This is a genomic window from Agrobacterium sp. Ap1 (assembly GCF_017313375.1).
GTDB classification, from domain to species: Bacteria; Pseudomonadota; Alphaproteobacteria; order Rhizobiales; family Rhizobiaceae; genus Neorhizobium; species Neorhizobium cellulosilyticum.
This window is the reverse complement of record NZ_JAFLMY010000003.1, coordinates 1-112,042: the sequence shown is the minus strand read 5'-3', so window position 1 is coordinate 112,042 and position 112,042 is coordinate 1. Positions and strand designations below refer to the sequence as shown.

Annotated in this window: 112 protein-coding genes, 1 tRNA gene and 1 other RNA gene (1 of these 114 cut by a window edge); 65 read left to right on the top strand and 49 right to left on the bottom strand. The window is 60.4% G+C overall.

Going from position 1 to position 112,042, the window contains the following annotated elements; translation table 11 throughout:
• Both JZX87_RS06745 and JZX87_RS06740 read left to right on the top strand, forming a co-directional pair.
• A protein-coding gene (locus JZX87_RS06745; RefSeq protein WP_183823878.1) for a 3-deoxy-manno-octulosonate cytidylyltransferase crosses the window boundary here: on the top strand, nucleotides 1–652 show its 3' portion. It extends 107 nt beyond the left edge of the window; the window shows 652 of its 759 coding nt (coding positions 108–759); its start codon lies off the left edge, out of view; the stop codon is at nucleotides 650–652.
• 14 nt (nucleotides 653–666) lie between these two features.
• On the top strand, nucleotides 667–1,530 hold the full coding sequence (locus tag JZX87_RS06740) for a prephenate dehydratase (protein WP_148146201.1): 864 nt from the start codon (nucleotides 667–669) through the stop codon (nucleotides 1,528–1,530).
• Between the two features lie 90 nt (nucleotides 1,531–1,620).
• Here JZX87_RS06740 and JZX87_RS06735 read toward each other — a convergent pair whose 3' ends face one another.
• The 4 genes from JZX87_RS06735 to JZX87_RS06720 form a co-directional block, all read right to left on the bottom strand.
• Nucleotides 1,621–1,995 (bottom strand): VOC family protein, encoded by a 375-nt coding sequence (locus JZX87_RS06735; RefSeq protein ID WP_206824770.1) that lies wholly within the window; start codon nucleotides 1,993–1,995, stop codon nucleotides 1,621–1,623.
• Nucleotides 1,996–2,061: 66 nt separating this feature from the next.
• Nucleotides 2,062–2,757 (bottom strand): helix-turn-helix transcriptional regulator, encoded by a 696-nt coding sequence (locus JZX87_RS06730; RefSeq protein ID WP_206824764.1) that lies wholly within the window; start codon nucleotides 2,755–2,757, stop codon nucleotides 2,062–2,064.
• A 48-nt stretch (nucleotides 2,758–2,805) separates the two neighbouring features.
• Complete coding sequence (gene nudC, locus JZX87_RS06725) at nucleotides 2,806–3,783, bottom strand: NAD(+) diphosphatase (RefSeq protein WP_206824762.1); 978 nt, start codon at nucleotides 3,781–3,783, stop codon at nucleotides 2,806–2,808.
• Nucleotides 3,780–4,190, bottom strand: coding sequence for an HIT family protein (locus tag JZX87_RS06720; RefSeq protein WP_286194210.1), 411 nt, complete (start codon nucleotides 4,188–4,190; stop codon nucleotides 3,780–3,782). Before JZX87_RS06720 ends, nudC begins: the two co-directional genes overlap by 4 nt.
• A gap of 99 nt (nucleotides 4,191–4,289) precedes the next feature.
• Here JZX87_RS06720 and ffs point away from each other — a divergent pair.
• From ffs to JZX87_RS06700, 4 genes are all read left to right on the top strand, one after another.
• An RNA gene (gene ffs, locus JZX87_RS06715) (signal recognition particle sRNA small type) lies at nucleotides 4,290–4,386 on the top strand.
• A gap of 90 nt (nucleotides 4,387–4,476) precedes the next feature.
• Nucleotides 4,477–6,363, top strand: a complete 1,887-nt coding sequence (locus JZX87_RS06710; RefSeq protein WP_206825107.1) for a DNA polymerase III subunit gamma/tau — start codon at nucleotides 4,477–4,479, stop codon at nucleotides 6,361–6,363.
• A 20-nt stretch (nucleotides 6,364–6,383) separates the two neighbouring features.
• Nucleotides 6,384–6,707: a YbaB/EbfC family nucleoid-associated protein gene (locus JZX87_RS06705; protein WP_112506836.1), complete on the top strand. Its 324-nt coding sequence runs from the start codon at nucleotides 6,384–6,386 to the stop codon at nucleotides 6,705–6,707.
• 25 nt (nucleotides 6,708–6,732) lie between these two features.
• Entirely contained in the window at nucleotides 6,733–7,344 is a 612-nt protein-coding gene (locus JZX87_RS06700; protein WP_206824746.1) for a LysE family translocator, read from the top strand.
• 9 nt (nucleotides 7,345–7,353) lie between these two features.
• Here JZX87_RS06700 and JZX87_RS06695 read toward each other — a convergent pair whose 3' ends face one another.
• Both JZX87_RS06695 and JZX87_RS06690 read right to left on the bottom strand, forming a co-directional pair.
• On the bottom strand, nucleotides 7,354–7,965 hold the full coding sequence (locus JZX87_RS06695; protein ID WP_206824745.1) for a hypothetical protein: 612 nt from the start codon (nucleotides 7,963–7,965) through the stop codon (nucleotides 7,354–7,356).
• A gap of 59 nt (nucleotides 7,966–8,024) precedes the next feature.
• On the bottom strand, nucleotides 8,025–8,672 hold the full coding sequence (locus JZX87_RS06690) for an MOSC domain-containing protein (protein WP_206824744.1): 648 nt from the start codon (nucleotides 8,670–8,672) through the stop codon (nucleotides 8,025–8,027).
• Nucleotides 8,673–8,728: 56 nt separating this feature from the next.
• On the opposite strand from JZX87_RS06690, the gene recR reads away from it, so the two are divergent.
• A complete protein-coding gene (gene recR / locus JZX87_RS06685) occupies nucleotides 8,729–9,334 on the top strand; it encodes a recombination mediator RecR (RefSeq protein ID WP_183823894.1) in 606 nt (201 codons plus the stop codon).
• 169 nt (nucleotides 9,335–9,503) lie between these two features.
• Nucleotides 9,504–10,781: a lytic murein transglycosylase gene (locus JZX87_RS06680; RefSeq protein WP_502711305.1), complete on the top strand. Its 1,278-nt coding sequence runs from the start codon at nucleotides 9,504–9,506 to the stop codon at nucleotides 10,779–10,781.
• Here the strand turns inward: JZX87_RS06680 and JZX87_RS06675 are convergent.
• Both JZX87_RS06675 and JZX87_RS06670 read right to left on the bottom strand, forming a co-directional pair.
• Nucleotides 10,773–11,225 carry a GNAT family N-acetyltransferase gene (locus tag JZX87_RS06675; protein ID WP_206824742.1) on the bottom strand — a complete coding sequence of 151 codons (453 nt, stop codon included), beginning with the start codon at nucleotides 11,223–11,225 and terminating at the stop codon, nucleotides 10,773–10,775. The two genes, JZX87_RS06680 and JZX87_RS06675, sit on opposite strands and share 9 nt — an antisense overlap.
• A 9-nt stretch (nucleotides 11,226–11,234) precedes the next feature.
• Nucleotides 11,235–12,863, bottom strand: coding sequence for an MFS transporter (locus JZX87_RS06670; protein ID WP_148146213.1), 1,629 nt, complete (start codon nucleotides 12,861–12,863; stop codon nucleotides 11,235–11,237).
• 234 nt (nucleotides 12,864–13,097) lie between these two features.
• Here JZX87_RS06670 and rimP point away from each other — a divergent pair, with 234 nt between their 5' ends.
• The 11 genes from rimP (at nucleotide 13,098) to JZX87_RS06615 (ending at nucleotide 26,873) form a co-directional block, all read left to right on the top strand.
• Entirely contained in the window at nucleotides 13,098–13,691 is a 594-nt protein-coding gene (gene rimP / locus JZX87_RS06665) for a ribosome maturation factor RimP (protein ID WP_148146214.1), read from the top strand.
• Between the two features lie 68 nt (nucleotides 13,692–13,759).
• On the top strand, nucleotides 13,760–15,373 hold the full coding sequence (gene nusA / locus JZX87_RS06660) for a transcription termination factor NusA (protein ID WP_206824741.1): 1,614 nt from the start codon (nucleotides 13,760–13,762) through the stop codon (nucleotides 15,371–15,373).
• Nucleotides 15,370–16,059: an RNA-binding protein gene (locus JZX87_RS06655; protein ID WP_206824739.1), complete on the top strand. Its 690-nt coding sequence runs from the start codon at nucleotides 15,370–15,372 to the stop codon at nucleotides 16,057–16,059. The genes nusA and JZX87_RS06655 overlap by 4 nt, the downstream gene beginning before the upstream one ends.
• A 100-nt stretch (nucleotides 16,060–16,159) precedes the next feature.
• Nucleotides 16,160–18,988: a translation initiation factor IF-2 gene (gene infB, locus JZX87_RS06650; protein WP_206824738.1), complete on the top strand. Its 2,829-nt coding sequence runs from the start codon at nucleotides 16,160–16,162 to the stop codon at nucleotides 18,986–18,988.
• A gap of 68 nt (nucleotides 18,989–19,056) precedes the next feature.
• Nucleotides 19,057–19,815 (top strand): 2-dehydro-3-deoxy-D-gluconate 5-dehydrogenase KduD, encoded by a 759-nt coding sequence (kduD, locus tag JZX87_RS06645; RefSeq protein ID WP_148146218.1) that lies wholly within the window; start codon nucleotides 19,057–19,059, stop codon nucleotides 19,813–19,815.
• Between the two features lie 335 nt (nucleotides 19,816–20,150).
• Nucleotides 20,151–21,338, top strand: a complete 1,188-nt coding sequence (gene exbB / locus JZX87_RS06640; protein ID WP_206825106.1) for a tonB-system energizer ExbB — start codon at nucleotides 20,151–20,153, stop codon at nucleotides 21,336–21,338.
• Nucleotides 21,339–21,342: 4 nt separating this feature from the next.
• Nucleotides 21,343–21,858 (top strand): TonB system transport protein ExbD, encoded by a 516-nt coding sequence (gene exbD / locus JZX87_RS06635; RefSeq protein ID WP_206824736.1) that lies wholly within the window; start codon nucleotides 21,343–21,345, stop codon nucleotides 21,856–21,858.
• Nucleotides 21,855–22,814, top strand: a complete 960-nt coding sequence (locus JZX87_RS06630) for an energy transducer TonB family protein (RefSeq protein ID WP_206824734.1) — start codon at nucleotides 21,855–21,857, stop codon at nucleotides 22,812–22,814. The genes exbD and JZX87_RS06630 overlap by 4 nt, the downstream gene beginning before the upstream one ends.
• 50 nt (nucleotides 22,815–22,864) lie before the next feature.
• Nucleotides 22,865–23,857 (top strand): Ldh family oxidoreductase, encoded by a 993-nt coding sequence (locus tag JZX87_RS06625; RefSeq protein WP_183823908.1) that lies wholly within the window; start codon nucleotides 22,865–22,867, stop codon nucleotides 23,855–23,857.
• 446 nt (nucleotides 23,858–24,303) lie between these two features.
• A complete protein-coding gene (locus JZX87_RS06620) occupies nucleotides 24,304–24,930 on the top strand; it encodes a ribonuclease D (RefSeq protein WP_183824170.1) in 627 nt (208 codons plus the stop codon).
• 206 nt (nucleotides 24,931–25,136) lie between these two features.
• Nucleotides 25,137–26,873, top strand: coding sequence for a hypothetical protein (locus JZX87_RS06615; RefSeq protein WP_206824732.1), 1,737 nt, complete (start codon nucleotides 25,137–25,139; stop codon nucleotides 26,871–26,873).
• A gap of 101 nt (nucleotides 26,874–26,974) precedes the next feature.
• Here the strand turns inward: JZX87_RS06615 and rpsA are convergent, their stop codons facing one another.
• From rpsA to aroA, 3 genes are all read right to left on the bottom strand, one after another.
• A complete protein-coding gene (rpsA, locus tag JZX87_RS06610) occupies nucleotides 26,975–28,681 on the bottom strand; it encodes a 30S ribosomal protein S1 (RefSeq protein WP_148146224.1) in 1,707 nt (568 codons plus the stop codon).
• Between the two features lie 174 nt (nucleotides 28,682–28,855).
• Nucleotides 28,856–29,491 carry a (d)CMP kinase gene (gene cmk, locus JZX87_RS06605; RefSeq protein ID WP_206824729.1) on the bottom strand — a complete coding sequence of 212 codons (636 nt, stop codon included), beginning with the start codon at nucleotides 29,489–29,491 and terminating at the stop codon, nucleotides 28,856–28,858.
• Nucleotides 29,491–30,855 (bottom strand): 3-phosphoshikimate 1-carboxyvinyltransferase, encoded by a 1,365-nt coding sequence (gene aroA, locus JZX87_RS06600; protein ID WP_206824728.1) that lies wholly within the window; start codon nucleotides 30,853–30,855, stop codon nucleotides 29,491–29,493. Before aroA ends, cmk begins: the two co-directional genes overlap by 1 nt.
• 228 nt (nucleotides 30,856–31,083) lie before the next feature.
• On the opposite strand from aroA, the gene JZX87_RS06595 reads away from it, so the two are divergent.
• A complete protein-coding gene (locus JZX87_RS06595) occupies nucleotides 31,084–31,476 on the top strand; it encodes a TIGR02300 family protein (protein WP_148146227.1) in 393 nt (130 codons plus the stop codon).
• A 153-nt stretch (nucleotides 31,477–31,629) separates the two neighbouring features.
• Nucleotides 31,630–31,705: transfer RNA gene (locus JZX87_RS06590), tRNA-Ala, on the top strand.
• Between the two features lie 27 nt (nucleotides 31,706–31,732).
• Here JZX87_RS06590 and JZX87_RS06585 read toward each other — a convergent pair.
• From JZX87_RS06585 to JZX87_RS06555, 7 genes are all read right to left on the bottom strand, one after another.
• Nucleotides 31,733–31,990, bottom strand: a complete 258-nt coding sequence (locus JZX87_RS06585; RefSeq protein ID WP_206824727.1) for a hypothetical protein — start codon at nucleotides 31,988–31,990, stop codon at nucleotides 31,733–31,735.
• A gap of 103 nt (nucleotides 31,991–32,093) precedes the next feature.
• A complete protein-coding gene (locus JZX87_RS06580; protein WP_206824725.1) occupies nucleotides 32,094–33,095 on the bottom strand; it encodes an ABC transporter ATP-binding protein in 1,002 nt (333 codons plus the stop codon).
• Nucleotides 33,096–33,126: 31 nt separating this feature from the next.
• Entirely contained in the window at nucleotides 33,127–34,191 is a 1,065-nt protein-coding gene (locus JZX87_RS06575) for a Gfo/Idh/MocA family protein (RefSeq protein WP_206824723.1), read from the bottom strand.
• The gene (locus tag JZX87_RS06570; RefSeq protein ID WP_206824721.1) at nucleotides 34,188–35,027 is read right to left on the bottom strand and encodes a carbohydrate ABC transporter permease; all 840 of its coding nucleotides are present in this window, start codon (nucleotides 35,025–35,027) and stop codon (nucleotides 34,188–34,190) included. The genes JZX87_RS06575 and JZX87_RS06570 overlap by 4 nt, the downstream gene beginning before the upstream one ends.
• 14 nt (nucleotides 35,028–35,041) lie before the next feature.
• Complete coding sequence (locus tag JZX87_RS06565; RefSeq protein WP_206824719.1) at nucleotides 35,042–35,992, bottom strand: carbohydrate ABC transporter permease; 951 nt, start codon at nucleotides 35,990–35,992, stop codon at nucleotides 35,042–35,044.
• Between the two features lie 213 nt (nucleotides 35,993–36,205).
• Nucleotides 36,206–37,462 carry an ABC transporter substrate-binding protein gene (locus tag JZX87_RS06560; RefSeq protein ID WP_206824717.1) on the bottom strand — a complete coding sequence of 419 codons (1,257 nt, stop codon included), beginning with the start codon at nucleotides 37,460–37,462 and terminating at the stop codon, nucleotides 36,206–36,208.
• Between the two features lie 17 nt (nucleotides 37,463–37,479).
• Nucleotides 37,480–38,403, bottom strand: a complete 924-nt coding sequence (locus JZX87_RS06555; protein ID WP_206824715.1) for an N-acetylmuramic acid 6-phosphate etherase — start codon at nucleotides 38,401–38,403, stop codon at nucleotides 37,480–37,482.
• 206 nt (nucleotides 38,404–38,609) lie between these two features.
• Here JZX87_RS06555 and JZX87_RS06550 point away from each other — a divergent pair, with 206 nt between their 5' ends.
• Genes JZX87_RS06550 through nagA form a run of 4 tightly spaced genes read left to right on the top strand, consistent with a single transcriptional unit; the run spans nucleotide 38,610 to nucleotide 42,453 of the window.
• Nucleotides 38,610–39,497, top strand: a complete 888-nt coding sequence (locus JZX87_RS06550; RefSeq protein WP_206824713.1) for a glucosamine kinase nucleotide-binding domain-containing protein — start codon at nucleotides 38,610–38,612, stop codon at nucleotides 39,495–39,497.
• Entirely contained in the window at nucleotides 39,494–40,258 is a 765-nt protein-coding gene (locus tag JZX87_RS06545) for a GntR family transcriptional regulator (RefSeq protein WP_148146236.1), read from the top strand. The genes JZX87_RS06550 and JZX87_RS06545 overlap by 4 nt, the downstream gene beginning before the upstream one ends.
• A gap of 18 nt (nucleotides 40,259–40,276) precedes the next feature.
• Nucleotides 40,277–41,299 (top strand): SIS domain-containing protein, encoded by a 1,023-nt coding sequence (locus tag JZX87_RS06540; protein ID WP_206824711.1) that lies wholly within the window; start codon nucleotides 40,277–40,279, stop codon nucleotides 41,297–41,299.
• On the top strand, nucleotides 41,296–42,453 hold the full coding sequence (gene nagA, locus JZX87_RS06535) for an N-acetylglucosamine-6-phosphate deacetylase (RefSeq protein ID WP_206824710.1): 1,158 nt from the start codon (nucleotides 41,296–41,298) through the stop codon (nucleotides 42,451–42,453). Before JZX87_RS06540 ends, nagA begins: the two co-directional genes overlap by 4 nt.
• Nucleotides 42,454–42,538: 85 nt before the next feature.
• On the opposite strand, the gene JZX87_RS06530 is transcribed toward nagA, so the two are convergent.
• From JZX87_RS06530 to JZX87_RS06520, 3 genes are all read right to left on the bottom strand, one after another.
• Nucleotides 42,539–43,933, bottom strand: a complete 1,395-nt coding sequence (locus JZX87_RS06530) for a sensor histidine kinase (RefSeq protein WP_206824704.1) — start codon at nucleotides 43,931–43,933, stop codon at nucleotides 42,539–42,541.
• Nucleotides 43,930–44,607: a response regulator gene (locus JZX87_RS06525; RefSeq protein ID WP_206824703.1), complete on the bottom strand. Its 678-nt coding sequence runs from the start codon at nucleotides 44,605–44,607 to the stop codon at nucleotides 43,930–43,932. The genes JZX87_RS06530 and JZX87_RS06525 overlap by 4 nt, the downstream gene beginning before the upstream one ends.
• A gap of 72 nt (nucleotides 44,608–44,679) precedes the next feature.
• Nucleotides 44,680–45,186 carry a DUF1993 domain-containing protein gene (locus JZX87_RS06520; protein ID WP_206824702.1) on the bottom strand — a complete coding sequence of 169 codons (507 nt, stop codon included), beginning with the start codon at nucleotides 45,184–45,186 and terminating at the stop codon, nucleotides 44,680–44,682.
• A 156-nt stretch (nucleotides 45,187–45,342) separates the two neighbouring features.
• On the opposite strand from JZX87_RS06520, the gene JZX87_RS06515 reads away from it, so the two are divergent.
• The 4 genes from JZX87_RS06515 to JZX87_RS06500 all read left to right on the top strand — a co-directional run bounded on the left by JZX87_RS06515 (nucleotide 45,343) and on the right by JZX87_RS06500 (nucleotide 49,627).
• Complete coding sequence (locus JZX87_RS06515; protein WP_206824701.1) at nucleotides 45,343–46,428, top strand: ABC transporter substrate-binding protein; 1,086 nt, start codon at nucleotides 45,343–45,345, stop codon at nucleotides 46,426–46,428.
• Between the two features lie 228 nt (nucleotides 46,429–46,656).
• Nucleotides 46,657–47,601 (top strand): Bug family tripartite tricarboxylate transporter substrate binding protein, encoded by a 945-nt coding sequence (locus tag JZX87_RS06510; protein WP_206824700.1) that lies wholly within the window; start codon nucleotides 46,657–46,659, stop codon nucleotides 47,599–47,601.
• Nucleotides 47,598–48,089, top strand: coding sequence for a tripartite tricarboxylate transporter TctB family protein (locus tag JZX87_RS06505; protein WP_206824697.1), 492 nt, complete (start codon nucleotides 47,598–47,600; stop codon nucleotides 48,087–48,089). Before JZX87_RS06510 ends, JZX87_RS06505 begins: the two co-directional genes overlap by 4 nt.
• A gap of 20 nt (nucleotides 48,090–48,109) precedes the next feature.
• Entirely contained in the window at nucleotides 48,110–49,627 is a 1,518-nt protein-coding gene (locus tag JZX87_RS06500; RefSeq protein ID WP_148146245.1) for a tripartite tricarboxylate transporter permease, read from the top strand.
• A 177-nt stretch (nucleotides 49,628–49,804) separates the two neighbouring features.
• On the opposite strand, the gene JZX87_RS06495 is transcribed toward JZX87_RS06500, so the two are convergent.
• The 8 genes from JZX87_RS06495 to JZX87_RS06460 all read right to left on the bottom strand — a co-directional run bounded on the left by JZX87_RS06495 (nucleotide 49,805) and on the right by JZX87_RS06460 (nucleotide 57,552).
• Complete coding sequence (locus tag JZX87_RS06495; RefSeq protein WP_206824696.1) at nucleotides 49,805–50,737, bottom strand: glutaminase; 933 nt, start codon at nucleotides 50,735–50,737, stop codon at nucleotides 49,805–49,807.
• Between the two features lie 62 nt (nucleotides 50,738–50,799).
• Nucleotides 50,800–51,312, bottom strand: coding sequence for a MarR family winged helix-turn-helix transcriptional regulator (locus JZX87_RS06490; RefSeq protein ID WP_206824695.1), 513 nt, complete (start codon nucleotides 51,310–51,312; stop codon nucleotides 50,800–50,802).
• The gene (locus JZX87_RS06485; protein WP_206825105.1) at nucleotides 51,309–51,995 is read right to left on the bottom strand and encodes an ABC transporter ATP-binding protein; all 687 of its coding nucleotides are present in this window, start codon (nucleotides 51,993–51,995) and stop codon (nucleotides 51,309–51,311) included. The genes JZX87_RS06490 and JZX87_RS06485 overlap by 4 nt, the downstream gene beginning before the upstream one ends.
• Nucleotides 51,992–52,741 carry an ABC transporter ATP-binding protein gene (locus tag JZX87_RS06480; protein WP_206824694.1) on the bottom strand — a complete coding sequence of 250 codons (750 nt, stop codon included), beginning with the start codon at nucleotides 52,739–52,741 and terminating at the stop codon, nucleotides 51,992–51,994. The genes JZX87_RS06485 and JZX87_RS06480 overlap by 4 nt, the downstream gene beginning before the upstream one ends.
• Nucleotides 52,734–53,708, bottom strand: coding sequence for a branched-chain amino acid ABC transporter permease (locus tag JZX87_RS06475; protein WP_206824692.1), 975 nt, complete (start codon nucleotides 53,706–53,708; stop codon nucleotides 52,734–52,736). Before JZX87_RS06475 ends, JZX87_RS06480 begins: the two co-directional genes overlap by 8 nt.
• Before the next feature lie 8 nt (nucleotides 53,709–53,716).
• Nucleotides 53,717–54,640 carry a branched-chain amino acid ABC transporter permease gene (locus JZX87_RS06470; protein WP_206824690.1) on the bottom strand — a complete coding sequence of 308 codons (924 nt, stop codon included), beginning with the start codon at nucleotides 54,638–54,640 and terminating at the stop codon, nucleotides 53,717–53,719.
• A 9-nt stretch (nucleotides 54,641–54,649) separates the two neighbouring features.
• Nucleotides 54,650–55,786, bottom strand: coding sequence for an ABC transporter substrate-binding protein (locus JZX87_RS06465; RefSeq protein ID WP_206824688.1), 1,137 nt, complete (start codon nucleotides 55,784–55,786; stop codon nucleotides 54,650–54,652).
• Between the two features lie 140 nt (nucleotides 55,787–55,926).
• The gene (locus JZX87_RS06460; protein WP_206824687.1) at nucleotides 55,927–57,552 is read right to left on the bottom strand and encodes an AMP-binding protein; all 1,626 of its coding nucleotides are present in this window, start codon (nucleotides 57,550–57,552) and stop codon (nucleotides 55,927–55,929) included.
• 207 nt (nucleotides 57,553–57,759) lie between these two features.
• Between JZX87_RS06460 and JZX87_RS06455 the strand changes: the two genes are divergently transcribed.
• The 5 genes from JZX87_RS06455 to JZX87_RS06435 all read left to right on the top strand — a co-directional run bounded on the left by JZX87_RS06455 (nucleotide 57,760) and on the right by JZX87_RS06435 (nucleotide 62,469).
• Nucleotides 57,760–58,584, top strand: coding sequence for a hormone-sensitive lipase (locus JZX87_RS06455; protein WP_206824685.1), 825 nt, complete (start codon nucleotides 57,760–57,762; stop codon nucleotides 58,582–58,584).
• A gap of 123 nt (nucleotides 58,585–58,707) precedes the next feature.
• On the top strand, nucleotides 58,708–59,607 hold the full coding sequence (locus JZX87_RS06450) for a DMT family transporter (protein ID WP_210349001.1): 900 nt from the start codon (nucleotides 58,708–58,710) through the stop codon (nucleotides 59,605–59,607).
• Nucleotides 59,608–59,619: 12 nt separating this feature from the next.
• Complete coding sequence (locus tag JZX87_RS06445; protein ID WP_206824683.1) at nucleotides 59,620–60,828, top strand: TIGR03862 family flavoprotein; 1,209 nt, start codon at nucleotides 59,620–59,622, stop codon at nucleotides 60,826–60,828.
• Between the two features lie 105 nt (nucleotides 60,829–60,933).
• Nucleotides 60,934–61,650, top strand: coding sequence for a YoaK family protein (locus JZX87_RS06440; RefSeq protein ID WP_183823967.1), 717 nt, complete (start codon nucleotides 60,934–60,936; stop codon nucleotides 61,648–61,650).
• 30 nt (nucleotides 61,651–61,680) lie between these two features.
• Nucleotides 61,681–62,469 carry a YdcF family protein gene (locus JZX87_RS06435; RefSeq protein ID WP_206824681.1) on the top strand — a complete coding sequence of 263 codons (789 nt, stop codon included), beginning with the start codon at nucleotides 61,681–61,683 and terminating at the stop codon, nucleotides 62,467–62,469.
• Here the strand turns inward: JZX87_RS06435 and JZX87_RS06430 are convergent, their stop codons facing one another.
• The gene (locus JZX87_RS06430; protein ID WP_206825103.1) at nucleotides 62,470–62,898 is read right to left on the bottom strand and encodes a hypothetical protein; all 429 of its coding nucleotides are present in this window, start codon (nucleotides 62,896–62,898) and stop codon (nucleotides 62,470–62,472) included.
• 170 nt (nucleotides 62,899–63,068) lie between these two features.
• On the opposite strand from JZX87_RS06430, the gene JZX87_RS06425 reads away from it, so the two are divergent.
• Nucleotides 63,069–63,728: a trimeric intracellular cation channel family protein gene (locus JZX87_RS06425; RefSeq protein ID WP_148146258.1), complete on the top strand. Its 660-nt coding sequence runs from the start codon at nucleotides 63,069–63,071 to the stop codon at nucleotides 63,726–63,728.
• 61 nt (nucleotides 63,729–63,789) lie between these two features.
• On the opposite strand, the gene irrA is transcribed toward JZX87_RS06425, so the two are convergent.
• Nucleotides 63,790–64,206, bottom strand: coding sequence for an iron response transcriptional regulator IrrA (gene irrA / locus JZX87_RS06420; RefSeq protein ID WP_148146259.1), 417 nt, complete (start codon nucleotides 64,204–64,206; stop codon nucleotides 63,790–63,792).
• A 291-nt stretch (nucleotides 64,207–64,497) separates the two neighbouring features.
• Between irrA and fabA the strand changes: the two genes are divergently transcribed.
• From fabA to fabI, 3 genes are read left to right on the top strand one after another with little or no spacing between them, the layout of a single operon-like run.
• Entirely contained in the window at nucleotides 64,498–65,013 is a 516-nt protein-coding gene (fabA, locus tag JZX87_RS06415) for a 3-hydroxyacyl-[acyl-carrier-protein] dehydratase FabA (RefSeq protein ID WP_148146260.1), read from the top strand.
• A gap of 45 nt (nucleotides 65,014–65,058) precedes the next feature.
• The gene (gene fabB, locus JZX87_RS06410) at nucleotides 65,059–66,282 is read left to right on the top strand and encodes a beta-ketoacyl-ACP synthase I (protein WP_206824679.1); all 1,224 of its coding nucleotides are present in this window, start codon (nucleotides 65,059–65,061) and stop codon (nucleotides 66,280–66,282) included.
• 4 nt (nucleotides 66,283–66,286) lie between these two features.
• A complete protein-coding gene (gene fabI, locus JZX87_RS06405; protein WP_206824677.1) occupies nucleotides 66,287–67,093 on the top strand; it encodes an enoyl-ACP reductase FabI in 807 nt (268 codons plus the stop codon).
• Between the two features lie 22 nt (nucleotides 67,094–67,115).
• Here fabI and JZX87_RS06400 read toward each other — a convergent pair whose 3' ends face one another.
• The 7 genes from JZX87_RS06400 to JZX87_RS06370 form a co-directional block, all read right to left on the bottom strand.
• Nucleotides 67,116–67,766: a tetratricopeptide repeat protein gene (locus JZX87_RS06400; protein WP_206824675.1), complete on the bottom strand. Its 651-nt coding sequence runs from the start codon at nucleotides 67,764–67,766 to the stop codon at nucleotides 67,116–67,118.
• A gap of 96 nt (nucleotides 67,767–67,862) precedes the next feature.
• On the bottom strand, nucleotides 67,863–68,870 hold the full coding sequence (locus JZX87_RS06395) for a class I SAM-dependent methyltransferase (RefSeq protein WP_206824673.1): 1,008 nt from the start codon (nucleotides 68,868–68,870) through the stop codon (nucleotides 67,863–67,865).
• Nucleotides 68,871–68,967: 97 nt separating this feature from the next.
• A complete protein-coding gene (gene pnp, locus JZX87_RS06390; RefSeq protein WP_148146264.1) occupies nucleotides 68,968–71,103 on the bottom strand; it encodes a polyribonucleotide nucleotidyltransferase in 2,136 nt (711 codons plus the stop codon).
• 298 nt (nucleotides 71,104–71,401) lie between these two features.
• Nucleotides 71,402–71,671, bottom strand: coding sequence for a 30S ribosomal protein S15 (gene rpsO / locus JZX87_RS06385; RefSeq protein ID WP_112459048.1), 270 nt, complete (start codon nucleotides 71,669–71,671; stop codon nucleotides 71,402–71,404).
• A 157-nt stretch (nucleotides 71,672–71,828) separates the two neighbouring features.
• Nucleotides 71,829–72,758, bottom strand: coding sequence for a tRNA pseudouridine(55) synthase TruB (truB, locus tag JZX87_RS06380; RefSeq protein ID WP_183993011.1), 930 nt, complete (start codon nucleotides 72,756–72,758; stop codon nucleotides 71,829–71,831).
• Between the two features lie 17 nt (nucleotides 72,759–72,775).
• The gene (gene rbfA, locus JZX87_RS06375) at nucleotides 72,776–73,183 is read right to left on the bottom strand and encodes a 30S ribosome-binding factor RbfA (protein ID WP_148146266.1); all 408 of its coding nucleotides are present in this window, start codon (nucleotides 73,181–73,183) and stop codon (nucleotides 72,776–72,778) included.
• Between the two features lie 191 nt (nucleotides 73,184–73,374).
• On the bottom strand, nucleotides 73,375–75,084 hold the full coding sequence (locus tag JZX87_RS06370) for a methyl-accepting chemotaxis protein (protein ID WP_206824671.1): 1,710 nt from the start codon (nucleotides 75,082–75,084) through the stop codon (nucleotides 73,375–73,377).
• 436 nt (nucleotides 75,085–75,520) lie between these two features.
• On the opposite strand from JZX87_RS06370, the gene JZX87_RS06365 reads away from it, so the two are divergent.
• The 9 genes from JZX87_RS06365 to JZX87_RS06325 all read left to right on the top strand — a co-directional run bounded on the left by JZX87_RS06365 (nucleotide 75,521) and on the right by JZX87_RS06325 (nucleotide 84,799).
• Nucleotides 75,521–75,766 (top strand): hypothetical protein, encoded by a 246-nt coding sequence (locus JZX87_RS06365; protein ID WP_183684904.1) that lies wholly within the window; start codon nucleotides 75,521–75,523, stop codon nucleotides 75,764–75,766.
• Entirely contained in the window at nucleotides 75,763–76,131 is a 369-nt protein-coding gene (locus tag JZX87_RS06360; RefSeq protein WP_148146269.1) for a response regulator, read from the top strand. Before JZX87_RS06365 ends, JZX87_RS06360 begins: the two co-directional genes overlap by 4 nt.
• Complete coding sequence (locus JZX87_RS06355; protein WP_206824667.1) at nucleotides 76,128–78,143, top strand: chemotaxis protein CheA; 2,016 nt, start codon at nucleotides 76,128–76,130, stop codon at nucleotides 78,141–78,143. Before JZX87_RS06360 ends, JZX87_RS06355 begins: the two co-directional genes overlap by 4 nt.
• Nucleotides 78,140–78,655 (top strand): chemotaxis protein CheW, encoded by a 516-nt coding sequence (locus tag JZX87_RS06350; protein ID WP_148146271.1) that lies wholly within the window; start codon nucleotides 78,140–78,142, stop codon nucleotides 78,653–78,655. Before JZX87_RS06355 ends, JZX87_RS06350 begins: the two co-directional genes overlap by 4 nt.
• 22 nt (nucleotides 78,656–78,677) lie before the next feature.
• Nucleotides 78,678–80,360 (top strand): methyl-accepting chemotaxis protein, encoded by a 1,683-nt coding sequence (locus JZX87_RS06345; protein ID WP_206824666.1) that lies wholly within the window; start codon nucleotides 78,678–78,680, stop codon nucleotides 80,358–80,360.
• Nucleotides 80,361–80,545: 185 nt separating this feature from the next.
• A complete protein-coding gene (locus JZX87_RS06340) occupies nucleotides 80,546–82,348 on the top strand; it encodes a methyl-accepting chemotaxis protein (RefSeq protein WP_206824665.1) in 1,803 nt (600 codons plus the stop codon).
• Between the two features lie 3 nt (nucleotides 82,349–82,351).
• Nucleotides 82,352–82,840 carry a chemotaxis protein CheW gene (locus tag JZX87_RS06335; RefSeq protein WP_206824663.1) on the top strand — a complete coding sequence of 163 codons (489 nt, stop codon included), beginning with the start codon at nucleotides 82,352–82,354 and terminating at the stop codon, nucleotides 82,838–82,840.
• A complete protein-coding gene (locus JZX87_RS06330; RefSeq protein ID WP_206824661.1) occupies nucleotides 82,837–83,709 on the top strand; it encodes a CheR family methyltransferase in 873 nt (290 codons plus the stop codon). Before JZX87_RS06335 ends, JZX87_RS06330 begins: the two co-directional genes overlap by 4 nt.
• A gap of 7 nt (nucleotides 83,710–83,716) precedes the next feature.
• Nucleotides 83,717–84,799 (top strand): protein-glutamate methylesterase/protein-glutamine glutaminase, encoded by a 1,083-nt coding sequence (locus tag JZX87_RS06325; protein WP_206824660.1) that lies wholly within the window; start codon nucleotides 83,717–83,719, stop codon nucleotides 84,797–84,799.
• A gap of 18 nt (nucleotides 84,800–84,817) precedes the next feature.
• Here the strand turns inward: JZX87_RS06325 and JZX87_RS06320 are convergent, their stop codons facing one another.
• From JZX87_RS06320 to JZX87_RS06310, 3 genes are all read right to left on the bottom strand, one after another.
• A complete protein-coding gene (locus tag JZX87_RS06320; protein WP_206824658.1) occupies nucleotides 84,818–85,006 on the bottom strand; it encodes a helix-turn-helix transcriptional regulator in 189 nt (62 codons plus the stop codon).
• Nucleotides 85,003–85,380, bottom strand: coding sequence for a hypothetical protein (locus JZX87_RS06315; RefSeq protein ID WP_183823993.1), 378 nt, complete (start codon nucleotides 85,378–85,380; stop codon nucleotides 85,003–85,005). Before JZX87_RS06315 ends, JZX87_RS06320 begins: the two co-directional genes overlap by 4 nt.
• 199 nt (nucleotides 85,381–85,579) lie before the next feature.
• The gene (locus tag JZX87_RS06310; RefSeq protein WP_206824655.1) at nucleotides 85,580–86,113 is read right to left on the bottom strand and encodes a hypothetical protein; all 534 of its coding nucleotides are present in this window, start codon (nucleotides 86,111–86,113) and stop codon (nucleotides 85,580–85,582) included.
• A 316-nt stretch (nucleotides 86,114–86,429) separates the two neighbouring features.
• Between JZX87_RS06310 and JZX87_RS06305 the strand changes: the two genes are divergently transcribed.
• On the top strand, nucleotides 86,430–87,149 hold the full coding sequence (locus JZX87_RS06305; protein ID WP_183823997.1) for a ParA family protein: 720 nt from the start codon (nucleotides 86,430–86,432) through the stop codon (nucleotides 87,147–87,149).
• Nucleotides 87,150–87,157: 8 nt separating this feature from the next.
• Here JZX87_RS06305 and JZX87_RS06300 read toward each other — a convergent pair whose 3' ends face one another.
• A complete protein-coding gene (locus JZX87_RS06300) occupies nucleotides 87,158–88,195 on the bottom strand; it encodes an NAD(P)-dependent alcohol dehydrogenase (RefSeq protein WP_183823999.1) in 1,038 nt (345 codons plus the stop codon).
• 308 nt (nucleotides 88,196–88,503) lie between these two features.
• On the opposite strand from JZX87_RS06300, the gene yghU reads away from it, so the two are divergent.
• On the top strand, nucleotides 88,504–89,409 hold the full coding sequence (yghU, locus tag JZX87_RS06295; protein ID WP_206824654.1) for a glutathione-dependent disulfide-bond oxidoreductase: 906 nt from the start codon (nucleotides 88,504–88,506) through the stop codon (nucleotides 89,407–89,409).
• Nucleotides 89,410–89,420: 11 nt separating this feature from the next.
• On the top strand, nucleotides 89,421–89,798 hold the full coding sequence (locus tag JZX87_RS06290) for a hypothetical protein (protein ID WP_206824652.1): 378 nt from the start codon (nucleotides 89,421–89,423) through the stop codon (nucleotides 89,796–89,798).
• A gap of 40 nt (nucleotides 89,799–89,838) precedes the next feature.
• On the opposite strand, the gene ubiV is transcribed toward JZX87_RS06290, so the two are convergent.
• The 3 genes from ubiV to ubiT are packed head-to-tail and all read right to left on the bottom strand — an operon-like array spanning nucleotide 89,839 to nucleotide 92,275.
• Nucleotides 89,839–90,777: a ubiquinone anaerobic biosynthesis protein UbiV gene (ubiV, locus tag JZX87_RS06285; RefSeq protein WP_148148582.1), complete on the bottom strand. Its 939-nt coding sequence runs from the start codon at nucleotides 90,775–90,777 to the stop codon at nucleotides 89,839–89,841.
• Between the two features lie 5 nt (nucleotides 90,778–90,782).
• Entirely contained in the window at nucleotides 90,783–91,760 is a 978-nt protein-coding gene (gene ubiU, locus JZX87_RS06280; protein WP_206824651.1) for a ubiquinone anaerobic biosynthesis protein UbiU, read from the bottom strand.
• Complete coding sequence (gene ubiT / locus JZX87_RS06275) at nucleotides 91,751–92,275, bottom strand: ubiquinone anaerobic biosynthesis accessory factor UbiT (RefSeq protein ID WP_206824650.1); 525 nt, start codon at nucleotides 92,273–92,275, stop codon at nucleotides 91,751–91,753. The genes ubiU and ubiT overlap by 10 nt, the downstream gene beginning before the upstream one ends.
• 110 nt (nucleotides 92,276–92,385) lie before the next feature.
• Between ubiT and JZX87_RS06270 the strand changes: the two genes are divergently transcribed.
• The 8 genes from JZX87_RS06270 (at nucleotide 92,386) to scpA (ending at nucleotide 100,047) form a co-directional block, all read left to right on the top strand.
• Nucleotides 92,386–93,927, top strand: coding sequence for a UbiD family decarboxylase (locus JZX87_RS06270; RefSeq protein WP_206824644.1), 1,542 nt, complete (start codon nucleotides 92,386–92,388; stop codon nucleotides 93,925–93,927).
• On the top strand, nucleotides 93,924–94,496 hold the full coding sequence (locus tag JZX87_RS06265; protein ID WP_353654167.1) for a UbiX family flavin prenyltransferase: 573 nt from the start codon (nucleotides 93,924–93,926) through the stop codon (nucleotides 94,494–94,496). Before JZX87_RS06270 ends, JZX87_RS06265 begins: the two co-directional genes overlap by 4 nt.
• The gene (locus tag JZX87_RS06260; RefSeq protein ID WP_206824640.1) at nucleotides 94,489–95,601 is read left to right on the top strand and encodes an NnrS family protein; all 1,113 of its coding nucleotides are present in this window, start codon (nucleotides 94,489–94,491) and stop codon (nucleotides 95,599–95,601) included. Before JZX87_RS06265 ends, JZX87_RS06260 begins: the two co-directional genes overlap by 8 nt.
• A 57-nt stretch (nucleotides 95,602–95,658) precedes the next feature.
• A complete protein-coding gene (locus tag JZX87_RS06255; RefSeq protein WP_206824638.1) occupies nucleotides 95,659–95,895 on the top strand; it encodes a DUF4160 domain-containing protein in 237 nt (78 codons plus the stop codon).
• The gene (locus JZX87_RS06250) at nucleotides 95,876–96,160 is read left to right on the top strand and encodes a DUF2442 domain-containing protein (protein ID WP_206824636.1); all 285 of its coding nucleotides are present in this window, start codon (nucleotides 95,876–95,878) and stop codon (nucleotides 96,158–96,160) included. The genes JZX87_RS06255 and JZX87_RS06250 overlap by 20 nt, the downstream gene beginning before the upstream one ends.
• 3 nt (nucleotides 96,161–96,163) lie before the next feature.
• Nucleotides 96,164–96,598 (top strand): hypothetical protein, encoded by a 435-nt coding sequence (locus JZX87_RS06245; RefSeq protein ID WP_286194208.1) that lies wholly within the window; start codon nucleotides 96,164–96,166, stop codon nucleotides 96,596–96,598.
• Between the two features lie 69 nt (nucleotides 96,599–96,667).
• On the top strand, nucleotides 96,668–97,354 hold the full coding sequence (locus JZX87_RS06240) for a DUF2161 domain-containing phosphodiesterase (RefSeq protein ID WP_206824634.1): 687 nt from the start codon (nucleotides 96,668–96,670) through the stop codon (nucleotides 97,352–97,354).
• 527 nt (nucleotides 97,355–97,881) lie between these two features.
• Nucleotides 97,882–100,047 carry a methylmalonyl-CoA mutase gene (gene scpA, locus JZX87_RS06235; RefSeq protein ID WP_353654166.1) on the top strand — a complete coding sequence of 722 codons (2,166 nt, stop codon included), beginning with the start codon at nucleotides 97,882–97,884 and terminating at the stop codon, nucleotides 100,045–100,047.
• Between the two features lie 3 nt (nucleotides 100,048–100,050).
• Here scpA and JZX87_RS06230 read toward each other — a convergent pair whose 3' ends face one another.
• Nucleotides 100,051–101,046 (bottom strand): LacI family DNA-binding transcriptional regulator, encoded by a 996-nt coding sequence (locus JZX87_RS06230; protein ID WP_206824625.1) that lies wholly within the window; start codon nucleotides 101,044–101,046, stop codon nucleotides 100,051–100,053.
• A 115-nt stretch (nucleotides 101,047–101,161) separates the two neighbouring features.
• Nucleotides 101,162–101,878 (bottom strand): GntR family transcriptional regulator, encoded by a 717-nt coding sequence (locus tag JZX87_RS06225; RefSeq protein ID WP_206824623.1) that lies wholly within the window; start codon nucleotides 101,876–101,878, stop codon nucleotides 101,162–101,164.
• A gap of 238 nt (nucleotides 101,879–102,116) precedes the next feature.
• Here JZX87_RS06225 and JZX87_RS06220 point away from each other — a divergent pair, with 238 nt between their 5' ends.
• From JZX87_RS06220 to JZX87_RS06190, 7 genes are all read left to right on the top strand, one after another.
• Entirely contained in the window at nucleotides 102,117–103,208 is a 1,092-nt protein-coding gene (locus tag JZX87_RS06220; protein ID WP_206824621.1) for an ABC transporter ATP-binding protein, read from the top strand.
• Between the two features lie 35 nt (nucleotides 103,209–103,243).
• Nucleotides 103,244–104,533: an ABC transporter substrate-binding protein gene (locus tag JZX87_RS06215; RefSeq protein ID WP_206824619.1), complete on the top strand. Its 1,290-nt coding sequence runs from the start codon at nucleotides 103,244–103,246 to the stop codon at nucleotides 104,531–104,533.
• Nucleotides 104,534–104,740: 207 nt separating this feature from the next.
• A complete protein-coding gene (locus tag JZX87_RS06210) occupies nucleotides 104,741–105,652 on the top strand; it encodes an ABC transporter permease (RefSeq protein ID WP_148148593.1) in 912 nt (303 codons plus the stop codon).
• Nucleotides 105,653–105,654: 2 nt separating this feature from the next.
• Nucleotides 105,655–106,473 (top strand): ABC transporter permease, encoded by an 819-nt coding sequence (locus tag JZX87_RS06205; RefSeq protein WP_206824617.1) that lies wholly within the window; start codon nucleotides 105,655–105,657, stop codon nucleotides 106,471–106,473.
• Nucleotides 106,474–106,483: 10 nt separating this feature from the next.
• Nucleotides 106,484–107,230, top strand: a complete 747-nt coding sequence (locus JZX87_RS06200) for an aspartate/glutamate racemase family protein (RefSeq protein WP_206825101.1) — start codon at nucleotides 106,484–106,486, stop codon at nucleotides 107,228–107,230.
• Nucleotides 107,227–108,060: a GNAT family N-acetyltransferase gene (locus JZX87_RS06195; protein ID WP_206824616.1), complete on the top strand. Its 834-nt coding sequence runs from the start codon at nucleotides 107,227–107,229 to the stop codon at nucleotides 108,058–108,060. The genes JZX87_RS06200 and JZX87_RS06195 overlap by 4 nt, the downstream gene beginning before the upstream one ends.
• Before the next feature lie 218 nt (nucleotides 108,061–108,278).
• Nucleotides 108,279–109,049 carry a siderophore-interacting protein gene (locus JZX87_RS06190; protein WP_206824614.1) on the top strand — a complete coding sequence of 257 codons (771 nt, stop codon included), beginning with the start codon at nucleotides 108,279–108,281 and terminating at the stop codon, nucleotides 109,047–109,049.
• A gap of 49 nt (nucleotides 109,050–109,098) precedes the next feature.
• Here JZX87_RS06190 and JZX87_RS06185 read toward each other — a convergent pair whose 3' ends face one another.
• Nucleotides 109,099–109,758: a peroxiredoxin gene (locus tag JZX87_RS06185; RefSeq protein WP_206824612.1), complete on the bottom strand. Its 660-nt coding sequence runs from the start codon at nucleotides 109,756–109,758 to the stop codon at nucleotides 109,099–109,101.
• Between the two features lie 225 nt (nucleotides 109,759–109,983).
• Nucleotides 109,984–111,840 (bottom strand): DNA helicase RecQ, encoded by a 1,857-nt coding sequence (recQ, locus tag JZX87_RS06180; protein WP_206824610.1) that lies wholly within the window; start codon nucleotides 111,838–111,840, stop codon nucleotides 109,984–109,986.
• Between the last annotated feature and the right edge of the window lie 202 nt (nucleotides 111,841–112,042).

The following is a 112,042-nucleotide window of genomic DNA, read 5'->3' as shown; positions in this document are numbered from 1 at the left end:
CGTTCAGGTGGCAAAGCGCGCCGAGGAAGCAAAAGCCGGGCGCGTTGTCGTGGCGGTCGACGATCAGGCCGTGTTCGATGTCGTCAAGGCAGCCGGTTTCGATGTCGTCATGACCCGCCAGGATCACCAGTCCGGCTCGGATCGCATCTACGAGGCGCTGCAGAAGGCCGACCCGGATGGCAAGGCGGAATTCGTCATCAACGTCCAGGGCGACCTGCCGACGATCGAGGCGGACGTGGTACGTGCTTCACTTCGACCGCTTCTCGACAATCCCTCGACCGATATCGCAACTCTGACCGTCGAAATCACCGACGAACACGAGAAAACCAATCCGAATGTGGTGAAGATCGTCGGCTCGCCGATTTCCGAAACCCGCCTGAAGGCCCTCTATTTCACCCGCGCGACCGCTCCTTATGGTGATGGCCCGCTTTACCATCACATCGGCCTTTACACCTATCGCCGCGCGGCTCTGGAAAAATTCGTCGCGCTCGGCCCGTCCCCGTTGGAAATGCGCGAGCGGCTGGAGCAGCTTCGGGCACTCGAGGCCGGCATGCGGATCGATGCCGAAATCGTGCACTCGATCCCGCTGGGCGTCGACACCCCTGCCGACCTTGAGAAAGCCCGTGCAATCCTGACGTCGCGCCAATCCTGAAAAAGAGGCACCCGATGACCACGCTGACCAATCGCATTGCCTTCCAGGGCGACTACGGCGCCAATTCCGACATGGCTTGCCGCGACATGTTTCCCGATATGGAGCCCCTGCCCTGCGCGACTTTCGAAGATGCCTTCCAGGCACTCGAAAGCGGCGAAGCCGATCTGGCGATGATCCCGATCGAGAACACGATTGCCGGGCGCGTGGCGGACATCCACACGCTGCTGCCGGAATCGCGGTTGCATATTATCGGTGAATATTTCATGCCGATCCGCTTCCAGCTGATGGTTCTGCCGGGTGTGAAGCATGACGAGATCCGCACGGTTCACAGCCATATCCATGCACTTGGCCAATGCCGCAAGATCATCCGCTCGAACGGCTGGAAAGCCGTCGTTGCCGGCGATACGGCGGGGGCTGCCAAGATGGTGGCTGAAAAGGGCGATCACTCGATGGCGGCACTTGCGCCACGGCTCGCCGCGGATCTCTACAAGCTCGAAATCCTGGCCGAAAACGTCGAGGATACGGAAAACAACGTAACCCGCTTCGTCGTCCTGTCGCGCGACGAGAAGTGGGTACAACGGAACAATCCGGAAGACGTGATCGTCACGACCTTTGTCTTCAATGTGCGCAACATCCCGGCGGCCCTCTACAAGGCGATGGGCGGTTTTGCGACCAACGGCATCAACATGACGAAGCTCGAAAGCTACCAGCTGGGTGGCAAGTTCGTCGCCACCCAGTTCTATGCCGATATCGAAGGCCATCCGGATGACGCGCCGGTGCGCCGGGCGCTGGAAGAGCTGCGATTCTTCTCCGAAAAGGTCCGCATTCTCGGCAGCTACAAGGGACACCCGATGCGCGGCGCGCTGCAGAAAGCATAAGGCGCTTCAACGCGCCAAGCCAGAACGAGGCATCGGAAGACTAGTAAGGGATTTGCAAAAGGCGGCGTGTTCAACGCCGCCTTTTGTGTTTCAGACCGCTTCGATCCTGGCATAGACGCGCAGGCGATGGCCATCGGGATCGGTCGCGACGAAGGTATAGCCGAAGTCCAGTTCCGCCGGTGTCTGCAGCACGCGCAGGCCCTTCTTCGCCCAATCGCTATAGGTGCGATCGACATCAGCGGTTTTTTCGAGCCGGTAGCAGATTTCCATGGAGCCGCTTCCCGCGGTCACCGCCGGCTGTGCCGTGTGGCGCGACCACAGACCGAGCTTCATGCCGTTGGACAGGATAAACAACGCGAATGTCGGCGAGCTTTCCACTGGTTCGACACCGAGCAGATCGCGGTAAAATGCGGCGCTTACGAACGGATTATCGACGAAAAGAATAGTGAAATCAGGGTGAACCATGTCAGTGCTCCTTGTTGAGACTGACCCGAATCTATCGCATCATGCTGTCAAATTCTGTCAGCAGCCCTAGCCGGGCGCGGAAATGCCTTCTGACCGTCGCCACTCTTTCAGCAGTGCCGGGCGGCGGCGCGGGTAACGCTTTCCTGTCGAGACCGCGGAGACGATGCGGTCCGTGCGGAAATGGCGAAATCCCTGTCGCAGCTCGCACCAGCCGATCATAACCCGCACGCTGTCGAAAAAACCGAGCGCAAAAGGCCAGACGCGGCGCTCGGTCAGTGCACCCTTTTCATCTTCATAGGCGAGGTCGAGCATGTGTTCGGCGCGGATTGCCTTGCGGATCATCGCCAGATCGCTCCTTTCTTCTCTCGCTCGCGGCGCCGCGACGAGCAGAGTGGAATTGTCGATCTCCTCCCTGAGTTCGGCCGGCAGGACTGCGGCGATCTTCTGCAGCGCATCCACGGCACCGGCTGCAAGTATCGGATCGGCCATTTTCGCAACCCAGCGGGAGCCGAGCACGAGAGCCTCGATCTCCTCTTGTGAAAACATCATCGGCGGCAGCATGAAACCAGGTTTCAGGATATAGCCGAGCCCGGCTTCTCCCTCGATCAAGGCCCCTTGCGCCTGAAGGCTGGCGATGTCGCGGTAGAGCGTGCGGAGGCTGACGCCGGTTTCGGCGGCAAGCGTTGCGCCGCTGACCGGCTGCCGATACCGCCGCATGACCTGCAGAAGCACAAGAAGACGTTCCGAACGGGCCACGGTCATCAGCGCCTCCGGTTTCAGGCCTGTTCGCGCAGGCGATGGAGTTCTTATTCAAGCGACGCCGGAAATCTCATCCGGCCAATCGATCCAGTCCTTCATCAGCCGATAGGCGATCGCGCCGCTGGCGGGGCCGAAGGGTTTCAGATCCGGGCCGGCGTCGAGCATGTGCCTGACCTCATCACGGGTGAACCAGCGGACATCCGACATTTCTTGCGGATCAATGGTGATCTCGGTGGAGAGCGCCTCGGAATAACAGCCGATCATCAGCGAGTGCGGCATCGGCCAGGGCTGGGAAGCGTGATACCGCACGCGACCGACCTCGATGCCCGATTCCTCGACCGTCTCGCGGCGAACCGCATGCTCGATCGTTTCGCCGGGTTCGACGAAACCGGCGAGGCAGGAATACATGCCCTCCTGAAAATGATGGCTGCGGCCGAGCAGGCAGCGATCGTTCTCGACATCGACCGTCAGCATGATGACGACCGGATCGGTGCGCGGAAACATCATATGTTCGCACGCCGTGCAGACCCGCTTGTAGCCGCCGATTTTCATTTCAGTCGGCGAGCCGCATTTGCCGCAGAAGCGGTTGGCCTCGTTCCAGGACAAAAGCGAGATCGCCTGGGCGACCTCCCCCTGCAGCTCCGCGTCGATCAGCGCTTCGCGGTAGAGCGCGCGGGCATCCGTGGGCTTGTACTGGCCGGCAAGTTCTTCAGTCGGGACATTGACGGGAATCGCCACGCGCGGCTCACCGTTTTCGCGGTAGCCGAGCAGGATGGCATTGTCGAAATCAGGCTTCAGTTCCGCCAGTTCGTAAGCCGCGAAAAGCGGGTCCAGAACCTGTTCGTCGTGTTTGAGGATGAGCTTTGCACCGGCGAAGGCGAGAATATGGGTCCCCTCGATCGCCAGCGCCTCGCTAACGCAGTCGTCGGCGCGATATTCGCCCCGACGGTCGAGCCTGTTGCCGGAAAAGGCCGTCAGGTTGCCGGGCTCCGGATGGGGCGCATCCGTCTCGAAAAGTTTTCTTGTCATGATACGAGATTTTCCGTCAGGCTTTTGATCAATAATTGCTTGGCTGTATCTTCATAAGGTTCCGCCTGGCCATAACCCCAGATCGGTCCCGGCCAGTTCGGGTCAGGGTCGAACCGTGCGACGATATGCACATGCAGCTGGCGAACGATATTGCCGATCGCAGCCACATTGATCTTTTCGGCCCCTGTCGCCTTTTTCAGCGCGGCCGCCACCATATTGGTCTCGAAGGTCAAAAGCGCCTGGTCGAGCGGCGTCAGCTCGAACAGCTCGCTCACATCATTGCGCTGCGGCACCAGCATGAACCAAGGCCAGCGGCTGTCCTTCATCATCCTGAGCTGACAGAGGCCAAAGCTCTCCACAAGCTCGGTATCCCTGGCAAGCCGTGGATCCAGTTCAAAGACGCTCAAGCGATCCTCCCGGCATTTTCGGTGTTGTGATTTTCGATACTGACAGTTTTTTACAGGGTTGGCTTGCATTTGGAAGCATTATTGCCGATATGTGCGGCGGGAGGTTGGTGGTGGACGAGCCACTCGCCAACCGGGTCAGGTCCGGAAGGAAGCAGCCCTAACGAGCCAGGCACGGGTCGCCGTGCCAGCCTCCCACCTTCTCATCTTGGTCAACGCCCGGTCCGGTCAAGATCGCCTGACTGCCGGAATGGCCCGTACAGGCCCGAGGGCCTATAGTCAGGACCTTATGAGCGACAGCGGGCCGACATCAATCAATCCCTCATCCCCTGCCCCTTCGGGCAGCACGGGATATCGGGTTCTCGCCCGCAAGTATCGGCCGAAGGATTTCTCCGACCTGATGGTCGGCCAGGAACCGATGGTACGGACGCTGACCAATGCGTTCGAGACCGGCCGTATCGCACAGGCCTATATGCTGACCGGTGTCCGCGGTGTCGGCAAGACGACCACCGCACGTATTCTTGCTCGGGGGCTCAACTACAAGACGGCCGAAATCGATCGTCCGACAATCGACCTGCGTGAACCCGGCGAACATTGCCAGGCGATCATGGAAGGCCGGCATGTCGACGTGATCGAGATGGACGCTGCGTCTCATACCGGTATCGACGATATCAGAGAGATCATCGAGCAGGTGCGCTACCGCCCGGTTTCGGCGCGCTACAAGGTCTACATCATCGACGAAGTGCACATGCTCTCGACGCAGGCCTTCAACGGGCTGTTGAAGACGCTCGAAGAGCCGCCGGAACATGTGAAGTTCATCTTCGCGACGACGGAAATCAGAAAAGTTCCGATCACGGTGCTTTCCCGCTGCCAGCGTTTTGATCTGCGCCGTATCAGCGCTGCCGATCTGGTCGGCCTGTTTACCACCATTCTGGAGAAGGAAGGCGTGCCTGCCGAGCAGGAAGCATTGGCGATGATCGCGCGTGCCGCCGAAGGCTCCGCCCGCGACGGCCTTTCGCTGCTCGACCAGTCGATCGCTCACGGCGGCGGCAGCGTGCATGCGGACACCGTGCGCGGCATGCTGGGCCTTGCCGACCGCGCCCGCATCGTCGATCTTTTCGAGCATATCGTGAAGGGCGATATCACGGCTGCACTTTCCGAATTCAACGCCCAATACGAGGCCGGCGCCAATCCGGTCGTCGTCCTGACGGATCTCGCCGATTTCACCCATCTGGTCACCCGGTTCAAATATATTCCCGAAGCTGCCGACGATCCTTCGCTGAGCGAAGTGGAACGCGTGCGCGGCCGGGAGTTTTCCGAAAATGTCGCGGTCAGCGCGCTGTCGCGTATCTGGCAGATGCTGCTCAAGGGCATTCCGGAGGCGGAAGGCTCTTCGCGCCCGGCAGGTGCTGCTGAAATGGTGCTGATCCGGCTGACGCATGCGGCATCGCTCCCCTCCCCCGAGGATGCGGTGCGGCGGCTTGCGGATTTTGCCAATGGCGATGGCCAGCCGATGCCCAATGGCGGCGGTGGAAATGGCGGCGGGCGCGGCCCGCAGATGGCGCAGCAGGCCTCTGTCAACGCTCGTGGCTTTGATGGCGGCCAGCGCGCTCCTTCCGGCGGACCGACGGCCATGCTGCAGGCGGTGCCGAACACGACGCCACGGGAAATGCCCGTCGGCCGCATCGAGGAACGCCCGTCCGAGAGGCCGGAGCCGAAGGTTGCCGTCCGTTCGCTGCACGATGTCGTTGACCTCTGCACCGAGAACCGCGACCCGAGGCTGAAGGCGCTGGTGCGCAATTTCGTCCGGCTGGTGAAGATCGAGCCCGGCCGCCTCGATATCCGCATGACGGATGGCGGTCCCGGCACGCTGCCCGGTGAACTCGGCGTCAAGCTGAAGGAATGGACCGGCATCCACTGGATAGTTACGCTCAGCAAGGACGAAGGCGAGCCGACGCTGGTGGAGGCTGATGCCAGCGCTCGCGAAGCACGGATGACCGATGCGCGCGCCGATCCGGATGTCGCAGCGATCCTGTCGCAATTTCCGGGCGCCAAGATCACCGACGTCAGGATCCGTGTGCTTGAGGAAGACAACGAGGTCGAGGATGCGCCGGCGCCGGCCATCGCAGAATCCGCCGAGGGCGATATCCTGCCCGGCGACGACATCGAGCTTTAAGAGAAGAAGAGGAATTACCGATGCGCGACATCATGGGCATGATGGGCAAGGTCAAGGAAATGCAGGCCAAGATGGAGAAGATGCAGGCGGATATCGCTGCTCTCGAAGTCGAAGGCACGGCTGGCGGTGGTCTCGTGACCGTCAAGATGAACGGCAAGGGCGAAATGCTCGGCCTGAAGATCGATCCTTCGCTGTTCAAGGAAGACGATATCGAGATACTCGAAGATCTGATCGTTGCCGCACACAAGTCGGCCAAGGATCGCGCCGAGCAGATTACCGCCGAAAAGACCAAGGAACTGACCGCCGGCCTGCCGATCCCGCCCGGCATGAAGCTGCCGTTCTGATCCTGTCTCGATAAGGGCGGCTCCGATGACATTGGCTTCCGTGCTTGTATTTGCCGCCGCGCTGTTCGTCGCGGCGGGCTCTCCCGGTCCCAGTATCGCCGCGCTCGTCTCGCGCGTGCTGACAAAGGGCTGGCGCGACGTGCTGCCTTTCCTCATGGCGATGTGGGTCGGCGAGACCGTCTGGCTGTCCTTTGCGGTTGCCGGGCTTTCTGCCATCGCCGAAAGCTTCCAGCCCGTTTTCGTTGCGATCAAGTGGATCGGCGTCGCCTATCTCCTCTATCTCGCCTGGAAAATGTGGTTCGCCCGAACCGATGGCGCTGACGGCGAACTTCCGGAAAGTCGTTCTGCGGCAAGGATGTTCTTCGCCGGACTGACCGTGACGCTCGGAAACCCGAAGATCATGATGTTCTATGTGGCGCTTTTGCCGTCGATCATCGATCTCAACGGCGTCACGCTGGTCGGCTGGCTGGAACTGGTCGCCGCCATGCTCGTCGTGCTCGCCACCGTCGACATCGTCTGGATCACGCTGGCGAACAAGGCGCGGCAATTCCTGAAAAGCCCGCGCGCGCTTAAGGTTGCCAACCGCATTTCGGCCGGCACCATGGCCGGTGCCGCCGCCGCGATCGCGACCCGATAGGATTTTCCGTCAAAAATTGTATCTGACGCCGAGGACATTGGCGTTGGAGCCGCCATGCATGTCGCCAAGCGTACCCCAGGCGCCCGAGCGGTGATGCAGGCGCCAGAAAACTTCAAGCTCGGGACGCGAGACAGTGCTGAAACTCACTTCCGGCCCGAGATAGAAGAGCGTCGAGGCATCGCCATCGCGCGTCTCTTCATTCTTCTTTTCGCGGCCTTTCATCGTCTCGGTCACATGGCTCAGGCCGAAGGTGAAGGACGGGACAATCCGGATCGTGTTGGCGATCTCGATCGCATCGTAGCGGCCGACCACCCCACCCCAGATCTCGGCATTGGTATTGCCGCCGAAGCGCCCGGCGAGACCCGCCTCAAGGCCAAGCTTCACGGATCCGATACTGTAGGGGAAGACCTGATAGCCGATACCGAAGATCGGATGATCCTCGTAGTCGACGCCGAACGGGTTGGCCGACTCGGCCATGTCTCCGTCCACCATGGCGCCACCGAAGGTAAAGAGCGAATGCTCGACCTCTGTGCCCTCGGCCACAGCAACACCTGTCGACACCAGTTGCGCCATCAGTGCGCCGGAAAGAAGCCCGAAGGGGATGCGTCTCAGAAAATCCATAAAAAGCTCCGCATAGCCATCAGTCATGCGGTATAGGGCCTGGCAGTTAAGCGACCACATCACCAAACATCACGGTTTCGTGAAATACTCCGAAGAGCTGGCTGAAGACGGTCCCTCCACCGACTACCGATCGGCGCCGAGAGAAAGCGGCTCCGCTCGGCATCGGAAAGCTTGCGCCCTATCGACGCCAGAAGGTCAGGAACAGGCACGCGTTCGCCGGGATAAAATTCGTGCCGCACATCGCCTCCAGGCTGGAGAGTTCCCGCACTGATAACCCTGCAATAAATACCGGGACGACCTGCCTTCAGAAATGCCCGGGAAAACCCTAAATCGCCCATGCGGGCGGCAAGCGTGTTGCAGGGCGAACGCGGAGAGGTGGCTTCGAGCACGACATCGCCGAGGTGAAACCTGTCCCCCACCGCCACGTCGCGATTGTCGAGACCTTCCATGACAAGGTTTTCGCCGAATGTTCCAAACGGCACATCACGCCGCAACTGCGTCGCCCACCAGTCAAGCGTCAGCGATCCCTCAATCAGGATCGCCTGATCCGGCCCACCGTGATGTTTTTTGTTGCAGACGGCATCTCCAACCAGACCGAGCTCATCGATCAGGACCGGGCCGTTGACCTGTGTCTTGTAGATGCCGGTCTTGTAGCTCTTTCCGGGCAGCCGCCCCGCCTGACCGACGCAGATCGCGAGAAGTTTCATGCAGCCCTGGTCCTTCGGTCTTTCCGTTCAACCGACATATGGGCTAAAGGGAGAACATGGCAAAGCGAGTCACCGGCCCCGAAATCGAAAAACTCATCCAGCTGCTGGCGAAAGTGCCGGGGCTTGGCCCGCGCTCTGCGCGCCGGGCGGCGCTGCATCTGATCAAGAAAAAGGATCAGCTGCTCGGCCCGCTATCGCTTGCGATGGGCGAGGCCTATGACAAGGTGAAGATCTGCTCGCGCTGCGGCAATGTCGATACGTCCGATCCCTGCACCGTCTGCACCGATATCCGTCGCGATCACTCGATGCTGATCATCTGCGAGGATGTTTCCGATCTCTGGGCGCTGGAACGCGCCGGCGCGATGAATGCCGCCTATCACGTTCTTGGTGGCACGCTGTCGCCGCTCGACGGTGTCGGCCCCGACGACCTCAACATCCGTGCGCTCGTCGATCGCGTCAGCGAGGGAACGGTGAAGGAGATCATCATCGCGGTGAATGCGACCGTCGAGGGACAGACGACCGCCCATTACATCACCGACCAGCTGTCCGATTTCAACGTGAAGATAACGCGCTTGGCCCATGGCGTACCGGTCGGCGGCGAACTCGATTATCTCGACGAAGGGACGCTGACGGCGGCACTTCGGGCACGAACGGCGATCTGATCTCAGGAGGAAACGGATGCGGAAGCTCGCCCCCCTCTGGCCTGCCGGCCATCTCCCCCACAAGGGGGGAGATCAGCTGGGCGGGAGCTTACCGACCCAACGCAAAGTGTCTGACGGGAATACAGATTCGTTGTGGGCGAAGGTCCGACCACTTGTGATCTCCCCCCTTGTGGGGGAGATGGCCGGCAGGCCAGAGGGGGGTGTCCGCCGTTACGCCGCAGCTCTACTTCTAGCCCTCACCGCTATCGTTTGCCCCCTCCCCGCATCCGCCCAGAACAAGCCGGATGTCGAACGCCAGTTCCAGCAGTGGATCGCCAAAGACCTTGGCCCTGACGCGCGTAAGGCCGGGATTTCGGACAAGACGCTGAATGCCGCATTCGATGGTTTGAAGCTCAACTGGAGCCTGCCCGATCTTCTCCCACCGGGCTCCAAACCGCCGAAACAACAGGACCAGAGCCAGGCGGAATTTTCCTCCCCCGGCGCCTATTTCAATGAGAATCGGCTTCAGACGCTGGGCTTGGCCGGGCGCGGGCTGGCCCAAACCTATGCCGCCGGTCTGAAGAAGATCGAAGCGGCCTATGGGGTTCCGGGCGAGATCATCATCGCTGTCTGGGGCCGTGAATCCGGTTTTGGAAAAGCGAAACTGCCCTATTCGGCGGTCGAAGTGCTGGCCACCAAGGCCTTCATGTCGACCCGTAAGCCGATGTTCCGCGAAGAACTGATCGCAGCGCTGACCATGATTGAGCGTGGCGATGTGAGTGCGGCGACAATGAAGGGATCATGGGCCGGAGCGCTCGGCCAGCCGCAGTTCATGCCGACGAGCTATCTGAAATATGCCGTCGATTTCGACAAGGACGGCCATCCGGATATCTGGAATTCGGTGCCGGACACGCTCGCCTCCATAGCCAACTATCTGAAGCATGAAGGCTGGCAGCGCGGTCGCGACTGGGGCTTCGAAGTGTCGATTCCCGCCAATGTCTCCTGCGCGCAGGAAGGACCGGATCTTGCAAAGCCGATCTCCGCCTGGGCATCGACCGGGATCACGCGGATTTCCGGCAAGGCGTTTCCGGCTTCGGAACTGAAAGCGCCGGGAATGATGCTTCTGCCGGCCGGGCGGAACGGACCGGAATTCATCGTCACGCCGAATTTCTACGTGCTGAAGGAATATAACAATTCCGACCTCTATGCGCTGTTCATCGGCAATCTGGCCGATCGCATCGCTTACGGTAGCGGGCCGTTCCAGGCCAAATGGGGCGATGTCGGCAAGATGCTGCGCTCCGATGTGCTTGCGATGCAGAAGGCACTGGTCGCCAAGGGTTATGACGTCGGCAATGTCGATGGATTGCCAGGCTTCAAGACCCGCCGCTCGCTCGGTGACTGGCAGGCGAAGGCCGGGATCTCCCCGACCTGCTATCCAGACGCCTCGCTCAAGGCCAAGTTAAGATAAGTCGAGTTTCAGCCCCTCGTGGCTCGCGACGAAACCCCGTCTTTCATAAAAACGGATCGCATCTGGCCGCCGTTTGTCCGACGTCAGTTGCACAAGGCCGCAGCCCTTTTCTTTCGCCTGCTCGACCGCCCACTCGATCATGGCGGCGCCCAATCCGCCGCCACGATGGCTTGCAGCAATCCTCACGCTTTCGATCTGGCCTCGCCACATGCCCTTGCGTGACAAGCCGGGAATGAAGGAGAGCTGCAGGCAGCCGATCACCTTTCCATCGTCATCGACGGCAACGGCCAGCAATTGGTTGGGATCGGCTTCGATTGCGGCAAAAGCCTCCAAGTAAGCTTGATCCATCTTCCCCGACGCAACCTCTCGGGTTGCACCGATCGGATCATCCGCCAGAAGCGTGATGATTGCGGGCAGATCGGTGGAGCTTGCATTGCGGAACATCCCTTAGCCTCAATGCAGATCGACATGATGCTTGTGAAAGATATCGTCCTTGGGCGGGATGGTCTGCCGTTCGATCATACGGTGGACCCGTGGTCCATCCACGCCCTTGTGAAGCTTTCGGATCGCATCCCAGATTTCCTCATCTATCTGCAGGCGGCGGCGGTTATGGCGGACATAATCTGCCCAGGTGGCGGTGTGATAGGTCTCCGTCCAGATTTCCGGATGTTCTAGATCGCGCATCAAGGCCCATTGGCGTGCGCCATCACGAATGCGTACCCGGCGGCGGCGCGCCATCAGGGTGAGGAATTCGGGGATATCGTGCTCGGCGATCTCATAGTCGATCTGCAACACGATCGGGCCGCTTCGTGGCTGCAGGTCGAGCCGCAGCATCGGTTCGTTGAACTTGTTCAGCGGGCTCAGGTCGATATCGGTAAACTGCGGCAGCGGGTTCCTCAAACCTGCTAATCCACCTACAAGCATCGCCAGGCTGGCGAGGCTCAAGGAGACTGAAACGCCGAGATTTTCAGCACCAACGCCCCAGATCCAGCTGCCGACCGCCATGCCGCCGAATGTCGTCGTCTGGTAGAAGGACAGTGCGCGACCGACGACCCAGCGCGGTGCCGACAGCTGCACGGTCGTGTTGAAAAGCGACAGAGCCAGAACCCAGCACGCCCCCGGCACGATCAGCACGAGCGCCGTCAGCGCGGTATTGGTGCTGAGCGCTATGACGGAGGAACTTGCCGCAAAACCGAGGAAAGCGAACTGGACAATCCTCTCGCTCGTCAGCTTTTCGCGCAGCCGCGCATTCGACATGGCGCCGCCGATCGCGCCGACACCGAAACAGCCGAGCATGATGCCGTATGTCAACGGCCCGCCCGAAACGAGATCGCGCGCGACGATCGGCAAAAGCGCCAGAATGGCGCTGGCAGAGAAGCCGAATAGCATGCCGCGCAAAAGAACATTGAGGATGTTCGGCGACATGGAAACATAACCGAGACCTGCCGAAAGCGCCCTTAGAAGCGTTTCGCGTGGCAGCGCATCGTCGCGACGCTCCGGCTTCCAGCGCAACAGCGCATACATGAGCGCAACGTAACTTGCGGCATTCAGGGCGAAGGCTGCTGCAGCACCTGCCGCTGCGACGACAGCGCCGCCGATCGCCGGTCCGACACTGCGGGTAATGTTGAAGCCGACGCTGTTGAGCGTCACGGCCTGGGGCAGCATTTCACGCGAGACGATATCGCCTACGGACGCCTGCCATGCGGGATTGTTGAGCGCCACGCCGCACCCGAGCAGGAAGGTGAAACAGAGAAGCAGCCAGGGCGTCAGCAGGTCCAGATAGGCAAAGATAGTCAGCGCTATAGAGACGGCCAGCATGAAGAGCTGCGCCGTCAGCATGATACTGCGTCGGTTGAAATTATCGGCGAGAGCCCCCGCAATCAGCGAGAACAACATGATCGGCAGGGTGGTAGAAGACTGGACGAGCGCCACCATGTCCTGGGAATTGGAGATCGAGGTCATCATCCAGGCGGCGCCGACGGCCTGAATCAAGCCACCGAAATTCGATGCAAGGCTCGCTATCCATATTGTGCGGAAGGTCTGGTTCTTGAACGGCGCTAGTGTGGCTATCCTGTCCGGCACGATGTGGCTCTTGCTCCTCTTCCCGACTCTCTGAACCGGTTATAGACGTCGAACAGGCTAATTCCAGCTTTGAATGGCGGAAATGCGGAAGTCTTGCAATTGCCGGTCCAAGCGCGTATATGCAGACCATATTCTTGATCGTCCGATGAAGAGTGGGCCCACACCGGACCCGCTCTTTTTTGTTAGGCGATCGCTTCAACCCGCACTGTGAGCGGGGATTGAACCGGAGAGCTTATGCAGCAGACAGACCACGAGCCGCGTCTCATCGTCGAGACTGGTCTCGACCTCAGGATCGCCGAAATCATCGAGCCGGTACTGACCGCCATGGATTACCGTCTGGTCCGGGTGCGCATGCTGAACCTGAACGGCATGACCCTGCAGGTCATGGCCGAGCGCAATGACGGCACGATGGATGTCGAAGGCTGCGAAGCCGTATCGGTCGCCATCTCACCCGTTCTTGATGTAGAAGATCCGATCGATCGCGAGTATCATCTCGAAGTGTCTTCGCCGGGCATCGACCGGCCGATGGTGCGCAAGTCGGATTTTGCACGCTGGACCGGCCATCTGGTGAAATGCGAGACGTCGATCATGATCGACAACCGCAAGCGGTTCCGCGGCAAGATCGCCGAAGTCAACGAAGAAGGTTTCACCGTCGAGCGCGACCAGGTCGCCTATGGTGAGGAACCACGCGTAACGATCCCGTTCTCGGCGCTGGCCGAAGGCAAGCTGATCCTGACGGACGATCTGATCCGCGATGCGCTGCGCGCCGACAAGCTCGCCAAGCAGCAGGCCGCGAACCAGAACGACGAAGCTGAAGACGAAGAATAATCGACCAACACACTGGCCTTTCCGAGGAGGGAGGGCCGCCAGAATTGGACCTACGGAGACCAACGACAATGGCAGTGAGCGCAAACCGGCTTGAACTTCTGCAGATCGCAGACGCTGTGGCCCGCGAAAAGGTCATCGACCGCGAGATCGTGCTGGCTGCGATGGCTGACGCCATCCAAAAGGCCGCCCGCTCGCGTTACGGTTCGGAAACCAATATCCGCGCCGACATCAATTCCAAGACCGGCGAAATCCGTCTGCAACGCCTTCTTGAGGTCGTTGAAGTCGCCGAAGACTACGGAACGCAGATCCCTTTGGTTTTGGCCCGCGACCGCAATGTTGATGCCAAGATCGGCGACTTCATTGCCGACCCGCTGCCGCCGATGGATTTCGGCCGTATCGCCGCACAGTCCGCCAAGCAGGTCATCGTGCAGAAGGTGCGCGAAGCCGAGCGTGACCGTCAGTTCGACGAGTTCAAGGATCGCGTCGGCGAAATCGTCAACGGCACCGTCAAGCGCGTCGAGTACGGCAATGTCATCGTGGATCTCGGCCGTGGCGAAGGCATCATCCGTCGTGACGAGATGATCCCGCGCGAAAACATGCGTTACGGCGACCGCGTCCGCGCCTATGTCTACGACGTCCGTCGCGAACAGCGCGGCCCGCAGATCTTCCTGTCGCGTACCCATCCGCAGTTCATGGTGAAGCTGTTCACCATGGAAGTTCCAGAAATCTACGACGGCATCATCCAGATCAAGTCGGTTGCCCGTGACCCGGGTTCCCGCGCCAAGATCGCTGTTATCTCGAACGACTCGTCGATCGATCCGGTCGGCGCCTGCGTCGGTATGCGTGGTTCGCGCGTTCAGGCCGTTGTCGGCGAACTGCAGGGCGAAAAGATCGACATCATTCCGTGGAGCCAGGATCCGGCTTCCTTCATCGTCAACGCCCTGCAGCCGGCTGAAGTCGCCAAGGTCGTTCTCGACGAGGATGCAGAGCGTATCGAAGTCGTGGTTCCGGATGAGCAGCTGTCGCTGGCCATCGGCCGCCGCGGCCAGAACGTTCGCCTCGCTTCGCAGCTGACCGGCTGGGATATCGACATCATGACGGAAGCCGAAGAGTCGGAACGCCGTCAGAAGGAATTCAACGAGCGCACCAACCTGTTCATGGAAGCTCTCGATGTCGACGAAATGGTCGGCCAGGTGCTTGCTTCGGAAGGCTTTGCCCAGGTCGAGGAACTGGCCTACACCAATCTCGACGAAATCTCGTCGATCGACGGCTTCGACGAAGACACGGCCAACGAAATCCAGACCCGCGCCCGCGAGTACCTGGAGCGTATCGAAGCTGAAAACGATGCCAAGCGCGTCGCACTCGGCGTCCAGGACGAGCTGAAGCAGATCGAAGGCCTCACCGCCCAGATGCTGGTCGCGCTCGGCGAAGAAGGCATCAAGACGATCGAAGACTTCGCCGGCTGCGCTGCTGACGATCTCGTTGGCTGGTCGGAACGCAAGGATGGCGAGACCAAGAAGTTCGAAGGCACGTTCTCCAAGTTCGACGTTTCCCGCGTCGAGGCTGAAAACATGATCGTTCAGGCCCGTCTGCTCGCAGGCTGGATCACCGAAGAAGATCTCGCCAACGAACAGGCTGATGATGAGGCCGAGGAGGAGGCCGTCGCCGCCGATCAGGAATGATCACGGACGACAATGGTGCGGATGATGCAGATATTTGGCCGGACGATTTTGTCGTGAACGACCGTACCTGCATCGTCACCCGCGAGGCGACAGACCCGAAGGACCTTATCAGGTTCGTCCGCGCTCCCGACGGGAGCGTGGTTCCGGATTTGAAACGGCAGCTTCCCGGACGGGGCTGCTGGATCAAGGCGGAACGAGAGCTTGTCGACCGGGCGGTGAAGCGGAAGCTGTTTTCTCGCGCTTTCAAGAGCGAAACGAAAGCAGCGGACGATCTCGGCGCACTGGTCGATCGGCTTCTGGTCGCCGACCTTGCCGGAATGATGAACATGGCGCGCAAGGCCGGTCAGTTCGTTTCCGGCGCGATGAAGGTCGATGCCGCAGTCCGCTCGGGAGCCGCCGCCGGCGTTTTCCATGCTTCCGATGCTGCGGCAGACGGCGTTCGAAAGATAGACCAGGCCCGAAAGGCCTTTAAGCTCGGCACCGATGCCGAACATGACATTCCGGCCTTTTTGCTCCTCACCGGGGCGGAATTGGACGAAGTGATGGGCGAGAATGCTTTTATCCATGCTTGCGCGCTTGCAGGGCAGGCGGGTGAGGGTGTAGTGAAGCGCGCAAACCTACTTGAGCAGTACCGTAAAGGCGGTCTGCCCCAGACAAAGGATGTCTTTGACATGCCTAAACCATGACGCTGTCACCGGCTCTAGCCGGACGCAGATCGATTTATACGACTTGAACGACAGGTTCTGATGGCTTCCATCCGTTCCTGTACGAAGGAACAGGAACGGAATGACCGACAACAAAGACGACAAGACACTCGGCGTGAAGAAGACCCTCTCGCTCAAGCCATCCGGCATGAACCAGGGTACTGTGCGCCAGGACATGGGTCGCGGCCGCACGAAAGCGGTCGTCGTCGAAACGGTGAAACGCCGCCCGACCCGCCCGCAGGACGAAAAGCCGATTACTCCGATCGCGGCCCCTGCAGCCCCGGCTCCGCGCCCGGTTGAAGCCGCAGCACAGCCTGCTCCGCAGCAGCCGCGCCCGCAACCGGCAGCGCCGGTGCACCAGCCTGCGCCACAGGCACAGCGCCCTGCACAGCCACAGGGTCAGCGCCCCGGTTCGCACCAGGGTCAGCGTTCGGGCTCCAACTACGGCCAGCAACAGGGCCAGCGTCCGCAGCAGGGTCAACGCCCGCAGCAGTCCGGCCAGCGTCCGCAACAGAACCGCCCGAACGTGCTTCACGATCTCTCCGCCGGCGAAATGGAAGCCCGTCGCCGCGCTCTGGTGGAAGCACAGGCGCGCGAAGTCATCGAAGCCAAGCAGCGCGCTGAAGACGAAGCCCGCCGTGCAGCCGAAGCAGAGGCCCGCAAGGCCGAAGAGGCTGCGGAAGCCGCTCGTCGTGCAGCCGAACCGGCTCCAGAGCCGGAACCTGAACCCGTCGCGCCTCAGCCGGCCCCGGTCGCTGCCCGTGCGCCCGAACGCAACACCGATCGCGCACCTGCCGATCGTGGAGCCGCTGGCCGCCCGCAGGACGGTCGTCCGCAGTCGCCGCGCCCAGGCACCGATGCTCCGGCAGCGCAGCCGGGTGCCGTCCGTGGTCGCCGTGCCAATGACGAAGATGATGACCGTGGCCCGTCCCGCAGCGCCGGTGCGCCCGGTCGTGGCCGCGTGGTCGCTCCGGCTCCCGCCAAGCCGCCGGCACGCCCGAAGGGTGACGAAGGCCGTCGCCAGGGCAAGCTGACCATCACCACTGCCGGTTCGGACGAGGACGGTAACGCCCGTGGCCGCTCGATGGCCGCGATGCGCCGCCGTCAGGAAAAATTCCGCCGCAGCCAGATGCAGGAAACCCGTGAAAAGGTTGTCCGCGAAGTCATCCTGCCGGAAACGATCACCATTCAGGAACTGTCGCAGCGCATGTCCGAACGCGCGGTCGACGTCATCAAGTACCTGATGAAGGAAGGCCAGATGATGAAGCCGGGCGACGTCATTGACGCCGATCTGGCAGAACTCATCGCCGCCGAATTCGGCCATACCGTGAAGCGCGTCTCTGAATCCGACGTCGAAGAAGGCATCTTCGACAAGGCCGACGATGCGGGCGAAATGGTATCGCGTCCGCCGGTCGTTACGATCATGGGTCACGTCGACCACGGCAAGACCTCGCTGCTCGACGCTATCCGCCAGGCGAATGTCGTGTCCGGCGAGGCCGGCGGCATCACCCAGCATATCGGTGCCTACCAGGTCGAGAAGAACGGTCAGAAGATCACCTTCATCGACACCCCCGGCCACGCCGCCTTTACGGCCATGCGTGCCCGTGGTGCGCAGGCGACGGATATCGCGATCCTGGTGGTTGCAGCCGACGACAGCGTGATGCCGCAGACGATCGAATCCATCAACCATGCCAAGGCGGCGGGTGTACCGATCATCGTGGCAATCAACAAGATCGACAAGCATGAAGCCAAGCCCGACAAGGTTCGTCAGCAGCTCCTGCAGCACGAAGTCTTCGTCGAATCGCTCGGCGGTGAAGTGCTCGACGTCGAGGTTTCGGCCAAGAACAAGACAAACCTCGACAAGCTGCTCGAAGCCGTGTTGCTACAGGCCGAAATTCTCGACCTGAAGGCCGACCCGACGCGTACTGCCGAAGGTACGGTCATTGAAGCACAACTCGACCGCGGTCGTGGTGCGGTTGCGACCGTGCTCGTCCAGAAGGGTACGCTGAAGCCGGGCCAGATCATCGTTGCCGGCGATCAGTGGGGCCGTGTTCGTGCTCTCGTCACCGACAAGGGCGACCACGTCAAGGAAGCCGGTCCGGCAACCCCGGTCGAAGTGCTCGGTCTTTCCGGCACGCCTGCTGCCGGTGACCGCTTCGCCGTCGTCGAAAACGAAGCTCGTGCCCGCGAAATCTCCGAGTATCGCCAGCGTCTTGCTCGCGACAAGGCGGTTGCTCGCCAGTCCGGCCAGCGCGGTTCGCTCGAGCAGATGATGAGCAAGCTGCAGAATACCGGTTTCAAGGAATTCCCGCTGGTCATCAAGGGTGACGTGCAGGGTTCGGTCGAAGCGATCATCGCGTCGCTCGACAAGCTTGGTACCGACGAAGTTCGTGCCCGTATCGTCCATTCGGGCGCCGGCGCGATCACCGAGTCGGATATCTCGCTCGCCGAGGCATCGGATGCCGCAATCATCGGCTTCAACGTCCGCGCCAATGCACAGGCTCGTACGATCGCCGAGCGTAACGGCCTCGACATCCGCTACTACAACATCATCTACGATCTGGTGGATGACGTTAAGGCAGCCATGTCGGGTCTTCTGTCGCCGGAACGCCGCGAAACCTTCCTCGGCAATGCCGAGATCCTGGAAGTCTTCAACATCACCAAGGTTGGCAAGGTTGCCGGTTGCCGTGTGGTCGAAGGCAAGGTCGAGCGTGGTGCAGGCGTACGCCTCATCCGCGACAACGTGGTCATCCACGAAGGCAAGCTCAAGACGCTCAAGCGCTTCAAGGACGAAGTTGCCGAAGTGCCGATGGGTCAGGAATGCGGTATGGCCTTCGAAAACTACGAAGATATCCGCGCCGGCGACACGATCGAGTGCTTCCGCGTGGAACACATCACACGCACGCTTTAAGCTTGACAATTGTCATGTTAGGAACCGCCGGGGAGAAATTCCCGGCGGTTTTTTATGTGGAGGTTTTTATGGCTATTTCGTTCGATCTGACCGGCAAGACAGCGATTGTCACCGGCGCCAATACCGGTTTAGGCCAGGCCATTTCAGTTGCCCTTGCCCAGGCCGGGGCCAAGGTGGCACTGGTCGGTCGCTCATCGATGGCGGAAACCGAAGCCGCAATCAGCGCTAGCCGCGGCGAGAGCCTCGCCATATCGGCTGACCTTTCCACGCTCGAACCGATCGAACGTATTCTTGACGAAACCACTTCCTGGTCCGGAGGTGCTGATATTCTCGTCAACAATGCCGGGATTATTCGCCGCGCTGATGCCCTCGAATTCAGCGAGGCTGATTGGGATGCGGTGATGGATGTGAACCTGAAGAACGTGTTTTTCCTGTCGCAAGCCTTCGCCCGACGGCTCGTCGCAGCCGATAAGGGCGGAAAGATTGTCAACATTGCCTCACTTCTCTCCTTCCAGGGCGGCATCCGTATTCCCTCCTATACGGCGTCCAAGAGCGGCCTTGCAGGCCTGACCCGGCTCCTAGCCTGCGAATGGGCCGGCAAGGGTATCAACGTCAACGCCATTGCCCCCGGTTATTTCTCGACCAACAATACGGAAGCTCTTCGCGACGACCCGGACCGCAATGCCGCCATTCTGGCGCGCATCCCAGCCGGTCACTGGGGTAAACCGGAAGAGCTTGGCGGTGCAGCAGTCTTCCTCGCATCATCGGCCTCTGACTACATTCACGGCACCGTGCTGCCCGTGGATGGCGGCTGGCTGGCGCGCTAAGTCTTTACGCGGCCTCGTTTTTAGAATGCCTGATCTGCGCCATCTCCGATGGCGCAGATACATTCTCGCCTTGAGCTCTGTCATCCCCGACGTCGTGAAGGTAAAATTGGCAGCTTCACTCAAGATTTATTAGTTGCCATTTGAACTCATGTTTATTATCGCATAGCAGCATAGTCTGTTGCTGGCCTCGATGCCGGCCGCGACCTGATGATATCGTGCCGAGCCGGCAAAAATGCCTTTCGGCAATAGTCGGAGTATCGCCTAAAATGTCTGCTGCCCTTGTCCCTGCCGTTGCCGGAAACCGCCACCTTGGCAAGGTCGCGAAACAGCTCGGGATGACGGCTGCGACGCTTGCGCTTCTGAGCGCGATGGCGATGGCTCAGACCCCTGCCCCGGCTCCTCAGGCACAAACCACTTCGCAGTCGGATAGTGCACAGCAGCAGGCTCCGGCTTCGTCTGCAGCACCAACCACCGGCCGGACGGCTCCCGCCACAACGCCGGCAACGACACCGACCGCGCCTTCCGCTCCGGCGGAAAATGCATCACCGGCCAGCCCTGCAGCACCTGCTGCCCCGACGGCTACAGAGGGAGCTCCCGCCGCTCAGGCTCCGGCACAATCCGCCCAGCCTGCTCCCTCGACAGAGACAACGGCTCCTGGCGTATACCAGCCCGCACAGGCTTCTACACCGGCCAGATCAGGCTCGGAGGCAGGCGCCGCGCCCGCACAGGCCCAGTCTGCGCCGCAGGAAACGGTAACCGACCTTGTGCCGGCGGAAGAAGAAACGCCGGTACTGACAATCCCGCACGACCTTTCGCCCTGGGGCATGTTCATGGCGGCGGACTGGGTTGTTAAAAGCGTCATGATCGGGCTTGCCATCGCTTCGCTGGCAACCTGGACCGTTTGGCTGGTCAAGACGCTCGAACTGGCCGGCGCCCGCGCCCGTGCAGGCCGCATCATCAAGATCATCCGCAACTCCCGCACGCTCGCCGAAGCTGTCGATGCCTCCGCCGGACGCGGCGGTCCTGCCGCCTACATGCTCCAGGCCGCAGCCGAGGAAATAAAGATGTCCGCGGATGCGCTCGACCATGTCGAAGGCGACGGCGTCAAGGAACGCGTCGGCTCCTCCCTGTCGCGCATCGAGGCCTTTGCCGGCCGCCGTATCGCACGCGGCACCGGCATTCTGGCGACGATCGGCTCGGTTGCTCCGTTTGTCGGCCTGTTCGGAACCGTCTGGGGCATCATGAATTCGTTCATCGGCATTTCCGAAACGCAGACGACCAATCTTGCCGTCGTCGCGCCCGGTATCGCCGAGGCGCTGCTTGCAACGGCCATCGGCCTCGTGGCCGCAATTCCCGCCGTGGTGATCTACAACCTGTTTGCTCGTTCAGTCACCGGCTATCGCGCGCTTCTTGCCGATGCAGCCAGCGGCGTCGAGCGACTGGTGAGCCGCGACCTCGACTTCCGTAAGGTTCCCCCGGGTGGCCGCAAGGCAACCCCCGTGTCTCTGATGGCCGGAGAATAAGTCCATGGCCGGCGGTATTCGCGAACATCACGGCGAGGAATTGCAGGAAAACCACGAGATCAACGTGACGCCCTTCATTGACGTTATGCTGGTGCTTTTGATCATCTTCATGGTCGCCGCTCCGCTTTCCACGGTCGATGTCAATGTCGACCTGCCCGCATCGAGCGCAAAGCCCGCACAGCGGCCTGAAGAGCCTCTCTATCTGACTGTTCAGGAAGATCTCACGCTCAATCTCGGCAATGACCAGGTTGCGCGCGAGCAGCTGACGACCAGGCTGAACACGATTACCGGCGGCAACAAGGATACCCGCATCTTCCTGCGTGCCGACAAGGCTGTGGGCTACGGCCAGTTCATGGAAGTGATGAACCTTCTGCGTGACGCCGGTTATCTGAAGATCGCGCTGGTCGGACTGGAAACCCTTCCCGGTGCCGCAGCACCCGCTGCCCAGTCTGCAGCGGGTCAACCCGCAGCAGGTCAGCCTTCCTCACTGGGCTCGCCAGCACCAGGGGTTTCGCGATGAACCCAGCCGCCCCCTATCGCAGCCGGGTACAGAAGATCGGCGAAATATCACTCTGGGCAGGCGCCGGCGCATTCGTGCTGACTGCGCATATCGCTGCTGCTGCCCTGATGATGCAGGAAGAGCCGACTATGCCGGCAGATAATTTACCGCCTTCCGCGATCATGATCGAACTGGCTCCAGAGCCTGAGGCCACACAGACGGAAGAGGAGCAGATCGCTCCCGACGCCGTGGATTCCGAAAAAGTGGACAGCGAGCAGATGCAGCCGGTGGAAGAGGCCCAGCCCGATCCGACGCCTGATCCGATCGAACCACCGCCGCCGGAAATTGCCGAGCCTCTCCCCGAGCCTCCGCCGCCGGAACCCGTCGGAGAGCCGACACCTCAGGAGCCGGAAGTGACCGAGACTTTGCCGGAAACACTGCCGGAGCCGATCGAACAGCCCGATCCGATCGAGCAGCAGGTCATGGCTGCGCTCGATAACGTCGAGGTGCCGCTGCCGGTCCTGCGCCCGCCGCCACCGGAAAAACCCGAAGTTACGGAGAAGAAGCCAGAGCCGAAAAAGGAGCCGGTCAAGCGCGTGGAACGCCCCAAGCAGCAGCAGGCCCAGAAGGAAATGGCGCAAGCCAAGGCCGAAGCCACGCAGTCGGACCGAAATGCCGCCACCCAGACATCGTCAGGCTCGCGCTTTTCGTCGCTTTCCCCGGCAACGTGGAAGTCACGCGTGCAGTCGCGGCTGGCGCGCAATGCCCGCCGCTGCCCCGGCGGCAACACCGGCACGGCCGCCGTGCGCTTCAACTTCGACAATGGCGGCAACGTGACCAGCGTGTCGCTCCAGCGCTCTTCGGGCGATTCGAAGATCGATGACTATATAGTTTCGATCGTTCGCCGTGCCTCGCCTATCCCGGCGCCGCCTGCAGGCGTACCGAATTTCCTCACGCAGGCACTGACCTGCTCCTGACAAAACGCTATAAGCGGGCTCCCTCGACCTAACAAATCCCGGAAGCCCGCATGCATATGAGCCTCACCGATGCCGAGACGCTGGTCCGCGGCATCTTCGAAGACAATGGCGTCCTGCCCTCAACTGCTCTTTCCGTCGCCCGTGCCCTTGTGCAGTCGGAAGCTGCCGGCCAATCCGGCCACGGCCTGCGCCGCGTTCCGGCCTATGTGAAGCAGGTTCGTACCGGCAAAGTGGATGGCAAGGCGGAGCCGATCCTCTCGCGACCGCGCCCTGCGGTGCTGTCGATCGACGCCGCGCATGGCTTTGCCTATCCAGCCCTTGATCTTGCGGCTTCCGAACTTCCTGCCATAGCCTGTGAACAGGGTATCGCCTTTGCCGCCATCGGCCGCTCGCATCATGCCGGGGTAATGGCGCTGACGGTCGAGCGTTTTGCCGAGCAGGGCCTGATCGCCATGATGTTCGCAAACGCACCGGCCGCCATGGCGCCCTGGGGCGGCAGAAGCCCGCTCTTCGGCACCAATCCGATTGCCTTCGCAGTCCCTGTCGCAAATGCCGATCCCTTGGTCATTGATCTGGCGCTCTCAAAGGTCGCACGTGGCAAGGTCATGGAAGCCCACCAGAAGGGAACGAGCATACCCGACGACTGGGCCTTCGATATTGATGGAAACCCCACCACAGACGCTGCAGAGGCGCTTAAAGGCACGATGGCGCCTTCTGGTGGTGCAAAGGGTGCTGCACTGGCGCTGATGGTGGAAGTGCTCTCGGCGGGCCTTGCAGGCGCCAATTTCTCCCATGAGGCAAGCTCGCTCTTCGATGAAAATGGGCCGCCGCCGGAACTCGGCCACTCGATCATCGCAATCGACCCGGACGCGGCCAATGGCGGCGGTACAGCCATGCGCATGGCAGCCCTTGCCGAAGAGATGGCCAGGCAGGATGGCGTGCGACTTCCAGGCCGCCGCGGAAAAGGCCTGAGGGCTGATGCCATGGCAAATGGAATAGAAGTCGAGGACGACGTATTGAAGGCGATCGACGCGCTTCGCTGATCGCAAGACGATAACGCGGCACCCTGGGATAACCTCGCATGGAGGGGCCAGGGCCGCCAAGCGACAGAGATGCATAAGGCGCCGGCTCCAGGCGCTTCAAACGCTGTCGTTCAACTGTCTTTCGGGAAAATTACCTCCAGAAAAGCGAAAAGCCTGGCGCGGGAGGAGGATGCGCCAGGCTTTAAACTTGATCGACAACTGGGAGGAGGAGGATGTTGTCGATCCGTATCGAACGACACTGGGAGGAGGAGTGCGTCGTTCGATGACTGACATATAGGCTAAAACTGGTATGCTCGCCAAGCCGGTTAGGCGCATTGCAGCAATGCAATAGGTGCAATGCTGAGCATTTGCCCATAGCGTCGATATCATAGCAGGGATCATCGCTATATCGATATGCGCAAAGCTGGATTATAGGCAATATCGATTCAAATGCTTGGAAAGGCGGGATTATGGCTGAAATTCGCTATCACGAGGGAGATCTTCCGGCGGCGGCAGCGGCCCACTATACGGGTGCGGTGGCAATCGATACCGAAACGCTTGGCCTTATCCCACGTCGTGATCGCCTATGTGTTGTGCAATTATCTCCCGGGGACGGCACGGCCGACGTCATTCGCATTGCAGCAGGACAGAATCAGGCGCCCAACCTCGTCGCGCTTCTGGCTGATTCGTCGCGGCAGAAGATCTTTCACTACGGCCGATTCGATATCGCCGTGCTTTTCCATACGTTCGGGGTATTGGCCACGCCGGTCTTCTGCACCAAGATCGCTTCACGCCTGACCCGAACCTATACCGATCGTCACGGGCTAAAGGACAATCTGCGGGAACTGGTCGAGGTCGACATTTCCAAGGCCCAGCAGCAGACTGATTGGGCGGCCGAAACGTTATCACAGGCGCAACTCGAATATGCGGCCTCGGACGTGCTTTATCTGCATGCCTTGCGCGACAAGCTGACCATGCGGCTGATCCGCGACAACCGCACGGATCTTGCCGCCGCCTGCTTCGAGTTCCTGCCGACACGCGCAAGGCTTGATCTCCTTGGCTGGGAAGAGACCGATATTTTCGCGCATAGCTGAGCCATGCCGCCTGTTCCCGCAGGCGGCGCTCTCAGTTTGCCGGGCTCCCGACGCGAATTCGATGATAATTAGCCGACCGTTAACCATTTTCGTTTAACGTCTGTCAATCGGCATCATCCCGCCATGAGGCGTAGCGACAGCCGTCGCACCATTACCCAAACACGGCCGAACTGTTCCACCGTCGCAGATAACAGATGGAGCATGCGATGCTGCCACCCGTTCGTGCCGCGTTGAGTTCGACTGCAGATTACCATAACCAGACGCAGGCTGCAGTCACTCCTGCGCGTGTGACCTCATCACTGACGACCGCACAGTCGCAGTCAGGAAGCAACGCTACTCTTTCAGGCGCACGGCTCGATGCCGCCTCCCTGTCGGCTCAACTCAAGCTGGCGCAGGGGTCCTCCATCCTTGCCGAGACGATCGGCAAGCTGTTGAAGACACCGCGGCGAGAAAACGAGACGCTGATCGACTATACGGCACGCCTTTTCGAAGCCGTTCAGGCGCTGAAGCCGCAAGAGGTCGCCAATGTTGAGCGGCTGCTCAACCAGATCGTCAAGGGCATTTCTCTGCGGTTGATGGCTGAGATCCTAAAAGAACCTTCAGGCCCGGCAGCCGCCCGGCTTGCGGCCCATATCGAGACCGCGAACATTGCCCAGCGCGATCTCGCGGCCAAGACGGTCGTCAGTTTCTATCGGCAGAATGCAAGTGCTGACTCACCGCCGGCGGGCAATGGTCCGCGTCTGCAGCAAGGTGCGAGCCCTGCGACTGCACAGATCGGCCAGATAGGTCCATCACAAACAACTTCGAACGACGACCATATTGCCTCGCTTCGCCAGCCGACCGGGAACGCAGCCTCGCCGAAGCTTGGCGAAGGTCAGAATCAGCGTTCACCAGCCCCGGCCACCGCATCACCTGAACTCAAGCCGCAACAGGCGGAGCAGGCGTCAAAGCCTGCAGGCTCACTGACCGGCCCCGCCAATACAGCGGCGTCGCAAGCCCCAACAAGTCGTCCAGTTACCCCGACAAGTGAAGCAGTTGCTGCAGCAAAGCCGACAATGTCTATGACTGCCTTGAAGGATGGATTCCAGGCGAATGCGGTGCGACCCGAAATCAATCCCGGCAGAGTCAGCACACCAGCGGCGGTAATCAGCAATCAGTTGCAAATCTCGGTAGCCCAGGTCGCCCAGCAGGCAGAGGCAGCCGAGCCCGAAGAAATGCAGGCTCTGGCGCGCACCGCGGTGGAAATGTTCAAGCTGGACATACCGGTGCCCGCGCGTCTCTGGTCGGCGCTTTCCGATCAAACGTTGCTGAAACTGGCAAACTGGCTGGCAACGGTCCTGTCCGAACTCGATCTGCCGGAAAGCAAGCATCTGCCGATGTCCTCGCCTGCGGTCCAAGCTACAGCGGATGACGGGCTTGGCGACCAACAGCGTGCGACCGGCAACGTACCTTCCGCAAGCGCATCTCATGGCGGACAGGCGGCGGCGTCACCGCAAACCGCCAATGGCGCCATGCCGGATGCCGCCCGTGCCGCGGCTGCGGCGGCGAGAGCAGATGCGCCGGAACAGAATATGGCCGCGCTGGCGGTTGCTGCGAACACCGTGCCGACCCAAGCACGCGAAGCTCTTCCCTGGCCCTATGTCGCAGCCTATCCACCTGCCGATGAAGAACCGAGACATAAAGAGCGGCAGGCCGAACAGATCGAGGCGCTGGAAGACGAAGAGCAGGACGAATCATCACAGCAGCACACTTTTGGCGACGAGCATGAGCCGGAAGGTGAGGAGCCGCAGGACAACGATGCGGAAGGCGAGGAAATCGTCAGCGATACGATGACCAGAGCGGAGAGGGCGGCCGGATATAGGGCCGGCGAGGTCAGGCTGGAAGCGGACGCGCCCGAGGTGCAACCGAGCGATCTATACTGGCGGATGGCCGGCTGGACGTAATCCGGAAATCTGCCGAGCACGTGTTCGGCTTCTGCAAGTGACCATGAAAAAGCCGCCGGACCTTTCGATCCGGCGGCTTCTTATTCTTCAGGAAACAACGATTATTCGTTGCCGCCACGGTTCTTCAGGGCTGCGCCCAGAATGTCGCCGAGCGAAGCGCCCGAGTCGGACGAACCGAACTGTGCAACTGCTTCCTTCTCTTCGGCGATTTCGAGCGCCTTGATGGAAAGCATGACCTTGCGGTCCTTCTTGGAGAAGTTGACGACGCGGGCGTCGACAACCTGGCCAACCGAGAAACGCTCCGGACGCTGGTCGTCGCGGTCGCGAGCGAGGTCAGCGCGGCGGATGAAGGCTACGAGGTCTTCGTGGGCAACGAGCTTCACTTCGATGCCACCGTCGTTAACGGCGATGATTTCAGCCGAAACGACAGCGTTCTTGCGCAGGTCGCCGGAAGCGGCTGCGTCACCAACGGCATCCTTGCCGAGCTGCTTGATGCCGAGCGAGATACGCTCCTTCTCGACGTCAACATCGAGAACGACAGCCTTGACGACGTCGCCCTTGTTGAACTCTTCGATGACCTGTTCGCCCGGACGGTTCCAATCCAGATCGGAAAGGTGAACCATGCCGTCAACGTCGCCTTCGAGTCCGATGAACAGGCCGAATTCGGTCTTGTTCTTGACTTCGCCTTCGACTTCAGTGCCGGCCGGATGCGAGTAAGCGAATGCCTGCCACGGGTTTTCCAGCGTCTGCTTGAGGCCGAGCGAAATACGGCGCTTGGACGGGTCGACTTCGAGAACGACAACGTCGACTTCCTGGCTCGTGGACAAGATCTTGCCGGGATGTACGTTCTTCTTGGTCCAGGACATTTCGGAGATGTGGATCAGGCCTTCGATGCCCGGCTCCAGCTCTACGAATGCACCGTAGTCGGTGATGTTCGTGACGGTACCGGAGATCTTCTTGCCGATCGGGTACTTGGCCGCGATGCCATCCCACGGATCCGACTCGAGCTGCTTCATGCCGAGCGAGATGCGGTGGGTTTCCTGATTGATGCGGATGATCTGAACCTTGACCGACTGGCCAATGGACAGGATTTCCGACGGATGGTTCACACGGCGCCATGCCATGTCGGTGACGTGCAGCAGGCCGTCAATGCCGCCGAGGTCAACGAACGCACCGTAATCGGTGATGTTCTTGACGACGCCGTCAACAACCTGGCCTTCTTCGAGGTTCTGAACGATTTCAGAACGCTGCTCGGCACGCGACTCTTCAAGAACCGTACGGCGCGAAACAACGATGTTACCGCGACGCTTGTCCATCTTGAGGATTTCGAAGGGCTGCGGGTTGTGCATGAGCGGGGTAACGTCGCGGATCGGACGGATGTCGACCTGCGAACGCGGAAGGAAGGCAACGGCGCCGTCGAGATCGACGGTGAAGCCACCCTTGACCTGGTTGAAGATAACGCCTTCAACGCGCTCGCCAGCTTCGAACTTGGCTTCGAGCTTGACCCAGCTCTCTTCGCGGCGAGCCTTTTCGCGCGACAGAACGGCTTCGCCGAGAGCGTTTTCGATGCGCTCGACATAGACTTCGACTTCGTCGCCGACCTTCAGCGAACCGTCTTTGCCCTTGGCGCCGAATTCCTTAAGCGCGATGCGACCTTCGACCTTGAGGCCGACGTCGACAACTGCCATGTCCTTTTCGATTGCCGTTACCAGACCTTTGGTAACGTAGCCTTCGGCCAGATCGTTGGATGCGAAGGATTCCTCGAGAAGAGCTGCAAAGTCTTCGCGCGTGGGGTTAGTTACTGCCATGAAATCTCCTGATCGTGTCCTAATTCAAGGACACGCATGCGCCGGTGGTTCGTGTTAAACACGCCCGAAATCCAGGCCCGCCTCTCTCAATCGGTCATACCGTGGGAGGCTATCCGGCGCTGGGACTGAACTGCGGGATCTCTGCGAACGAAAAGCCGGCTTCCCGGCAACTCGTCAATTCTTGATCAGAGCTTCGTCGATCAACGACTTTGCGGCCTGAAACGCGGCCTCTATACTCATTTTGGACGTATCAAGCAAGTGCGCGTCTTGCGCCGGCTTCAACGGGCTGTCGGCGCGGCCCATGTCGCGCTCGTCGCGCTTCGTCACGTCCGCGAAGATATCATCATACTCCGCCTCGCCGCCTTTGGCGATAATCTCGTCATAACGGCGTCTTGCACGCACATCGGCTGATGCCGTGATATAGAGTTTTACCGGCGCATCGGGGCAGACGACGGTGCCGATATCGCGGCCATCGAGCACCGTTCCCGGGGCTCTTGTCGAAAAAGCCTTCTGGGCTTCGACCAACGCGCGGCGCACTTTCGGCATCACGGCAATTTTCGACGCCGCTTCGCCGATGGCGTGGGCCGACAGGGTGTCGCGATCGAGGCCAGCGAGTTCCACTTCGCGCGCCATTTTTTCTGCGACAGTCTCGTCATCGAGCGGCAAGCCGGCATCGAGAAGCGCTTTTGCCGTGGCGCGGTAGGTCAGGCCGGTATCGAGATGGTGGAAACCATAGGTCTCGGCAATCTGGCGCGACAGCGTACCCTTGCCTGCTGCCGCCGGCCCATCGATGGCGATGACGACGCCCATCAGGCTTCGCCTTCCACCTGTTCGATCTTCGCGCCAAGACCGGTCATCAGATTCATGAATTCCGGAAAACTGGTGGCGATGATCGAGGCGTCATCAACGGTCACGGCATGTTCGGACGCAAGGCCAAGCACGAGGAAGCTCATGGCGATGCGATGGTCGAGATGGGTGACGACGGCCTTGCCTGACGCATTGCCATAACCCTTGCCGCCCGGACGGCCGCGAACGACGAGCGTTTCCTTGCCTTCATCGCAATCGACGCCATTCAACTTCAAACCTTCGGCGACGGCCGAGAGACGATCGGATTCCTTGACCCGCAATTCTTCGAGGCCAAGCATGGTGGTCGTGCCGGATGCGTAAGCGGCAGCAACAGCCAGAACCGGATATTCGTCGATCATCGACGGCGCGCGATCGGCCGGGACTGTAACGCCCTTCAGGTGGGAATATCTTACCCGCAGATCGGCGACATCTTCACCTCCGGCGAGCCGTGCGTTCTGCACTTCGATATCGGCGCCCATTTCCTGCAGCGTCATAATAAGACCTGTACGCGTCGGGTTCATCAGGACGTTGAGAATGGTGACGTCGGAGCCCGGCGTCAGGAGTGCTGCGACGAGGGGGAAGGCTGTCGAGGACGGATCACCCGGTACGTCTATGACCTGGCCCTTAAGCTGGCCCTGGCCGACGAGACGAATGGTGCGTACGCCCTCCGCATCGGTCTCGACCGAAAGGTCGGCGCCAAAACCCTGCAGCATCTTTTCGGTATGGTCGCGGGTCATGACCGGTTCGATGACAGTAGTAATGCCCGGTGTGTTGAGGCCGGCGAGAAGCACTGCCGACTTCACCTGCGCAGAGGCCATCGGCACGCGGTAGGTGATCGGGTTCGGGGTCTTCGGGCCATGCAGCGTTACCGGCAGGCGGTCGCCTTCGGTCGAAGAGACCTGCACGCCCATTTCGCGCAGCGGATTGAGCACGCGGCCCATCGGGCGTTTGGAAAGCGATGCATCGCCGATGAAGGTGGAGGCGAAGTCATAGACGCCAACCAGACCCATGGTGAGACGGCAGCCGGTGCCGGCATTGCCGAAATCGAGAGGCGCTTCAGGAGCCAGAAGCGCACCATTGCCGGTACCCTGGATGATCCACTCAGCACCGACCTTTTCGATCTGGGCGCCCATGGCGCGCATCGCTTTGCCGGTATTGATGACGTCTTCACCTTCCAGAAGGCCAGTGATGCGAGTTTCGCCCGAAGCGAGGCCGCCGAACATGAAGGAGCGGTGCGAGATCGATTTGTCGCCGGGAATCCGGATCGTACCTTTGAGAGCTTCCGAGCGAGCCGACTTTGCCGGCTTCAACGCGATACCATGCGACATTGAGTGTCCCTATTCCTCAAGCGTTTGCGAATTTTGCGCCGTCGTTATCATAAAGCGTTTTGGCGGTCATCCGCTTGTTGGCTCAAGGCGGCTAAGAAAGCCCGGAAAGTTTGGCTTTGACATGAAGTCCCGTTAGCCTTAAGGGGACCGGCTTAGATTTTTCACCCATTCATCCATCGCCGCACCCGCGGCGCGCCGATCTGATCGGCCGGCTCATGAGGCTTAACAGTGGCAAAAGCGGAACTCGGAACCAAACGTACCGACCCGGATACCGGAAAGAAGTTCTACGACCTGAACCGTGACCCGGTCGTCTCCCCCTATACGGGCAAGTCCTGGCCGCTGTCTTTCTTTGCTGAAAACAGCGCCGCCATCAAGATGGAAGAGGCAGCCGAAGACGAGGACGACATCAAGGAAGTCGACAGCGAGAGCCAGGAAGCCGAAGTCGTTTCGTTGGAAGACGCCGACGGCGACAACAGCGGCGACGATATCCCGGATATCGGCGATGACGATGACGTTGATATCGGCGACGACGAAGACGACACCTTCCTCGAGCAGGAAGATGAAGACGACGACGACATGACCGGCATCATCGGTGTCGGCGGCGACGACGACGAACAATAATTGACGCTAACGCCCGACAATTTCAGAAAAATTGTCGGGCGTTTGATTTTTCGGCTTGCACTTCCAAAAATCACGAAGTAATAAGCCGCCACTTCCGGAGCAAACAACGCTTCGAAGTTTCCCAGGACCGGAAAAATACCGGACCACCCTGATGGGGCTATAGCTCAGCTGGGAGAGCGCTTGCATGGCATGCAAGAGGTCAGCGGTTCGATCCCGCTTAGCTCCACCAAATCCTCCCGAACGATAAGTCTAGAATTCAGACATGCTTTAACGTATGCGCATGGGCCACGCTGGCACGGCCGGCTTTTCGCCTTGCAAGGGCAGGATTTCGAAGACGGGTCGATTCGGCCTGCAGATGTTGGCGAGTGTTCGCAGGCCGTTTAAGCGCGCGTTCGCTCAAGGCAAATTCATCGCGATAATCGTCCCAATATGCGATTGCTTTTTGGCGGATTACCAATGCGACCAGAGTGCCGAACAATCCGAAAGTGATGAGCAGTACAGATGCTGTTATCATGACCTTTCCTCTGCCTTATTAACGCAGAGGACGGCATAAGGTTCTCGATCGAGATCAAAGTCCAGGTCTCACAGATCGGTGATGTCCGTAACGAGCGCAGGTTTTACGCGATTGCCCGATCGTTTGCGTCAAACCGGTGCATTAAAGCCTTGTCCGGCGTGGCGAAGACAATATCGTCGGCACCATAGCGATGCTGACCGAACAGGCGCACGGTCACAAGGCCCGCCTGCTCCGTTTCGAGATAGAGGATGGTATCGGCGCCGAGATGTTCGGCATGAACGACCTTGCCCTTCCAATCGCCTGCATCGCGCGACAGGGCGATATGTTCCGGCCGGATGCCGATCGTCTTGCAGCCACTTTCCTCGAGCTTTTCCGCAGGGATGAAATTCATCTGCGGCGAACCGATAAAACCGGCGACGAAGATGTTGGCCGGCCGGTTGTATAGTTCCATAGGCGAACCGACCTGCTCGATCGCACCGGCGTTCAGGACCACGATCTTATCGGCCAGCGTCATCGCCTCGACCTGGTCATGGGTGACATAGATCATCGTTGCCTTGAGGCGTCGGTGAAGGCGGGCAATCTCAAGCCGCGTCTGGACGCGCAATGCCGCATCGAGGTTCGACAAAGGCTCGTCGAAGAGAAACAGGCTCGGTTCGCGCACGATGGCGCGGCCGATCGCCACGCGCTGGCGCTGACCGCCGGAAAGCTCTGCCGGGCGACGGGCGAGATACGGGTCAAGCGACAGCATCGAAGAGGCCTTCGTCACACGCTCCTCGATCTCCGCCTTCGGTGTGCCGGCCTGCTTCAGGCCAAGCCCCATATTGTCCTTTACCGTCAGGTGCGGATAAAGCGCATAGGACTGGAAAACCATGGCGATACCGCGCTTGGCCGGTGGCACGGTCGCCACTTCCTGACCGTCGATACGGATAGAACCGGAGGACGCGTCTTCAAGGCCTGCGATGACCCTCAAAAGCGTGGACTTGCCGCAACCCGACGGGCCTACGAAGATGACGAATTCGCCATCCTTGACGTCGAGATCAATGCCCTTCAGCACCTCGTGGTCACCGAAAGCCTTGCGGATGGATGTCAGTTGCAGCGAACCCAAGAGCGTCTTCCTTTAAAATTCCGTACCGGCGTCAAAGATGGACAGGCTTGCCCGTGCGAGCGCTTTCGTCCGCCGCAAGGCAGATCCTCAGCGATTGCACCGCATCGTCCATGTGCCGGGTGAGATCTATATCTTCGTGGATGGCCCGCAGCATGTAGGCCTGTTCCAGATTGCAGAGTTCCTGATGGCCCGGCTCACCGGCCATTTTCATATCCTTGTCGGGCGACAAGAACTTTCCGTCTGGACCCGTTTCGGCGCTGTGAAAGCGGATGACCGAAGTTTTGGTATGCGTGTCGATATCGTCCGACTTTGCATTCGGGTCCATGACGATAGACACCGAGCCCTTTGGCGACATGACATCCTTCACGAAGAAGGCGGTTTCCGAGATCATCGGTCCCCAGCCGGCCTCGTACCAGCCGACGGATTTATCGTCGAAGATCACCTGCAGATGGCCGTAATTATACATGTCCGGCGCGATCTCGTCGGAGAGGCGCAGGCCCATGCCACGCACTTCGACGGGTTTCGCATCGGTGATCTGGCACATGACATCGACATAATGCACGCCGCAATCGACGATCGGCGGCGTCGTGTTCATCAGCGCCTTATGCACGTCCCAGGTCGGGCCAGAGGACTGCTGGTTGAGATTCATGCGGAAGACATAGGGCGGGCCGAGCTTTCGCGCTTCTTCGATCAGCCGGATCCAGGACGGGTGGTGGCGAAGAATGTAGCCGATGACCAGCTTTTTGCCAGAAGCCTTCGCGGCTGCCACGACGCGTTCGGCATCTGCAACCGTGGTCGCCAGAGGCTTTTCGACAAAGACGTGGCAGCCGGTCTCAAAAGCGGCAACTGCATAATCCGCATGGCTGTCGGAATAGGTGCATATCGCGCAGAGATCGGGTTTCAGCTCCTCAAGCGCGGTCAGGAAATCCGGATGGATCTTGTAGCCTTCGAGCGCCGGATCGAGCTTCGGCGTCGAGCGATTGACCAGCCCGACAATCTCGAAGCCGGGATCGTTGTGATAGGCGAGCGCATGACTGCGCCCCATATTGCCAAGGCCGGCAACGAGGACACGGATGGGCTTTGCAATATAACTCATTTGACAGCTCCCGAGGTGATGCCGCGGATCAGCTGGCGTGAGAAGATGACGTAGAGAACCAGAACCGGAAGGATGGCGAGCGACAGGGCAGAAAGCACTGCATTCCAGTTGGTGACGAACTGGCCGATGAACATCTGTGCGCCCAAGGTCACCGTCTTGGTCTCCTCGCCCGGTGCCAGGATCAGCGGGAACCAGAGGTCGTTCCAGATCGGGATCATGGTGAAGACGGCAACCGTCGCCATCGCAGGCCGCACCAGCGGCAGGACGAGACGGAAGAAGATCGCGTATTCGGACAGCCCGTCGATGCGCCCGGCATTCTTCAGGTCGTCGGAAACGGTGCGCATGAATTCCGACAGGATGAAGATGGCGAGCGGCAGCCCTTGCGCCGTATAGACCAGAACCAGCGCCGTCAGCGTATTGACGAGACCGGCCGCGACCATGCCCTGCAGGATGGCGACGGTGCCAAGCCGGATCGGGATCATGATTCCGAGCGCCAGATAGAGGCCCATCAGCAGGTTGCCGCGAAAGCGATATTCCGACAGCGCGAAGGCGGCCATGGCGCCAAACAGCAAAACGAACGCGATCGAGACGACGGTGACGATCAGGCTGTTCTGAAAATAACCGATGAAATCGCCCTGTTTCAGGACAGTCTCGTACCCGACGAGGCTGAAGGTCGAGGGCGTCGGGATCGCCATTGGCTCGCGGAAGATGGCGTTGCGGCTCTTGAACGAATTGATCAGCGTGAGGAATACCGGGAAAAGCGCGATCAGAGTGTAGCTTATCAGCGCGACATGGATCAGTCCGGTGCGCAAATATGAGGTGCGGGCTGTTGCCATCGTCTTTGACCTCCTCAGAACTGATAGCGACGCATGCGCCGCTGGATGACGAAGAGATAAAGCGAAACGCCGGCGAGGATGATCAGGAACATCACGGTAGCGATCGTCGCACCCATTGAGCGGTCGCCCATCTGGTTCTGGAAGCCGAAGAAGGTGCGATAGAGCAGCGTGCCCAAGATATCGGTCGAGCCATCCGGCCCGGCAAGCGCGCCCTGCACCGTATAGATCAGGTCGAAAGCATTGAAATTGCCGACGAAGGTTAGGATCGAGATGATGCCGATCGAGGGCAGGATCAGCGGCAGCTTGATTTTCCAGAACTGGCTCCAGCCAGTAATGCCGTCACATTCGGCAGCTTCCAGCACCTCGTCGGGAATGTTCAGCAGTGCCGCATAGATCAGCATCATCGGGATGCCGACATATTGCCAGACGGAAATCAGCGACACGGTGATCAGAGCGCTTTCCGGTTTGCCGAGCCAAGGGGCGAACATCCATTTCAGCCCGACCCAATCCATCATACCCGGCGCAATGCCCCAGATAGGCGAGAGGATCAGCTTCCAGATGAAGCCGACGATAACGAAGGAGAGAAGCGTGGGTACGAAAATGGCGGTGCGATAGAAGGTGGCGAAGCGCAGTTTCGACACCGAGAGCATGGCGGCAAGCGCGACGCCGATCGGGTTCTGCACCAGCATATGGATGACGAAGAAGATCAGGTTGTTGCCGAGGGCATTCCAGAAGTTGGCTGCAAGCCGTGCATCGGAAAACAGCGTGACGAAATTGGCGAGGCCGACAAACACGGTCTCGCCATCGACCAGATTATAGAGCGACAGCCGCAGCGTCTCGATCAGCGGCAATATCATGATCGCGGTATAGACAAGAAATGCCGGCGCCAGAAATACGAGAATGTGCCAGCGGGCGGGACGCTTGATCGGAGCGATCTCAGGATCGGCAGTGTCGATGTCGCTCATGGGTCGGTTCCGATTATTCGCTGTCAAGGTCGAGGATGTGACTGCCCCTCGTCGAGTTGCCGCCACCTTCTCCCCGCTCGCGGGGAGAAGGAGATATGCCGCGCCGTCTTGCCCAATCGCAACGTAGCGTGAGCCACGTCCCCTCGCCCCGTTTACGGGGAGAGGGTTAGGGTGAGGGGCCGCCTGTGCGACAGAAATAAGCTTCGTGGAAGCTTACTTCGCCGGCTTGTACCAGCTGTCCAGACCCTTCTGGGTCTCTGCCGCTGCCTGTTCCGGCGTCTGCGTACCGTTGATGACGTTTGCAGACACGCGCCACATTTCCAGATCGAGGTTCGGCTGGCCGCGGCCGACGATTGCCGCACTCGGGCGGATGGTCGGCTTGCAGTTCTGGCGCCAGGAGACGAATTCCTGCGCCAGCGGATCTTCCATCTTCACCGCCGTCGAATTCAGGCTGAAGAAGCCCGGCAGCGAGTTGGCGTAAAGCGTGGCGAATTCCGGCGATGCGACCCAGGCCAGGAATTTCTTCGCGGCTTCCGGGTTCTTGCCCTTGGCATTCAGGCCGATGCCGATGTCGTTATGGTCGGAAATGTAGCAGGTATCGCCGGCCTTCTTCACCGGCGGCGGGAAGGCGCCCATTTCGAAATCGGCCTGCGCCTTGAACGGCGCGATTTCCCAGGAACCTGCCGGATAGATGGCGGCGCGGCCCAATGTGAAGAGGTTCTGGCTGTCCGGATAGGTCTGGGCTTCGAAACCGTCGCCGAGATAGGGCTTCCACTTGGCGAGCGTCTTGTAGGGCTCGACCCAGTCAGCATCGGTCAGCTTCTGGGTGCCGGCGATCAGCGCCTTGCGGCCTTCCTCGCCCTTCCAGTCGTTCGGACCGATATTGTAATAGCCCATGGTGGCGGCTTCCCACTGGTCCTTGGTGCCCATGGCCAGAGGGATGTAATTGCCGTCCGCCTTAATCTTGTCCAGGAGCGCGAAGAACTCGTCCTCGGTCTTCGGCACTTCGACCTTCAGTTCCTCGAACGCCTTCTTGTTGTAGATGAAGCCGTGGATGACCGATGCCATCGGCACGCAGAAGGTCGTCTTGCCGTCGTCGGTGGTCCATGCGGACTTGGCCGTATCGGAAAAATTCTTGATGCCGTCGAGATCATTCAGCGGCGCGAGCTGGCCCTTCTGGAACATGGCCAGCGACAGGTCGAACGGGCGGCAGGTGATGAGATCACCGGCAGAGCCTGCTTCCAGTTTGGCGTTGACGGCGGAATTGTATTCGGTCGGCGCCATCGGTGCGAAGGTCACCTTGATGCCGGGGTTCTTCGCCTCGAAGGCCGGGATCAGCTTTTCCTGCCAGATCGACAGGTCGTCGTTACGCCAGCTTTCGATGGTCAGCGATGCATCCTGCGCCAGAACCGCGCCTGCCGGAGCAAACATGGTCGTGGCGAAAAGCATGCCTTTCAGTAGACGGGTCATGATGTTCTCCCTGTTTGTTAGCGCCTTGCGGCGCATTTCACGGTATTTTCCGTCACGTCCAGTTCCGCCAGTGCTTTCCTCAACACTTGTCCGGAACAATTCAGCAATTCTCTTGCAGCCGCCGCATCGGCAGCCCCGGCCGCCAGCAGCACGGCGACCTTTACCGAGCCATCGGCACGCGCAAAAAATTCTTGGGCCTCATCGAAGCCGATGCCGGCAATCTCGGTCACAATTACGGCAGCGCGGATGCGCAGTTTTTCGTTATCGGCTCGCAAATTGACCATATGGCCGTCATGCACATGGCCAAGCTTGATGGCCGCAAGCGTGGAGAGCATGTTGAAGGCCAGTTTCTGGGCTGTGCCGGCGCCCATGCGGGTCGAACCGGCCACCACTTCCGGCGGGGTTTCGAGCAAGACGGAGACACCCGCACCGTCGAACAGGCGCGCACCCGGATTATTGGCGATCGCCACGACCTTTGCGCCGCGGCTGAGGGCGATTTCGGCAACCTTCAAGACATAGGGGGTGGAGCCGCTGGCGGAAACGGCAAGCACGCAATCGCCTTGCCCGATAACCGCAGCATCCGTTTCGGCCAGAGCCATATCGTCTTCCGGAGCGCCCGGCATTTCACCGTGGCTCGATAGACCACCGGCCAGCAAAAGCACGATCTGCTCGCGGGGAATGCCATAGGTTCCCGGAAGCTCTAGCGCATCGGCCATCGCCATCAGGCCGGAACTGCCGGCGGCAGCATAAACGAGCTTTCCACCGGAACGCAGGGCATCCGCGACAAGATCAGCGGCTTCAGCCAAGGCCGGGATGGCCGCATCGACCGTCCGGGCCGCGTCCTGCTGGCCGGATGCCAGAAGCGCAAGAATGTCCTCAGGCGCTCGCGTATCGAGGCCTTCCGCATTCCCATGTCTGGCTTCGGTGGCTTTTTGGCTCATCCGTTTCTCCCTCTTATCAAAATGATGCCAAAAAAATACCAATTGTCCAGCGAGAAATTAATAATCGTTACCAGCGAAGGCTGCATCGGTCCGCACACTCGCTAAAACATCAAGGAAAACGGGCGATTATCGCCGATTTTCTCGTTCCTGCCATTTCGCCCTTGGTAAATGGTATTTTTTTGGTATCATCGATGCTGGAGGTTCCAATGACGGGCTACATTCTCGGGATAGATGGCGGCGGGACGAGCTGCCGGGCAGCACTGGCCGATCAGGCCGGAACCATGCTCGGCCGCGGCAAAAGCGGCGCGTCCAATATCCTGACCGACCCCGACACTGCACTCAGGCATATTGTCGAAGCAGCACGGCTCGCCTTCGAGGATGCCGGGCTGGCGCCAGACCTTGCCTCGGCATCGGCCATTCTCGGGCTTGCCGGCAACAATGTCGGTGATGCGGTCGGCTATGTCACGGCGCGGCTGCCCTTCATGGCGTCGCAGATCGTTTCCGATGGCGTGATCGCGCTGCAGGGGGCGATCGGCGACGAAGATGGTGCGATCGGCATCGTGGGAACAGGAACCGTCTATATCATTCGAGATCAGAGCCAGTTCAAATCCATAGCCGGCTGGGGTTTTCAGGTCAGCGATCTCGGTAGCGGCGCAAGGCTCGGCCAGCTGGCGCTGCAGGAAACGCTGCTCGCCTTCGACAAGATCCGGCCGGTGAGCCCTCTGACTCAAGCCATCCTTGAGGAATTCAACGGCAATCCCGAACTGATCGTCGATTTCGCGCGGCTGGCAAAACCGGGTGATTTCGGCCGCTATACGCCTAAAGTGTTCGAATTTGCGGGCCAGAACGATCAGACCGCGCTGCGAATTCTGAAAACCGGCGCAAGCGGCGTCGACGAAGCGCTCGATGCAGTCAGCGCCGTTACCGGAGCGAAGGGCAAGCTCTGCCTGCTCGGCGGCCTGGCACCGCTTTATCCGCCCTATCTTTCCGAACGGCACCGGACACGCCTTTCCGAACCGCGTGCCGATGCACTGACGGGTGCCGTCGAGCTGGCAGTGAAGGCTTATGCGGACAAGGCGGAGGTGCGCGCATGAGCGATACGCTGACCGCGATCCTGCCGCTCGACGGCCTGCAATCGGCAGGGTCGGGGCCGCTTTACCTGAAACTGCGCCAGAGCTTGGAAGAGGCCATTCTTTCCGGCAAGCTCGGCCATGGCGACGCCTTGCCGGCCGAGCGCGACCTTGCCGACTATGCCAATGTCAGCCGCGTCACTGTGCGCAAGGCGGTCGACGATCTCGTCAAGGACGGCTTGCTTACGCGCAAGCACGGGTCCGGCACGTTCGTGGTCAAGCCGCTGTCGCGGGTCGAGCAGCCGCTCACCAAGCTCACCTCGTTTACCGAGGACATGGCGCGGCGCGGCCTTGTTTCCCGCTCGGAATGGCTGGAGCGCGGGCTTTTTCATCCCTCGCCGGAAGAGATGATGATGCTGGGCCTCGCCCCCGGCACGATGGTCGCCCGGATCGGCCGCCTGCGTTTCGGCAACGACATGCCGCTCGCAATCGAGCGGGCCAGCATTTCCGCCGAATTCCTGCCCGATCCGGTTTCGCTCACGGGTTCGCTTTATGCCGAACTCGAGAAAAAGAATGCGCGACCGGTGCGCGCCATCCAGCGTATTTCCGCCACCAACATGAAAAAGACCGATGCCGGGCTTCTGGAAGTGCCGATCGACGCCGCCGGCCTTTCTATCGAGCGGGTTTCCTATCTGGCATCCGGCCGGGTGGTGGAACTGACGCGCTCGCTTTATCGCGGCGACGCCTATGATTTCGTGGCCGAGCTTTCGCTCGGAGAAAACTGACAAGTCGAGGATTGCAAGATGCTGACCCATATGCGCCAGGAGATCAACGAGATACCGGAAGCGGCGACCCGACTGCTCGACCGATCGGCTGCAGACCTTGCCAAGGCGGGTCGAGCGCTCCGCGACAAGGATCCGGCATTCCTCGTGACGATCGCCCGCGGCTCTTCCGATCACGCCGCAACCTTCATCAAATACGCGATCGAACTAACGGCCGGCCGGCCAGTCGCTTCGCTCGGACCATCGCTCGCCTCGATCTACGGCGCCGACCTCAAGCTTGGCGGCGGAGCGGCAATCGCCATCTCGCAGTCCGGCAAAAGCCCGGACATCGTCGCCATGGCTGAAGCGGCGACCAAGAGCGGTGCGGTGACCGTCGCGCTCACCAACACGCTTCCTTCGCCGATCACGCAAGCATCGCTTCATGCAGTCGATATCAACGCCGGCCCCGAACTTGCGGTCGCGGCAACAAAATCCTTTGTCAATTCCATCGTTGCCGGTCTTGCCCTTCTTTCGGAATGGACGGGCGACGATGCGCTCAAGGCCGCGGTTCGCGCTTTGCCGGACCATCTGGCAAAAGCCGTTACGCTCGACTGGAGCGAATTTTCCGGTCAACTTGGTGACGCGGAATCGCTCTACATGCTCGGCCGCGGCCCGGCGCTGGCGATTGCCAGCGAAGCAGCGCTGAAATTCAAGGAAACCTCCAACATGCATGCCGAGGCCTATTCGGCAGCCGAGGTGCTGCACGGCCCGGTGGCTTTGGTGGAAGACAGGTTTCCGGTGCTGGCCTTTGCCGCGCGCGATGCGGCCGAGGCTTCCATCGTCGAGATCGTCGACAGCCTTGCCGGCAAACGGGCTATGGCCTTCGCCACATCCGGCGAGGTGAAAGCCGCCAACAAGCTGCCTTTCATCGCGACCGGCCATCCGCTGACCGATGCGCTGGCGCTGATCGTACCGTTCTATGGTTTCGTCGAAGCATGGTCCCGGTCCAAGGGCTTTAATCCCGATCAGCCTACAGCTCTGAAGAAGGTCACGGAAACGCTATGACCCAGCAAAAGGCTCTCATCGGCAAGCGTGTATTCGACGGCTCGGGCTGGCATGAGGATGCCGCCGTTATTTTCGAAGGCGGAAAGATTACGGGCATTCTTCCGGTCGATCTGCTCTCTGCGGATATGGAGACGATCGAAGGCGGTGAGATCATCGCACCCGGTTTCATCGATCTACAGGTGAATGGCGGCGGCGGGGTGCTTCTCAATGAAGAGCCGACCGTCGAAGGCATCGCCACGATCTGCGCCGCACATGCAAAATTCGGCACGACGGCGCTTTTGCCGACTCTGATTACCGACACGTTCGAGATCACCAGCCGCACGGTCGCGGCCGGGATCGAGGCAAAGAAACAGGGTATTGCCGGTTTTCTCGGCCTGCATCTGGAAGGCCCTCATCTTTCGCTTGCCCGCAAGGGCGCGCATGATCCGGCGCTGATCCGGCCGATGGAGGAGCAGGACCTCGAATTGATCCTCTCCTGCGGTGAGGCGCTCGACGCGCTGATGGTGACGATCGCGCCGGAAAGCGTTTCTCCCGAACAGGTCAACACGCTCGCGCGCGCCGCCATCACCGTCAGCCTCGGCCATACGGAAGCCAGCTACGACACGGCTCGCCTCTATGCCACCGCCGGAGCGCGGACGGTTACCCATCTGTTCAACGCCATGAGCCCGCTCGGCCATCGCGAGCCGGGCATGGTCGGCGCGGCACTCGATACGAGAAACCTGCATGCCGGCCTGATCGCAGACGGCATCCATGTGCATCCGGCAGCGATGGCGGCAGCCCTGCGCGCCAAGAACGGACCGGGAAAGATCTTTCTCGTGACCGACGCCATGTCGCCGATCGGCACAGACATGACATCGTTTACGCTCAACGGCCGGGAAATCCTGCGCCATGACGGCCGTCTCACGCTTGCCGACGGCACGCTTGCCGGCGCCGATATCGACATGGCTGCCTGCGTGCGGCTGGTTCACGAAACGCTCGAGCTGCCGCTGGAGGAAGCGCTGCGAATGGCGTCGGCCTATCCGTCGGATGCCGTCCAGATTGCGGATAAAAAGGGGTCGCTCAAGCCCGGCTTCGATGCCGATTTTGTGGTGCTGGACGCAAGCCTTCACCCGCAGAGCACATGGATCGGCGGCGTCAGCGTTTATCAAGCATAGATTTGGGATTTACCCCTTACCCTAGCCCTCTCCCCCGTAAACGGGGAGAAGGTGGTGGCAGACGGATGAGGGGCTGGCGGCTTGCCTAGGCCGTCACCGAAAAAACAACGCGCACCTTCAGACCCTTGCCTCCAGCGCCATCTTCGAGGCTGAGGCTTGCACCATGCAGCCGCGCGATTTCCTCCACGATCGGAAGGCCCAACCCGGTTCCCGGTCGCCCCTGCCCGCTTACATCGCCGCGCTCGAAGCGCCTCAGCACAGTTTCGCGGCGATCAGGCGGGATGCCCGGCCCATTATCCTCAACCTCAACACATGCTCCGCCTTGCTGGCCAGCAACACGCACCGTCACCTCAGCACCTGCACCGGCATAAAGCAGCGCGTTGGAAACCAGGTTTTTCACCAGTTCGCCGATCAGGATGGGTTCGACGATGGCCGTCACCTCTCCCTCTCCTTCGAAACCGAGATCGATACCCGCTTCGGCTGCACGCGGCACATGCTCGGCGGTGACGGTACGGGCCAGATCCACGAGATCGACTTCGCGCATTGCGGTCGAACGGCTGGCGGCATCAATCCGCGCCATGAGGAGAAGCTGGGCCAATATACGCTCCGCATCGCCCACGGCTTCATCCGCCTTTTCCGCCGCCTGCTGAACCTCGCTCAGATCACCTGACCGCCTGGCAAGCGTCAGCTGGGTGCGGACGATCGCGAGAGGGGTGCGCAACTGATGCCCGGCATTACCGGTGAAATGGCGAAGCGCATCGAGCGCACCTTCGAGCCGCACCATGAAGGAATTGACCGTATCGACCAGGCCCTGAACCTCGTTCGGAACCCGTTCCGTAATCGGATGCAGGTCATCGGGACTGCGCTCGGAGAGCGCCTCGCTGAAACGGTAGAGCGGCCGAAGCGACAGCGTGACGGCAACCCAGACAATCGCCGCCGCCCCCAGGATCATGAAGAGGATACGCAGCGCGGACCGTAACAGAATCGCATGGGTCAGCTGCTGGCGGGCAATCGTCGTCTCGGCTACCGTCACGGTAAAGGGTACCGAATTGATGCCGGTAGAGGCTGAACGCGCCAGTGCCGCAACCCGGATCGGCTCGCCGCGAAAGACTGCATCACCAAAGGCCGCCGCCTGCCCTTCGCGTCGCTGGATCGACGGCAGGTTCTGGTAACCGGTGACGAACGTGCCAGGCGGTCCGTCGACCCGATAGAAAACACGGTCCTGCGCAGCGGATGTCAGCATTTCCAATGCGACATAGGGAATATCAACCTCCAGCGAGCCGTCTTCCGAAACGATCACCCGTTCGGCGATGGCAAGCGCCGATCCTGCCAGAACACGGTCCGAAACCTCGTTCGCGGTATCGATCGCCTCGTCCCAGGTGTCGATCATAGCGATCGCGCCGATTACGGCCGTGGAGACCAGAAGCCAGGCAAGCAGGCGACGGCGCAGGGAATAGGCGCTTAGGGCAGCGCCCGTCATGGCGCGGTCCTCGCGGCTTCGAGATAATAGCCAATGCCGCGGGCAGTTTTCACGGTCAGCCCATGCGGCAGCAGTCTTTTTCTTAGCCGGCTCACATATTGTTCGATGGCATTGGCCGACAGGTCGTCGTCGAAGCCGGTGAGCGAGGCGACGATCGCCTCCTTCGAGACGACTTTTCCCATTCTGAGGAACAGCAGTTCGAGCAGCGCGATCTCGCGGGCCGGAATGTCGAGCGGCGTGCCGCTGCACGAAAAGGTGCGAGATGTCAGATCGAAAGTGACGCCACCATGGCTGATAACCGAGCTGCGCAGGCCCGCCTGGCGGCGCAGCAGAACCCGGATACGCGCCTCGAATTCCGGCACATCGAAAGGCTTGATCATGTAGTCATCGGCACCGAGATCGAGCCCGCGTACCCGCTCTTCCGGCAGGCCTCGCGCCGTCAGAATCATCACCGCCGCGCGGTTCTGCCGGGCGCGCATGGCGCGCAGTACATCGAGACCATCCATTTCCGGAAGGTTGAGGTCGAGAATAACGAGATCATAGGCTTGAGCTGCGGCGGCGGCCTCTGCGGAGGTGCCGTCTGCGACGAAATCAACGACATAACCGCTACTGCGAAGAATGGCCTGAAGGCCCTCGGCCAGAGCCAGATTATCCTCGACCAGCAATATACGCACGAAATCCCTCCGCTTCAGCGCCGACTATAATCGGTGAAGCGGAGAGATGTCACGATGGCGAGGCGCTGATAGTCAGGGACGGCCGAGATAATCCATCTTGCCGACCGGCACGCCCTTGTGGCGCAGGATCGCGTAAGCGGTCGTGACGTGGAAATAGAAGTTCGGTAGCGCAAACCCGAGCACATAGCTCTTGCCGTTAAAAATGGTCTCGCCCGACCGGGTCTTCAGCACCACTTCGATATCCTCGCGATCCGCCATCGAGGCCGGCACGACATCTTTCAGGAAAGCAACGGTCTTTTCGATACGCGCGTGAAGATCAGCAAACGTCAATTCGTCATCGGAAAAAGGCACATTCTCGACGCCGCCGACACGAACCGGCACGAACTTGGCGCTGTCGCTTGCACGCTGGATCTGACCGGTCAGCGGCAGCATATCCTCGATCAGCCGAGCTTCGAGCAACTCCTTGTGGGCGATCCCCTTCTCGTCGGCAAAGGCCTCGCCCTTCTTGAGGATTTCGGTGAGATTGGCAAAGCCGCGCAGGAAGGCCGGCACGGAGACGTCGTAGAGCGAGAGAGACATTAGGAACCTCGTTGGGGGCAGAGAAAGAATTACCGGCATCAGGTAGGCAGTCGCAGCAGCCGAACAAGGATGCTCGAACAATGCGTTGCTCCTGTGGCCGGGCGGACACGCCCGTGGCAGCTTGCCGCAGGCTTCGGCCTCAGGCATTGTCAGTACATGACGCGCCTTACATTCCTTTGTCTCGGTCTCATCGGGCTCTGTCCTGCCTTTCTGGCTGGAACGAGCGCCGCGAATGTGCTGATGTTTCCGGCTCTCTCCGGCAAACAGAATGCGGCAGTGCTGACCGTCTATTCATCGCTGGACGAGGGGCTTGCAAAGCCGATGATCGCCGGTTTCCAGGCTGCCAATCCGGATGTCGCGGTCGCCTATGAGGACATGCTGACCGGCGAAATCTACGACCGGATCGTGCGCGAGACCGATGCGGGGAAAAAGACAGCCGACTTCGCCTTTTCCTCGGCCATGGACCTGCAGGTGAAACTCGCCAATGACGGCTATGCCCAGGCGAGCGACCTGCCGATGAGCGGGCGCTGGCCGCAATGGGCGAACTGGCGCAATACCGTCTATGCGCTCACCTTCGAACCGGCCGTCTTCGTTTATCACAAGCCGAGCTTCAAGAACGAGGCCCCACCCGCCAGCCGGGCTGAATTCATCGAATTCCTGCAGAAACACGGCGATTCGGTCCATGGTCGGATCGGCACCTATGACATAGAGCGCTCCGGCGTCGGTTTTCTCTTCATGTCACGCGACCAGGAACAGTTTGGCGATATCTGGTCCGTGGTGCGCGCCATGGGCGCGGCGGGAGTAAAGCTTTATTCGACCAGCGGCGCGATCCTCGAACGCGTGGCCGATGGCCGGTTTTTGCTCGGCTACAATATCGTCGGCTCCTATGCCGCCGACTGGGCCTCGCGTTACCCGAATGTCGGCATCGTCCTACCCAAGGATTATACTGTCGTCATGTCGCGCATCGGGCTCGTTCCGCAGGCTGCGGCCAATGCCGATCTCGGCAAGCGGTACCTGGAATTCTTCATGTCGAAAGAAGGGCAGACGATCATGGCTCGCGAGTTGCAGATCCCCGCCGTCAGCCCGGAAGTCGCCGGCAACAATACGGCGACGACGATGCGCGAAATGCTCGGCGGACAGTTGAAGCCGGTGCCTGTCAGCCTCGGTCTGATGGTCTATCTCGATCAGGTGAAGCGGGCGCGACTGATCTCGAAATGGAACGAGGAACTGCGACATCAATAGGACTTGAAAAAGCTGGCATCGTTACTTGGTTTTCTGCAAGAATGACTGTCGTCAAGCGATGTCAGGTAAATGTCAGGTTCTTGTGATCGCTTGAGCGCATGCGGCCTCCATGGAGGTGGGGCCGTCGATAACGGGAGGAGAATGGCGGGCGACATGTCGCTGCGCTCAAAACATCCTTCCGTTGCGTAAAAACACTTCGTCTCGCGGGACGACAACGGAGGACATACCTTGAAACATTTCTTGCTCGCTTCCTTCCTCGCAAGTGCAATCGCCCTTCCGGCGGTTGCCGCCGATTATTCGATCATGGCGCCGGCAGCACCGGGCGGCGGCTGGGACCAGACCGCGCGCACGATGCAGACCGTGCTGCAGCAGGAGAAGATCTCCAACCGCGTCCAGGTGATGAACGTTCCGGGCGCCGGCGGCACGATCGGCATCGCCCAGTTCGCCAGCCAGCAGAAGGGCAACCCGAATGCGCTTCTCGTCGGCGGTTACGTCATGGTCGGCGCGATCCTCACCAACAAGTCGCCCGTCACGCTAAAGGACGTCACCCCGATCGCGCGCCTGACCGGCGAATACGAAGTGATCGTCGTTCCGACCTCGTCCGACATCAAGTCGGTCGGCGATCTTGCTGCCAAGCTTAAGGCTGATCCGGGTTCTGTTTCCTGGGGTGGCGGCTCTGCCGGCGGTACCGATCACATCACCGCGGGCCTGATTGCCAAGGCAGCCGGTGTCGAGCCGACCAAGATCAACTACATCGCGTTTTCCGGCGGCGGCGAAGCGCTGGCCGCCATCCTCGGCAGCCAGGTAACTGCCGGCATCTCATCCTATGGCGAGTTCGAAAGCCAGATCAAGGCCGGCTCGCTGCGCCTGCTGGCAATCTCGTCTGCCGAAAAGATTCCAGGCATCGATGCACCGACGCTGAAGGAAAGCGGTCTCGATGTGGTTATCCAGAACTGGCGCATGGTCGCTGCTGCTCCAGGCATCACGGAAGAGCAGAAGAAGGCGATCGCCACCGATATCGAAAAGCTCGCCAAGTCCGGCAAGTGGCAGGAAAACCTGAAGACCAAGGGCTGGATGGATACCTATCTGTCGGGCGCTGCCTTCGACGAACAGCTTGCCAAGGACATCGCCTCCACGGAGACGATCCTGAAAGAAATCGGACTGGTTAAATGAGCCTCGACGCCAACAAAAGCTCGAGCGAGCGCCGCCCTGATTGGGCGGCGCTTGTCATCGCCGCCGTTCTCGCCATCGTTGCCGTCGTCATCTTCGTCGACGTATCCCGGCTGACTGCCACGACCGGCTATTCACCCATCGGCCCGGCCTCGGTTCCCTACTGGATCGGTTTCGGATTGATCGGCCTTGCCATCTGGACCGTGTTTGCGGCCTTTCGTCACGATTTTCCCGAGCGTGAGCGTCAGGAAATCAGCCCGGTTCTGTGGGTCGTCGGTGGTCTTCTCGCCCAGATGATCCTGATCCGCTTCGCTGGCTTTTCCATCGCCACCGGCCTTCTGTTCGGCCTTGCCGCCCGCGGTTTCGGCGCGCGCAAGCTGCATGTCAGCATTCCGATCGGCATCGTCATCTGTCTTGGCATCTGGTGGCTTTTCGCGGGCGTCTTGCAGCTCTCGCTTCCCGCCGGCCCGCTTGAAAACCTGCTCCAGTAACGGGGTCGGGGAGTAAATCCATGAGCACATTCGAATTCCTCCTCCAGGGCCTGGCATCCGCCGCAGAGCCGATGAACCTGCTTTATGCGCTGATCGGCGTGACGCTCGGCACCATGGTCGGAGTGTTGCCGGGCATCGGGCCTGCGACCACCGTGGCGCTGCTTCTGCCCGTCACCTACCAGCTCGACGCCACCGGCTCGCTGATCATGTTTGCCGGCATCTATTACGGCGGCATGTATGGCGGCTCGACGACCTCGATCCTGTTGAACACGCCCGGCGAAAGCGCCTCGATCGTCACCGCTCTCGAAGGTAACAAGATGGCCCGTGCGGGCCGCGGCGGACCGGCGCTGGCGACAGCCGCCATCGGCTCCTTCGTTGCCGGCCTGATCGCGACGCTGGCGCTTGCCTTCATCGCGCCTTACATCGTCAAGCTGGCGCTGGTCTTCGGACCTCGCGAATATTTCGCGCTGATGGTGCTCGCCTTCGTTACCGTGTCGTCCGCCTTCGGCAATTCGACGTTGCGCGGCCTCACCTCGCTATTCATCGGCCTGGCGCTCTCGCTCGTCGGGATCGACCAGCTGACCGGCCAGAACCGCCTGTCCTTCGGCGTGCCGGACCTGCTCGACGGGATCGAAGTCACGACTATGGCTGTTGCGATGTTCGCGATCGGCGAAACCTTGTTCATCGCAGCCCAGGGCGCGCAGGCGCCCGACAAGGTGGAAGCGATCAAGGGTTCGGTCTGGATGACGGCATCGGACTGGGCGCGCTCGTGGAAAGCCTGGCTGCGCGGCACCGTGATCGGCTTCCCGATCGGCGCAATGCCGGCCGGCGGCGCTGAAATCGGCACGTTCCTCTCCTACGCGACGGAAAAGAAGCTTTCAAAGCACCCGGAAGAATTCGGCAATGGCGCAATCGAAGGCGTTGCCGGACCGGAAGCTGCAAACAACGCGTCAGCTGCCGGTACGCTCGTGCCGCTTCTGACACTCGGCCTGCCGACGTCTGCGACCGCTGCAATCATGCTTGCCGGCTTCCAGCAATACGGCCTGCAGCCCGGTCCGCTTCTTTTCGCGACCAATCCGCAGCTCGTCTGGGGCCTGATCGCTTCGCTTTTGATCGCCAACCTGATGCTTCTGGTTCTGAACCTGCCGCTGGTTGGAATGTGGGTGAAGCTGCTGACCATCCCGAAGCCCTGGCTTTATGCGGGCATTCTGGTGTTTGCGACGCTCGGCACGATCGGCGCCAACCCATCGGTGTTCGAACTCGGCATGCTGCTTCTCTTCGGCCTGATCGCTTACGTCATGCGCGTCTTCGATTATCCGATCGCGCCGGTCATCGTCGGCCTGATCCTCGGGCCGCTGGCGGAGCAGCAGCTGCGCCGTGCGCTGTCGATCAGCCAGGGTGACTTCACCGTGCTGTTCACCTCGCCGATCGCCGCCGTGCTGCTGCTGCTTGCTGCAACCGCACTGATCCTGCCGCTGGTGCTGCGCATGCGTGGCCGCGGCGACGTGCTGACCCAGATGGCGGCCAGCGAAGACTGACAAGTCCTCCCAGGACGAAAAAGCCCGGTACGTCGAGAAAGAGGTGCCGGGCTTTTTTATGTATGCCGTTCAGGATGCCGTCATCCTCGGGCTTGTCCCGAGGATCTGCAGACCTATCAGTTTTGGAAGCGTGGTTAGATCCTCGGCACAAGGCCGAGGATGACGGCGTTCGGTGTATCAGTGCCCGAACACCGACCAGCCGGTCCGATCCGCCAGCATTTCCAGCGCCAGAGACCCGACTAGCGAATTACCGTTGTGATTGAGCCCCGGCGACCAGACCGCGATCGAGGCGCGGCCCGGCGCGACCGCCATGATGCCGCCGCCGACGCCGCTTTTTCCCGGCAGGCCGACGCGATAGGCGAATTCGCCCGACCCGTCATAATGACCGCAGGTGAGCATCAGCGCGTTGATGCGCCTTGCCCGCTGCCTTGAGACGACCGTGTGGCCGGTCGTCGGATTGCGGCCGTTTGCCGCCAGAAACAGTCCGGCACGCGCAAGCTGGGTACAGGTCATGGCGATGGCGCAATGATGAAAATAGACGCCGAGCACATGTTCCACCGGGTGGCTGAGCTTACCGAAGGAGCGCATGAAATTGGCCAGCGCAAAATTGCGGTAACCGGTCGCCTCTTCCGATTTCGCCACAGCGGGGTCGATCGCGATCTCCTCGTCATCCGCCAGATAACGGACGAAACGCAGGATTTCGCCGATCGCCTCGCGCGGCGTGTGCCCGGCAAGCACGAGATCGCTGACGGCAATCGCGCCGGCATTGATGAAAGGATTGCGCGGCTTGCCTTCCTCCTGTTCCAGCTGGACGATGGAGTTGAAGGCCGAACCCGACGGTTCGCGGCCAACGCGGTTCCAGGTCGTTTCGCCGTGCTTGCCGAGTGCCAGCGTCAGCGTGAACACCTTCGACACGCTCTGGATCGAGAAGGCCTCGTTGCAATCGCCGGCGCTATGCACCTTGCCATCCACGGTGACGACCGCGATGCCGAATTTCTTCGGGTCGACATGGGCAAGCTGGGGGATATAGTCGGCCACCTTGCCTTCACCGAGCCGCTTCTGCAGGCTCGAATGGATGTCTTCAACGATCGCCTGCAGGTCGTCTTTCATTGCGGCTCCGGGAACAATGTTTTTGAAACACCTAGAGTGTTTTCGGGGCCGATGAAAAGCCCCTATTCGTCGGCGCTGCCGGAAAGGTGATTGCTGGCGGATGCCTTGACCGCGCCGATCTCGCTCCACAGCGAAGCGACCATGTCCGGCTCGACATCGGCCATGATGTCCTTCAACCAGCGTTCATGCGCTGCGGCCATGCCGGTGAAGAAATCGATGCCCGATGGCGTCAGCCTTGCGACGGTCACACGGCGGTCGGCATGCGGCGTGACGCGCTCGACATAACCATCTGCCTCCAGTCGCTCGACCAGACCCGTGACATTGCCATTGGTCACCATGGTGCGCTTCGACAGCTCGCCGAGCCGCAGGCCTTCCCGCTCGCGATAGAGTTGCGCCAGAAGGTCGAACTGCGGCAGCGTCGCGCCGAATTCGGCGCGCAGACGGCGACGGATCTCGTTGGTGATCAGCTTGGTGGTCGAGAGCATGCGCAGCCACAGCCGCGTCTCCGGCTTGTTGTTGCCGTGGGCGTCGTGAACGATAAGCTCGAGATCCGCGCTTGCCGCTTCCATTGTCATACTCCGAGATAGCGATCCTGGACCTCGGCTGACACTTCGCCGCTCGATCCCTGCCAGACGCTTCGCCCGTTTTCGAGGATGACGCAACGGTCCGCAACCGGCAAAAGCTCGGAAAGCGTCTTGTCCACCACGAGAATGGACAGGCCTTCCGCCTTCAGCTGCCTGATCGCCCGCCAGATATCCTGCCGGATAACCGGGGCAAGCCCCTCCGTCGCCTCGTCAAGGATCAGCAGACGCGGATTGGTCATCAGCGCACGGCCGATCGCCAGCATCTGCTGTTCTCCGCCCGAGAGCGATTTCGACATCTGCGCATGCCGCTCTTCCAGCCGCGGGAAAAGCGCATTGACCTTTGCGAGCGTCCACTCGCCCGGTCTCGCCGCCGCGACGAGGTTTTCATGGACGGAAAGATTGGGAAAGCAGCGCCGCCCTTCCGGTACAAGCCCTACACCAAGCCGCGCCACCTTATAGGGCGCCAGCCGCTCGGTGCCCTTGCCGTCGAAGAAGATCCGGCCGGTCTTCGGCGGCATCAGATTGCAGATCGATTTGATCGTCGTCGACTTGCCCATGCCGTTGCGGCCCATCAGCGCCACGACCTCGCCTTCATCGATACGGAATGCGACGCCGAAAAGTGCCTGGCTTGCGCCGTAATAGGTGGTGATATCCTGTACATCCAGAAGCATCAGGCATGATCTCCCAGATAGGCGGTGCGCACCGTCGGGTTGCTGCGGATTTCATCCACCGTGCCTGTGGCGATGACCTTGCCGTAGACGAGAACCGAAATCCGGTCCGCGAGTGCGAAGACCGCATCCATATCGTGTTCAACCAGCAGGATCGGTGCTTCCCGGCGCAGCGCATCGAGAAAGCCGGTCAGCCTCTTCGATCCTTCCGGCCCCATGCCGGCCATCGGCTCGTCGAGCAGAAAGGCCTTGGATTGCAGCGCAAGCGCCATGGCGATTTCCAGCTGGCGGCGTTCGCCATGGGAAAGTTCGGCGGCCGGAAGGCGCGCGCGGTCGGCGAGCCCTACCCGTTCGAGGATCGCCATGGCCGGGTCGACAAGCGAGCGATCCCGCATCACCGGCCTGAAGAAACCGAAGCTCGAACCCTGCTTCGCCTGTACGGCGAGCATGACATTCCTGAGCGCCGAAAATTCCGGGGCCAGAGACGAAACCTGAAAGGTTCGGCCGAGCCCTCTCTGCGCCCGCTCAGCCGTGCTCAGCGCGCCGATATCCTCGCCGGCAAAACGGATCGTGCCGCTATCCGGCCTCACCGTACCGCAGATCTGGTGGATCAGCGTCGACTTGCCGGCCCCGTTCGGGCCGATCAGCGCGTGGATTTCGCCCGGTCGAAGATCGATCGAAACACCGTCTGTGGCGCGCAAGGCACCGAATGCCTTGACGAGATTTTCTATCTGGAGAACCGGCTCAACCATGTTTCGCCTTTCCGGCCAGAAGACCAAGCAGGCCGCCTCGCGCAAACAGCACGACACCGAGAAGGATAAGGCCGAGGAAGAACTGCCAGCGTTCCGTCAGACCTCCGAGCGCGAATTCGAAGGCGACATAAAGGGCAGCGCCTGCAACTGGCCCGAACAGCCGCCCGGTGCCGCCAAGAATGATCAGCACGATCAGTTCGCCCGACATGTGCCAGGAGAGCATGGAGGGGCTGACGAAGCGGTTGAGATCGGCATAGAGCGCACCGGCAAGAGCAGTTATCATCGCCGAGATGACGAAGCCGGTCAGCCGGATACGATAGGGATGAATACCGACGGTCGCGACACGTGTCTCGTTCTGCCTTGCCGCCTGCAGGGCCGTGCCGAAACGCGAGGCGCGGATCAGGGCGAACAGTGCAATGCCGACGAGCAGCACGACATAACAGACGAGGAAGAAGCTCAGCGGCTTCATCGTATTTGCGCCGGGAAACTGGTTGCGCACCAGAATCGACAACCCGTCCTCGCCACCATAGGCCGGCCAGGAGATGGCGAAATAATAGACCATCTGGGCAAAGGCGAGCGTGATCATGATGAAGTAGACGCCTGAAGTTCGCAGGCTGATCGCCCCGATCGCCAGCGCCACGAGACCGGCCGCAATCACCGCGACAATCCAGATGACCGGCATCTGCACCGTGCCGGGGAGGCCAAACATCATCGGCTCGTAGGAGAGCGCATGACTGGACAGGATGCCCGCCGCATAACCGCCGATGCCGAAAAAGGCGGCGTGTCCGAAGGAGACGAGGCCACCGAGACCGAGTGCCAGATTAAGCCCCAGCGCTGCCAGCGCCAGAATGGCGATACGGGTGGCGAGCGTCACGTAAAAAGGCTGGCCGAATGCACTGGCCGCCAATGGAGCGACCAGCAGCAGAAGGGCAAGCACGAGATTGACGGTATTTTCGCGTGTCAGCATTTTTGCCCTCACGCATGCGCCGGCGGGAAAAGCCCGCGCGGCTTGACGGCCAGGATGACGGCCATGACGACATAGATCAGCATCGAGGCCATGGCCCCGCCGATCATGCCCGCCTGGGATGGATCGACGAACAAGGCTAGAAGCTGCGGCAGAAGGAAACGCCCAAGCGTATCGGTCACGCCGACCAGTAGCGCGCCGTAAAGCGCTCCCTTGATCGAGCCGATGCCGCCGATGACGATGACGACGAAGGCGAGGATCAGCACCGGCTCACCCATGCCGACCTGCACCGATTGCAGCGCGCCGACCAGCGCACCGGCAAGGCCTGCGAGCGCCGAACCGAGCGCGAAAACCAGCGTGTAGAGTGTGCGGATATCGACGCCGAGCGCGCCGATCATCTCACGGTCGCTTTCGCCGGCGCGAATGCGCATGCCGAGACGGGTTTTTCCGATCAGCAGATAAAGGCCGAGCGCGATCAGGGCGCCGACGGCGATGATCGCCAGACGGTAGACCGGATAGCTCGCGTCTCCCGGAAGAGTGACGACGCCCTGCAGAAGGGCCGGAATATCGAGATAGAGCGGGAAATCACCGAACAGCCAGCGGGTGCCTTCGGAAAAGATCAGGATCAACGCAAAGGTCGCCAGAACCTGATCGAGATGGTCGCGATCATAAAGCCTGCGAATGACGGCAAGCTCGACGATGGCGCCGGCCGCGGCCGCGCAGGCGAGGCTGGCAATCAGGCCGAGCCAGAACGAACCGGTCCAGGCAGCGACAGCGGCGCAGGCGAAAGCGCCGACCATGTAGAGAGAACCGTGAGCAAGGTTGATGAGGCCCATGACGCCGAAGATCAGCGTCAGCCCGGCAGCCATGAGAAACAACATGACGCCGAGCTGGATGCCGTTCAGCAACTGCTCGAGAGCAAGTGCAAGTGTCACATCAGATCCTTAGATCTTGCAGTCTTTGGCATAGGCATCACCGTGATCGGTGAAGATCTTTTCGACCGTCTTGTTGGTCAGAATGCCGTCCTTCTTCACCACTTCCGTCAGGTAGATGTCCTGGATCGGATGCTGGTTGGTGTTGAACTTGAAGTTTCCACGCGGCGACTTGATGTCGGCCTTCAGGAGTTCGTTGCGGAATGCATCGGCATCCTTGACGCTGGCCTTTCCGGCAGCCGACAGGATCAGCTGTGCCGCGTCATAGGCCTGCACGGCGTAGATGGACGGAAGGCGGTTATATTCCTTCTGGAAATCGGCAAGGAATTTCTTGCTGACATCCGTGTCGAAGTCAGGCGCCCACTGGCCCGATGCCTTGGCGCCGAGCGCCGCATCACCAATCGCGGGCAGAACGTCCTGGCTGAAGGAGAAGCCCGGACCCATGACCGGGATTTTCACCCCCGACTGGGCGAACTGCTTCATGAAGGAAATGCCCATGCCGCCCGGCAGAAAGACGAAGATGCCGTCGGCACCGGATGCGCGCATCTGGGCGATTTCGGCTGCATAATCCGTCTGGCCGACCTTTGTATAGACTTCGCCAGCAAGCTCGCCCTTGTAATAACGCTTGAAGCCGGTGAGCGAATCCTTGCCGGCCGGATAGTTCGGAGCGAGGATGAACATCTTCTTGTAGGTTTTGGCGGCGTATTCGCCCATTGCCTCATGAAGATTGTCGTTCTGGTAGGCGGCGTTGAAATAGAGCTTGTTGCAGCCCTGGCCGGCTAGTGCCGCAGGCGCCGCATTGGTCGAAACGTAGAACTTGCCTTGCGCCACCGCGCCCGGCACGACCGCCATCAGAAGGTTCGACCAGACGATGCCGGTCAGCACGTCGACCTGGTCGCTCTGGATCATCTTATCGGCGATCTGTACGGCAAGCTCGGGCTTCTGCGCGTCGTCCTCCGTGACGACGGTGATGTCCTTGTTGCCGGACTGCTTGATCGCCAGCATGAAGCCGTCGCGGGTATCGACGCCGAGACCTGCACCGCCACCCGAAAGCGTGGTGATCATGCCGATCTTGAGCGGCTCGGCCATCGCCAGACCCGATGCACCGAGGCTGAGCGCCATCGTGGCGGCTGCCAGCATTTTCTTCATTGCGGTACTCCCCTTTTTTGTCGTTCCCCTGTCCCGCGTGACGTGCATATTTGCCTATCGCCACGACGGAACCGTTACCTTCCACATTCACAAAAAAACGTCCACCTCCGGCAAGATGATTTCGCCGGTGGGAGCGTAATTTACGCCGAAAGAGCCTGCTTCAGACGGAAGCGCTGGATCTTGCCGGATTCGGTCTTCGGAAGCGTGTCGGTGAAGATGACCGAGCGCGGATATTTGTAAGGCGCGATCACCGCCTTCACATGTTCCTGCAGAAGCTTCGCCATAGCGTCGCATGGATCGGAACCGGCTACGAGCACCACATGCGCCTCGACGATCATGCCGCGATCCTCGTCCGGCACGCCGATCACCGCACACTCCTGCACCGCCTCGTGCTTCAACAGTGCCGCCTCCACTTCGGGACCGGCAATGTTGTAGCCGCCAGAGACGATCATGTCGTCGGAACGGGCGGCGAAATGAAAATAACCGTCCACGTCCTCTACGAACGTATCGCCGGTGACGTTCCAGCCGCCACGGACGAAGTTTTTCTGGCGGTCGTCGGCGAGATAGCGGCAGCCGATCGGGCCGCGCACGACGAGATGGCCGGGTGTGCCGCGCGGCACCTCGTTCAGATCGTCATCCACCACCATCGCCTGATAACCCATCAGCGGCTTGCCGGTGCTGGACGCTCGAAAGTCGTTCAGCCGGTTGGAGATGAAGATGTGCAGCATTTCTGTGCCGCCGATGCCGTCGAGGATCGGCGTGCCGGTCTTGCGCATCCACTCGTCGAAAACCGGCCCCGGCAAGGTTTCGCCGGCGGAGACCGCGATCCGGAGCGACGACAAATCCGCGCCGCTATCCATTGCCGAAAGCATGGCGCGATAGGCAGTCGGCGCGGTGAAACAGATGGTCGCCTTATGCGTCTCGATGATCTCGATGAGTTTCGGCGGCGATGCGTTTTCGAGAAGCGCAGCACTTGCGCCGAAACGCAGCGGGAAGACGGCCAGGCCGCCAAGCCCGAAGGTGAAGGCGAGTGGCGGCGAGCCGACGAAAACATCGTCCGGGCGAACGTTCAAGACTTCCCGCGCATAGGCATCGGCGATGATCAGGATATCGCGATGGAAATGCATCGTTGCCTTGGGCACGCCGGTGGAGCCGGAGGTAAAGCCGAGCAGCGCCACGTCGTCGCGGCCGGTTTTCACCGCCTCGAACTTCACCTGCTTGTTGAGTGCCGCACGGTCCAGTTCGGCATCGTGATTGGCGGTGCCGTCGAAGCCGATGACCTGCGTTAGGAAATCGCTTTCCTTGGCGGCAGCGACCAGTTCGTCCATCAGTCGCGTGTCGCACAGCGCCAGCGTCACTTCAGCCTTGTCGATGATCTTGGCCAGTTCGCCTGCGCGCAGCATCGGCATCGTATTGACGACGACGGCACCGGCCTTGGTCGCGGCCAGCCAGCAGGCGACCATGGCCGGATTGTTGGCCGAGCGGATCAAAATGCGGTTACCAGGCTTTACCCCGTAATCCTCGGTCAGCGCTCGCGCAATGCGGTTCGTCCAGTCGGTCAGTTCCTTGTAGGTGCGCTGCCGGCCATTGCCGATCAGCGCCGTGTGGTCGCCGAAACCGCGCTCGACCATACGGTCGGTTAGCTCGACGCCGGCATTCATCCATTCGGGGTATTGGAAGCCATCGAGCCTTATTTCCGGCCATTCTTCGATGGGCGGAAGGTTGTCGCGGGCATAGGTATCCTGATGGCCTGACGGTCCCAGCATAATCACGTTCCCATTATTCTTATCGATGTGGCTTTTTGCCTTTTGTCCAGAATTGCACCGAGTTCCGGGACTGGCAAGAGAGAAATTTTAAGTTTGTAATATTTTTCGGAAGCACCTGTTTTCGCGTCATTCTTTCCGATGAAAGGGCTGGTCAGAGGCCACCGATGCGGTATGTCTTGAGAGAAAGAAGCAGGTCAGGAGAGCCGCATGCGCCACAAGATCATCGACTGGGACGACGCCTATGCCAACGGCATCAACATTCCGCAGGGCGATCGCTGGCCGGATGCATGGGCGGAACCGGCGAAGACTTATCGCGAGCGCATGAGGGAAACCGGACAGTCGAAGCTCAACCTGAGCTACGGCGACAAGCCGCGCAACCGTTTCGATCTGTTCGTGCCGGCCGGTGATCCGATCGGCCTCGTCGTCTTCATCCATGGCGGCTTCTGGATCAGGCTCGACAACAGCTATTTCTCGCATCTGGCCCATGGCGCGGTGGAAACCGGTTATGCCGTGGCGGTGCCGACCTATACGCTCGCCCCGGAAAACCGCATTTCTCAGATCACACTGGAGATCGGAAAGGCAATCGAAGCCGCAGCAAATATCGTGTCCGGCCCTATCCGGTTGGCGGGGCATTCCGCCGGCGGGCATCTCGTCACCCGCATGGTCAGCGCCTCATCTCCCCTGCCGGAGGATATCCGCAAACGGATCGTCAATGTCGTATCGATCTCCGGCGTCCATGACCTGCGCCCGATCATCAACACGCAGATGAACGAAATGCAGCAGATCGATATCGAGGAAGCCTATCTCGAAAGTCCCGCGCTGCTCGAACCGCTCCCCCGCACCCGCGTCACCTGCTGGGTCGGCGCTGCGGAGCGCTCGGAATTCCTGCGTCAGAACGCACTTCTCGCCAATATCTGGAAGGGGCTGGGAGCCGAGACGGATTGCGTTGAGGAGCCGGACCGGCATCATTTCAACATTCTCGACGGACTTGCCGACCCGCATCACCCGCTGACGGAAGCACTGCTGACGTGAGAACCTCTACACGCCGGTCCGGTATGGTGCGTTTGCGGCATGGGAGTGCGCAAGCGGCGCTTGTGATGATTGGAAGCCGGGATTAACGTCCCGGTCTCTTTCATTCCTGCCGGGGCCACAATCATGTCCAGCGAAGACCGCCAGTATCGCCTCGGCGTGATCTATGTCGGCCTGTCGGCGCTGGCCTGGTCGTTGTCGGGCCTGTTCATGCGGGCGATCGAGACGGATCTTCCGACGATCATATTTCTGCGCGGGCTGGTCTCGGGCACGGCGACGCTGCTGTTCTTCTTCTATCTGGAACGGGACCGCGCCTGGCCGATCCTGAAGGCAATTCGCTGGCCGACGATCCTCGCCACCCTGTTTTCCGCCGGCAGCATGATTTCCGGCCTCGGCTCCATCTACTACACCTCGGTTGCCGATGCGATGGTCATCTATGCGACCGTGCCCTTCGTCACCGCCGGCGTCGCCTTCCTGGTGATCGGCGAAAAGGCCAGCCGCTCGACGCTGATCGCCAGTACTCTCGCCTTCGCCGGCGTCGCCGTCATGCTGACGGATGCCGGCGGTGGCGGATCTATGCTCGGCAAGGGACTGGCGGGCATCATGACGCTCACGGTCGCAGCACTTGCCGTCATCATGCGCCAGCACCGTGATGTGCCGATGCTGCCGGCCATGGCGTTTTCCGCCTATCTCTGCTCAGCCGTCACCTTCTGGTTCGCCAGCCCCGGCACCGCCACCGGGCAGGATATGACGCTGATCTTCCTGTTCGGCATCATGCAGAACGCGCTTGGCCTCATTCTCTACACGTTTGGTGCACGCCGCATTCCGGCGGCGGATGCCAGCCTCATCATTGCGCTGGAAGTGCCCCTCACGCCGCTTTGGGTGTGGATGTTCATGGCCGAAATACCACCACAGGCCACTCTGATCGGCGGCCCCATTGTGCTTGTCGCGCTCTTCGGGCACATCTTCGTCGAATTTAGACGCAGCCGCGGGCCACTTCCCGCAGCACCACAGCAAAGCCTCTGACTGACTGAGCCCATGACCAAGACAATCGCAATCATCGGCGGCGGCCCGGCCGGGCTTGCGGCGGCGGAACAGCTTTCCGCGGCTGGTCTTGCCGTGACTGTCTACGACGCGATGCCGACCTTCGCGCGCAAATTCCTGCTGGCCGGCAAGTCCGGGCTGAACATCACCCATTCGGAGGATTTTGCTCGTTTTGCCGAACGTTTCGGCCAAGCCTCGCCTCGCCTGCGCCCGGCGCTCGATGCGTTTACGCCGGATGATGTGCGCCGATGGGCGGCGGAGCTCGGCACGGAAACATTCGTCGGCACATCCGGCCGGGTTTTCCCGACGGTGATGAAAGCCTCTCCGCTGCTGCGCGCATGGCTGAAGCGGCTGGAAACACAGGGTGTCACACTCAAGACCCGGCACCGTTGGACCGGCTTTGATGCAGACGGATATCGCTTCGCGACACCGGATGGCGAAGTCACCATCCGGCCCGACGCCACGCTTCTGGCCCTCGGTGGCGCGAGCTGGCCGCGGCTTGGCCCAGACGCCGCCTGGGTGCCGTGGCTGAAGGATCAGGGCATAGCCGTTCGCGAACTGCAGCCGGCCAATTGCGGCTTCGATGTCGGCTGGAGCGAAATCTTCGTCAAGCGCTTCGCCGGGGCACCGCTTAAATCTGTCTCCACCACATCTGATGCCGGCACCAATCCGGGCGAATTCGTCATCTCGAAACACGGGATTGAGGGCAGTCTCGTCTATGCCCATTCGGCCGCACTGCGCGACCGGGTTCTGCGTGACGGGAAGGCCACGCTTACCGTCGATCTGATGCCGGGCCGAACGCAGGATCGCCTCGCCCGCGATCTTGCCAGACAGGATGCCAAGGCGAGCTTTTCCAACCGGCTGCGCAAAGGGGCGGGGCTGGATGGCGTGAAGGCCGCATTGCTGCGCGAACTATCCGCGAATGCCAATCGCCTGGCGCCGGAACAACTCGCCGAGTTAATCAAGGCATTGCCGATCCCGGTTTTGCGCCCCCGCCCGATTGCCGAGGCAATCTCGTCGGCTGGCGGTATTGCCTGGAGCGACATCGACGAGCGCTACATGCTGAAATCCCGCCCCGGATTGTTCGCAACCGGTGAAATGATCGACTGGGAAGCGCCGACCGGCGGATATCTTCTGACAGCCTGCCTTGCCACCGGGCGGGCGGCCGCACGCGGCATCCGGGACTGGCTGTCGGACAGTTAGTTTGGGCAGGACTGCGACCCTTTCTGCCGCTATTGTCATGGATCAATGCCGTGAAGCCGTTTTGCGGCAGATTGCCCGGAAATACACCCCAACCACGCTCGTCAGATGACACGCCAGAGACGTCGACACATCATCCGCAAACGGCGGACCACAACCGGTTTGGCGCTTGTGGCTGCGGTTTCCTTCATTGCCGGCATGACAGATGCGATCGGCCTCATCCTCTCCGGCGATTTCGTCTCCTTCATGAGCGGCAACACAACGCGCGCGGCAATATCCGTTGCCGATGGCGATTACACTCACGCACTGACCCTGTTCGGCGCGATATGGGTCTTCATTCTTGGCAATGCGCTCGGCATCGTGCTTGCCCACCGTGTCTCGGCGCGGCGCGCCTTCGTGGTGCTGTCGACCGTGGCAATCCTGCTTGCAGGCGCCTCGGTACTGCCGGCGGATTACCTGCGCGTGCAATTCTATTTGGTCGTGCTGTCCATGGGTCTGATCAACGCGACCGTTGAACAGATCGAAGGCCTGCCGATCGGGCTGACCTACATTACCGGGGCATTGTCCCGCTTCGGCCGTGGCATAGGGCGATGGATGATCGGCGATCGCAATCCGCGCGGCTGGCTGATCCAGACCGTGCCATGGACCGGCATGGCGGCAGGCGCCGTGACCGGAGCCTTCATCACCCATTCAATGGGCAAGGATGCTCTGTCTATCGTCGCCATGCTGACCATCGTCGTCGCACTTGCCACAAGGGCGCTGCCACGCCCGCTTCACCTGCATTTCCAGCAGCCTATCGTTCACCGCCGCCGCGACGCACTGTAAACTGCCCGCGAATCGAATTCGCGAGCGTTCATGTTTCTTCTCTCCAAATTGTTCTGGGTTTTCGCCCAACCGCTTTCCATCGCCTTCCTGCTAGCGACGCTAGCGGCAGCACTTGCCTTCGTCGGCTGGCGAAGGCTTTCCGGCCTCTCGGCATGTCTTGCGGCGCTTGTGCTGTTCGTCACGCTATTCACGACGACGGGCACGGTGGCATTGCAGGTTCTCGAAGCCCGGTTTGAAAGACCGGTAGCCGATCCCGTCAAAGTCTCGTGCATGATCATCCTCGGCGGCGCCTTCGACAACGAGATCAATACGGCGCGCGGTGGCATGGAGCTCAACCAGTCGGCCGACCGTTTCGTCGAAGCCCTGCGGCTCGCCCGCAACCATCCTGAGGCGCGGATCCTGATTTCGGGCGGCGACGGGTCGATCAGCGGCACTTTCGAGGGCGAGGCGCAGACGGCGGAACGCTTCTTCTCGGCCTTCGGCATTTCTCCCGAGCGGCTTATCAAGGAAAACACGTCGCGCACGACCTACGAGAACAGCCTCAACACAGCCGAACTCTTGAAAGCTCAGGGGTTGGAAAACTGCCTGCTGATCACCTCGGCCTTTCACATGCCGCGCTCGGTCGGGCTGTTCGCCAAGGCCGGTGTCACGATCACGCCTTGGCCGGTCGATTATCGCACCAGCGGCGTAGTGGGACTTGGCCTGGACTTTACCCAGCCGGCGCTCAACGCCCAGATCACCACGACTGCCGCGCGGGAGTGGATGAGCCTTGCCGCCTATTATCTGACGGACCAGATCGGCTCGTTCTTGCCGAGATAACTATTTCTTGGAGATCGTAACGAATTTCGTTCCGCGAACGCGAACACGCATTTCGCAAGGTACCGCATCGGTGCGTTCGCAGAAGCGTGGATGCATCTGGAACATGAAGACCATGTTGCCAAAATACTGGACGAAATCGTAACCGTAGACCTGGGCGGTGGCGATCATGATGTAACCGCCCTCCTTGGCCTGGACATAGAAATTCTGCGGGCAGCCATCCTGATTGCATCTTGGTCCGCGAACGCCGTCACAGGTCAGGTCGCTGTGATCGATGACGACATCGGTAATATTGTCGTTGTTAATATCGAAGCGCTTGACGAAATTCGGCCCGAAATCGACCGTCTTGCAGCTTTTCCTGAAGAAGCCCTTTTCGAACATTTCCGGATCTTGCAGCAGCTGTTGCTGGGCCGATGCCATCACGGGCATCATCACCAGAAGGGCAATGGCTTGGATTATCGCGACAAAATGCTTCTTCACGGCGTTCACCACAGGCAAATTGATCTGTTTATGACGCTGCAGCACGAATTACGTATATGCAGGACACGAATTATTGTCCTCAACCATTAGCCCCGAGCACTTGCGCGACGCTGGAGAATGACATGCCGCTGCTGATGATACTCGATTATATGGGCGTTGCGGTCTTTGCAGCAACCGGCGCGCTTGCCGCCTCGCGCAAGGAACTCGATCTCATCGGCTTCCTTTTCTTTGCCGCGGTGACCGGATCGGGCGGAGGAACCGTGCGTGATCTGATCCTCGGTCGCCCGGTGTTCTGGGTCATCGATCCGATCTACATTCTCATCTGCGTCGCCACCGGCGCCTTCGTCTATTTCACCGCCTATTACGTGGAATCGCGTTACAAGCTGCTTTTGTGGCTGGACGCGATCGGCCTTGCCGCCTACTGCGTGCTCGGCGCCGCCAAGGGCATGGCCGCAACCGGATCGCCAACGATTGCGATCGTCACCGGCGTGATGACCGCGACCCTGGGCGGCGTGTTGCGCGATGTGCTGGCAAACGAGCCCTCGGTACTGTTGCGTCCGGAAATCTACATCACATCCGCGCTAGCTGGCGCTGCAACCTTTACAGCCGTACACGCCATGGGCCAGCCGCTTTTCGTCAGCGCCGGCTGCGGTGTGGTGATTTCCTTTGCGCTCCGCGGCGGCGCGCTCCACTACGGCTGGACCCTGCCGCGCTACATGTCGCGTCCAGGCCGGCCTCCCGAAGAGGCTCTGAAGTCAAGCAAAAGGAAAAAACGCCGCTAGAGCTGCCTCAATGCAATTTCAGCAAAACCGGTGCCCGGTTTTGCCGGGATACCCCCAAGCGTCAGGAGCGCTTTTCACGCAGGCGGATGACCACGTCCACATGGGCGATCTCCATGCCTTCCGGAGGTTCCGGCAGGTTGCCGATTTCCAGATTGCCCACAGGAAGGTCCATGACCTCATTGCGGCCTTCGATGAAGAAATGGTGGTGGTCCGACGTGTTGGTGTCGAAATATGTCTTGGCACCTTCGACGGCGAGAACGCGGATCAGGCCAGCTTCGGTAAACTGGTGAAGCGTGTTGTAGACGGTTGCCAATGAGACCGGCACGCCTGCGATGATCGCTTCCTCGTGCAGTTCCTCGACCGTCAGGTGGCGGTCACCCTTGGCAAAAAGAAGATCGCCCAGCGCGACGCGCTGCCGTGTAGGCCGCAGGCCATGATGGCGCAACTTCACTTCGATTTCGGGTATGGCTTCTGCCATTCTGATCTGGAGCTCCTGCAACTCGCGATACTTCTCAAGTTTCGGATATAACTTTTGGCGGCTTGAGTTTCAACAGTTTCCCGCGTCGGATGCGCACGCAATGCCGCAAATATTCGGATTTTATGCCCGTCCCTCTGGTTTGCACGCTCCGGTTCCTATATGCGGACGTGACAAAATGATGTTCCAAGGCCCAATATCCCGGACCCGGAATGTTCAACGCTTCAATCATGGCTGTGCCTGAAACAGGGCTTGGCCCGCCTGACCTAGCGATCATAGGGGATGCGGAATTCGATGACGACCAGACAATCCAGCTTCAATTACGAAGAAATTCTCGCCTGCGCACATGGTGAGCTCTTCGGGCCGGGTAACGCGCAATTGCCGCTGCCGCCGATGCTGATGGTCCACCGTATCACCGATATTTCAGAGACCGGCGGCGCTTTCGACAAGGGCTACATTCGCGCGGAATACGACGTGAAGCCTGACGACTGGTACTTCCCCTGCCATTTCGAAGGCAACCCAATCATGCCGGGTTGCCTCGGCCTCGACGGCATGTGGCAGCTGACCGGCTTCTTCCTCGGCTGGCTGGGCGAAGAAGGCCGCGGCATGGCACTTTCGACCGGCGAAGTGAAATTCAAGGGCATGATCCGCCCGACCACCAAGCTTCTCGAATTCGGCATCGACTTCAAACGCGTCATGAAGGGCCGGCTCGTGCTCGGCACCGCAGACGGCTGGCTGAAGGCCGATGGAGAAACTATCTATCAGGCAACCGACCTTCGCGTCGGCCTGTCCAAGGACAAGACGGCCTGAGGCAAACTCAAGGCCAACTGACGGAAACAACAAGGGTTACAGCAAATGAGACGGGTAGTTGTCACGGGCCTCGGTATCGTGTCCTCGATCGGTAACGACGCAGGCGAAGTCACCGAATCCTTGAGGGCTGCGAAATCCGGCATCTCCTTTTCTCCCGATTTCGCGGAGCACGGCTTCAAGTGCCAGGTCTGGGGAAAGCCGAATATCGACACGACGGAACTCGTCGATCGCCGCGCCATGCGCTTTCTTAGCCAAGGCGGCGCCTGGAACCATGTCGCGATGAAGCAGGCGCTGGCAGACAGCGGCCTGGAAGAAAAAGATTATGCCGAAAACGAGCGTGCCGGCATCATCATGGGTTCGGGCGGTCCTTCTACCCGCACGCTGATCGAAGCCGCCGACATCACGCTCAAGAACAACAGCCCGAAGCGTATCGGCCCGTTCGCCGTGCCGAAGGCGATGTCCTCCACGGCATCCGCCACGCTTGCCACGTGGTTCAAGATCCACGGCGTCAACTACTCGATCTCGTCGGCCTGCTCGACCTCGGCACATTGCATCGGCAATGCTGCTGAAATGATCCAGTGGGGCAAGCAGGACATCATGTTCGCCGGCGGCCACGAGGATCTCGACTGGACCATGTCGAACCTGTTCGACGCGATGGGCGCCATGTCTTCGAAGTATAACGATAACGCAGCCAATGCCTCGCGCGCCTATGACGCCGATCGCGACGGCTTCGTCATCGCCGGCGGCGCAGGCGTTCTGGTTCTCGAAGAGCTGGAGCATGCCAAGGCTCGTGGCGCCAAGATCTATGCCGAAATCACCGGTTACGGCGCAACGTCGGACGGCTACGACATGGTCGCTCCGTCGGGCGAAGGCGCGATCCGCTGCATGCGCCAGGCACTTTCCACCGTGAAGGGCGAAGTCGACTACATCAACACCCATGGCACCTCGACGCCGGTGGGCGATTCGAAGGAAATCGGCGCGATCCGCGAAGTCTTCGGGACCAAGATCCCGCATATCCAGTCGACCAAGTCGCTGACCGGCCACTCGCTGGGCGCTGCCGGGGTGCAGGAATCGATTTACGGCCTTCTGATGATGCAGGCCAGCTTCATCGGCGAAAGCGCGCATATCCAGAACCTCGACCCGGAATTCGACGGCGTGCCGATCGTGCGCAAGCGCATCGACAATGCCAAGATCGATACGGTTCTGTCGAACTCTTTCGGTTTCGGCGGCACCAACGCAACGCTCGTATTCCAGCGCTACAACGGATAAACCCATGACGGGTATCATGCAGGGGAAGCGCGGCCTCATCATGGGGGTCGCGAACAACCATTCGATCGCCTGGGGCATTGCAAAAGCCTTGTCTGCCCAGGGCGCGGAACTGGCCTTCACCTATCAGGGTGAGGCCTTGGGCAAGCGGGTAAGGCCGCTTGCGACGGAAATCGGCTCCGATTTCGTCATCCCCTGCGACGTTGAAGACTTGCACTCGGTCGACGCGACCTTCGCGGCGATCAGAGAGCGCTGGGGCTCCTTCGATTTCCTCGTTCATGCGATCGGCTTTTCCGACAAGAACGAGCTGAAGGGCCTTTATGCCGACACCACGCGCGAAAACTTTTCCCGCACAATGGTGATTTCCTGCTTTTCCTTCACCGAGATTGTCAAGCGGGCGGTCGAGCTGATGCCTAACGGCGGCTCGCTGCTGACGCTGACCTATAACGGCTCGCAACGCGTCATTCCCAATTATAACGTCATGGGCGTCGCCAAGGCTGCTCTAGAGGCCTCGGTGCGCTATCTGGCGGCCGACTACGGCCCGCGTGACATCCGCGTCAACACGATCTCCGCCGGCCCCGTGCGCACGCTTGCCGGAGCGGGTATTTCGGATGCCCGTGCGATCTATTGCTGTAACCGGGAAAACGCCCCCTTACGCCGTACCGCTACGATCGAGGATATCGGCGGCTCTGCGCTTTATCTCCTCTCCGACCTTTCGCGCGGCGTGACCGGCGAAGTGCATTACGTGGATGCCGGCTACAGCATCACCTCGCTGCCGACCCTCGACAAGCTGCGCCGGGCCGACACCGAGTAAGCCAAGCTTCTCGTATTGCGTTCTAAGGCTTGAGATCAATCCGTTTGAGCTCCTCAGCGGCTTGGGCGTTCCCCGCCTCTGCGGCCTCTTTCAGCAACAATTTGGCTCTCTTCGGATCTTCCGCTTCGATTAGCTGCGCCAGCTTCCATTTAGCCCAGTGATCATTTGTCTTCGGCAGGCTGCGCTCAAAATAGCGGCGCGCAAGCGCGACATCCTTCTTGATGCCCTCGCCATCGGCAAGCATGAAGGCCAGCATGTGATAGCCCCAGATATTGTCGTTTTCGGCCGCGACGCGATACCAGATGGCGGCGATTGCGGGATCGGCTGCGACAGCGATGCCCTTCTGGTAACACCAGCCGACCTTGAGCTGGCCATGCTTGTCGTTCCTGGCCGCCGCCTTCATGTACCACTGAAATGCCTGTATCGGGTCGGGAGCGAGGCCTTGGCCGTTTTCGAAGATCTCACCGAGCTTGTAGGCGGCGGCTATATTGCCCTTGTCTGCGGCAAGCCGGAAATAGTGGGCAGCAAGCCTCTGGTCGGCCGGACCCGCCGCCTTGCGTCCCTGATGCATCTCGGCGGCGTTATACCATTCCCAGGTGATAAGCGCGGAATCGGAGAAGGCCGCATTCGTGGCGGCAAGCCATATAACAATAACCGCGACCGACCGTTTCATACACGAGCTCCACACCACCGAATGCAACCTTAATTTGCATTCGGTGAATTAGGCAAGGGATGGAAACGATCGAGCTTTCTCGAAGCGCCTTGGCGCCTACTTCTTGCCCCACATGACCTTGAACTTCGAGTTGCGGCAGGTTTCGCCGTATTCGCGGAAGGCTTCGGCGAGCACCGGCTCGTAGGGCAGGCCGCGATTGGCGACTATCATCAGGCGACCGCCCTGTTTGAGCGCGGCAGCGGCGGTGCGGATCATCGTGCGACCCAGTTCCGGATCGGCGGCCTGCGCTTCGTGGAAGGGCGGGTTCATGATGACCATGTCATACTTCTCCTTCGGCGGCTCGGCTCCGAGATCCTGCCAGAAGAAGCGTGCCTGCAGATCGGGGCAATTATGCGCAAGGTTCTGCTTGGCGAATTCCAGCGCCCGATAATCGGCCTCGAAGAGATCGATGCGGTTCACCCGCGGCGACTTTTCCGCCAGCATCACCGAAAGATAACCCCAACCGGCGCCGAAGTCGGCGACATTGCCATCGAAATCGGTCGGGAAACGGCCTGCGAGCAGCTCGGAGCCCGCATCGATGCGATCATGGCTGAACATGCCCGGAGCCGCCTGGAAGCGCCCTTCGACTGTTACAGCGGTCTTCTTCAGCGCCTTGATCGCATCGCTTGCGTCTTCCGGCCGTGCGAACCAGATGGCGACACCGTGATATTTCGGTGCGTAGTCGAGAATGATGCCGAGTTTTAGCAGCATGGTGCGGATCGGCTGGATGCCGTCTTCCTTGCCGCCAGCAACCACGATCAGGCCGCCGACCTTTACGCGCGCCAGAGCTTCCGCAATGCGGTTCTCGTTGTCACCGCGATGCTTGCCGCACAGAACCAGCGCGCCGTCATAATCCTCGCCCTCAGCCTCCGGAAAGGCGTTGTTGCGTAGGGCGCGGAACAGCGGGCGGAACGGCTGTACGGAGGTGATTTCCGCGTCAAAGCCTTCCGGCCTTGCATTGCCGGCCTCGGCGCCGAGAAAGATCACCCGCTCGCCTTCGCCGGGCATGGGTACGGCATCGGTAACGAAGGGATGGAAGAGGGTTTTCAGGGCGTCGCGGCTCATGGATGCGGACCTTAAGTGAGTAGTGTGTGCGTCTACGAATAAAGAAAAGGCGCGGAAGAAGAAACTTCCGCGCCCCTGATTTCAATCAAGCGAAAGCTTATTCGGCGGCTGCGTCGCCGTCGGCCTTCTTGATTTCCTCGCCGGTGGCCTGGTCGACGACCTTCATCGACAGACGAACCTTGCCGCGCTCGTCGAAGCCCATCAGCTTGACCCAAACCTTGTCGCCTTCCTTGACGACGTCAGAGGTCTTGGCAACGCGCTCGGAAGCGAGCTGCGAAATGTGGACCAGACCGTCGCGGGCGCCGAAGAAGTTGACGAAGGCGCCGAAATCGGCGGTCTTCACAACGGTGCCTTCGTAGATCACGCCGACTTCCGGCTCGGCAACGATCGAGTGGATCCACTTGCGGGCCGCTTCGATTTCCTTGCCCGAGGAAGATGCGATCTTCACGGTGCCGTCGTCTTCGATGTTGATCTTGGCGCCGGTCTTTTCGACGATTTCGCGGATGACCTTGCCGCCTGAACCGATGACTTCACGGATCTTGTCGACCGGGATGTTCATCACTTCGATGCGCGGGGCGAATTCGCCGAGCTGCGAACGGCCTTCGGAGATCGCATTCGACATTTCGCCGAGGATGTGGGTACGACCGCCCTGTGCCTGGGCAAGTGCGACCTTCATGATCTCTTCGGTGATACCGGCAATCTTGATGTCCATCTGCAGCGACGTGATGCCGTCGGCAGTACCTGCAACCTTGAAGTCCATGTCGCCGAGGTGGTCTTCGTCGCCGAGAATGTCGGAGAGAACCGCAAAGCGGTCACCTTCGAGGATAAGGCCCATGGCAATACCGGCAACCGGCTTTGCCAAAGGAACGCCGGCGTCCATCAGAGCGAGCGAAGTGCCGCACACGGTTGCCATCGAGGACGAGCCGTTGGACTCGGTGATCTCGGAGACGACGCGCAGCGTGTAGGGGAACTGTTCAGCAGAAGGCAGCATCGGACGGATAGCGCGCCATGCGAGCTTTCCGTGACCGATTTCGCGGCGGCCCGGGGAGCCCATGCGGCCGGTTTCGCCAACAGAATAGGGCGGGAAGTTGTAATGGAGCAGGAAGCGCTCCTTGTACATGCCGGTCAGGCTGTCAACGTACTGTTCGTCTTCGCCAGTGCCGAGGGTGGCAACGACGATCGCCTGCGTTTCACCGCGGGTGAACAGAGCCGAACCATGGGTGCGCGGCAGGAGGCCGACTTCCGAGACGATCGGGCGGACGGTGACGAGGTCACGACCGTCGATGCGGCTCTTGGTGTCGAGAATGTTCCAGCGAACGATCTTCGCCTGCAGGTGCTTGAAGACGGAGCCGATAACTTCGGCAGTGTACTTCGGCTCTACGCCTTCCGGGAAGAAGTGAGCCTTGACCTTTGCCTTGACGGCGTCGACGGCAGCGTAACGATCAGCCTTCTGGGTGATCTTGTAGCCTTCGCGCAGCTCGGCTTCGAAATGCTTCAGCATTTCGGCTTCGAGTTCGGAATAGTCTTCCGGCTGGAAGTCGCGGGGCTCCTTGGCAGCCACTTCAGCGAGCTTGATGATCGCGTCGATGACCGGCTGGAAACCCTTGTGGCCGAACATGACGGCGCCGAGCATGACGTCTTCGTTCAGTTCCTTGGCTTCCGATTCAACCATCAAGACGGCGTCCTGGGTGCCGGCAACGACGAGGTCGAGAACAGACTCTTCCATCTCGTCGAGATGCGGGTTCAGGACATATTCGCCGTTGATGTAGCCGACGCGTGCGCCGCCGACCGGGCCCATGAAGGGAACGCCGGAAAGCGTCAGGGCAGCCGAGGTTGCAACCATGGACAGGATGTCCGGGTTGTTCTCGAGGTCATGCTGGACGACGGTAACGACGACCTGGGTGTCGTTCTTGTAGCCTTCCGGGAAGAGCGGACGGATCGGGCGGTCGATCAGGCGCGAAACCAGCGTTTCGTTTTCCGACGGACGACCTTCGCGCTTGAAGTAGCCACCCGGGATCTTGCCGGCGGCATAGGTCTTTTCCTGGTAGTTGACGGTCAGCGGGAAGAAGTCCTGGCCCGGCTTCGGCGCCTTGGCCGAAACGACGGTGGCGAGAACGACGGTTTCGCCGTAGGTGGCGAGAACCGCGCCGTCAGCCTGGCGGGCGATCTTGCCCGTTTCCAGCTTCAGCGTACGGCCGGCCCATTCGATTTCGACGGAGTGGGTATTGAACATATATTGTCCTTCAACGCGGGAAACGGCGTCTCGCCCCGGCTTTTCTCAAAGCTAAGAGGCGGCAACACATTCCACCGCAGTCATTGCGACACATCACGGGCAAGACAACGAGAAGCTTTTCAGATTGACCGAAGCCGTTTTGCGGCTCCGGCCAAAAGCATCCGGCAATCCTGCCCCATGACAGGTCTGGTTTTGGTGGCGAAACCGGCCCATCCGGGTCCGCCTCAGTCTGGCACCCGAAAGGTGCCGAAATAGAGATCCGGCGGACCCTTCGGATGAAGAGCCCGCCGAGAACTTGTTAGCGGCGCACGCCCAGGCTGGTGATCAGCTTGGTGTAACGGGCTTCGTCCTTCTTCTTGAGGTAGTCAAGAAGCGAACGACGGCTCGAAACCATGGTCAGAAGGCCACGACGGGAGTGGTTGTCCTTCTTGTGACCCTTGAAGTGTTCCGTCAGATTGTTGATCCGCTCGGTGAGGATAGCAACCTGGACTTCCGGCGAACCGGTGTCGCCTTCGACGGTTGCGTATTCCTTGATGAGTTCGGCCTTACGTTCTGCAGTGATCGACATCGTCTGATCCTTTATGTGAAGAGGAAATAGGGTCGCCAAAGGCCGGGATGTCGTCCAGCCTTGGCCGTGAATGCAAAGGCGATGCCCGAAGGCAGCCCCTTGGCTGGCGCTGCCTATAGACCATTCAAGCTCTAATTGGAAGAGGTGCCACGCCGGATCAGCCGAACACGCGCTTCGGGCGGAACTCGCCCTGGCCGATCTCGCCGATGGCGATCAGCTTGCCACGCACGGTGGCATAGGCTTCCGGCTCTTCGACCGGAACATCGCGGCCGCGCAAAATGATCGGGTTGCCCATCTTGATGCGGTGGGCCTGCTCTTCGGTCACCGGCAGATGCGGCAACGAGGAGAGCGCCTCGGCGGTATCGATCAGATAGGCGTCGAGAGCGGCAAGCCGCTCGTCGCGGTCCTCGATCTCTTCCAGCGCCACCAGATCGGCAAGCGGCACCATCTTGTCCTCGCCGAAGGGCGCGACGAAGGTGCGGCGCAGATTGGAGATATGACCGTAGCAACCGAGTTCGCGGCCGAAATCGCGGGCGAGCGAACGGACATAGGTGCCCTTGCCGCATTCGACCTCGAAATGCGCCTCGTTCTCACCGACACCGAGCAGCGTCAGACGGAATATTTCGACTTCGCGGGACGGGATTTCGACGGTTTCGCCGTCACGGGCGAGATCATAGGCGCGCTCGCCGGCGATCTTGATTGCCGAAAACTGCGGCGGGATCTGTTGAATGACGCCGGTATAGTTCGGCAACAGATCGCGGATCGCCTGTTCGGCCGGGCGCGTGTCGGAGGAAGCCGTCACCTCGCCTTCCAGATCGTCGGTCGAGCGTTCCTCTCCCCAGGTCACGGTAAATTCGTAGATTTTGCGACCGTCCATGACGTAAGGCACGGTTTTCGTTGCATCGCCCAATGCGATCGGCAGCATGCCGGAGGCAAGCGGGTCGAGCGTGCCGGCATGGCCGGCCTTCTGGGCGTTGAGCAGCCACTTGATCTTGGACACGGCTTCGGTCGAACCGAAGTCCACCGGCTTGTCGAGGATAAGCCAGCCGGAAACCGCCCGGCCCTTGGGTTTGCGTGGTTTGGACATGCGTTCTCTTTAGTAGATTATTCTTTGTCTTCGTCTGTCGCACCAAGATCCCGCTGGACCTCGGGCGAGCGCAGCAGCTCGTCGATCTTCTTGTAGTTGTCGAAGCTGGTATCGTCGCGGAAGCGGACTTCCGGCATGTATTTCATCTGCCGAAGCTGGCCGCCGAGCCGGCCGCGAATGAATTTCGCGTTGCGGTTCAACGCTGCAATCACGGCCTCATGGTCGGGAAGACCGAGCGGCGTCACATAGGCGGTCGCGATCTTCAGATCGGGCGACATGCGCACTTCCGATACGGAGATAACGGTCTTTTCGAGCAGGTCGTCGCGCACTTCGCCGCGCTGCAGAACCTGGGTGATGGCGGCGCGAACCTGTTCGCCAACGCGAAGCATGCGCTGGGACGGCGCCGAAGATGTAGCCTTTGCCATGTCTTGTTCTCTTTGCTAACGCCGCCGGGGTTCGTCCCGCCAGGGTAAGACCCTTGGGCGCCTTTTCAATCAAGGGCGTCAAATGACCCAGAGCCGGCCAAAGGTCAAGGCGCAGGCGCCGATAAATCGCGCCCCGCCACCGCGGGACGCAGGCTGTGTCTCTCAGAGACGGATGACGAGATCAGGCCTCATCAGAACAGGGCGTCGTCGATATCGTCGTCGCTCATGACAGCCGCAACAACGGCCGCTTCAACAGGAGGCGCGGTGCCCAGAACAGCTGCATGCAGTTCACGTTCGGAAACCATGGTGTAAAGCTTGCCGATGCGGGCGCCGAGATCGGCCAGTACCGGTTCCAGGTCGGCGGAGAGTTCGGCCGCCTCGACCATCGAAATCTCGTCGGCGCAGTTGCGCAGCACTTCGCCGAGTTCGGCCTTGAAATCGAGGCGTGACAGGGAGTGTTCCATCTGATCGATGGCGACGCCGCTCTGCTCGCTCAGGCCATCCATTTCTGCATCCATCCGATCGCCGACCTCGCGGATGCTCTGCATTGCCCTTGCCAGCCGATCGTCCAGCAGTTCCTGGCTATCGCCTTCATGACCGATATTCAGTTTGTCGGAAGCCGTTTCCAGGGTCTTCAGTTCGGCCAGCACCTTCTCTGCCGTTTCGTCCAGCTGCGCCGCAAAATTGCGCAGTTCGGCAGTAACGACATTGAGTGCCTTGCCGTGCTCGCCGATCTTGCCGCAGCGCAGATTGGTGTTCAGCGCCATATAATGAATGTCGGTGCGTACCAGTTGCAGCAGGCCGACACCATCGATCAGCTCGCGAACTGTGGTTCCGGTCGAGCGGCTGAGTTCGCCCGCCTCCATCGCCACGGCCTCGATTTCCTGGACCGCCTCGCGCGCTACGCCGACATTGGCTTCAAGCCGGCGCATCGCGTTATCGCCGCCACCTTCGGTCATCATCCGCCGCAGACCATCAATCTCCCCGAGATCGGAACGGAAGCTTGCCACCGTCTCGACGATCTTCATCGTATCACGATCGAAATCGTCGATTGACTGGCTGAGCTGCAGAGCGACAAGATTGGTGATGATCGACGACAGGTTTGTCCGGTCGGCTGCCATCAGCATTCCGGCTTCAGTTTCAAGGTAACCGTCGAGAAGCGTCAAGGTGCTCTGGCAATGTTCGATGCGCTGGCGGGTGATATCGCCGATCTGCATGGCAGATAGAACGGAGGCAAGCTTGCCCTGAATGCCGGCCGCGATCTGGCGCACGCGAGCGGCGCGCTCGACCAATACCTTCTGCTGAGCGCTGATCTCGACGCCACCGGTCGAAAGACCGGTCACGATACCCGGAATGGTCGCTTCATAACGCTCAACCGTTGCTGCGCCGCGCTCCATGACCGAACCCAGGCCCGAACCGAGCGACTTCAACTTGTCGCCGAACTCGTTCACCTGCCTTGTCCCGGTCTGGATGCGTTCGAGAATTTCTTCAGCGAAGCCTGCGAAATCAGGAATGCCTGCGCCGGTTATCTTGGCTGTCACTGCAAAGGTGCGCAGATAGCGCATGGTTTCCTGCATATCCGCCACATGCGGCCGCAGATTGCGTTCGGCCCCGGAAATATCGACAAAACCGGCCTGACGCGCGGTTTCGATTGCGCTGAGTTCGGAAAGCCGGCCGACAGTCTGCTGCAATTCGGCCATGGTGGCATTGGCCGTTTCCTCGTCGAGCGATCCGGTAATCTGGTCGAGCGATCCGATCAGCTTGTTGAGAACGTCGAGGACGGCAAGAAGTGCGGCCCCCCCGTCGAGAAAGCGCTCTTCGATACGGGACCTCGCGGTCTCCATTCGCTCAACAAGACCAGAAACCGAGGCCGAGCCTTCATAAGGCTCAGCTCTGTTCACCAAAACTGCCGCAACTGCCACTTCGGCCACCCTTCACGTTCTGCCGGGGTTTTCCACCCTTATCGGCAACGATTTGCCCTGTTCATTATGGGACAACTCTCCGCCGGCAGTGAAAGCCGGGCACGGGTTGTCCTCACATGCAAGCAATCTGCCCCGGCGACAGTTAACCGGGTCAAAACACCCCTTTGGTTTCAGTGCTCGTGGTTAATTTTCGGGAGATATGAACATTAGCTAAACGCTAATTGTGACTAATGCACATGAAAACTCACTGGCGCCAATTAACCTCTGGTTAAGCATAGTGTCTCAAATTTGGCAGACCATTTCAGCACATTCTAAGGCTTTTGGAGCAGGTATGGATATTGCCAGTCAAAATGAAGCATGCCTCCGCTTGCCCGAAAATCTGACGGTCCGGGCTATCGTGCCCATACGCGAGGACATGCTGAAATTCATCGATGCACACGAGGCCGCCAAGATCGAGCTTTCGGATGAGGTGCAGGTCGATATCAGCTTCATTCAGATGGTCGAGGCCGCCCGCGTTTATGCCGGGACGGCCGGCAAGATCATCACGCTTGCGCAGCCGGCAAGCGGTGTACTTCTCGAAACGCTCCGCAGAAGCGGCTTCCTGGAAGGCATGTCGGACGACGACGCGAAATTCTGGCTTCATCAAGGGAAAATTCAATGAGTGCCAACATCCTGACCGTCGATGACTCGGCGAGCATTCGCCTGACCACGAGGGTCGCGCTGACCAATGCCGGCTACCAGGTTACGGAAGCCGTCGACGGGGTCGATGGCATTGCCAAGCTGAATGCAGGGCAGTTCGATCTGGTCATCACCGACCTCAACATGCCCAATATGGACGGCCTGACGATGATCCGGGAATTGCGCAAGCTGCCCGCACATATGGGTGTGCCCGTCATCTTCCTCACCACCGAGTCCGACGGTGAAATCAAGCAGCAGGCCAAGGCTGCCGGTGCAACGGGCTGGCTCACCAAGCCCTTCGACCCGGAAAGCCTGGTCAAGATCGCCAGGAAGGTGCTCGGCAAATGAGCTTCCCTGATCCTATCGCGGTATTCAGAACAGAAGCAGCCGAGCTTCTGGAACAGATCGAGGCAGGGCTTCTCGATCTCAATGTGAATCTCGGCGACAAGGATCAGGTCGACGCGGTCTTCCGCGGCCTCCATACGCTCAAGGGCTCCGGTGCCATGTTCGGCTTCGAGGCGCTTGCGGCCTTTACCCACCATTGCGAAACGGCCTTCGACCGGGTGCGCAAGGGCGAGGTTCCGGCAACCCATGCGCTCGTTACCGCCGTTCTCGAAGCCAAGGATCACATGCGCGCGCTGGTGGAGACACCTGCCGGCGATCATGAAGCAGTGAGCGAGGTACTGCTTGCCAATCTGCGCCACGCCGTCGACGGCAGCGGCGATCCGGCAGCAGCATCTGTTGCTGCAGCTCCAGCCAAGACACTGTTCAAGATCCGTTTCAGCCTGCCGCAGAATGCCATGGCCAACGGCACCAATCCGCTGCCGCTGCTCGACGAGCTGCGCGATCTCGGAACCTGCCGCATTGTCGCCGACCGTTCCGGCATTCCCGCGCTCGATGAACTCGTGCCGACCGACCTGCATGTTTCCTGGGATGTCGAGCTTCTGACCGATCAGCCGCGTTCCGCGATCGATGACGTGTTCATCTTCGTCATGGACGATATGGAACTGGCCGTCGAAGAGATCGCAGTTGCGGCACAAACGCCAACTGTCGCAGCACCGGCACCTGTTGCAGCGGCTCCGGTTGCTTCCGCAACACCGACCGCCACTGCGGCACCGGTAGCACCGGTAGCACCGGTAGCACCGGTAGCACCGGTAGCACCGGGCGACGCGAAAGCCGCCAAGGCAAATGAAAATGTCCGCGTTCCCGCCGAAAAGCTCGACGAGCTGATGGACCGGGTCGGTGAACTGGTGATTGCCCAGTCGCGACTCTCTCAGCTGGCAGGCGGCAGCGGCGATCTCACGCTGCGTGCCGTGTCCGAAGACGTCGAACGTCTTTCCGGCGAGTTGCGCGACACGATGATGGTCCTGCGCATGGTGCCGGTTACGCATCTGTTCAGCCGCTTCCGCCGCCTGGTCCACGATCTGGCGAACGAAACCGGCAAGAGGATCGAACTTGTCACCGAGGGTGAAACCACGGAAGTAGACAAGAGCGTCATCGAACGCTTGGCAGATCCACTGGTGCATCTGGTCCGCAATTCCTGTGACCACGGTCTCGAGACACCGGAAGATCGACTTGCAGCGGGCAAGACAGAAGCCGGCCATATCCACTTGTCCGCCCGCCAGCAGGCCGGCGAAGTGATTATCACGATCAAGGATGACGGTCGCGGCATCAACAAGGAGCGGGTTCGCGCCAAGGCGGAATCCTCCGGTCTCATAGCCGCCAATGCCAGCCTCAGCGATCAGGAACTCTACCAGCTGATCTTCCAGCCGGGCTTCTCGACAGCGAGCCAGGTCACCAACCTGTCGGGCCGCGGCGTCGGCATGGACGTGGTAAAGCGCACCATCGACGCGCTCCGCGGCACGATCAACGTCGTCAGCCGTCCGGGAGAAGGTTCGGAGATTTCGCTCGCCATCCCGCTGACGCTTGCCATCATTGACGGCCTGCTCGTGCGTGTCGGAAACGGCCGCTACGTCATCCCGCTTTCGGCGGTCGAGGAATGCCTCGAGCTCTCGATCGAGGAAGACATGCGCTCTCGCGGTCGCAGCTTCATCTCTCTGCGCGACAGCCTCGTTCCCTTCCTTCGCCTGCGCGATCTGTTCCGTACAAACACGACGCCCGATCCCTTCCAGAAGGTGGTCGTCATATCCACCGGTTCGGAACGCGTCGGCCTGGTCGTCGACCAGATCATCGGCGACCATCAGACGGTCATCAAGGGCATGTCGAAGCTTCACCATGACGTGGCGACCTTCTCAGGCGCCACCATTCTAGGCGACGGCGATGTCGCTCTTATTCTCGATGTCGGCCACCTCGTCGCCGAGGGCCAGCAGCAGGAGGCGCATCTGCGCGCAGCCGGATGAACCAAGCCTTAGCAAAACTTTCGGAAGATCTGTGGGAAGGACGCGACGAACTCGAGGTGCTTACCTTCGAGATCGCCGGCGAAACCTTCGCGCTCGAAGCCTTCATCGTTCAGGAAATCCTTGATCTCTTGCCGGAAACCAGTGTTCCGGGCGCTAAGGCCTTTGTCGGTGCCGTGATCAACTTCCGCGGCAAGGTCATTCCGCTTGCCGATATCCGCCTCGCTTTCGGCATGGAGGCGACGAAGCCGACCATCGACAGCCGGATCATCGTCATCGAGATCGAAATCGATGGGGAGCCGGTACTTGCAGGTATCCGCACAGACAAGGTGAATGAAGTCACCACGCTTTTGCAATCCGCCAGCGAACCGCCGCCAAGTGTGGGCATGCGCTGGCGCCCGGATTTCATCAACTGCCTCGTGAAGCGGGGAAGCGAATTCATCATCGTTCCCAATCTGCAGGTCATCTTTTCGGCCAGACACGAGCGTTCCGCAACCGCGCCGACCCACGGTTGATCATATTTGACGGAGATTACATATGCGTGCCTCGATCAAGTTAAAGCTCGCTTCGGCCTTCGGCTTCATTATCATGATGCTGATCGTGACTGCCGGTTATGGCATTTTCAGCCTCGGCAACCTCAACGATACTCTGGAACAGGTTATCCAGGGTCCGGCGACGCGTCTCAAGCTGACGCAGACGCTCAATGCCGAACAATTGCAGCAGCTTCGCCAGCAGAAAAACCTTCTGCTCGCTTCCACTCATGCTGACATGCAACGCTACATCGAAAGCAACGACGCGGCACGTAAGGCCTATGACGAAAGCTTTCAGATGATCCAGGCGCGCGCGACCGAGCAGGGCAAGGTCTACTGGGACAAACTTTCTGGCTTCACCGCAGAATTCCGCAAACAGGACGATCGCATCCGCGCCCTTATGCTGGCAGGCGACCAGACCGGTGCCAATCAGGTCTCCAGCAACGAAGCACGCGTAGTGATCAACCAGATCGACGCTCTTCTCGCAGAAGTCATCAAGCTTGAGGACAGCCGTCTTCAGGCCGCTGACGAACAGGCTGATGTCGACTATGCCCAGACCCGGATGATCATGATCTCGGTTGCTGCGGCGGCCTTTCTGATCGCAACGCTTGCCGCGCTTTGGATCGCGCTGAGCATCAACAAGGGTCTGCGCAACGCAGTCAGCGCGGTGCAGAACGTTGCCGAAGGCGATCTTACCCGCTTTGCGACAATTTCCAGCAAGGACGAGATCGGCGACCTGCTCACTTACGTCAACACGATGATCGAGCGCCTGCGCGGCGTGGTCGGTGATGCGCTGTCGGCCTCCGACAACGTCTCTTCGGGCAGCCAAGAACTTTCGGCAAGCTCCGAACAGCTTTCGCAGGGCGCGACCGAACAGGCATCCTCGGCCGAAGAAGCCTCCGCCTCGATGGAAGAGATGGCTGCCAATATCAAGCAGAACGCCGACAACGCCGCCCAGACGGAAAAGATCGCGCGTCAATCCTCAAGGGATGCAGAAGCCTCTGGTCAGGCCGTTAACCGTGCCGTCGGCGCGATGCGGACGATCGCCGAAAAGATTTCCATCGTTCAGGAAATTGCCCGTCAAACAGATCTTCTGGCCCTTAACGCCGCGGTCGAGGCTGCACGCGCCGGCGAACACGGCAAGGGCTTTGCGGTCGTTGCTTCGGAAGTGCGCAAGCTCGCCGAGCGTTCTCAGGCTGCCGCCGCTGAAATCAGCGCGCTTTCGGGTGATACCGTTCAGGTCGCAACCGAAGCCGGCGAAATGCTGAACCGCCTCGTTCCGGACATCCAGAAGACCGCTGAACTGGTCTCGGAAATCTCCGCCGCCTGCCGCGAGCAGGATATTGGTGCTTCGCAGATTAACGAAGCCATCCAGCAGCTCGACAAGGTGACCCAGCAGAATGCCGGCGCATCGGAAGAAATGTCGGCAACGTCGGAAGAGCTCGCCTCCCAGGCTGAAGAGCTTCAGGCATCGATCGCCTTCTTCCGCGTCGATCAGGCGGGCGCAAAACCGGCACCCAAACGATCTGCCGCCCCTGCCCCGCGCGCTGCTGCAAAGCCCGCCTACCGGGCATCGGCTCAGAGCGGCCATTCCGTCCATGCTCAACAGGCCAAGGCCAAGGGTTTTGCGCTCGACATGTCGATGGGCGGCCCGGACGCGGACGACCAGCACTTCCGCGAAAGCGCTTGAGAACAAAATAGCTGGTCCTGGCTGCCTTGTGGCCCGGACCACCGCCGCCGTGTGTATGCGTCGACGTCAGACCGGTTTGAATTGAGGTTCCGGGGCGAATGTCTTGCCCGAATACCGATCCATTCAGCTTTCACCATCGAGGTTGAAAGCTCCACGTCGCCATCCATGCATATCGGGGTATTTCCTTGCGCTTCACCATCAAACTCAAGCTGGCGTTGTCTTTCGGACTGATGATTGTCCTTCTGGCATTGACCGCCGGTTACGGCATCTTCAGCCTCTCCAACCTCAACACCGCCATCTCCGAACTCATCGCGGGCCCCGCAAAGCGGCTCGAACATGCGCAGAATGTCGGCGCGCTGCAGCTGCGCATCGTCCGCGCCCAGATGAACATGGCCACAGCGACCACCTCGGCTGATGTCGACAGCTATCTCAAGGCCAGCGACACCAACCGTGTGAAATTCAAGGAAGAGATCGCATGGCTGATTGCAGCCGCAACATCTGACGAAGGCCGCAAGTCCTGGCAGGATGTCGGCGATCTCGGTGACAAGCTGTTTGCGATCGATGACAAAATTCGCGAACTGGCTAAATCCAGCAACGGTGCCGAAGCAGTGCGGCTGGCGACGACCGAAGGACGCTCAACGGTCGACGCGATCGAAGAGTTGGCAAATGCACGCGCCGATGCAAGCCGCGCGGCCATGCAGAAGGCCGATGCGGATACCAACGATCAGTATACAACAACCCGCAACTTCATCGTCGGCCTGGCCGCAATCGCACTGCTCATCGCAATCGTTGCAGCTCTGTGGATTGCACTCAGCATCAGCAACGGCCTGCGGAAGATCATGGGCGTTGCAGAGGCCGTTTCGATCGGCGATCTCAACCAGGACGTCCAGATCAAGTCCAACGATGAAATCCGCGATCTGGTCAACACCATCAACGTGATGACCGCCAATCTGCGCAATACGGCCGATATCGCCGACCAGATTGCCAATGGCAACCTGACCGTCACGCCGAAGCCGCTTTCCGACAAGGATACGCTCGGCATCGCACTCGAAAGCATGGTCCAGCGCCTGCGCGGCGTCGTGGCCGACGCGCTTGCCGCTGCCGACAACGTTTCGTCCGGTAGCCAGGAACTGTCCTCCAGCTCGGAACAGCTCTCGCAGGGTGCAACCGAGCAGGCATCGTCGGCCGAAGAGGCTTCCGCCTCGATGGAACAGATGGCCGCCAACATCAAGCAGAACGCCGATAACGCTGCCCAGACCGAAAAGATCGCCCGCCAGTCTTCCAAGGATGCCGAAGCATCCGGCGAAGCCGTTGCCCGAGCCGTCGGCGCCATGCGCACGATTGCCGAAAAGATCTCGATCGTTCAGGAAATCGCCCGCCAGACCGACCTTCTCGCGCTGAATGCCGCCGTCGAAGCCGCGCGTGCCGGCGAACACGGCAAGGGTTTTGCCGTCGTTGCCTCGGAAGTGCGCAAGCTTGCCGAGCGTTCGCAGGCTGCTGCCGCCGAGATCAGCTCGCTTTCCGGCGAGACGGTGCAGACGGCCGCCGAGGCCGGCGACATGCTGAACAAGCTGGTGCCCGCGATCCACAAGACCGCCGAACTGGTTTCGGAAATCTCCGCCGCCTGCCGCGAGCAGGATATCGGTGCCAGCCAGATCAACGAAGCCATCCAGCAACTCGACAAGGTGACCCAGCAGAACGCCGGCTCGTCGGAGGAAATGTCCTCGACCTCTGAAGAACTTGCGGCCCAGGCCGAAGAGCTGCAGGCCTCGATCTCCTTCTTCAAGGTCGATCAGGCCGGCTCCCGCACCCGTGCGGCACCGGCTGCCAAGGCACCGGCCTACAAGCCTGCCCCGCAGGCACAGCGGACGAGTGCCTCATCGGCGAACGGCATCAAGTCGCAACAGGCCCGCGCCAAGGGTTTTGCCCTCGACATGTCGATGGGCGGCCCCGATAGCGACGACGCCGATTTCCGGGAAAGCGCTTAAACCATGGCCGCATCATCTGAATCCCAGTTCGTAACTTTCAGTCTCGGCGAGGAGATCTTCGCCGTGCCTGTCGAGGTGGTGCGGGAAATCCTCGACCACGAGGACGCCTTCAAGATCCCGCACGGGCCGGATTATCTTCTCGGCCTGCGCGATGTCCGCGGACAGGGCGTGCCGATCATCGATCTTCGGATCCGGCTCGGCATGAGCCCGACCGCACGCACGCCGCATACGCGCATGCTGGTTCTCGACGTGCCGATCGGCGACAAGGTTCTGGCGCTCGGGCTGGTCGCCGATCGGGTCTATGAAGTCGTGCCGTTCCGGTCCGAGCAGATCGAAAATGCGCCCGATATCGGCATTCGCTGGCGATCAGACTATATCGCCGGCGTGGTGCGCAAGGATGGCGGCTTTGTCGTCATCATCGATCTCGCCCGGCTATTTTCCGATACCGGCCCGGCGCTTGCCGGCGTCGCGCCCAGATCACAGGTTGCATGACGGATTCCAGCGTGAACGCAGCATTAAAGACACAGCCACTGGACGATCAGCTCAGCAAGCGCAATTTCGAGGCGCTGTCGAAATTCATCTACAGCTACAGCGGCATCAAGATGCCGCTGAGCAAGTCCACCATGCTCGAAGGCCGGCTTCGCCGCCGGCTCAGGGTCACGGGCATCGCCACTTTCGACGACTATTGCGACTATCTCTTCAATCAGGGCGGCATCGAGCGCGAGGCCATCTACCTGATTGATGCGGTCACGACCAACAAGACAGACTTCTTCCGCGAACCGAAACATTTCGACTACATGCGGGACGTGGCGCTTGGCGATATCGTGCGGCAGTTTTCCGAGCGACGACTCCGCATATGGAGTTCCGCCTGCTCGACGGGGGCTGAGCCCTACACGCTGGCCATGGTGATGTCCGATTACCTGCAATCGCAGGCGCCGGACCGGGACTATTTCATCCTGGCGACGGACCTTTCCACCGATGTGCTGCAGAAGGCGCAGAAGGGCATTTATTCGTCCGACATGATGGCGCCTGTACCGCCCGACATGATGCGCCGCTATGTCATGCGGGCGGCCAATGCGCATCGGCAGGAAATGCGGGTCGCGCCGATGCTGCGCCAGAAGGTCGGGTTCGCGCGAATGAACCTGATGGATGCGAAATATCCGATCGGCGATCCGATGCACATCATCTTCTGCCGCAACGTGCTGATCTATTTCGACAAACAGACCCAACAGCAGGTCCTGACCCGGCTATGCAACAGCCTGGTACCTGGCGGTTACCTGTTCATCGGTCATTCGGAAACCGTCAGCGGCTTCGATCTGCCGATCCGGCAGGTCGCCAACACAATCTTCAAGCGGATATAGGCAAAGCATGGGCGGTAAAATTCGTGTCCTGATCGTCGACGACTCGGCGAGCGTGCGGCAGACGCTCTCGACTCTTTTGTCGGAAGACCCGGATATCGAGATCATGGGGGTTGCCAACGACCCGTTCATGGCCGCCAAGAAACTGCGCGACGAAATACCGGACGTCATCACACTCGATGTCGAGATGCCGCAGATGGACGGCATCACCTTCCTGCGCAAACTGATGTCGCAGCATCCGATCCCGGTAGTGATGTGCTCGTCCCTGACCGAAACCGGCTCGGAAACGCTGATGCAGGCGCTTGAGGCCGGAGCTGTCGACATCATCCTCAAGCCGAAGATCGGCGCTGCCGACCACCTGGCCGAACATGCCGAGCAGATCCGCCAGACGGTGAAGGGTGCGGCGCGCGCCAGCATTTCGAAACTGCGCGCAAGCCGCCTAAAGGAACGTCCCGTCCAGGGCAAGCTGACGGCGGATGCCGTGCTGCCGCCGCCGAAGATCGGCGCGATGGCGAAGACGACGGAAATGGTCGTCTGCGTCGGCGCCTCGACCGGCGGCACCGAAGCGCTGCGCGAACTGCTGGAAGCGCTGCCGGCAAATTCGCCGGGCATGGTCATCGTCCAGCACATGCCGGAAAAGTTTACCGCCGCCTTTGCCAAGCGCTTGAACAGTCTTTGCGAAGTCGAGGTGAAGGAAGCCGTCAACGGCGATCCGGTGCTTCGCGGCCATGTCCTGATTGCGCCGGGTGACAAACACATGCTGCTCGAGCGCCGCGGTGCACGCTACGAGGTTTCCGTCCGGGAAGGCCCACTGGTCAGCCGACACCGGCCCTCGGTCGACGTACTGTTCCGCTCCGCCGCCCGCTCTGCTGGTGCTAACGCGATGGGCGTGATCATGACCGGAATGGGCGACGACGGCGCGCGCGGCATGAACGAAATGCACCAGGCCGGCGCATTCACGGTGGCGCAGGACGAGGCAAGCTCGGTCGTGTTCGGCATGCCGAAGGAAGCCATCGCCCATGGCGGCGTCGACCGCATCGTACCACTCGACCAGATCGCACGGGAGATACTGGCGGCGGACAAGCGGCGGTAACGCCTGAAACGGCCGCGATCACTCTTCGAAAATATCCTCGATCCTGCGCTCCAGCACGCGGGCAATGGCAAATACCAACGGCAGGCTCGGATCGTAACGCTCATTTTCGATCGCGTTGGCCGTCTGGCGCGATACAGAAAGCCGGGCCGCAAGCTCGCTCTGCGACCAGCCTTTCTCGATGCGGAGAGCCTTCAACCTGTTCTTCATCGAAAGCGCCGGGCACTGATCAGGCCGCCGACCATCCAAAGCACCGCCATCAGCGGCCAGACGAAAAACATCGAAAGCTTCGGGTAGCCGACATTTTCGAGAAACCCGTAGCTGAAGGTGACCAGAGCGGTTCCAGCAAAGGCCAATGACAGTGCTTCGAGCTGGATCCGGTGCTGAAGTTCATCAGACGACCTCACCTGCCTCATGACGGACAGCGCCACAGCCGCCCCCGGCAACATAGGCGTCAGCGCAACAACGGTTTTCCAACCACCCTCAATCTCGCTGATATTGAGAAACCATACGGATCCGACCAGCACGACCATATAGGCGGCCATGCTCGCGCTGAATTCGACAATGAAACGACCTCTGTGCATATCTCGCTCCTGTAAAGTTTCCTTTACATAGCGAAACGATCGAAATGTTTAGCTTGCTTTACATCTCGATCGAAAAGCGTGGGATCACGTCTACTTCGCGCCACAAGCGGCCGTCGGATGGTCATCGACTATATCTCACCTTGGGCGAGATATGGCCATCGATCAGGTCGATTTCCCGACTGACAGCATGCCTTCTCGTTCAGTCCGTAGTCACTTTGTAATCGGCTAGTTTTGCTTCGTAGATCATTTCCATGGACACGGGCCAGTCGTTCGACACCGCTTCGAATAGGGGGCTTATTGTCTTGAATGGAACTCGCCAAATGACGTTGTTGCGGTCGTAGTCCGAGGCCACGAGCAGATTTGACCAATTCCTGTCGGGGCCGCGATCCACAAAGCTAATATAGGCATGGATGCACTGGTTGCAGATGTAGGCCACCGACTTACGCTCGGCTCTTTCCCCATTCCAGTCGTAGTTTTCGTCAAGCGTAAATCGGTTCATCTTCGTCACATTCTTTGCGACGGGTGCGCAGAACAAATCCAGTTGCATTTTCGATATCTTTGAAGACACCTTATGCAATTCGACCATCCTGCGGACGATAAAAAAACCAATCATCACATCGCGCTCAACTACGCAAACGGCACGCTCCGACCAACGCTTCGGCTTGGAAGTCGGGCGAATGCTCTTCGCGATCCGGGCAAGCTCTTCTTTCCAATATAGGGACTCAATCGCCATATTCGCTCCAAACACGCGGCGCAGATCATACACAGATCTTGTAAGTTGCGGGCATCACATGTCTCTTACGAAAAGTCATGGACCGTCTCGCGATATGGGGCTTTGACAAATCGAGGGCGTTTCATCGCGGCAGCGCCCCCGTATCTACTTTTTGACCGTTTTTTCAATGTCCGCATTGGGCCGACAGCATCCTCCGACAAAACCACACCCCAATCTTCACCCCACATTAACCATATCCACCAACAATAGGCCCCGCGCATCATGAGGGTGCGGCCAGAGCCATTATCGGCTCGCAGCCGAACAGGTTCCCTTACGAATGCCCGTCATCACTTTCGCTAATACCAAGGGCGGCGCCGGCAAGACGACTGCGGTGCTTTTGCTTGCAACCGAGCTTGCACAGGTCGGTTACCGCGTGACCGTGCTCGATGCCGATCCGCAGCGCTGGATCTCGCGCTGGCACCAGCTTTCGCCCGGCCTGCCGCGCCTCAACGTGATTTCCTATGTGACGCAGGCATCGATCGAGCGGCATATCGCCGACAACCGCTACACGACGGATTATTTCATCGTCGACCTTCCGGGCGCGCAGAGCCCGCTGCTAGCCAAGGCGATCGGCCTTTCCGACCATGTGCTGATCCCGATCCAGGGCTGCGCCATGGATGCCCAGGGCGGCGCGAACGTGCTGGAACTCCTGCGCTTCCTCGATGACAAGGCAGGCATCAAGGTTCCGCATTCGGTGGTGCTCACCCGCGTCAACTCGATGGTGACGACGCGCGCGCTTCTGGCTGTCAAAATGCTGCTTCTGGAACGGGGCGTCGAGGTGCTCGGCACGCCGATCATCGAACGCGCCGCCTTCCGCGATATCTTCGATCTCGGCGGCACGCTGCACACGATGGACGAAAGCCGGATCAGCAATCTCGACAAGGCAAGGCAGAACGCCCGCAATTTCGCGCTCGAAATGCTGCGGCACGTGCCGCTCCGGGGCACCAAGCCGATTTCGGAGCAAACGACCGCCCGCCGTTTCTGGCAGGCGGCCTGATCGAGCTTTTAAGCTTTCACCTTGATCTGCAGCTTGACGTCGGACGCATGTCCGGCGGCAGCACGCTCGAAGGCGGCGATCGATTCCTTGAAATCGAACGTGCCGGTGATCAAAGGCTTGAGGTCGACCTTGCCCGAGGCGATCAGTTCCAGCGCCCGGTCAAAGATGTTGGCGTAACGGAAGACGGTCTCGATGCGCACTTCCTTGGAGATCGCGCTTGCCACGTCGAACGGCACCGGCTCAACGGGCAGGCCGACCAGAACGAAGGCGCCGCCGGGCCGCACGAGATCAAACATGCCCTGATAGGCCCTGGGGCTGCCGCTTGCCTCGAACACGACATCGACGCCCCAGCCGGACGTTTCCTCTGCAATCACATCGGCAAACGACTGCTCACGAACATTGACCGGGATGATGCCCGGATATTGCGCGGCGATCTTCAGTTTGTCGGCGCTCAGATCCGAAACGAACACGCGGGCGCAGCCGCCGGCCAGAGCCGCCAGCGCCACCATGATGCCGATCGGGCCGGCGCCGATGACGGCCGCCACATCGCCCGGCTGCAATCTGGCGCGGGTCGCCGCCTGCATACCGATCGCAAAAGGCTCGACCATTGCGCCTTCTTCGAAAGACACATTGTCGGGTAGCTTGTAGGTGAAGGCGGCGGGGTGGACGGTATAGGGTGCGAGCACACCATGGATCGGCGGTGTGGCCCAGAAGCGTACGTCAGGATCGACATTATAAAGGCCGAGTTTCGAGGCCCGCGACGAAAGGTTCGGGATGCCCGGCTCCATGCAGACACGGTCGCCGACCTTGAGGTTCTTCACCTCCGAGCCAATCTCGACCACCGTTCCGGCAGCCTCGTGGCCCAGCACCATTGGCTCGCGCAGCACATAGGGGCCGATCGCACCGTGAGTGTAATAGTGCACGTCGCTGCCGCAGACGCCGACGGTGTCGATCTCGATCTTCACGTCGCCCGGCCCAACCTCCAGCGGAAGATCGATCTCCCTCAGCGCCAGCTTGCCTTTTTGCTCCAGTACAAGAGCCTGCATTTCGTTTTCCTTCCCTATTGCCCGGAACCGCCCGGCCGCCGTTTCGGCAGGCCAGGTCATGGGGTGTTCATTCCAGCCTCGACAACCATAACCGTGCAAAAGCAGTTATGCGACTGGGCTTGATTGACAAATGAGAAATATTTCAGGGAGCAAACTTTTGCTCATTTCCCTTGTGCCGCATGAAAAAATGCGCCTCGCCTGACAGCTATCATCTTTATAGAAGTCGGCGGTAGCAGGTGGCCAGCCAGTTCCTATATTGGACCCGGCGCAAGCCGCTTTTATGGCGCGATGAGCAAGGACAGATTTCGATGACCGATAAATCCCCCGCCGACAATTTCCCCGCAGGCTACGAACCTTCAAAGGTCTGGACCTGGGAAAAGGGTAATGGCGGCCAGTTTGCCAATATCAACCGGCCGATCGCCGGCCCGACCCAGACCAAGGAACTGCCGGTCGGAAAACACCCGCTGCAGCTTTATTCGCTCGGCACGCCGAACGGCGTCAAGGTGACGATCCTGCTCGAAGAGCTTCTGGCGGCAGGCCATCCCGGCGCCGAATACGATGCCTGGCTGATCAGGATCGGTGAGGGCGACCAGTTCGGTTCGGGCTTCGTCGATATCAATCCGAACTCGAAGATCCCGGCATTGATGGACCATGCGCCCAGGGATGGTGGCAAACCCATCCGCCTGTTCGAATCGGCTTCGATCATGACCTATCTGGCGGAAAAATTCGGCGCCTTCCTGCCGACCGATGTTCGCACGCGGGCCGAAACGCTGAACTGGCTGTTCTGGCAGATGGGCTCGGCGCCCTTCGTCGGCGGCGGGTTCGGCCATTTTTATGCCTATGCACCGATCAAGATCAAATATGCGATCGACCGCTACGCGATGGAAACAAAGCGCCAGCTCGACGTGCTCGACCGGCATCTTGCCGAAAACCAGTTCATGGCAGGCAAGGAATACACGATTGCCGACATGGCGATCTGGCCGTGGTACGGCAATCTGGCGCTCGGCCAGGCCTATGGCGATGCCGGTGACTTTCTCGACGTTCAGAGTTATACGCACCTGCAGCGCTGGACGGCGGAAGTTTTCGCCCGGCCGGCGGTAAAGCGTGGGCGCATGGTCAACCGCATGTCGGGTGATCCCTCCGAACAGCTGCACGAGCGTCACGACGCTGCCGATTTCGACACCAAGACGGCCGATAAGGTCGCAAAAACGTAAAGGACCGAGACATGGCAAACCTGCCCGAAATGACCAAACATCGCGGTTTTCCGGGCGGCCTGCCAGGGACTGGAACCCAGTTCACCATCCGTCGCGCCAATCCCAAGGGGGTCACGCCGCTGAAGGCGATCCCCCGCAAGGCGCGGCCGGGCACCAAGGAACACCGCGTCGATGCGGCCTTCCTGCATGCACTCTGGTTCTATTTCGGCGACCAGCCCTTCGAGCGCGGCAATCTCGATGCCGCACGGCTCTGCCTTCTTTTCGGCCGTGAAGTGATGCCGGCCGACAAGGATTTCGATCCGCTGTCCTACGAATCGCTGCTCGTCATCAACGAAAGAGTGGCCCGCCAGAATTTTCCGGAAAGCTTCGACGAGATTTTTGAAGTCTGAGGCAGCCCTTCACGGGGCTGCCCCCAACTCACTTCTGTAATCAAGCCGGCCATGCGGCCTGCAGGCTGCGGGTGCGCGCCACCCAGACCGCGCCTTCCTTGGCGTGGTGAAAACCGTTGGCGAGCGGGGCTGCGGCGTAGAGCTGCCGAAGTTTTGCAACACCTGCATCTGCATCCACCGCTCCGTCCAGAACCGCACGATGCAGTTTTGCCACCGCCACCATGTCGCAATCCTGCGGCGACAGGCGGAACGAGCGCACCCCGGCTTCGACTAGATGATCCAGTTCGCCCAGAAGCGACTGGCAGGCATGCGACACGGTCTGCACGCCGTTCAGCGCCAGGAAGGACTGTCGGTCGAGCGTGCGCACCGGCAGCCCATCCGGGTCCTCACCGCAGACGAACTGGCAATTGTCCTTGATCTTGCCCTTGGAGCGGGCATGGGCGCAGCGTGCGGAAATGGCAAGCGGCATGCGGCCGAAGGCAAAGACCTCGAAATCGATATCCGGCAATTCGGCAGTGATTTCCTTCACCGAAGAGAAAGGCAGTTCCGGCGGCAGACAGATGCGTGTTGCGCCGCGGCTCGCGAGCAATCTCGCGGTCGGCGCGTTATAGACATTGACCAGCGGCCCGATCGTGTGCGGCTTGTCCTTCAGGATCGCCAGCGCCGAGAGATCGTTGGCTTCCATCAGATGCTCGCTGACTTCGGCCATTTCGCGGATCTGCTTGCTCTCACGGTTGAGCGTCACCAGCGCAAGGGTCGATAGAATCACCGTCTTTCCGGCGCTTTCCAGACGCTCCACCACTTCGGCCAGATGCGGCTCGATGAAATGCTGGCGTTTCGAGCAAACGGTTTCGCCGATCACCACCCGGTCCACTGGCGCCTCGTCAGCAATACGGAAATGAAAGTCCCGCCACTTTTCCGCATTCCAGAGATAATAGACCGGCCCGAGCGTCAGGCTGGTTTTCTTCATATCGGTCATGACGCTTATCTCCAGCGTTTCTCGTAGGCGCCGGACGTCGTTTTCTGTCCTTCGCTCATGGTCCGCAGACGCGCGAGAAGCGGCGCCCGGCGATCCGGCGGACTGTTCAGCGCCGCCTTCATGGTCGACACGACTTCGGCCACATAGGCCTTGCCGCGTTGCCGGCCTTCGATCTTCAAGGCCTTCACGCCGGCCGCCTTCAGCGCCTCCAGTTCACCCATCACGTCGAGCGAGACCGGGTCTTCGAAGGCGTAACCGTTGCTGTCGGCAATATCGAACCGGCCCTTGCAAAGCGTCGGATAACCGGCCGCCTCGCCTGCCGGAAAGCGGTTGATGGTGAAGTCGCCGAGTTCGGACACCAGCTCGCCGCCATCCTTGCGGTAGCGCACATGGCTTGCCGGCGAACAGACGCCGTTCATGTTCGGCGATTTGCCCGTCGCATAGGAAGACAGCGAGCAGCGGCCTTCCGCCATGACGCAGAGCCCGCCGAAAACGAAAACTTCCATCTCGCATCGGATATTCTTGCCGATCCTTGCGATGTCGGCGATCGTCAAGGTGCGCGGCAGCACGACGCGCTGGGCGTTGAAGGCATCAACGAGGAAATTGATTGCGTCGGGATTGGAGGCTGAGGCCTGGACGGAGACATGCAGACGCTGCTCAGGGTATTTTTCCGCCACATGCGCCATCAGGCCGAAATCGGCCAGGATCAGCGCATCGGCGCCGAGCGCCACGGCGTCTGCCGCGCCCTTGTACCAGATCTCCTCTGCGCCCGCACGCATGAAGGTGTTGAGCGCCACGAAGGTCTGCGTGCCTTTGCGCTTCGCATAGGCGATCGCTTCCCGCAGCTCCTCGCGGGAGAAATTCAGGCCGGGAAAATTACGGGCATTGGTTTCATCACGGAAACCGCAATAGACGGCATCGGCACCGGCATCGACGGCCTCGTGAAAGGCTGCCGGCGTGCCTGCGGGGCAGATCAGTTCCATGCTGCGGCTTCTCCTGCGGGCCTGTTTTGATCCTTCAGCGCACGGTCACGAATCTCTCCGATCACCCGCCTTGCAAGGGGTGCGAGCGGACCGGCAAGCTTTGCCAGATCCTTCTGAAGATCGATATTGCTGGCATCGAGCGCGTTGCGCATGGCCAGCATCGCCTCCATGTCGCCGGTCACCGAAAGATCGCGGGAGAAAAACAGCGCGTCGGCATCGCAGCGCCCTTCCATCAGCGCCAGAAGAAGGAAAAGTGGCGCTTCCGTTATTGCATCCGCCTCAATTTCCACCGGCTGGCGCAGCACCGATATTTCTTCCCTGCCCGGCACGACGACGAAGGCCAGCGGAAGATCGGTCGGCAAAAAGGCGAATCGCTTTTCCCGATGCTCGTCCAGCCGCTCGAAAAGCCCCGGATGCGCCTTAGCGATGCGGCCGAACATCAGCCTGCAGATCCGCTCGATCAGCGGGATCGGGATCATATGGAGTGGCGCGGAAAGAATAGGCGGTATCAGCATGGGCGGACGACATTTTTCGTTTCAGGGTTCCATGGAAGGTAAATCCCTCGTCCGCAAAACCACTTGAGCTATGACAAGGACGTTTGCAAAATCTCTCGGCACAGAAAGGCATGACCCAGCAAACCGCCTCTGCCCGCGCCTTGACCCCAGCCCTTCGGCGCCACGACGACCTGCAGCATTTTGCCCGGGAACTCGAAAGTCGCGGCCTTTTGAAGCGTATTTCCCGGCCGGTCAGCCTGGTGCACGAGGTAACCGAAATCCATCGCCGCGTGCTTGCCGACGGCGGCCCGGCCCTGTGGTTCGAAAGACCGGTCGATGCGGATGGCAAAGAGGTTCAGATCCCGCTTCTCGCCAATCTGTTCGGCACCCGCGAGCGGATCGAACTCGGTTTCGGGCTGGAGCCAGGCAGGATCGGCGATCTGGCCAAACTTCTGGGAGATCTGCGCGAACCCAAACCGCCCGCATCGCTGAAGGATGCGGTCGGCAAGCTGCCGATGCTGCGCTCAGCCCTGTCGCTCGGCGTGCGCCGCCAGACCAGCTGGGCGCGTAGCCAGGAACAGCTTCTGATCGGCGACGAGATCGATCTCGACAAGCTGCCGATCCAGTGGTGCTGGCCGGGCGAACCCGCGCCGCTTGTCACCTGGCCGCTCGTCGTCACCCGCGGCTTCGAGGATGAGAACGATGTCAATCTCGGCGTCTACCGGATGCAGAAGCTCGGCCGCGACCGGCTGATCATGCGCTGGCTTGCGCATCGCGGCGGCGCCGGTCATCACCGGCAATGGCAGAAGGCGGGGCAGGACATGCCGGTTGCGATTGCCATCGGCGCCGACCCGCAGACCATTCTTTCCGCCGTCATGCCCTTGCCTGAAGGGATGAGCGAACTTTCCTTCGCCGGTGTGCTGCGCCGTCGCCGCAGCCGTGTCGTCAAGGCGAAAACCCAGCCGCTTTACGTTCCAGCCAATGCGGAAATCATCATCGAAGGCACGGTCTCGGCATCCGAGATGGCCGATGAGGGGCCCTACGGCGACCATACCGGCTATTACAATGCCGTCGATCGTTTCCCGGTCATGCAGGTGACCGCGATCACCATGCGCAAGAAGCCCGTCTATCTGTCCACCTATACCGGCCGGCCGCCGGACGAACCGTCGGTTATGGGCGAGGCGATGAACGAGCTTTTCATCCCGCTGGTGAAAAAGCAGTTCCCGGAAATCGTCGATCTGTGGCTACCACCGGAAGCCTGTTCCTACCGCGCCATCGTCGTGTCGATCGACAAGCGTTACCCCGGCCAGGCGCGGCGGATCATGCTTGGCCTCTGGTCGATGCTGCCGCAGTTCAGCTATACCAAACTGATCATCGCGGTCGATCCCGACGTCAATGTGCGCAGCTGGCCGGACGTCATCTGGGCGCTGTCCACCCGGTTCGACGCCTCGCGCGACATGGTGGTGCTCGACAATACGCCGATCGACTATCTCGACTTCGCCTCGCCGAAACACGGCCTCGGCGGCAAGCTCGGCCTCGATGCAACCGACAAGATCGGCGCGGAGACCGACCGCGAATGGGGTCGGGTTCTCACCATGACACCCGAGGTCAGGGACCGCGTTTCAGCCATGTGGAGCGAACTCGGCCTCGGTTCTGCCGGAGAAACCGCGTGAAGCGCGTTGTGCTCGGCGTCGCCGGAGCCTCAGGAGCGGCTATCGCGATGCGGATCGGCGAGCTGCTTGCAAACCTACCAGATGTGGAGCTGCATCTCGTCGTCTCCGACGCAGGAAAACGAACGATCGCCCATGAACTCGGCCCGGATGCGCTCGGCAATCTCGCCAAACTCGCAAGACACAATTACTCGGCTAACGATATCGGAGCCACGATCGCCAGCGGCTCGTTCAAGACGGCTGGCATGATCGTCGCACCCTGCTCCATGCGGTCGCTTGCAGCAATCGCCACCGGCCTTTCAGACAATCTCCTCACCCGCGCCGCCGACGTGCACCTCAAGGAACGGCGAAAGCTGATCCTGCTCGCCCGCGAAACACCGCTGCATCTCGGCCATCTTCGCAACATGGTCGCGGTCACCGAGATGGGAGCGACCATCATGCCTCCCGTCCCCGCCTTCTACCGGCGCCCGGAAACCATCGCCGACATCGTCACTCACATCGCCGCCCGCGCCATCGACCAGCTTGATCTTGGACAGTCGCCACTTGCCGTCGAATGGGACGGCAATGCCTGAGGGAAACGCGCAGCCACAAGCGCCTTTCGACTATTTCCGCATCGCCTTTTTCTTGGCCGCACTCACCGCCATCCGGGCGATCGCCTTCCCCTCGGAGATCTGGCAGGGCGATTATTCCCGGCACGCCAACGAACTGATCTTCGGCTTCATGCTAGTGCAGCTGTTCGGCTTCATGCTGAAGGCGCTGCCGCGCTGGGTCGGCCGGCCGATCCTCGCGCCGTCGCTCATTCGGCTGTTTCTTTTCGCCCAGGCAATAGCATTCCTGCTCGGTATCCACGATCTTACCCTCGGCGCGCAGTTGCGGTCGCTCATCGGCCTTGCGGCTGTCATTGCCCTTTCCGTCACCGCGATCCGGGCACGGGCAATCACGGCCTTTCCGCTGCTGGCGCTTGCCGGCGCCCATGCAGGCACCGGCATCATTGCAGCCTTCGATCTCTGGCCGGGCGCCACCATGCTCGGCTTCTGCCTGATCCTTGCGATCTGTTTCGAGGTCGGCAATCGCATCTTTCCGATGGTGATCGATTCCGGCCGCACACGCGACGGCCGGCCATCGCGACGACTTCCGGCCAGATGGATTTCGCTGACCCAGCGGATCAGCAGCCTGCTGACACTGCTCCTCTGGGCCTTCGACCTACCCTATGCGCTTGCCGCAGCACTCGCCGGCATCAGTGGCATAATCTGGCTCGCTCAAATTGCGCCTTGGCATGCCTTCCAATATGGCGGCGTGCGCTTCATGACCTTCGCCATGGCCGCAAAACGCGTCGGCTTTCTGCTTCTTGCGATCCAGGCTTGGCCGGGAAGCACGATGCCGCTTGCCGTGCCACAGCATGTTCTGGCGATCGCCGGGCTAGCCTCGCTTGCCGTCGCCATCGCCACGTCGATGGTCAGAAAGCGCAACGGCCAATCCTTCCAACGCTCATTCCTCGGCACGGCAACCTATCTCTGCCTTGCCAGCGCGCTTGCGCTGCGCGTCGCTTACGCGCTCTATCCCGAGCATGGGCCTGGCCTGCTTCACGGCGCGCAGGGTTTCTGGCTTGCCGGGTTTGCCGGTTACGCGGTGCTTGTTCTACGAAGGGCTGCATCAAGACCCAATTGCACGCTTTAACCTTCCGGTTGATAGTGCGGGAAAGGTTACAAGCATCCTTCAGGGTCGGGACGATAAATGCCGACATTGCTGTTATGGAAAGGCCATCGCTTTCTCTTCTATTCCAAGGAAATTGGAGAGCCGCCGCATGTTCACGTGCTCAAGGATGCCAAACAGCTGAAGGTCTGGCTGCGGGAATGCATGGTCGCGCGGAATGTAGGCTTCGCACCGCATGAGGTGAATGCTATCCTGAAAGTCGTTGCCGACCACAGAGACGAGTTCGAGGAGGCCTGGCATGGCCATTTTGGAGATTGATGACCGGCACCTGCAGGTCTCCGGCGTCGAAGTGAACCGCGATACCCTTGTCTTCACCATGGCGGATGGTCGCCGGATCGAGGCTCCGCTCTGGTGGTATCCTCGTCTTGAGGCGTCGTCATCTACACAGCGCCAACAATGGAAAATCCTGCCTTTCGGCGATGCGGTGGGCTGGGAAGAGATCGACGAATATATCAGCGCCAAGGCTCTAATCATCGGCGGCGCTGCGCCGGGTGCCGTTCCACCCGCAGAAGCCGCGGAGTAATCGATGGCCTCGATCCTCCAAATGGCAAAACTGCCCGAGCCTTTCGACTGGCTGAAACCGCGCTGGCTCAAGCGGTGGACAAACCGTCAAAAAGCGCGAAATGCCATCCTTCACAATTCCCGCAAGCCCAAGCTGACGCCGGAAGAAGCACGCCGCGATCATCGGGAGATGCTGCGGTTTCTCGGGCTCAATGCGCTTCTCGGCATTTCCATCGGCATCAGCGTCGGCATTGCCCTGATCGCGCTCGATATCGGCGGCCTGAGGGGGCTTATCATGCGGGCAACAAACCCGATCCTGCCGCTTTTCCTCGTGCTGGTGCCCTTTGCCTGCCTGTTCGGCGGGGCGGCTGCGGCCTCTGCCATTCTCACGCTTCCCTATGAAAGCAAGTTTCAGGAAGACGAGGAGGACAAGTCCGAGGACGAACCTTCGTCCCGATGAAGCGGCACAAAGGGTGGGTTTGTAGATGCAAATCAGCTATCGGTCACTGATCACCGATATCAGGCTGGCATGGAAACCTCGCTCTATCTCCCCGTCAAACGGTTCCTCGAAACTTGCGGCTATTCGGTCAAGGGAGAGATCGGCGGCTGCGATGTCATGGGCTTAAGCGAAGGCGACCCGACCGTAATGGTCGTCTGCGAGCTGAAATTCAGCTTCAATCTCGAACTGATCCTGCAGGCGGTCGACCGCGCGAGTTCGGCCGACGAAGTGTGGATCGCCGCCCGTGTCTCGGCAAAGGGCCGCGGCCGGGAGGCCGACAAACGTTACCGCGATCTCTGCCGCCGGCTCGGCATCGGCATGCTCGGCGTGTCGGACAAGGGAGAGGTCAGCATCCTCGTCAGCTCCGTCTCGCCGATGCCACGCACCAATCCGAAACGGCGCACCAAGCTGATCAGGGAACACCGCAAACGACAGGGCGACCCGGCGCTTGGCGGCTCGACGAAAATCCCGATCATGACCGCCTATCGCCAGCAGGCGCTGGCGTGCGCCTGCGCACTTGTAGACGGCCCACTCCGGCCGCGCGATCTCAAAGCTATCACGCCCAAGGCTGGCGCGATGCTGCGCGACAATTATTACGGTTGGTTTGAGAAGATCGACAAAGGCGTCTATGGCCTGAGCGGGGATGGTGCAAAGGCGGTGGAGACCCTGGTGCCTGCAAAAGTTGAAGCAGAATCCTCTGCGGAGTCGGCGCTCTAAGAAAAAAACCTCTAAAATCATTTCCTCAATCGTCCCCGCCCTCTCATCCCATGCCTACAATCCCTCCGTTCCGTCACGGATACACCGGCAGTCGTGCCGGCGAGGCGGGATCGGTTCTGGTGATGGAGGGAGGACGTAAATCTCCACCACCGGGGTCCGCGGAAAATGGTCTCCCTCCGACGACACGGGGGAGGCGGTGAGGTTTCGGACCGACCTTTCCGCTTCTGTTGCCCGAACGGCGCGTCGGATGTGCCTGTGCGGCACACATGGTGGCCTGAAGGATGGTTTCGCCGGGCTTTTAAAGTCCGCCCGTGAAAGCGGGAAACCGGGCGGTAAAGGATCATCCGGCAAGGCCACGGCAGAGGGACCGGAGTCGCGGATAAAAACTGCCGAACGGGACGCTGAGAGGTGTCACCTATAAACTTAAACTAAGAGGCAGCTTTCAGCGCCCCGTCCAAGTTCTATATTGATCACCACGGCGTTTCTAAAACGCGCGTGAACGAAACCGCATGTTCAGGAGGAAACCGGTGTCGGATAACAGCTCGAAGCCACATCAGCAGGCCAATAGAGACGATTGGGAAACGCTTGCCGAAAAGGAACTGAAGGCATCGCCCGAGACGCTGACCTGGCATACGGCGGAAGGGATCGACATCAAGCCGCTTTACACGGCGGAGGATCTTCAAGGCATCGATCACCTTGATACGATGCCGGGTATCAAACCCTTCGTGCGCGGACCGCGCGCCACCATGTATGCCGGAAGACCCTGGACGATTCGCCAATATGCCGGCTTTTCCACCGCCGAAGCCTCCAACGCATTCTACCGTCGCAATCTCGCCGCCGGTCAGAAGGGGCTTTCCGTCGCCTTCGACCTTGCCACCCATCGCGGTTACGATTCGGATCATCCGCGCGTCGAGGGCGATGTCGGCAAGGCGGGCGTGGCGATCGACAGTGTCGAGGACATGAAAATCCTGTTCGACGGCATTCCGCTGAAAGACATGTCGGTGTCGATGACAATGAACGGCGCGGTCATCCCGATCCTGGCCTCTTTCATCGTCGCCGGCGAAGAACAGGGCTGTTCGAAAGCCGAGCTTTCCGGGACCATCCAGAACGACATCCTCAAGGAGTTCATGGTCCGCAACACCTATATCTACCCGCCCGAACCCTCGATGCGGATCGTTGCCGACATCATCGAATATACCGCCAAGGAAATGCCGCGCTTCAATTCCATCTCGATCTCCGGCTATCACATGCAGGAGGCCGGTGCGACGCTTGTACAGGAACTGGCCTTCACGCTGGCCGATGGTCGCGAATATGTGCGGGCGGCACTCGCCAAGGGGCTGAATGTTGATGATTTCGCCGGACGCCTGTCCTTCTTCTTCGCCATCGGCATGAATTTCTTCATGGAAGCGGCAAAGCTCAGGGCCGCGCGCCTGCTCTGGTCGCGGATCATGGAAGAGTTCGAGCCAAAAAAGGCATCCTCGCTGATGCTTCGAACCCATTGTCAGACATCCGGCGTCTCGCTGCAGGAACAGGATCCCTACAACAACGTCATCCGCACGGCCTATGAGGCGCTGTCGGCGGTTCTCGGCGGTACGCAATCGCTGCATACCAATGCGCTGGACGAGGCGATGGCGCTGCCAACCGATTTTTCCGCCCGCATTGCCCGCAACACTCAGCTGATCCTGCAGCATGAAACGGGCGTGACCAAGGTCGTCGATCCGCTGGCCGGGTCCTATTACGTCGAAAGCCTGACCAACGAGCTGGCGGAAAAAGCCTGGGAGCTGATCGAGGAGGTCGAGAAACTCGGCGGCATGACCAAGGCGGTTGCCGATGGCCTGCCCAAACGCCTGATCGAGGAAGCAGCGACGCTGCGCCAGGCGAAGGTCGACCGCGGGCAAGAGATCATCGTCGGCGTCAACAAGTTCCGGCTGGAGAACGAAGACGATATCGACATTCTGGCGATCGACAATTCGGCCGTGCGCAAGTCGCAGATCGATCGGCTGGAAAAGGTGCGCCGCCAGCGCGATCCGAAACGCATCGAAGAGACATTGGCCGCCCTTTCCGAAGTGGCCAAATCCGGCACCGGCAATCTGCTGGAAGCCGCGGTCGAAGCAGCGCGCGCGCGCGCCACGGTCGGCGAAATATCCGATGCCATGCGAAAATCCTTCGGTGACCACGCCGCCGTTCCAGAAGTGGTCGCCGACATCTACGGCCCGGCCTATAGCGACGATCCGGAATACAAGACGATCGTGAGCCGGCTATCCGATTACGGGAAATCGACCGGCAAGCCGAAGATCCTCGTCGCCAAGCTCGGCCAGGATGGGCACGACCGCGGTGCCAAGGTGATTGCTTCGGCCTTCGGCGATATCGGCTTCGAAGTGCTGGCCGGCCCGCTGTTCCAGACGCCGGAAGAAGCGGCCGATCTGGCGGTGAAGGAAAAGGTTCAGGTCGTCGGCATGTCGTCTCTTGCCGCCGGTCACCGGACGCTTGCGCCGCAATTGGTTGAGGCCCTGAAGCAGAAGGGCGCCGAGAACATCATCGTGGTGGTCGGCGGGGTCATTCCGCGGCAGGATTACGAGTACCTGCTGGAAAACGGCGTCGCGGCCGTGTTCGGCCCCGGCACCAATGTTCTCGACGCGGCGAACTCGATAATCGACCTGCTCGAAGGCAAAAGGAGAAACGCGGTCGCCTGATGCTCAGGCTTTAGAAAAGCTCTTGCGCAATACCAGTTGCGGGATGACTCGTTCGCAGGCGCGCGGCTCGTCCGGGTTCTGCTGGCGTCTGTCGAGCAGCATCACGGCGCGCTGAGCGATCGCGGCAGGGTCCTGCCGGAATGTGGTCAGGCTGTAGCTCAGCCAGGCCGCTTCCGGCACATCATCGAAGCCGATCAGCGCGACGTCATCCGGTATCGAAAGGCCGAAATCCTGGCGGATCACGTCCATCGCACCGAAGGCCAGAAGATCGTTGGCGCAAAAGATCGCGTCGGGCCGCTCGCCCTCGGCAAACAGGGTGCGAGCCGCAACAAGGCCGCCGTCATAATCGGAATCGCGGCCATGGGCGATCCGCACGTCAAACCCGGCAGCGTGGGCTGCGGCGACAAATGCGTTTTCGCGCTCGGCAATGCTCGGCGTGGCGGAGCGGGAGCCGATGACCGCCAGCCGGCGACGGCCGGCAGCGATGAAGACTTCCGCCGCTTCCCGCGAAGCCTCTGCATTGCCGGCGAGAACGCGGTCGGCATCGGGCTCGGAGCGGCCGATGACGACCAGCGGCTGGCCGTTGCGCTGGGCGAGCTCGAAAAAGCTGGCGGGTGGCGAACCGGAAAGGATGACGGTTGCCTCGGCACGATGGCCGATCAGCATTTTCTGGGCTGCCAGCAATTCCTCCTCGGTCTCGCCGGTATTGATGAGGACGGGAATGGAGCCGCGGCGAATGAGCGCCTTGGTCAGCGCCGCCGTCAGATGAGCACGAAAACCGATTTCCGGCTTGGTCGCCACCACGCCAACCAGTCGGCTCTGGTTGGCGAGTACGCCGCGGGCAAGATCGTTGACGTGATAACCGAGTTCCTCGGCGGCTTTCAGCACCTTTTCGCGGGTAGCTGGTGCGACACTGGCACCTTCGGTAAAGGTTCGCGATACGGCGGAACGGGACACCCCCGCGAGCTGTGCTACCTGCTCCGCGCTGACAAAGCGCATTCTTTTATCGTCTTTCATGCAACATCATGCCCATTTTCTGCACAGCCGTGCAGCCCACGTGAGATGTCTTAGAGAGCGAGATTTACAGTGGGATGACAGTCACCGACGAAAAAGCCTAGCCGGTCGCCAAGGCATCTTTCAGGGCCACGCCCTGCTTGGGCTGCAGGTCGAGATCAGCTTCGATGTGATCGATATGGTGCAGCATCAGGTCGGCGGCGCGTCTGGCGTCACCGCGTTCAATCAGGTCAAGAATGGCGAAATGTTCGCTATGGCCGCAGCTCGATACGCCGGAGCGGCCGTAAAGCGCGATGACCAGCGAGGAGCGCGCAACAAGCTCGTCCATGAAGCGCTGCAGGATGGCATTGCCGGCAACGGAGGCCAGCATGAGGTGAAAATCGCCGGATGCCTTGATTTCCGCCCGTCGTGCTGCCGGGCCGCGCTCGTTCATATAGCGCTCTTCCTCGACCAGCTGCTCGCGAAAACGGGCAATGTCCTTCGGCGTGATGCGTTCGGCGGCGGCTGCAACGATACCCGGCTCGATCAGCCTGCGGGATGCGAAGATCTGCCGCGCCTCTTCCGGGGTGGGATTGGAGACGAAGGCGCCGCGGTTACGCTCTGTCTTCACCAGGCCTTCGAAGGTCAGCATCTGCAGGGCTGCGCGCGCCACCGTGCGGCTGACATCGAAAAGTGCGCCGACTTCCGCCTCGGACAGTTTCGTCCCCGGTGCAAGCCGTCGGTCTATAATGGCGTTGCGCAGCGACTCGCGGATCGCCATCGAGCGGTCTTCGGTCAAAGGGTAGGGAGAAACAGAGGTCTTTTCGAGCAAGGTCATGGGTTTTCGTCCGGCATGCCCTGTTCTAGCGCGTCATGGGCCGTTCTGCCTAGTAGGATGTTTCTCAATCCCGCAATCAGATTGCATACAATTTGGACAGTCGATCGAAAACGATCGGCGCAATTTTGCGCAACCGCAAATGCTACAAACTGGCCCGAGCCAAAATATCGTTGATCTTCAACGGAGAATTGAACTGGCACGGCTCCTGCATCACCAAGATAATCGCAGGAGAATGCCTATGAGCAAAGCCGCTGAAATAGACATCGTATCCGTCTCCAAGATCTATGGTGCCACTACGGCCGTCCATGAGATCAGCCTGAAGATCCCGGCCGGCACTTATTGCTGCCTGCTCGGTCCTTCCGGCTGCGGCAAGACCTCGACGCTTCGGATGATCGCCGGGCACGAGAGCATCTCGACGGGCGATATCCGTCTCGGCAACGCGGTCGTCACCGACCTGCCGCCGGCCAAGCGCGGCACGGCGATGATGTTCCAGTCCTATGCGCTGTTTCCGCATCTCGACCTCGTCGACAATGTTGCCTTCTCCTTGAAGATGAAGGGCGTCGAAAAGGACGAACGCCGCGCCAAGGCGATGGACATGCTGCGGCTGATGCAGCTCGAAGCCTATGCCACACGCCGACCGGCGCAGCTTTCCGGCGGCCAGCAGCAGCGCGTGGCACTAGCCCGCGCTCTGATCACCGATCCGGAAGCGCTGCTGCTCGACGAGCCGCTTTCGGCGCTCGACCCGTTTTTGAAAATCCGCATGCGGGCTGAACTGAAAAAGCTGCAGACCTCGCTCGGCATCACTTTCGTGCATGTGACCCACAGCCAGGAAGAGGCGATGGCGCTGGCCGATATCATCGTCATCATGAATGATGGGCGCATCGAGCAGGCCGCCCATCCGCGCACCGTGTTCGAGCGGCCGGCCACCGCCTTCGTCGCAAAGTTCATGGGCGACCATAACGTAATTTCCGGCCGGGTGACGAAAAGCGAAGGCGACGAGCTGATGATCTCGGTGCCGGCCGGCGGTGATTTTCTGGCGATCGGCGCCGGTGCTGCCGGGCTTGCCGACACGGCCGATATCGCGGTTCGCACCGACCATGTGCGCGTTGCGCCGGCAATCGAAAAGGGTCTCGGTTTCACCGGTTCGGTTTCAAACGTCGAATATCGCGGCTCGTCGGTGAAGCTCACCGTCAATGGCTCAGGGGTCGAGGATTTTACCGCGATCCTCAGCGACAAGGACTATTTCGCCAATCCCGTGAAGGTTGGCGACGCCATTCCGCTTTCCTGGGGGCGCGAGGACGCGCTCGTGCTGGGGCGGCTGAAGCACTGAAAACACAACAATAAAACCTCAAGAGGAGAACTGACATGACCGAGACGACGAAAACGGCCAAGGGCATATCCCGCCGTTCGCTTTTGAAAACGGCATCGGCCGCGGCCGGTCTTGCCGCCGGTTCAGGCGCGATCACCGGCTTCCCGACCATCTGGGCGCAGAACCCGATCACGCTTCGCCAGTTCGGCACCGGCGTGTCAAACCTCAATGCGATCGCCGAGAAGTGCAAGGCCGATCTCGGCATCACGCTCGAAATGACGGCAACGGATTCGGATGCCGCCGCCCAGCGTGCCGTCACCCAGCCGAAATCCTACGACATCGCCGATATCGAATATTGGATCCTGAAGAAAGTTTATGCGGCCGGCGTGATCCAGCCGATGGATACGAAGAAGCTGAAATATTACGACAAGGTCGTCCCGCTGTTCAAGAACGGCAAGCTGAAGCCGGACAGCGTGATCGCACAGGGTACCGCGCCGCACACGGTCGGTTTCGTCGAAAAGCCGGGCGACAAGACCTTTGCCAAGGAAGAAACCCAGTATTTCACCATGATGCCGACGATCTACAATGCCGATACGCTCGGCATTCGTCCGGATCTGGTCGGTCGCGATATCACCACCTGGGCCGATATCATGGACCCAAAGTTCAAGGGCAAAACTTCGATCCTCAACATCCCGTCGATCGGCATCATGGATGCTGCGATGATCATGGAAGCGCTCGGCAACGTCAAATACGCCGACAAGGGTAACATGACCAAGGAAGAGATCGACAAGACGATCGACTTCCTGATCAAGGCCAAGCAGGACGGCCAGTTCCGCGCCTTCTGGAAGTCATTCGACGAGTCGGTCAACCTTATGGCTTCGGGCGAAGTGATCATCCAATCCATGTGGTCGCCGGCCGTTGCCGCCGTGCGTTCCAAGGGTATCGCCTGCAAATACCAGCCGCTCAAGGAAGGCTATCGCTCGTGGGGTGGCGGTCTCGGCCTTGCTGCGCACCTGACCGGCGCACAGCTCGATGCAGCCTATGAATATATCAACTGGTACACATCCGGCTGGGTCGGCGCCTATCTTAACCGCCAGGGCTATTATTCCGCCTGCATGGAAACCGCCAAGGAACACATGTCGGCCGACGAATGGGGCTACTGGATCGAAGGCAAGGCCGCGGCCGGCGATATCGTCGCGCCGGACGGCAAGGTCATGGAAAAGGCCGGCGCCGTGCGCGACGGCGGCTCTTTCGAGGAACGCATGGGCCATGTCGCCTGCTGGAACTCCGTCATGGACGAAGACCGCTACATGGTTCGTCGCTGGAACGAGTTCATCGCGGCTTAAAAGTCTGTGGCAGCGCCAAAAATCTGCCCCTCACCCTAGCCCTCTCCCCGTAAACGGGGAGAGGGGACGTGCCTCGCTCGACGCTGGCGAAGAATGGGAGACATCACGGCTTGCCTTCTTCTCCCCGCTTGCGGGGAGAAGGTGCCGGCAGACGGATGAGGGGCACTTGCTCCGACAAAACTGGCAGTTCCCGAGGGAGAATATGCAATGGCGACGATCACATCGACGGATACCGAAAATGCCGGGCGGGTTCGCAGACAGGGCTTTCGGCTGTCGCTTGCCGTCGTCTCCTATCTGCAAGCAATCCCGCTGACGTTGATCCTCGGCTTCTTTCTCCTGTTGCCGATCCTGATGATCGCAGTCGTCAGCTTCTGGGACTACGACTTCGCCCAGATGTATCCCGACTTCCTGACGATGAACTATGCCGAAACGCTCGGTTCATGGGTTACCTGGAAGACCTATCTCAATACGCTTAAATATGCCGTTCTGGTCTGGGCGATCACCCTGTTCATCGGTTTCTGGGTCGCCTATTTCCTCGCCTTTCACATCCGCACGACATCGATGCAGATGGTGCTGTTCCTGATCTGCACCGTGCCGTTCCTGACATCGAACATCATCCGGATGATCTCGTGGATCCCGGTTCTCGGGCGAAACGGGCTGATCAACTCGGCGCTGGTGGGGTCCGGGGTAATTTCGGAGCCCGTGGAATGGCTGCTCTATTCCGATTTCGCGGTCGTGCTCGCCATGGTGCATCTCTACACGCTGTTCATGGTTACGCCGATCTTCAACACGCTGATGCGTATCGACAAATCGCTGGTCGAAGCGGCGCGCGATGCCGGCGCCTCCTCCTGGCAGATTCTCTCGAACGTCATCATACCGCTGGCCAAGCCCGGCATGGCGATCGGCACGATCTTTGTCGTGACGCTGGTCATGGCCGATTTTTCCACCGTGCAGGTGATGTCCGGCGGGCAGAGCGCGTCCGTGGCGCTGATGATGAAAAACCAGATGTCGCTGCTGCAATACCCCGCCGCCGCCGCCAATGCCGTGGTGCTGCTGGTACTCGTGCTGATGATGGTCGCCGGCATCCTGCGGATCGTCGATATCCGGAAGGAGCTTTAAAGATGTACCGCGAAAAACGCTCCCGGGAATTCTACCTTCTCGCCATCTTCTTTGCCGTCTTCGTGCTGTTTCTCTACGGCCCGCTGTCGGCGATCCTGATCCTGTCCTTCCAAGGGCCGAATGGCGGCCTGACCTTCCCGCTCAACGGGGTGTCGCTGCGCTGGTTCGCCAACCTGTTCGAGACCCAGGCGGTGGGCGATTTCGGCGGCTCGTTCCGCCGTTCGGCAATGCTCGGCATCATGGTGATGCTAGTTACCGTCGTCGTATCGCTTCTGGCCGGGCTTGCCTTCCGCCGAAAATTCATCGGCGCAACCGCGCTGTTCTATCTGGCGGTCGCAAGCCTCGTCGTGCCCTCTATCATCGTGTCGCTCGGCATCGGTGTGCTGTTCAGCCAGCTCGGCCTGCAACCGGCCTGGTATTCATCGGCCTTCGGCGCGCATCTGACCTGGACGCTGCCTTTCGGCGTGCTGATCATGTTCGCGGTGTTCAACCGCTTCTCGCCAGCTTACGAGGAAGCGGCGCGGGACCTTGGAGCATCCTCCTGGCAGACATTCTCGAATGTCGTATTGCCGATGATCGCGCCGAGCCTGATCGGCGTCGGCCTGTTCGGCTTCACGCTTTCCTATGACGAATTTGCCCGCACATTGATGACATCAGGCTCGTTCAACACGTTGCCGCTGGAAATCTACGGCATGACGACCAATGTGACGACGCCGGTGCTTTATGCGCTCGGCACGGTCACCACGGTCTTTTCCTTCCTGGTGATTGCCGGCACGCTCGGCCTGATCGTCCATCTCAACCGCCGCAGACAGCGGAGCTGACATGCAGCCCATGCGCATTCTCATCGTCAATCCGAACACGACCAAAAGCATGACCGCAACGATCGCCGATAGCGGCCGCCGCGTTGCGGGGCGCGAGACGGAAATCGTCGCCGTGACCTCATCGATGGGACCGGTTTCGATCGAAGGTTATTATGACGAGGTTTTCGCCATTCCCGGCCTGCTCAAGGAGATCGCCATCGGCGAAAGGGAAGGCATAGATGCCGTCGTCATCGCCTGTTTCGACGATACCGGGCTTGATGCGGCACGCGCGCTTGCCGATGTACCGGTGATCGGCATTTGCGAGGCGGCGGTCTCGGCCACCGCCTTCATAGCCCAGAAGTTCACCGTGGTGACGACGATGGAACGCTCACGGCTGCCGCTCGAACATCTCGTGCATCGCTACGGCATGTCGTCGCGTTGCAAGGTGCGCGCCGCCGACATTCCCGTGCTTTCGCTGGAAGATCCGAACTCCAACGCCCGCGACCGGTTGCGCAGCGAAATTGCGCTTGCTTTGAAGGAAGATCGGGCGGAAGCGATCGTGCTCGGTTGCGCCGGCATGGCGGACCTTACGGCCGAATTGAGGGCCGAATTCGGCGTGCCGGTGGTGGATGGCGTTGCCGCCGCAGTGAAACAGGCGGAATCACTTGTGACATTGGGCCTGTCGACCGCCAAGCGCGGTGCCTATGCGACACCGATTTCAAAACCCTATCGCGGCATGCTGGAAGTTTTCGAACCGACCCGGCTGACGGGCTTATGAGTGAGGTCGTGATCCGTCCGCTCGATCTCAAGGAGATCGAGACACTGATCGACTGGGCGAAGGCCGAGGCATGGAACCCCGGGCTTGCCGATGCGGCACCATTTCAGGCCGCCGATGCGCAAGGCTTTATCGGCTGTTTCGTCGATGGCGAGATGACTGCGGGCATTTCCGCGGTTCGTTATGGTTCGACATTCGGTTTTATCGGTCTTTATATCGCCCATCCGGATTTTCGCGGGCGCGGTTACGGACGGCTGGTGTGGGATGCAGGCATGGCGCATCTGACAAGCCGCACGATCGGGCTGGATGGCGTGCCCGAGCAGCAGGCCAATTATCGATCCATGGGGTTCGTGCCCGATTACGAGACCTTTCGCTGGAGCGGGACACTCGAAGGCCAGCCTCATCCGCAAATCAGCCCGTTCGAAGAAGCTCATCTCCCCGTACTGATCGAATTCGACCGGCGGTATTTTGCGGAAAGCCGCCCGGAATTCCTAAAGACGTGGCTGAAGGTTCCGAGACAGACGAAGGTGTTCGTTCGCAACGGCATCATCGCCGGTTATGCCGTCACGCGCCAATGCCATGAGGGTTACAAGATCGGGCCGATCCTTGCTGTGGATTTCGGCGTGGCGAGGGATTTGCTGTTTGCCTGCGCGATGGAGGCGAAAGGCAATGTTCTGCATATCGACGTGCCCGCCACCCAGATCGAATTTTCCAGCCTTCTCGATGGAGAAGGGTTCGTGCGTGGCTTCCGGACAACCCGGATGTATCGCGGAACGCCGCCTGCGTTCGACACCGCCGGTGTGTTCGGGGTGACGACGCTGGAGCTTGGCTGACGCTTGCACGAGATAACTTGATAATTGTATGAAAGTTTCTTTCCTGAGCCCACTTGCCTGTCCAGCGCGGCCACGATAGGTCACATTGATATTGTCGATCTCAGGCTCGGCACGTAAGCGTTCACGTCAATCAACGCGCAGGATCGATTGGAGGACCAACGGTCTGCGCGGTCATGTCCGGCAGGCCTTCAGTTCTCCTCCCGACAACAGGACAATTGATGGACACCTCAGCGACGACCCCTTCCCCGATCTATCCCGTTATCGAGCGCGTTCGCCACGAACTCAAGCGGCGTGAGCTTAAAGTCGATACGGTCGATCGCATCACGCCGCATATGCTGCGCATCACCCTCAGCGGAGAATCCCTGTCTGATTTCACCAGTCTCGGTGCCGATGACCATGTGAAAGTGGTGGTGCCGGGCGCCAATGGCGAGATGGAAATGCGGGATTACACGCCGCGCTCCCATGACAATGAAACCGGCAGGCTGGTACTGGATTTCGCCGTACATGAGGCAGGACCGGCAACCAGATGGGCGATGGAGGCAAAACCCGGATCGACCGTGACAATTGCCGGGCCGCGCGGCTCTGCCGTCATTACCGGCGTCAGGAAATGGGTGTTGGTCGGCGACGAGACCGCTCTGCCGGCAATCGGCCGCCTGATCGAAGAGGCCAAGGCAGGTGACGTGATCACGGCTATCGGCGCGGTGACGGATGAGAGCGAGGAGCAGCAGTTTTCGGGTGCCGCAGATCTCACGACACGCTGGGTGCATCGCCCGGCTTCATCGGTCACCGATCCCCTGCCGATCATAACCGCACTCGATACAATAGAGCTGACGGCCGATACATTCGTCTGGGTGGCAGCGGAAGCATCCGTCGCCCGCGCAATCAAGACCTATCTCACGACAAGCCGCAACCACCCGCTTCCGTGGCTGAAGGCAGCCGGCTATTGGACCCGCGGTGCCGCCGATACCAGCATCAAGACGATCGATTGAAGCAAGAAAGGGGAGCCACAGCTCCCCTTCCTTTTCGTAACTCGGCCGATCAGGCTGTCGGCTGCTTGGTCTTGCGCAGATAGGGCAGGACGGTATCGAAGGAGCCGAAACGCTGGATGGCATCTTCATTGGATACAGCAGCGGTGATGATGACATCCTCGCCCTGTTTCCAGTTCGCCGGCGTGGCGACCTGGTGTTTGGCAGTCAGCTGGATACTGTCGATCGCACGCAATATTTCATCGAAGTTGCGGCCCGTTGTCATCGGGTAAGTCAGCACCAGCTTGATCTTCTTGTCCGGACCGATGACGAAGACCGAGCGGACGGTTGCGTTGTCGGCAGGCGTGCGGCCTTCCGAACTGTCGCCGGCACCCGCGGGAAGCATGTCGTAAAGCTTGGCGACCTTCAGATCCTTGTCGCCGATCAGCGGGTAATCGACATCGAAACCGGTGGCGGTGCGAATGTCGCCCTTCCACTTCTCGTGGCTTTCGACCGGATCGACCGAGATGCCGATGATCTTGACGCCGCGCTTGGCAAATTCGCCGGCAAGGCCGGCCATCGTGCCGAGTTCCGTGGTGCAGACGGGGGTGAAATTCTTGGGGTGCGAAAACAGGACCGCGTAATTGTCGCCGATCCATTCATGGAAGGAGATCGGGCCTTTGGACGTGTCGGCCTGAAAATCGGGGGCGATATCGTTGATGCGTAGGCTCATCTTTACTCTCCATTTTGTGGGTGGATTGAACCGTAAAGCCGAATGAAAGAGGAGCTTGAACATGCTCCATAAACTGCCGGCTATGAAAATAAACAGGCGTGGATCGGGTAAAAGCGGCAGGATAATTCCCGGCAAGCCCCGTCAGGTCAACTCCCCTTTTCAAGGGGGTGCTAAACTTTCGCCCGACAATTGCCGCAATGGCTTTCGGAAAAACGATTGCGGGTATCATTGGTGGGCCTGGATGATATCCAGAAACGCTTCGCCATAACGTTCCAGTTTCGTCTGCCCGACACCAGAGACCTCAAGCATTGCCTCCAGGCTCATGGGCTTGCGCGAGGCAAAGCCGACAAGGGTGGTGTCGGCAAATACGACATAGGGCGGGATGGACAACTCCTTGGCAATCTCCGTCCGCTTCCTGCGCAAGGCCTCGAACAGGATGGCATCCGCCTCGTCCAGGTCGGCGCGAGCGCCTTTCGCGCTTGTTGAAAGATTTCTGTCCGCCTTGCGGCCGGTCGGGCGATCCTTGCGGAAACGGACTTCCCGCTCGTGCCGGAACACGGCCCGCGCCTCCGGTTCCAGCTTCAGCGCACCGAAGGCATCGTGGTCGACCCTTATCAGGCCTGCGGCGAGAAGCTGGCGATAGACTGATTGCCAGGTCCTCAAGGGAAAGTCCTTGCCCGCGCCGAAAACCGGCATTTCGGTGTGGCCGAAACGCTGGGTCTTTTCATTGTCATTGCCGATGAGGACATCAATGAGATGGCCTGTGCCAAAACGCTCGCCGGTCCGGTAAATGGCTGCCAACGCCTTGATCGCCGCTTCCGTCCCGTCCCAGGTGTCCACCGGTTTCAGGCAGGTATCGCAATTGCCGCAACCACCCGCATGCGGCTCGCCGAAATGCGCAAGGATCGCCTGCCGGCGGCAGCCTGCGGTTTCGCAAATGCCGAGAAGCGCGTTCAGCTTGGCGCGTTCGACACGCTTGACCTCATCGGCAGAATTGCCGCTATCGATCATCCGCCCGCGCTGGATGACATCGGCCATGCCATAGGCCATCCAGACTTCCGAGGGCAGGTCATCACGGCCGGCGCGACCGGTTTCCTGGTAATAGGCCTCGACCGAGCCCGGAAGATCGAGATGCGCGACATAACGCACATTCGGCTTGTCGATGCCCATGCCGAAGGCGACGGTGGCGACGAGGCAGAGCTCTTCCTCTTTGAGAAACGCATCCTGATGCCTATCGCGGATATCGCGCTCGAGGCCGGCATGATAGGGCAGTGCGTAGATACCCTGATCATTCAACCAATCGGCCGTCTCTTCCACCTTGGCGCGAGACAGGCAATAAACGATGCCGCTCGAACCCTTGTGGCGTGACAGGAACTGCAAAAGCTGCTGACGCGGCTGGTTTCTCTCGACGATCTCATAGGAAATATTCGGCCGATCGAAGGATGAGGTGAAGACGCGTGCATCGCCGAGGCCCAAGCGTTCGATGATGTCGTCGCGCGTATGCGGATCGGCGGTCGCCGTCAGCGCCATGCGGGGCACGCCGGGATATAGCGTGGCAAGCGTACCGAGTTCACGATATTCGGGACGAAAATCATGGCCCCATTGGGAGACGCAGTGGGCCTCGTCGATGGCGAACAGAGAAACTTTGGCATTACCGATCAGGTCGCGAAACCCTTGAGTGACGATCCGTTCCGGCGTGACATAAAGAAGATCGAGCGTGCCGCTGGCCAGATCGCGGCGAACCTCACCGAATTCTTCGCGCGACAAGGACGAGTTGACGGCGGCAGCCCGTATGCCGACCTGCCTCAATGCCTCCACTTGGTCGCGCATCAGGGCGATCAGTGGCGAAACGACAATACCGACGCCGTCCCGACAAAGGGCGGGTACCTGGAAACACAGCGATTTGCCCGCACCGGTCGGAAACAGCACGACGGCGTCGCCTCCACCAACCACCTGATCGATCACGTGTGCCTGCTGCCCACGAAAGGCCGGATAACCATAGATCCTTCGCAGCACTTCCAGCGGATTTTTGGGCCCATGGCCGCCTGTAGGCATGACGGATCCGCTTTGCATGTCCTGCATGTTTCCCTCGCTTTCATGGCTTGGGTACTATGGCACGGACTGCGATACAACGGCGAGCTTTGGGTCAGCGAGATGTTTTGGATGCGGCCACCATTGGCATGATGTATTTTTGGCTTTTGGATAATTTTGGTTGCGGGGGCAGGATTTGAACCTGCGGCCTTCAGGTTATGAGCCTGACGAGCTACCGGGCTGCTCCACCCCG

Bases quoted from the DNA above. Each gene is read 5' to 3' on its own strand.
- JZX87_RS06740 (WP_148146201.1), top strand. From the start codon at position 667: ATGACCACGCTGACCAATCGCATTGCCTTCCAGGGCGACTACGGCGCC.
- JZX87_RS06735 (WP_206824770.1), bottom strand. From the start codon at position 1,995: ATGGTTCACCCTGATTTCACTATTCTTTTCGTCGATAATCCGTTCGTA.
- JZX87_RS06730 (WP_206824764.1), bottom strand. From the start codon at position 2,757: ATGACCGTGGCCCGTTCGGAACGTCTTCTTGTGCTTCTGCAGGTCATG.
- nudC (WP_206824762.1), bottom strand. From the start codon at position 3,783: ATGACAAGAAAACTTTTCGAGACGGATGCGCCCCATCCGGAGCCCGGC.
- JZX87_RS06710 (WP_206825107.1), top strand. From the start codon at position 4,477: ATGAGCGACAGCGGGCCGACATCAATCAATCCCTCATCCCCTGCCCCT.
- JZX87_RS06705 (WP_112506836.1), top strand. From the start codon at position 6,384: ATGCGCGACATCATGGGCATGATGGGCAAGGTCAAGGAAATGCAGGCC.
- JZX87_RS06700 (WP_206824746.1), top strand. From the start codon at position 6,733: ATGACATTGGCTTCCGTGCTTGTATTTGCCGCCGCGCTGTTCGTCGCG.
- JZX87_RS06695 (WP_206824745.1), bottom strand. From the start codon at position 7,965: ATGGATTTTCTGAGACGCATCCCCTTCGGGCTTCTTTCCGGCGCACTG.
- JZX87_RS06690 (WP_206824744.1), bottom strand. From the start codon at position 8,672: ATGAAACTTCTCGCGATCTGCGTCGGTCAGGCGGGGCGGCTGCCCGGA.
- recR (WP_183823894.1), top strand. From the start codon at position 8,729: ATGGCAAAGCGAGTCACCGGCCCCGAAATCGAAAAACTCATCCAGCTG.
- JZX87_RS06675 (WP_206824742.1), bottom strand. From the start codon at position 11,225: ATGTTCCGCAATGCAAGCTCCACCGATCTGCCCGCAATCATCACGCTT.
- rimP (WP_148146214.1), top strand. From the start codon at position 13,098: ATGCAGCAGACAGACCACGAGCCGCGTCTCATCGTCGAGACTGGTCTC.
- nusA (WP_206824741.1), top strand. From the start codon at position 13,760: ATGGCAGTGAGCGCAAACCGGCTTGAACTTCTGCAGATCGCAGACGCT.
- JZX87_RS06655 (WP_206824739.1), top strand. From the start codon at position 15,370: ATGATCACGGACGACAATGGTGCGGATGATGCAGATATTTGGCCGGAC.
- infB (WP_206824738.1), top strand. From the start codon at position 16,160: ATGACCGACAACAAAGACGACAAGACACTCGGCGTGAAGAAGACCCTC.
- kduD (WP_148146218.1), top strand. From the start codon at position 19,057: ATGGCTATTTCGTTCGATCTGACCGGCAAGACAGCGATTGTCACCGGC.
- exbB (WP_206825106.1), top strand. From the start codon at position 20,151: ATGACGGCTGCGACGCTTGCGCTTCTGAGCGCGATGGCGATGGCTCAG.
- exbD (WP_206824736.1), top strand. From the start codon at position 21,343: ATGGCCGGCGGTATTCGCGAACATCACGGCGAGGAATTGCAGGAAAAC.
- JZX87_RS06630 (WP_206824734.1), top strand. From the start codon at position 21,855: ATGAACCCAGCCGCCCCCTATCGCAGCCGGGTACAGAAGATCGGCGAA.
- JZX87_RS06625 (WP_183823908.1), top strand. From the start codon at position 22,865: ATGCATATGAGCCTCACCGATGCCGAGACGCTGGTCCGCGGCATCTTC.
- JZX87_RS06615 (WP_206824732.1), top strand. From the start codon at position 25,137: ATGCTGCCACCCGTTCGTGCCGCGTTGAGTTCGACTGCAGATTACCAT.
- rpsA (WP_148146224.1), bottom strand. From the start codon at position 28,681: ATGGCAGTAACTAACCCCACGCGCGAAGACTTTGCAGCTCTTCTCGAG.
- cmk (WP_206824729.1), bottom strand. From the start codon at position 29,491: ATGGGCGTCGTCATCGCCATCGATGGGCCGGCGGCAGCAGGCAAGGGT.
- aroA (WP_206824728.1), bottom strand. From the start codon at position 30,855: ATGTCGCATGGTATCGCGTTGAAGCCGGCAAAGTCGGCTCGCTCGGAA.
- JZX87_RS06585 (WP_206824727.1), bottom strand. From the start codon at position 31,990: ATGATAACAGCATCTGTACTGCTCATCACTTTCGGATTGTTCGGCACT.
- JZX87_RS06575 (WP_206824723.1), bottom strand. From the start codon at position 34,191: ATGAGTTATATTGCAAAGCCCATCCGTGTCCTCGTTGCCGGCCTTGGC.
- JZX87_RS06570 (WP_206824721.1), bottom strand. From the start codon at position 35,027: ATGGCAACAGCCCGCACCTCATATTTGCGCACCGGACTGATCCATGTC.
- JZX87_RS06565 (WP_206824719.1), bottom strand. From the start codon at position 35,992: ATGAGCGACATCGACACTGCCGATCCTGAGATCGCTCCGATCAAGCGT.
- JZX87_RS06560 (WP_206824717.1), bottom strand. From the start codon at position 37,462: ATGACCCGTCTACTGAAAGGCATGCTTTTCGCCACGACCATGTTTGCT.
- JZX87_RS06555 (WP_206824715.1), bottom strand. From the start codon at position 38,403: ATGAGCCAAAAAGCCACCGAAGCCAGACATGGGAATGCGGAAGGCCTC.
- JZX87_RS06550 (WP_206824713.1), top strand. From the start codon at position 38,610: ATGACGGGCTACATTCTCGGGATAGATGGCGGCGGGACGAGCTGCCGG.
- JZX87_RS06545 (WP_148146236.1), top strand. From the start codon at position 39,494: ATGAGCGATACGCTGACCGCGATCCTGCCGCTCGACGGCCTGCAATCG.
- JZX87_RS06540 (WP_206824711.1), top strand. From the start codon at position 40,277: ATGCTGACCCATATGCGCCAGGAGATCAACGAGATACCGGAAGCGGCG.
- nagA (WP_206824710.1), top strand. From the start codon at position 41,296: ATGACCCAGCAAAAGGCTCTCATCGGCAAGCGTGTATTCGACGGCTCG.
- JZX87_RS06530 (WP_206824704.1), bottom strand. From the start codon at position 43,933: ATGACGGGCGCTGCCCTAAGCGCCTATTCCCTGCGCCGTCGCCTGCTT.
- JZX87_RS06520 (WP_206824702.1), bottom strand. From the start codon at position 45,186: ATGTCTCTCTCGCTCTACGACGTCTCCGTGCCGGCCTTCCTGCGCGGC.
- JZX87_RS06515 (WP_206824701.1), top strand. From the start codon at position 45,343: ATGACGCGCCTTACATTCCTTTGTCTCGGTCTCATCGGGCTCTGTCCT.
- JZX87_RS06505 (WP_206824697.1), top strand. From the start codon at position 47,598: ATGAGCCTCGACGCCAACAAAAGCTCGAGCGAGCGCCGCCCTGATTGG.
- JZX87_RS06500 (WP_148146245.1), top strand. From the start codon at position 48,110: ATGAGCACATTCGAATTCCTCCTCCAGGGCCTGGCATCCGCCGCAGAG.
- JZX87_RS06495 (WP_206824696.1), bottom strand. From the start codon at position 50,737: ATGAAAGACGACCTGCAGGCGATCGTTGAAGACATCCATTCGAGCCTG.
- JZX87_RS06490 (WP_206824695.1), bottom strand. From the start codon at position 51,312: ATGACAATGGAAGCGGCAAGCGCGGATCTCGAGCTTATCGTTCACGAC.
- JZX87_RS06480 (WP_206824694.1), bottom strand. From the start codon at position 52,741: ATGGTTGAGCCGGTTCTCCAGATAGAAAATCTCGTCAAGGCATTCGGT.
- JZX87_RS06475 (WP_206824692.1), bottom strand. From the start codon at position 53,708: ATGCTGACACGCGAAAATACCGTCAATCTCGTGCTTGCCCTTCTGCTG.
- JZX87_RS06465 (WP_206824688.1), bottom strand. From the start codon at position 55,786: ATGAAGAAAATGCTGGCAGCCGCCACGATGGCGCTCAGCCTCGGTGCA.
- JZX87_RS06460 (WP_206824687.1), bottom strand. From the start codon at position 57,552: ATGCTGGGACCGTCAGGCCATCAGGATACCTATGCCCGCGACAACCTT.
- JZX87_RS06455 (WP_206824685.1), top strand. From the start codon at position 57,760: ATGCGCCACAAGATCATCGACTGGGACGACGCCTATGCCAACGGCATC.
- JZX87_RS06450 (WP_210349001.1), top strand. From the start codon at position 58,708: ATGTCCAGCGAAGACCGCCAGTATCGCCTCGGCGTGATCTATGTCGGC.
- JZX87_RS06445 (WP_206824683.1), top strand. From the start codon at position 59,620: ATGACCAAGACAATCGCAATCATCGGCGGCGGCCCGGCCGGGCTTGCG.
- JZX87_RS06440 (WP_183823967.1), top strand. From the start codon at position 60,934: ATGACACGCCAGAGACGTCGACACATCATCCGCAAACGGCGGACCACA.
- JZX87_RS06435 (WP_206824681.1), top strand. From the start codon at position 61,681: ATGTTTCTTCTCTCCAAATTGTTCTGGGTTTTCGCCCAACCGCTTTCC.
- JZX87_RS06430 (WP_206825103.1), bottom strand. From the start codon at position 62,898: ATGATGCCCGTGATGGCATCGGCCCAGCAACAGCTGCTGCAAGATCCG.
- JZX87_RS06425 (WP_148146258.1), top strand. From the start codon at position 63,069: ATGCCGCTGCTGATGATACTCGATTATATGGGCGTTGCGGTCTTTGCA.
- irrA (WP_148146259.1), bottom strand. From the start codon at position 64,206: ATGGCAGAAGCCATACCCGAAATCGAAGTGAAGTTGCGCCATCATGGC.
- fabA (WP_148146260.1), top strand. From the start codon at position 64,498: ATGACGACCAGACAATCCAGCTTCAATTACGAAGAAATTCTCGCCTGC.
- fabB (WP_206824679.1), top strand. From the start codon at position 65,059: ATGAGACGGGTAGTTGTCACGGGCCTCGGTATCGTGTCCTCGATCGGT.
- fabI (WP_206824677.1), top strand. From the start codon at position 66,287: ATGACGGGTATCATGCAGGGGAAGCGCGGCCTCATCATGGGGGTCGCG.
- JZX87_RS06400 (WP_206824675.1), bottom strand. From the start codon at position 67,766: ATGAAACGGTCGGTCGCGGTTATTGTTATATGGCTTGCCGCCACGAAT.
- JZX87_RS06395 (WP_206824673.1), bottom strand. From the start codon at position 68,870: ATGAGCCGCGACGCCCTGAAAACCCTCTTCCATCCCTTCGTTACCGAT.
- pnp (WP_148146264.1), bottom strand. From the start codon at position 71,103: ATGTTCAATACCCACTCCGTCGAAATCGAATGGGCCGGCCGTACGCTG.
- rpsO (WP_112459048.1), bottom strand. From the start codon at position 71,671: ATGTCGATCACTGCAGAACGTAAGGCCGAACTCATCAAGGAATACGCA.
- truB (WP_183993011.1), bottom strand. From the start codon at position 72,758: ATGTCCAAACCACGCAAACCCAAGGGCCGGGCGGTTTCCGGCTGGCTT.
- rbfA (WP_148146266.1), bottom strand. From the start codon at position 73,183: ATGGCAAAGGCTACATCTTCGGCGCCGTCCCAGCGCATGCTTCGCGTT.
- JZX87_RS06365 (WP_183684904.1), top strand. From the start codon at position 75,521: ATGCTGAAATTCATCGATGCACACGAGGCCGCCAAGATCGAGCTTTCG.
- JZX87_RS06360 (WP_148146269.1), top strand. From the start codon at position 75,763: ATGAGTGCCAACATCCTGACCGTCGATGACTCGGCGAGCATTCGCCTG.
- JZX87_RS06355 (WP_206824667.1), top strand. From the start codon at position 76,128: ATGAGCTTCCCTGATCCTATCGCGGTATTCAGAACAGAAGCAGCCGAG.
- JZX87_RS06350 (WP_148146271.1), top strand. From the start codon at position 78,140: ATGAACCAAGCCTTAGCAAAACTTTCGGAAGATCTGTGGGAAGGACGC.
- JZX87_RS06345 (WP_206824666.1), top strand. From the start codon at position 78,678: ATGCGTGCCTCGATCAAGTTAAAGCTCGCTTCGGCCTTCGGCTTCATT.
- JZX87_RS06335 (WP_206824663.1), top strand. From the start codon at position 82,352: ATGGCCGCATCATCTGAATCCCAGTTCGTAACTTTCAGTCTCGGCGAG.
- JZX87_RS06330 (WP_206824661.1), top strand. From the start codon at position 82,837: ATGACGGATTCCAGCGTGAACGCAGCATTAAAGACACAGCCACTGGAC.
- JZX87_RS06325 (WP_206824660.1), top strand. From the start codon at position 83,717: ATGGGCGGTAAAATTCGTGTCCTGATCGTCGACGACTCGGCGAGCGTG.
- JZX87_RS06320 (WP_206824658.1), bottom strand. From the start codon at position 85,006: ATGAAGAACAGGTTGAAGGCTCTCCGCATCGAGAAAGGCTGGTCGCAG.
- JZX87_RS06315 (WP_183823993.1), bottom strand. From the start codon at position 85,380: ATGCACAGAGGTCGTTTCATTGTCGAATTCAGCGCGAGCATGGCCGCC.
- JZX87_RS06310 (WP_206824655.1), bottom strand. From the start codon at position 86,113: ATGGCGATTGAGTCCCTATATTGGAAAGAAGAGCTTGCCCGGATCGCG.
- JZX87_RS06305 (WP_183823997.1), top strand. From the start codon at position 86,430: ATGCCCGTCATCACTTTCGCTAATACCAAGGGCGGCGCCGGCAAGACG.
- JZX87_RS06300 (WP_183823999.1), bottom strand. From the start codon at position 88,195: ATGCAGGCTCTTGTACTGGAGCAAAAAGGCAAGCTGGCGCTGAGGGAG.
- yghU (WP_206824654.1), top strand. From the start codon at position 88,504: ATGACCGATAAATCCCCCGCCGACAATTTCCCCGCAGGCTACGAACCT.
- JZX87_RS06290 (WP_206824652.1), top strand. From the start codon at position 89,421: ATGGCAAACCTGCCCGAAATGACCAAACATCGCGGTTTTCCGGGCGGC.
- ubiV (WP_148148582.1), bottom strand. From the start codon at position 90,777: ATGACCGATATGAAGAAAACCAGCCTGACGCTCGGGCCGGTCTATTAT.
- ubiU (WP_206824651.1), bottom strand. From the start codon at position 91,760: ATGGAACTGATCTGCCCCGCAGGCACGCCGGCAGCCTTTCACGAGGCC.
- ubiT (WP_206824650.1), bottom strand. From the start codon at position 92,275: ATGCTGATACCGCCTATTCTTTCCGCGCCACTCCATATGATCCCGATC.
- JZX87_RS06270 (WP_206824644.1), top strand. From the start codon at position 92,386: ATGACCCAGCAAACCGCCTCTGCCCGCGCCTTGACCCCAGCCCTTCGG.
- JZX87_RS06260 (WP_206824640.1), top strand. From the start codon at position 94,489: ATGCCTGAGGGAAACGCGCAGCCACAAGCGCCTTTCGACTATTTCCGC.
- JZX87_RS06255 (WP_206824638.1), top strand. From the start codon at position 95,659: ATGCCGACATTGCTGTTATGGAAAGGCCATCGCTTTCTCTTCTATTCC.
- JZX87_RS06250 (WP_206824636.1), top strand. From the start codon at position 95,876: ATGGCCATTTTGGAGATTGATGACCGGCACCTGCAGGTCTCCGGCGTC.
- JZX87_RS06245 (WP_286194208.1), top strand. From the start codon at position 96,164: ATGGCCTCGATCCTCCAAATGGCAAAACTGCCCGAGCCTTTCGACTGG.
- JZX87_RS06240 (WP_206824634.1), top strand. From the start codon at position 96,668: ATGGAAACCTCGCTCTATCTCCCCGTCAAACGGTTCCTCGAAACTTGC.
- JZX87_RS06230 (WP_206824625.1), bottom strand. From the start codon at position 101,046: ATGCGCTTTGTCAGCGCGGAGCAGGTAGCACAGCTCGCGGGGGTGTCC.
- JZX87_RS06225 (WP_206824623.1), bottom strand. From the start codon at position 101,878: ATGACCTTGCTCGAAAAGACCTCTGTTTCTCCCTACCCTTTGACCGAA.
- JZX87_RS06220 (WP_206824621.1), top strand. From the start codon at position 102,117: ATGAGCAAAGCCGCTGAAATAGACATCGTATCCGTCTCCAAGATCTAT.
- JZX87_RS06215 (WP_206824619.1), top strand. From the start codon at position 103,244: ATGACCGAGACGACGAAAACGGCCAAGGGCATATCCCGCCGTTCGCTT.
- JZX87_RS06210 (WP_148148593.1), top strand. From the start codon at position 104,741: ATGGCGACGATCACATCGACGGATACCGAAAATGCCGGGCGGGTTCGC.
- JZX87_RS06205 (WP_206824617.1), top strand. From the start codon at position 105,655: ATGTACCGCGAAAAACGCTCCCGGGAATTCTACCTTCTCGCCATCTTC.
- JZX87_RS06200 (WP_206825101.1), top strand. From the start codon at position 106,484: ATGCGCATTCTCATCGTCAATCCGAACACGACCAAAAGCATGACCGCA.
- JZX87_RS06195 (WP_206824616.1), top strand. From the start codon at position 107,227: ATGAGTGAGGTCGTGATCCGTCCGCTCGATCTCAAGGAGATCGAGACA.
- JZX87_RS06190 (WP_206824614.1), top strand. From the start codon at position 108,279: ATGGACACCTCAGCGACGACCCCTTCCCCGATCTATCCCGTTATCGAG.
- JZX87_RS06185 (WP_206824612.1), bottom strand. From the start codon at position 109,758: ATGAGCCTACGCATCAACGATATCGCCCCCGATTTTCAGGCCGACACG.
- recQ (WP_206824610.1), bottom strand. From the start codon at position 111,840: ATGCAGGACATGCAAAGCGGATCCGTCATGCCTACAGGCGGCCATGGG.